Source organism: Falsochrobactrum shanghaiense, assembly GCF_003149535.1.
GTDB classification, from domain to species: domain Bacteria; phylum Pseudomonadota; class Alphaproteobacteria; order Rhizobiales; family Rhizobiaceae; genus Brucella; species Brucella shanghaiense.
The window spans coordinates 338,233-453,575 of record NZ_QGDB01000001.1 but is presented as its reverse complement, the minus strand read 5'-3'; the positions used below and the strand labels follow the sequence as shown (position 1 = coordinate 453,575).

Genomic DNA, 115,343 nt, shown 5'->3' with positions numbered 1-115,343 from the left:
CGCGCTTGGATTGTGCCTGGACCTTCATGTCCGCTCCGCCCTTCATCGCGGCGACAAGCTGCGGCTCTTCCGCTGCATTTTCCATCCAGCCGGACTTGCCGTTCACGAACATGGTGAAGCTGCGATTGCCGACGGTGACGGTGACCTTGCTGCTCGTATTGAGATCGTAACCAGCCATGAATTGCGGCTCGAAGCTGATATTCTGGCCCGGCTTCTGGCTCACGAGAAAGAAATTATCGCCATGATCGACATTGGCGGGGCCTTTTTCTGTCGGAACGGAAAGCACGTAACAGACCTTGCCATTGCCCGACTGGTAGCTGTAGGCGCCCCATGCGTCGAACTGTTTTATCTGGGTCGGTGTCTGGGCGAGTGCCGAGCCCGCCATCGAAATAATGAACACCGAAGCCGCGACGATCGATTTTCCAAGCATTGTTTTTTACCGGTTCTCTTTCGTTTGCTTCAAACTTCACGCCATGGCTACCGGTCCTGCCGGCATGCCCTGCGCCCTGCTTTCTATCCTATGCATTCCCGGATGCAAAACCGGTTTCCACTTTTGCTGGAAATGCGTTCATCGGGATGATCGCCGTTCACACGCCGTCCCGTTCAGTCGCCGATTAAAATGCCTTAATCTGGGTTACCAAACGGTGAAGTTTTGGAAGAAACTTGAATTTGCAAGGCGTGCTCCCGCAATCCTGTGACCAAGTTGAATGAAAAGAAAGCGGCGAGAGTTTGTCTTTATCCGGCAAGGCAATGAAATCTTTGGGAAACATTTGGGAAATCCACCGCCGGATGAATTATCCCTCCGTCATATCCTTGAGCGCCTGTTGCGCTGCAACGCGATGAGCAGGCGTGATATGCGTGCGCAATGCCGTCATCGCCGCCATCAGAACGGCAATATCGTCGGTAAAGCCGATGCCCGCCAGCAGATCGGGAACGACATCGAAAGGCATCACGAAATAGGCAAGCGCCGCCATCAGGGTCATGCGCACCCGTGTCGGCGTGTGCTGGTCCAGCGCGCAAAAATATGCGGCGACGATTTCGTCCATGAAGGGGACGCTGCGTCCGGCGCGCCCCACCGCTTTCCAGAATCCATGCTTCACCCGTTCGCGGCGCTTGCGAAACTCGCTTTCAGTGCCGGGTTCGAGGATTTCATCGATCTTGACGCTATCCATATTGGCTCAAACTCCTGTCGCGGTCCTGACCGCTTGCCCGACAAAAATGGGGATGATTGCGCTCTTTCGCAAGGTTTCCCCTCAGGAAGCGAGGTGATCCATCTTGCGCGCGAGCTTGATGTCAAGCTCGGTGATCCCGTTTTCGCTGTGGGTCGCAAGCGTCACATCCACGCGATTATAGACATTGAACCATTCAGGATGATGATCGAGTTTTTCCGCATAAAGCGCTGCGCGCGTCATGAAGCCGAAAGCGGCGTTGAAATCCTTGAAAGTGAAACTCTTGCTGATGGCTTCGCGCCCGTCTGTTTTGGCCCATCCTCCCAGTGAGGCGAGGGCTTCCTTCAACTCTTCCTGCGTCAGACGATTGCGTGCCATGGTCTTTTGCCTATGTTGCAATTTCAAACCGCAGCCTATCACAGATGGGAGAAATCCGTGACCCTATCCGCCCCGACCAGCATTCTTTTCGTCTGTGCAGGCAATATCTGCCGTTCGCCGCTCGCAGAAGGCGTGATGGATCATGTGCTCAAACAGCGCAAGATCGGGCATGTGCTGATCGATTCGGCAGGCACCAACGGCTATCATACCGGCGAGACGCCGGACGCGCGTTCCATCCGTGTGGCCTCACATCACGGCCTCGATATTTCCCGGCAGCGCTGTCGTCAGCTGACGGCACAAGACTTCACCCGCTTCGATCTCATTTTGGGCATGGATCGCTATAATATGCGCATGATCGGCCAGCGCAGGCCGGAGGGCTTCACCAGCGGCATCGGATTATTTACCGAAATCGCCACAGGCGAGCCGGTTGAAATCCCCGATCCTTACTATGGAGAGATCGGGGATTTTGAAGAGGTCTACCGGATGATTCTGGCTTCTTCAAAAGCGCTTGCCGACCGGTTCTGGCGTGTCGATGAAACGAGCGGCCACGCTTCCTCGACGATATAGGGGCCGCCGCCCACCGAATCGCGCGACGACATCAGCACGAAGCGCCCCACCTTGAAGGGAAGCGTCGCAAAATTGCCGCGCGATGAGAGATAGCGCGCGACATCTTCGATGCGCACATTGCTTTTGAGCCGGGCCAAAGTCACATGAGGCGTGAATTTGCGCGGATCGGCAGGAAGGCTGAGACGCTGGCAGATGCGCTCGATTTCCGCCTGCAATGCGTTGAGATCGGGCGAAGGCGAGACGCCTGCATAAATGCTATGCGGCTTTTTAGAGCCGAAAGCGTCGACGCCTGACAGGTTGAGCATGAATTCGGGCCGCCTTATGCGATCAAGCGCATGGGCGATCTCGTCGGCGATATGGCCTTCCACATCTCCTATAAAACGCAGGGTTAAATGATAGTTTTCAACATCAATCCAGCGTGCGCCGGGAAGGCCGCCTCGTAACAGCGAGAGCGAAAGCGCGGCGTCACGCGGGATTTCGAGGGCAGTGAAAAGACGCGGCATGAGCATCCTCCTCGAATCGTTTAACGCTTCCTAGCGAATCACCGATTGGTGCCGGGGGCAAGCCGATAATGTCGCCAGCCGGTTTCAGCCTCCCGATGTCCCCGCCTTTTCCATGCTTTTGAGCGTTTCCTCGATCATGGGCATGAAATTCGTCACCATGATTTCGACCCCGTTTTCGTTGGGATGCATCCCGTCCTCCAGCAAAAGCTCCTTATGCGTGGCGACGCCTTCAAGGAAAAACGGATAGAGCGGCACATCATATTTCTGCGCAAGCCGGGGATAGATCGGATTGAACCTGTCGGCATAGTCCTGCCCCATATTGGGCGGAGCCAGCATTCCGGCAAGAATGACTGAAATGCCGCGTTCTTTCAGGCGCGCCAGCATGGCGTCGAGGTTCTTTTCGGTGATGTCGGGCGAAATGCCGCGCAGCGCGTCATTGGCACCCAGTTCCAAAATCACCAGATCGGTGCCGTCGGGGATCGACCAGTCGATGCGCGAAAGCCCGCCCGTGGTGGTGTCGCCGGACACGCCCGCATTCTCGATCATGACCTCATGGCCCTTGTCGTTCAGGCGCTGTTCAAGCTGTTGCGGAAAGGCCGCATTGGCAGGCAGAAGATAGCCCGCCATGAGGCTGTCTCCAAAGCCGACGATCTTTACCTGCGAAAGCTGTTCGGTGGGCAGCGCGTCTTCAAGCCCCGTCGGATCTTCCGCCCGCGCACCCATGGCCGCAACAAAAAACGCACATAAGCACATGATAAACAGGCGCAGGCAGGTCGGTTTGGGAATTGAGAGTTTGAAACGCATCTTCGATAACCCATATTTGAGAAATTGCGGGCAAACCGCTCAATGGACTTCTCTGCAATAATCGGCGCAAAACAAGTCCAAATTTGTGGCGTGCTTCGGCTCTAAATATTCATATAGGAAGAAAAACGCGTGACGGAACAGGTGGACGCCCCGATTATAGCTCTTGAAAATGTCGATCTGACGCTGGGGCACGCAGCCTCTTCGGTGCATGTTCTCAAGCAGGTTTCGCTCCATATCGCGCAGGGCCAGTCGGTCGGTATCGTCGGCCCGTCCGGTTCGGGCAAGTCCACGCTGCTGATGGTTCTGGCCGGTCTTGAACATGTCGATAACGGCATTGTGAAGATCGCGGGCGAGACGATCAGCGCGATGAGCGAGGATCAGGCCGCAGCCTTTCGCGGCGCCAATATCGGCATCGTGTTCCAGTCCTTCCACCTCATTCCCAATATGACGGCACTTGAAAATGTTGCCGTGCCGCTGGAACTGGCCGGGCGCAAAGATGCATTCGATGTGGCGGAACGCGAATTGCGCGCGGTCGGCCTTGGCGAACGCCTGACCCATTATCCGTCCGAGCTTTCTGGCGGCGAACAGCAGCGCGTGGCGATTGCGCGCGCGCTGGCCCCTTCGCCCAAAATCCTGATCGCCGATGAGCCGACCGGCAATCTCGACACCGTAACGGGCCGTCAGATTGCTGATCTTCTCTTTGCCAAGCAGCGCGAAAACGGCCTGACCATGGTGCTCGTCACCCATGATCCATCGCTTGCGGCGCGCTGCGACCGCGAAATTCCGGTGCGTTCGGGCCGTATCGAAGAACCCGCTCAAACAGGCGCCGCACTTCGAACATTGGCGGCAGGCGCATGAATCCTGTGCGTTCCTTCCTGCTCGCTCTTCGCTTTGCGCTGCGTGAAATGCGCGGCGGGCTTTCGGGCTTCTATATTTTCCTTGCCTGTATCGCGCTTGGCGTGGCCGCTATCGGCGGCGTCAATTCGGTTGCAAACTCGGTCAGCACCGGTATCACCTCGCAAGGCCAGAGCATTCTGGGCGGCGATGTCAGTTTCGCACTCAACCAGCGTGAAGCGTCCGGCGACGAGCGCACCTTCATCGAAGGTCTTGGTCGCATGGCGCAAAGCGCCACCATGCGCTCCATGGCGCGCCTGCCGGATGGCTCCGATCAGTCGCTGGTCGAGGTGAAGGCGGTCGATGCGGCCTATCCGCTCTATGGCGAATTGAAGGTCGAGCCGCAGCAGACGCTTGGCGATATGACCGGCGAAAAGGACGGCATCTATGGTGCCGCCGTGTCGCAGGATTTTCTTAATCGCATGGGGCTTTCGCTCGGCGCGAAAATATTGCTCGGTTCCGGCACATTCGAGTTGCGCGCATTGATCCGGAGCGAGCCGGACCTGCTGTCGTCGGGATTCAATTTCGCGCCGCGTTTTCTGGTTTCGCTTGACGGCTTGCGCGCCTCGGGGCTGATCCAGCCGGGAAGCCTTGTCGATCATATCTATAAGGTCGCGCTGCCTGATGGCTCATCGGATTCAGCCATTGCGTCGGTGCGGCGGCAGGCGACAGAAGAGTTCCCCGATGCGGGATGGAATATCCGCACGCGCGCCAATGCCGCACCGGCTTTGAGCGCCAATATCGAGCGCTTTTCGCAGTTTTTGACATTGGTGGGATTGACGGCATTGATCGTCGGCGGCGTCGGCGTTGCCAATGCGGTGCGCGCCTATCTCGACGGCAAGCGTGGCGTGATCGCGACGTTCAAGTCGCTTGGTGCACCGGCGCGCTTTGCGGTGCTGGTGTATCTCACGCAGATCATGGTGATCGGCACCATCGGCATCGCCATCGGCCTCGTTCTGGCAGCAGCCATGCCCTATGCCGCCGCAGCCGCACTCGCCGATTATCTGCCGGTGGCCGATGGCGGCGGCTTCTTCCCTGATGCGCTGGCGCTGGCGGCGGTTTTTGGCCTCATCACGACGCTTGCATTTGCGATTATCCCGCTTGGCCGCGCACGCAATATCCCGGCAACCGCCCTTTTCCGGGAACAGGGTTTTGAGCAGCGCGGCCTGCCGCCGCTTCTCTATCTCGCCCTTGCCATTCTGCTGATTGCAGCACTTGCGGGGCTGGCGCTCTATGTCGCCTATGACCGACGTATCGCCGCGATCTTCATCGTCTCGGCCATTGCCGCTTTCGGCGTGTTGCGCTTGGTTGCCGATGGCATAGGCTGGCTTGCCCGCCGTGCGCCGCGCGTGCGCTCGACGGCATTAAGGCTTGCCATCGGCAATATATATCGTCCCGGCGCATTGACGCCTTCGGTGGTGCTTTCGCTCGGGCTTGGCCTGACGCTGATGGTGGCGATTGCGCTCATCGACGGCAATCTGCGCCGTCAGGTGACGCAGAATATCCCCGCACAGGCACCGGATTTCTTCTTCGTCGATATTCAGAACGGGGATATTGCTGATTTCACTCAATTGGTGAGCGGCATCGTGCCGGATGGCAAGCTCACTTCCGGCCCCATGCTGCGCGGACGGATCGTGGCCTTTAATGACCAGAATGTGCGCGAAATGACCATTCCGCCGGAAGCGGCATGGGTGCTGCGTGGCGATCGCGGCATCACCTATGCGCAGGATGTGCCGGAAAATTCGACCTTGAGCGAAGGCCAATGGTGGCCCGCCGATTATGACGGCGAACCGCTGGTTTCCTTTTCCGAGCGTGAGGGTAAGGAACTGGGGTTGAAACTTGGCGATCTGGTCACGGTAAACGTGCTTGGACGCAACATTACCGCCAGGATTGCGAGCTTCCGGCAAGTGCAATGGGAAACGCTGGCGATGAATTTCGTCATGGTCTTTTCGCCCAACACCTTTGCCGGGGCGCCCGCCACATGGCTTGCGACGCTGACCATTCCCGACGATGAAAAGAACCTCGCGCCCGATGTGTTGCGGCAGGTCACGAAAACATGGCCCGCCGTCACCACGGTCAGCGTGACCGATGCACTCGATGTCGCAAATGACCTTATCGGCCAGCTCGCCACCGCCATTCGTGCGGCGGCGGCGATTGCGCTTGCCGCTTCCGTTCTGGTGCTTGGCGGCGCGCTGGCTGCGGGCAACCGGGCTCGCGTTCATGATGCGGTGGTGCTCAAGACGCTTGGCGCGACGCGCCGCACGCTGATCGCCGCCTATGTGGCCGAATATATGCTGCTGGGCCTTGCCACGGCAGTCTTCGCATTGGTCGCCGGTGGTGTCGCGGGCTGGTATGTCGTGGTGGAAATCATGAAGCTCAAGGCGCAGTTCCTGCCCGATGTGGCGCTGATGACGGTCGCGGTCGCGCTGGTGCTCACCGTCGGTTTCGGTCTGGCCGGGACGTGGCGTATCCTAGGGCAAAAACCCGCTGCCGTGCTGCGCACTGTATGAAACATTTGTAATGATGAAGAAGCAAAAGGCTTAACCCTTTGGTTAGCATTGGGAAAATCTTTGCATATTCGCTCCGTTTGATCACGATTTTTTACAGGTGGCACTTGTACGAATGGGCGGAAACCCCCATAATATCCGCAGGCATGCTGGGGTCTCGCCAGCGGCGCCTGGTGGCGGCTTGAAGCGCGTTGCGGAAATTGCAACATTTCCGGATGAAGCGCAGGGAACAGATAAAAGCGCCCCGACACCGGACGGGACAACGCAAGAGGATTTTAAGTCATGGCTGACTATCGCAACATTCAGGCGCAGAGGCCCGTAGGCGGTGCCCGTGTTGGCGCCGACATCGATCAGGGTCTGCGCAGCTATATGCTGGGCGTCTACAATATGATGGCTATCGGCTTGGCCGTTACCGGTCTTGCCGCCTTCGCCATTGCCGCCCTTGCAACGACGACGGACCCTTCCGCTGCCGTTGCCCAGCTTCCTAACGGCAAGATGATTACCGCGCTTGGCGCGGCTCTTTACACGTCTCCGCTGCGCTGGGTCGTGATGCTCGCGCCGCTGGCGGCAGTATTCTTCCTCAGCTTCCGTATCGAACGTCTTTCGGTCGCCACCGCCAATGCGGTCTTCTGGGGCTATGCAGCACTTGTCGGCCTGTCGCTCTCGTCGATCTTCCTCGTCTTCACGGGGCAGAGTGTGGTGCGCACCTTCTTCGTGACGGCCGCCTCCTTTGGCGCGCTGTCGCTTTACGGCTACACGACCAAGCGCGACCTCTCGGCAATGGGTTCGTTCCTGATGATGGGCCTGTTCGGCCTCATCATTGCCTCGGTCGTCAACATCTTCCTCGGCTCGACTGCGCTGCAATTCGCAATTTCGGTCATCGGCGTTCTGATCTTCGCAGGTCTCACCGCCTATGACACACAGTCGATCAAGGAAATGTATTACGAAGGCGATGCTTCGGATACGCAGGGCCGCAAGGTCGTGATGGGCGCGCTGCGTCTCTACCTCGACTTCATCAACATGTTCATGTTCCTGCTTCAGTTCATGGGTAACCGCGAATAAACGGCACGAATGTGGATTGAAAAAGGGCAGCGGAAACGCTGCCCTTTTTGCTTTTAAATACACGCCCGCTGATGCATGCTGCGTTGTTTTCCTTCAACAGCATCATTGGTTCCCCAAATGCCCCTCATTCGCGATTTCCATCCTGCCGACGTCGATGCCATTACCGAGATTTATGCCGAGGCTGTGCTGAACGGCGCTGGCTCCTATGAGATCGAACCGCCCACGCTTGAAGAAATGAAGCGCCGCTTTGACGATCTCGCGCAGCAGGGTTTTCCGATCCTGATCGCCGAGGAAGATGGCAAGGTGCTGGGCTATGCCTATGCGAGCCATTTTCGCACCCGTCCGGCCTATAACTGGCTTGCGGAAGATTCCGTCTATGTCGCGCCGGAAGCGAAAGGCAAGGGCATCGGCAAGAGCCTGCTGCGCGAACTGATTTCGCGGGTGACGGCGCTTGGGTTCCGGCAGTTTCTCGCCGTCATCGGCGATGGCGCGGGCAATATCGGTTCCGTCAGGCTGCATGAAAGCCTTGGCTTCATCCATTGCGGAAATATTCAGGGTTCCGGCTACAAGCATGGCCGCTGGCTCGACACCATACTGATGCAACTGCCGCTCAATGGCGGTATAAGCGATCATCCCGACAAGGCGCCCCTGTCCGGGGCAGCCTGATCTATTCTGTTGCGTTGAAAAGCCGCCAATAGCGCGGGCGAAAGGCGATCCGGCTTTTATCCGAGGCCGGATGCTCCGCCGGAATTTCGATCTCGATACGGTCGCGCGCGCCGCCCACTTCCAGCTCGACCCGCCTTTTGCCGCCCGAACGGCGGCTGGCCACAACCGTCCCCGCTATGCAGCCGCCGCAGCCATCCAGCAGTTCGACGTCATGGGGCCGAAAGTAAAGCTGCGCTTCACCATCTGGCGCATTTTCCGCCGTAAGCCCCACGCTGCGGTCGGCGAGCCAGACTTCGCCCTTTTCCACACGCACGGGCAGGGTGCTCGATTCGCCGATGAAGCCATAGACGAAGGGCGAATTCGGATTGTCGTAAACCTCGTCCGGTGTGCCGATCTGCTCGATACGGCCCTGACTCATGACCACGACGCGATCCGCAAGTTCCAGCGCCTCGTCCTGATCGTGGGTGACGAAAACCGTCGTATGGCCGGTCTTGTCGTGAATTTCACGCAGCCAGCGGCGCAACTCCTTGCGCACCTGCGCATCCAGCGCGCCGAAAGGCTCGTCCAGCAGCAGGACTTTGGGTTCGATCGCCATGGCGCGGGCAAGCGCGACACGCTGGCGCTGCCCTCCCGAAAGCTGCGATGGATAGCGGTTTTCCAGCCCCTTCAATTGCACCAGTTCCAGCAGTTCCAGCGCGCGGGCGCGGATTTCAGCGGCAGCCGGACGCAATTTGCCCGGACGCACCTTCAGCCCGAAACCGATATTCTCGGCAACCGTCATATGGCGAAAAAGCGCATAATGCTGGAACACGAAACCGACATTGCGCTCCTGCACGCTTTTTTGCGACGCGTCTTCCTCGCCAAAATAAATGGCGCCTTCCGTGGGCTTTTCCAGCCCCGCTATAAGGCGCAGCAATGTCGTCTTGCCTGATCCCGATGGACCAAGCAGCGCAATCAACTCGCTTGAGCGTATATCCAGCGATACGTTATGCAACGCCGGAAAGCGAGCAAACTCCTTGCGCACGTCGGCGACTCGAACTTCCATTCCCAATCCTTCCTGTCAAATGCCTGTATTGTCGGCCAGTTCCCCGCCAAAGCGCCGTTCAAGCCAGGCCTTGAGCGCCAGCGTCACCAGGGCCAGAAAGGCCAGTAGCGAAGCGACCGCGAATGCAGCGACAAAATTATATTCATTATAGAGAATTTCGACATGCAGCGGCATCGTATTGGTGAGGCCGCGAATATGGCCTGACACGACCGAAACGGCGCCGAACTCACCCATGGCGCGCGCGTTGCAAAGCAGGACGCCGTAGAGCAGCCCCCATTTGATATTGGGCAGCGTGACATAGCGGAAGGTCTGCCAGCCCGTGGCGCCCAGCGAGATCGCCGCTTCCTCGTCGCCGGTTCCCTGTTCCTGCATGAGCGGGATCAACTCGCGCGCCACAAACGGAAAAGTCACGAACAAGGTTGCCAGCACGATGCCGGGAACCGCGAAAAGGATCTCGATGCCATGGCGCGACAGCCACGGACCAAGCAGGCTATGGCTTGAAAAAAGCAGCACGAAGACAAGGCCGGAAATGACCGGCGACACCGAGAAAGGCAAATCGATCAGTGTCGTCAGCAGCGCCTTGCCCTTGAATTCGAATTTGGCGATGGCCCAGGCTGCCGCCACGCCGAACACCAGATTGACGGGCACCGAGATAGCCGCGACCAGCAATGTCAGCCGGATTGCCGCCCATGCATCCGGCTCCAGAAGTGCTGCGAGATATTCGCCAGCCCCCTTGCGGAACGCCTCGACAAAGACCGCGACCACCGGCAGCACGAGGAAAAGCCCCAGAAAGACCAGTGAGATCGCAACCAGCACTATGCGCGTCAGCGGGTTTTCGCTGATTGCATCATGATCGGAAATCAGCCGTTCATTCGCCATCCGCATATCTCCGTCGTGACCAGGACTGAAACAGGTTGATGAAAAGCAGCATCGCAAAGGAAAGCGCCAGCATGATCGTCGCCAGCGCCGTCGCGCCTGCATAATCATATTCCTCAAGCTTGATGACGATCAGCAGCGGGGCGATTTCCGATACATAGGGCGTATTGCCTGCGATGAAGATGACGGAGCCGTATTCGCCGATCCCCCGCGCGAAGGCCAGCGCGAAGCCGGTCAGGATTGCAGGCTGAAGCCCCGGCAGAAGCACGCGCCAGATGGTCTGGAACCGCGATGCGCCAAGCGTCGCTGCGGCTTCTTCCACCTCATGGCTGATTTCCTCGATGATGGGCTGCACGGTGCGCACCACAAAAGGCAGGCCGATAAAGATGAGTGCCACGACGATGCCTGCGCGCGAAAAGGCAATGCGAATATCGAATGGTGCAAGCAGGCTGCCGATCCAGCCATTGGGCGCATAAAGCGAGGCAAGCGCGATACCGGCGACTGCCGTGGGCAGGGCGAAGGGAATATCGACGATTGCGTCGATGAAGCGCCGTCCGGGAAAGCGATAGCGCACCAGCACCCATGCCAGAATGGTGCCGAACACGACATTGACCAATGCCGCCACGAAGGCGGTGCCGAAGCTGGTTTCCAGCGCCCGCAATGTCCGCTCGTCGGTGACAAGCCGCCAGAAGCCGGCAAGGCCGATATCCGTCGAGCGCAGAAGCAGCATTGAGAGTGGGATGAGGATGAGAAGCGTAAGATAGGCGACACTGAAACCGAGCGTCAGTCCGAAACCCGGAATGACGCTCGGTTTTCTGAAATGCCACCCTGCTCTGATCCGTGCAGGGAGCGAGGACATCGATATTGTTCCCTTTTATTGATCTGTTGGCCGGGCCTGTCTGCTGGACTTGTCTGCTGGGCCTATCTGCCGGGTTTGTAAATCTGGTCGAACGTTCCTCCGTCTCCGAAATGATAAGGCTGTGCCTTCGCCCAGCCGCCGAAGATCGGATCGTCAATCGTCACCAGCGAGAGTTCAGGGAAATCGCGCTTCTGATCGGCGGGAACCTCATCCGGCCTGGATGGTCGATAGAAATGCTTGGACGCCAGCGCCTGTCCTTCCGGCGAATAGAGATATTCCAGATAGGCCTGCGCGACCTTGCGCGTACCGTTTTCGTCGGCATTCCTGTCGACCAGCGCAACGGGCGGTTCCGCGAGAATGGATTGCGGCGGCACGACGATGTCGAAGGCGTCTTCCCCGAATTCCGCAATCGAAAGATAGGCCTCATTTTCCCATGCGAGCAATACATCGCCAAGCTGGCGTTGCACGAAACTCGTCGTCGAACCGCGCGCACCCGTATCGAGCACCGGCACATGGCGGAACAATTCGGCTATATAATCCCTGATCTTCTGTTCATCGCCGCCATATTCCTTGTTCGCCCATGCCCATGCGGCCAGATAGTTCCAGCGCGCGCCGCCGGAAGTCTTGGGATTGGGCGTGATGACCTCGACCCCTTCGTTGACGAGATCGCCCCAGTCCGCGATGCCCTTCGGATTGCCCTTTCGCACCAGAAAGACAATTGTTGAAGTATAGGGCGACGAATTGTTGGGAAGACGCTGGCGCCAGTCCTTGTCGATCTTGCCCGAAAGCTCGGCGATCGCGTCAATATCGCTTTCCAGCGCCAGTGTGACGACATCGGCCTTGATGCCATCAATAACCGAGCGTGCCTGCTTGCCCGATCCGCCATGCGACATGCGTATCGTTACCGTCTCGCCGGTCTGATCCTTCCAGTGCCTTGCGAAAGCGGCATTATAATCCTTGTAGAGTTCGCGTGTCGGATCATAGGAGACATTGAGAAGTGTCTGATCCGCATGGCTCACCGCGATGGTTCCCATCATGGACGGCACTGCCAGAAATGCCGCCAGTATCATTGAGCGTCTCGATAACTTCATGACCGTCTCTCCACGTTTCACAAGGGCGAACAGTAGCAGAGGTTTTGCTCGTAAAGATGGCCCCACATTACCATAATTTAAAAACGGTACGAAATTTCTGCACGGTAATGTAGAGCAGCAGGAGAATAAATTTCCTGTTGCCGCGCATCGAGCATGCGGGCGCGAAAAATAATTATTTACAAAGCGAAAATGGAAACTGTCGGGCCGGGTGCGATTGCAGGCTGTGAAGCACGATAAAATCGGTCAAATCGCAAAAGGTGAGGCCCAGAATGGGGTTGCGGGGGCAAATTAGTTCCGGGCCTCTGCCAGTCTGTCGACCAGCGTTATAATAACGAAGCACCGCCAATTTCGTTTCAATATTCTTTGAAAAAATATCAGTTCGAGTTCATTTTCTTGATCGTGCGCTCTTTCTTGATGCTGGCCCCATTTTGGCTCCATGCCGGAGAGCCGGTTATGGAACCAGATAATGCTGGCCCCATTCGCTTTGGGGCACTTCATTGCCTATTTTATAGTGGAATGAATATATATTGATGTGCTCATCGTCCGTCTTGCAGACGAAGGCGAGCTTGTACCAGTGCTCATTGCTCCGAAAAGCCGCCCCATCGGCACGGATGCTGTTTTTTCCAGCCACCGGATCGGAAAAAGCATAGGCGAGAACCTTGTCGACCGAGAACTTTTTCTGCTCAAAGCTGATCCGCTCCATTGCTTCGACATCGCAGCGCTGTTCCAGCCGCGTTGCCGGATCGAGCTTTTCAAGCTGTGCCTTTTCCAGTGCCGTCATGGCCATTGAAGCGCCGGCTGCGGCAAAAAGAATAGAAAATGCGCCCAGCAGCAGGAAGCATGCAGCCAGGGGGGAAGGGATCGAAACAGACAGAAATTTCATGGGCTTCAGGCATCTCGTTTGGTACGATTTTTAAGGAATGGAATCTTTTACATATTGTTTTCGTCGGCTTGTCGACCATCACAGGAAATTTATCTCTATAATTGGCACCGTTGATTTTCCTCACACTCTTGATTTTCACCGTATGCCCATGCTTGAACCTGCTGACACGATCCATAGGCCGTCCATGGCAGGCTGTTTTCGCAGCCGCCGCGAAAGGAAGAGATATGAAGCCCGTTTTTCTGCAACTCCAATGCGCCCCCGGCAAGACCTATGAGGTGGCTGACGCCCTGTTTCAGCGCGAAATCATGTCGGAGCTTTATTCCACCAGCGGGGAATATGATCTGCTGATGAAGATCTACATCGCTGAAGGTCAGGACATCGGAAAATTCATCAACGAAAACGTGCTGGATATTCCCAATATCGTACGTTCGCTCACGACCCTGACCTTCACCGCCTTCTGATTGATTCCGCCTGTAAAGGTTTGATTTACCATAAGTGATTTATCATTGGCGTCCGGGAACTTCTTGCTGCCCTGCGCATTCCTAGTGTGATGGCTCATCGTGAGTCTCAATTGGCATTGGAGCGAAGTCAGGAACGAAAATGGACGATCTTGAACTCAGGCGGATACTGGTCGTGGAGGACGAAATCTTCGTCGCTCTGGATGTAGCCGCTACGGTGGAAGATGCCAATGGAACCGTGGTGGGGCCGGTCGGCACCGTCAGGCAGGCGATTGACCTTATCAATAAGCAGGAAATCGACGCTGCGATTCTCGACGTCAATCTGGCCGATGGCGATCTGGAGCCGATCCTGGATCGCCTGAAAAGCCGCAATATATTTGTCGTCATTCATACCGGCGGCGGATTGCCCGCGCGTATAGCAGCCCGTTATCCGGAAATGCCGGTTTTCCAAAAACCCATTCCGCCCTATGTGCTCACCCGCACCCTGGCGACGGCGCTGACGTCAAATATCTCCCACTAAGAAATTTCCTTACGTTTTAAAGCTGAAATCTTTTGCATTATGTCAAGATTGTGCTAGTTTAACCCGGTCTGGGTCTGCGCGCGCTGTCGCATGCCGGAACTTTCCGCTGGCTATCATCCTGCAAGACTGCTCCTTTTTAAACGATATGGGGCAATTTGCGCTTTGCCCGGCTGTGGTGGTTCTGTCATACCGGCTGAAAGCGCAGCCCGAAAAGAGTGCAACTTATTTCGGGCCAGATTGATGTTAAAATAAACAATGGGAGCGCAGTCCGATTCAACCGGATCGAAAAGCGCTTCGGAATAGTTCCTAAAAGGTTTGAAAATGCCTCCTTATCGTTCGCGAACAACCACCCACGGTCGTAATATGGCTGGCGCGCGCGGCCTATGGCGCGCCACCGGCATGAAGGATGAGGATTTCGGCAAGCCGATTATCGCGGTGGTGAACTCGTTCACCCAGTTCGTGCCGGGCCATGTGCATCTCAAGGATCTGGGCCAGCTTGTCGCGCGCGAAATCGAAAGCGCGGGCGGCGTCGCCAAGGAATTCAACACGATCGCGGTCGATGACGGCATCGCCATGGGCCATGACGGCATGCTCTATTCGCTGCCCTCGCGTGAACTGATCGCCGACTCGGTCGAATATATGGTCAATGCCCATTGCGCCGATGCGATGGTGTGCATTTCCAATTGCGACAAGATCACCCCCGGCATGCTGATGGCGGCTCTGCGCCTCAATATTCCGGTCGTCTTCGTTTCCGGCGGACCGATGGAAGCAGGCAAGGTCGTCTGGGACGATCAGGTCAAGAAGCTTGATCTGGTGGATGCGATGGTCGCCGCTGCCGACGACCACTATAGCGACGAGCAGGTCAAGGCCATCGAACGCTCCGCCTGCCCGACCTGCGGCTCGTGCTCGGGCATGTTCACCGCCAACTCGATGAACTGCCTCACCGAAGCGCTTGGCCTGTCGCTTCCGGGCAATGGCTCGACGCTCGCAACCCATGCCGACCGCAAGCGCCTGTTCGTTGAGGCTGGCCATCTGATCGTCGATCTGGCCCGTCGCTATTACGAGCAGGACGATCCAAATGTGCTGCCGCGTTCCATCGTCACTTTCGAGACTTTCGAGAACGCCATGACGCTCGACATCGCCATGGGCGGTTCGACCAATACGGTTCTGCATCTTCTTGCCGCTGCACAGGAAGCGGAAGTCGATTTCACCATGGCCGACATTGATCACCTTTCGCGCCGCGTGCCGGTGCTGTGCAAGGTCGCGCCTGCGGTTGCCAATGTTCACATGGAAGACGTGCACCGTGCAGGCGGCATCATGGGCATTCTCGGCCAGCTCGACAAGGCAGGACTGCTCGACACCTCGCGGCCAACGGTTCATTCAAAAACGCTGGGCCACGCGCTCGACCAGTGGGATATTGCCCGTTCCAAAAGCGAAATGGTGCATAAATTCTACAGCGCTGCCCCCGGCGGTGTGCCGACGCAGGTGGCGTTCAGTCAGGAGCGCCGTTTCGACAGCGTCGATATGGACCGTGAAAAGGGCGTGATCCGCTCGAAGGAACATGCCTTCTCACAGGATGGCGGTCTGGCTGTGCTTTACGGCAATCTGGCCGAGGATGGCTGCATCGTGAAGACGGCGGGCGTCGATGATTCGATCCTGACATTCTCCGGTCCGGCGCGTATTTTCGAGAGCCAGGACACGGCTGTTCTGGGCATCCTGAATGGCAAGATCAAGCCGGGCGACATCGTGCTGATCCGCTATGAAGGCCCGCGCGGCGGTCCCGGCATGCAGGAAATGCTCTATCCGACCAGCTACCTCAAGTCGAAGGGGTTGGGCAAGGCTTGTGCATTGATCACTGACGGACGCTTTTCGGGCGGCTCTTCGGGCCTCTCCATTGGCCACGTTTCGCCGGAAGCAGCCGAAGGCGGCACGATCGGGCTGGTGCGTGAAGGTGACATCATCGACATCGACATTCCCAATCGCAAGATCCATCTCGCCGTGGACGATGCGACACTGGCCGAACGCCGCGCCGAACAGAATGCGGCAGGCTGGAAGCCGGTTGAAGAGCGCAAGCGCAAGGTTTCGACCGCGCTGAAAGCCTATGCTGCAATGGCAACCAGCGCCGCCTATGGCGCGGTAAGAAAACTGCCGGATTGATGATGAAAGCCCCGCTCAAGCGGGGCTTTTTTTATTGCGCCAGCGCTTTTTCCACTGCGGGCATCAGGTCGTTTTTCACGGAATTCTCGCTAAACGGCCCGACATGTTTGTAGACAATCTTGCCGTTCTGATCGAGCAGGAAGGTTTCCGGCACGCCATAGACGCCCCATTCAATCGCCGAGCGGCCCGAGCGATCCGCCCCCACTGCCGCATAGGGATTGCCGAGATCACCGAGAAAGCGGCGGGCGTTTTCGGGCTCATCCTTATAGTTGAGGCCGACGACGCTGATGCGCTTATCCCTGGCGATTTCCATCAGCAGGGGATGCTCCTGACGGCAGGGCGCGCACCATGATCCCCAGACATTGACCAGTGTCAGCCTGCCTCCCGGTCCGGTTTTGAAATCTTCGCTATTGAGGCCGGGAACGGCTGCGCCATCGCGCGCCAGTCCTTCAACCGGCGGCAATTGGGTCAGCGGCGCGTCTCTTCCGATCAGGGCGGAGGGAATAGTGGAATTGTCCCTGCCCGAAAGAAGCTGCACGGCGAAAACGCCCACGAGCGCCACAAAAATTGCAAGCGGCAGCAAGGCGACCCATGTAGCGCGTTTCTTGGGAGCGGTTTTTTCCGTCGTTTCCGTCATGGCGTCGTCTTCCGGGACGGCCTGGCCGAACGGCGACGCACACCTTGCGTCTCCAGCCGCTTCAACTCGTTTTTCTGGATGCGCTGGTCGACAAGCACCCAGCCGATCACAAGGGCAAGCGCTGCGAAGGTAATGCCGTAAGAGGCAATGACGAAACCAAGATGGGTCATGCCGCGCCTTCCTGTGCCTTGCGATTGCGCTCGGCATTACGGGCGGCAAGCTTCTTCATGGAGGCGACACGGCGACGCCAGATTTCATTGCGCATCGCCATCATATGCAGCGTGATGAACAAAAGCGTGAAGCCGATCGCCATCACGAAAAGCGGGCGCAGCATGGAAGCATCGATGGTCGGGCCATCCATGCGAAACACCGAGGCCGGCTGATGCAGTGTGTTCCACCAGTCGACCGAGAATTTGATGATCGGAACATTGATGAAGCCGACCAGCGTGAGCACCGCCACCGGCCGGGCGCTTTTGGCGGGATCGTCCATGGCGCGCGAAAGCGCGATAATGCCCAGATACATCAAAAACAGTACAAAGACGGAAGTGAGCCGCGCATCCCAAACCCACCATGTGCCCCACATGGGCTTGCCCCAGAGCGAGCCGGTGGCAAGGGCCAGCGCTGTGAAGACCGCACCCAGCGGGGCTGCTGCGCGCACCGAAACATCGGCCAGCGGATGCCGCCAGACCAGCGTGCCGAGCGAGGAAACCGCCATGATCGAATAGCACATCATGGCAAGCCATGCGAAAGGCACATGGATATACATGATGCGCACGGTGATGCCCTGCTGATAATCTTCGGGCGAAAGAAAGACCATATAGAGGCCCACGGCCAGAAACAGCGCCGAAAGCCCGGCCAGCCATGGCAGGACACGCCCGGCAAAGCCGAGAAAGCGCGTGGGATTGGCAAGATCGAGCCAGCTTGCGGCTCTGGTCATTTCTTTCGTCATGGCCTTTATTTACCTTTCCCCGCCGTGCTGTTCAATTGATCGCAATCAACTGCGTCAATCCGTCGAGCATGATCCCGAAAAGCGGAAGCCGGTTTTCGGATAGGCTCATGCTCAATCCGCAGATGTTTTCAGTGCCGCACTGGCGGCGAGCGGGCCTAAAACCGCGAAAAACAATGTCAGCGCGGCAAGAATAAGGAACGGCGCCAGAAATGGTGCAACCGCATCGGTCGCGCCGTAAGAGGCCGACACGCCGAAAATCAGCACCGGAATGGTCAGTGGCAGCACGATCACCGAAACAAGCAGTCCGCCGCGCGGTAACGCTACCGCCAGCGCAGCCCCGACCGCGCCGATAAAGGCGATGGCAGGCGTGCCGACCAGAAGTGTCAGCATCGTCGCGCCAATCGCTGTCGCGTCCATATTCATGAAGAGGCCCAGCATGGGCGATGCGATCACCAGCGGCAGAACGCTCGCCAGCCAGTGCGCGACGCATTTCACGAATACGGTGAAAGGCAGCATGTGCCGCTCTGCACCGATCAGCAGAAGATCGAGCGAGCCATCCTCGCGGTCGGCCTGAAACAGCCGGTCGAGGCCGAGCAATGTCGCCAAAAGCGCGCCGATCCACAACATGGCCGGACCGATCCGCGCCAGAAGATTGAGATCAGGCCCGACGCCGAACGGCATGACGGAAATCACTGCCAAAAAGAACAATATGCCGATCAGCGCGCCGCCTCCGGCGCGAATGCTCAGCCGCATGTCGCGAAGCAGCAGCGCCAGCATCAGGCAGCCTCTGGTGCATAGGCGGCCATATCGAGCGTCCTGATGTTTTCGAGGCCCAAAGGAATATGGGTGGCTGCGACGATCATCCCGCCTTCGCGCATATGTTCGCGCATCAGTGTTGCAAAGCGGGTTTCGGAAGCCTTGTCGAGACCGGCGGTCGGCTCATCCACGATCCAGAGCGGGCGATGGCTGACCAGAATTTTGGCAATGGAAACGCGGCGCTTCTGGCCGGTGGACAGATAGCCGAAAGGCAGATGCTCCACCCCCGGCAGATCGACCGCCTCCAGTGCCTCGTCTATTGCGAGCGCCGCGGCACCGTTGAATTTCTGCCAGAAAACCAGATTTTCGCGCACGCTCAAAGCGGGCTTCATGGCGTTCTGATGGCCAAGGTAATGACAGGCCGCGCGCACCGGCAATGGTTCTCCCGCCTCGGTCAGTTCCACCCCGCCTTCAGCGGCAGCAAGCAGGCCGCAGATGATTCGCAGCAATGTCGATTTTCCAGAGCCGTTCGGCCCGGTGACGACCAGCGCCTCGCCCGAAGACAGGTCAAAGGAGAGGGCTGAGAAAACCCTCTCGCCGCCGCGCTCGCCTGCCAGTTTGTCGGCCTCAAGCCGCATTTTCTCTCCTTGGGCCGCTTCAGGCCGCATCTTGCGGAACCTGAACGGACCTGTCGCAACATTTCGCCGCAAGGCGATAAATTCGTAAGATTCAGTCTGGAATCGTTTTAGAAAACTCTCTATATGAGAGCTACCATGCCAGCGGTCGGCGTGGAAACCATTTTTGGCCGATCTCAAACACTTAGCGCCTTTGCGGGCATGAGTTTCGGGACGGACAGCGGAAATGACTGCACCCGCACCTTGGCGCGTCCTTGAAACGCTAGCCTAGGCGTTCGTCCTGGTTTTCCGGCCAGTAGCATGAAGGACGAACCCGTGTCTCATATCGACAGTTTCAAATGCCGCAGAACCCTCACCGCAGGGGGCAAGGAATATGTTTATTACAGCCTGACCGAAGCCGAAAAGAACGGTCTGGAAGGCATTTCCAAGCTCCCTTTTTCGATGAAGGTCCTGCTTGAGAATCTGCTCCGCTTCGAGGATGACCGCTCCGTCAAGAAGTCGGACATCGAAAACGTCGCCAAATGGCTGGTCGATCACGGCAAGGCCGGGGCGGAAATCGCCTACCGTCCGGCGCGCGTGCTGATGCAGGACTTCACCGGCGTCCCGGCGGTTGTGGACCTTGCCGCAATGCGCGACGGCCTCAAGGCGCTCGGCGGCGATCCGGAAAAGATCAACCCGCTTGTTCCGGTCGATCTGGTCATCGACCACTCGGTGATCGTCGACGATTTCGGTAATCCGCTGGCGTTCAAGAACAATGTCGATCTGGAATATCAGCGCAATGGCGAACGTTATCGCTTCCTCAAATGGGGCCAGCAGGCGTTCAAGAACTTCCGCGTCGTTCCGCCCGGCACCGGCATCTGCCATCAGGTCAATCTCGAATATCTGGCGCAGGCCGTCTGGACCAAGGAAGAAAACGGCGAAACCGTCGCCTATCCGGATACATGCGTTGGCACCGACAGCCACACCACCATGGTCAACGGCCTTGGCGTTCTGGGCTGGGGTGTCGGCGGTATTGAAGCCGAAGCGGCCATGCTCGGCCAGCCGGTCTCCATGCTGCTGCCGGAAGTCATCGGCTTCCGCCTCACCGGCAAGCTCAAGGAAGGCGTCACCGCCACCGACCTCGTGCTCACCGTCACGCAGATGCTGCGCAAGAAGGGCGTGGTCGGCAAGTTCGTCGAATTCTTCGGCGCCGGCCTTGATAATATGACGCTGGCCGACCGTGCGACCATCGGCAATATGGCACCCGAATATGGCGCGACCTGCGGTTTCTTCCCGGTCGATCAGGAAACCCTCAACTATATGCACATGACCGGCCGCGACGAAGATCGCATCGCGCTGGTTGAAGCCTATTGCCGTGCGCAGGGCATGTGGCGCGAGAGCGGATCGGCTGATCCGGTCTTCACCGATGTTCTCGAACTCGACATGGGCGATGTGGTGCCATCGATGGCTGGCCCGAAGCGTCCGGAAGGTCGCATCCCGCTTGAAAACATCGCTTCCGGTTTCGCGACTTCGCTCGAAGCCGAATATAAGAAGACTTCGGGTCAGAACACCCGCTATCCGGTCGAAGGCGAAGATTACGATCTTGGCCATGGCGATGTGGTGATCGCCGCCATCACGTCGTGCACCAACACCTCCAATCCGAGCGTGCTGATCGCAGCCGGTCTTCTGGCCCGCAACGCGGTCGCCAAGGGCCTGAAGACCAAGCCATGGGTCAAGACTTCGCTGGCTCCCGGCTCGCAGGTGGTTGCCGCCTATCTGGCGGATGCCGGTCTTCAGGAAGATCTGGATGCGCTCGGCTTCAATCTGGTCGGTTTCGGCTGCACCACCTGTATCGGCAACTCCGGTCCGCTGGCGGCCCCGATCTCCAGGGTAATCAACGAAAAGGGCCTGATCGGCGCTGCGGTTCTTTCGGGCAACCGTAACTTCGAGGGCCGCGTTTCGCCGGACGTGCAGGCCAACTATCTGGCTTCGCCGCCGCTTGTCGTCGCTCACGCGCTCGCCGGTACGGTCACCAAGGATCTGACCAAGGAACCGCTTGGCGAAGACAAGGACGGCAACCCGGTCTATCTGCGCGACATCTGGCCTTCGTCGCAGGAAATCAACGACTTCATCGTCAAGAACGTCACCCGCAAGATCTTCTCGGAGAAATATGCGGATGTGTTCAAGGGCGACGAAAACTGGCAGGCCGTGCAGGTCCCTGCTGGCCAGACCTATGCATGGGACGACAATTCGACCTATGTGCAGAACCCGCCTTACTTCGTGGGCATGGGCAAGTCGGCTGGCACGATCGCAGACGTCAAGGGCGCCCGTGTTCTCGGCCTTTTCGGCGACAAGATCACGACCGACCACATCTCGCCTGCCGGTTCGATCAAGGCGCAGTCGCCTGCCGGTAAATATCTGCTCGACCATGGCGTCGGTATTGCCGACTTCAACCAGTACGGCACCCGTCGCGGCAACCATGAAGTGATGATGCGCGGCACTTTCGCAAATATCCGTATCCGCAACCACATGCTGGGTGAAAACGGACGCGAAGGCGGCTACACCATTCACTATCCGTCGAAGGAAGAAATGTCGATCTACGACGCGGCCATGGAATACAAGGCCGAGGGCGTGCCGCTGGTCGTCTTTGCTGGCGTCGAATATGGCAACGGCTCGTCGCGCGACTGGGCAGCCAAGGGCACCAACCTGTTGGGCGTCAAGGCGGTCATCGCGCAGTCGTTCGAGCGTATCCACCGCTCCAATCTGGTGGGCATGGGCATTGTGCCCTTCGTCTTCGAGGAAGGCACGAGCTGGCAGTCGCTGGGCCTGAAGGGTGATGAAATCGTCACCATCGAAGGTCTTACCGATGTGCGCCCGCGCCAGAAGGTCGAGGCTTCCATCACCTATGCCGATGGCACGGTGAAGAAGGTTCCGCTCATCTGCCGCATCGATACGCTGGACGAGCTCGACTATATGAAGAACGGTGGCATCTTGCAGACCGTTCTGCGCGATCTCGCAGCCTGATTTCCTACAGGATATAAAATCGAAAGCCGCCGGAGCAATCCGGCGGCTTTTTCATGAAAGGGCTGCTCACGCTGTCGTGGCCGCTTTTCACTGCAACGTGAATTCCTATTGAACGGTGAAATCCTGCATAATAGATGCAACCATTAGAGCATGTCGCCTGAAAGTGGGAACCGGTTTCGGGATAACGACATGCGTAAAAACAACAACTTAAAGCGCAAGGAGCGAATCTGAAAGATCGCGACGCGCTTTAGGCATGAAGGAAAGCAGAGCGTGAAACATTCCACAGATGGAGCCGACATGCGGACTGGCCGGGAAGCAATATCCCGCTGGCATGGCCTGTGCGGCCTTGTGGGATTGGCGTTTGCGGGCTGTCTGTCCGTTTCCGGCGCAACACAGGCGCAGCCAAAATCGCAGGATGAAAGCAACAGAACGGCTGTTCTTGAGCTTTATACGTCGCAGGGCTGCAAGTCGTGTCCGCAGGCGGATAGGAATATGTCCGCCTATGCGGACGACCCCAATGTGCTGGCTCTGTCGTTTCACGTCAATTACTGGGATTATATGGGCTGGCGCGATACGCTGGCGACACAGGAGGCGACCGACAGGCAGGACGCCTATCGCAATGCCTTCAACGCCAAGATGGTCTATACGCCCCAGGCCATCGTCAATGGCGAGGTTGAAATGAACGGCGGCGATGCGGCGGAAATCGGCGCGCATCTGGCCGCAAGCAGCCTGAAAATACCGATCTCCATTCAGCCTTCGGGCAATGACCGGCTTTCCATCGAGATTGCCGCGGGCGAAAAGCCGCAAACGCCAGCGCATGTGGTTTTGCTCTATCTGCATGATTCGGTGACGATCCCCATCGACAAGGGCGAGAATGCCGGGCAATCGCTCACCTATCGCAATACGGTGAGCGACATCAATACAATCGGCGTGTGGGATGGCGAGGCTTTGAAAATCGAGCTTCCGGCTTCCGAACTCGACCGGAAAGATGTGACCGGCTGCGCGATTATCCTGCAGGAATATCGCAACGGCAAATCTCTGGGCCCGATTCTGGGGGCGGCTCTTTTCAAGGACAAGCGCGAACTCGGCCTTTAATGAGGCCTGTAACGGGCTTTTGATTGGTGCTGTTTTTTGGGCTGGGAAGATCGCGTTGCGTGTCGGCGGAGCCGGTTGGTTCGATTCGGGCAGTCCTTTGGGCGGGGGGCTTGGGGTCGGACATACCCGAACCGAACCGTCTCAGGCAACGCATCAATGCTGGCGTTATAATCGGGCTGCAATGCGAAGCTTGCAAGGCGAAAATGTGGCCGGCAATCACCATTAAGGACACCCGTTTTCTTTTCGTGAATGCCTGTATCCCAACAAGTTGGGGGCGCTGAAGCATGTCGCCCGAAAGTGGGGGGCCGGTTTCGGGATAGTGACAGCTTTAAGCGCTTGTTTATATCCATGAAAATTGCCGGGGTGAGAATAGGCGCTTGAATTTATGTTATAAAAGCATCACCTTGGTGTCATGAAACGAGCTGGTTTATCTTCCACATGAAACGAGCGGCCATGATCAAGTGGCCATGATCGAGCGGCCCGGAGAGCGGAAGTAAGGATATGGATACATCAGGCGCAGCCCCGGATATAGCTGCGAATGCAGCGAATGAGGATACTTCTCCTTCGAGAGCTTCTGCCCGCATTGTTCCCCTGACCCAAGCCCGCCCGCATCCGGCAGTTGTCAGCTTTGACCGGCACGAATTGGGAAAAATCCTCAATATTTATGGCCGCATGGTCGCGGCAGGGGTCTGGCGGGATTACGCCATCGACCATTTAAGCGACAGGGCTGTGTTTTCGATTTTTCGCCGGGCAAGCGAAATTCCGCTTTTCCGCGTCGAAAAGAATCCCCGGCTGTCGCAGAAGCAGGGTGCCTATTCGGTGATTGCGGCAAGCGGTCTGATCATGAAGCGCGGTCATGAACTGGATCGGGTCTTGCGGGTTTTCGACAAGAGCCTCAAGATTGTGGAAAACTGAAGCATATCGCCGCCAGACGGATTCATTTGGCGTTCGCCAACATGCGCCTGCCGGGTATTTTTCGTCGCGTCCGGGCGAGCATTGTATTATTTTTAGATTCAGTATGTTAGAGTTATATCGTCCAAGGATTGCATAACGTAGCGTTAATATCGGCAAACAATTGTGCGTTGTAATTCAAACGATTTGAATATCACCACGGTCCAATGTCGCAATTCAGCCAAATGCTCTCGGCATGCAGGGAACCGATCACGGATACTGTCGTTTCCCTGAAACAAATCTTCGATTGAATCCCAGTATCCGCCCGCCATATCATTCCCTCGGAAAGGCTGTTAAGGCACATGCCGGAATTGTCTTCTTCGCCGTCCAGTTCTTCTGTCGCAGATCGCAATAATTTCGATCAGATTCCGCCCGAACAACCTTCACCCATTCGCGCGCATTATAAATCCGAGGATGAACTGCGCGAGCTCGCAGCTTCCGTCGCGCGCGGTGAAGAGCTGGTATTGCCCGGCTATCAGAGCTTTGCTTTCGATCAGCGCCTGTCTGAAAATGACAAGCTCATTCTCCACGCCTACCGCTCGGCGGATGCCGCCTCGCGTGCGGGCGAGACCATCACGCCTGCCGCGCAATGGCTGCTCGATAATCACTATCAGATCGACAAGACGGTCCAGCAGACCCGCCGCGATCTGCCGCGCCGCTTCATCCGGCAATTGCCGCCCTATGCGCCCGTCAAGGACATGCCGCGGATTTTCGCGCTCGCCTGGCTCTATGTCGCGCATACGGACAGCAATTTTTCGCTCAAGTCGCTTACGGCTCTGGTTCAGGGATTCCAGACGGTCGAGCCGCTCAAGATTGGTGAATTGTGGGCGCTGCCTGCGGCTGTGCGTTATTTTCTGGTCGAAAATGCCCGTCGCCTTGCGCTGCGTGTGGATCGCGCGCGCAACATGCGCAATCTGGCCAATACGGTAGCGGACCGGATCGTTCTGGCCGCCAATGACGAGGAGCTGGAAACGGTTCTGGCGCAATATGCACAGGCCGCACGCGACAGCACTTTCGCCACCCATCTTCTCTATCGCCTGCGCGGCGCTTCCACCGATACTTCGGCTGCGGCCCACTGGCTTGAACGCATTCTGGAGCAGGAGGGCAGCAACCCCGAAGACGCGATTGTCGAGGAACATGCCCGCCAGTCCACCGGCGGCGTGACGATGGGCAATGTCATCCGAAGCCTCAAGACCATCGATGATATTGATTGGGAAACCTGGTTTGAAACCGTCAATCAGGTGGATGCGATTCTGCGCGAGCATAGCGATTTCGAATTGCTGGATTTCCGCTCCCGCAATTCCTATCGCGTAACCATCGAGAAACTCGCCCGTCATTCGAACCTCAGCGAGATCGAAATCACCTGGGCTGCGCTCAAGCTTGCGGAGGCGACGAACGAAACGCGCGATGCGGCGCTGGCGGGGACCGGCGGCAGCGGATCGATCGCCTATTATCTGTGGGGCGATGGTCGCGAGGAACTTGAGAAGGTTTGCGGCTACCGCGCGCCATTCAGCGTGAAAGCACTGCGTTTCTATCGCAATCTCGGCCTGTGGGGCTTTTTCATTCCCACGGCGATCTTCACCATCCTGATTCTGTTGCTGGTGAATTACTGCATGATACGGGCGGGTCTTTCGACCGACCTGCGCACATTGTTCACCCTGCTTGCAATCTTCCCGGCCATGGACGCGTCCTATTCGCTTTTCAATGCGCTGGTGCCATGGTTCATGCAGCCGACGCGCCTGATCGGTTTTGAATATAAGGACGGCCTGCCACCGGAAGCGCGCACGCTGGTCGCCGTGCCGACCTTCATTACCACGCGCGATTCCATCGATGAGCAGATCCGCAATCTCGAAGTCCATTATCTGACCAATCCGCGCGGCGAAATCTACTTTGCCCTCGTCAGTGACTGGGTGGATGCGAAGCAGGAAATCACGCCTGCGGATATGGAAATCTTTGAATATGCGCGCGACGAGATAGCCAGTCTCAACGAGCATTATACCGGCGACGACCAACCGCGTTTCTTCCTTCTCCATCGCCGCCGCCTCTATAATGAGAAGCAGGGCTGCTGGATGGGCTGGGAGCGCAAGCGCGGCAAGCTGCATGAGCTGAACCTGCTTCTGCGCGGCGATCAGGATACGAGTTTCTTCCCCGCCGATCCGCGCCTGCCCAAAGACGTCAAATATGTCATGACGCTCGACGCCGACACGCGCCTGACGCCCGAAGCCGTCACCAATCTGGCGGGCAAGCTCAGCCATCCGCTCAATCGTCCGGTCATGGATGCGAAAACCGGGCGCGTGACGCGCGGATACGGCATTCTCCAGCCGCGCGTAACGCCTTCATTGACGACCGGCGACGAGGCGTCCTTCCTCCAGCGCGTATTCTCGGTCAATCGCGGTATCGATCCTTATGTCTTTGCGGTTTCCGATTCCTATCAGGATCTTCTGGGCGAGGGCACTTTCACCGGCAAGGGCCTTTATGACATCGATGCGTTCGAGGCGGCGCTCAAGGGCAGGGTGCCTGAAAATACGCTCCTGAGCCACGATCTTCTCGAAGGCGGCTATGCGCGCGCAGCATTGGTCAGCGATGTCGAGGTGGTGGAGGATTATCCCACCGGCTACAATGTCGACGTTTCGCGCCATCATCGCTGGGCGCGCGGCGACTGGCAGCTTCTGCCCTGGCTGTTCTCGACCAACAGCAGTGTCAGCGCGATCACGCGCTGGAAAATGGTCGACAACCTGCGCCGCTCCCTCAATCCGATCCTCTGGGTTCTCGCCGCGCTTGTCGGCTGGAGCGTCCTGCCTCTCGGCCCGGCTGCGGTCTGGCAGGCTTTCCTGATCGTAAGCATGTTCGTGGCGCCGACCTTCGGCATCGTCACGAACCTCATCCCGGCGAGCATGGACTATTCGCTCAAGGGCCATGCGCAGTCCATTCTCACCGATATTGCGCTGGGCACGGCGGATGTGGCGCTGCGCACGGCTTTTATCGCGCATTCCGCCTTCCTGATGGCCGATGCGATCGCGCGCACGCTCTACCGCCTGTTCGTCTCGCGCCGCAACCTGCTTGAATGGCGCACTGCAGCGCAGGCAAGCTCGTCGCCCGACACGCTTCTTTATTATTTCCAGATGATGTGGCCGGCGCTTGTGATCGCCGGGATTGCCATACTCCTGCCGCTTGCTGCGCAAAGCCACGCCGCGCTGATCGCAGCGCCCTTTGCCGTGATCTGGTTCGCTTCGCCGCTGATCGGGTGGCTCGTCAGCCGCTCGGCAAAACCGCAGGATACGCTGGAGGTCTTGTCTTCGGACAAGGCGGACCTGCGCCGCTATGCACGGCGCACATGGCGCTATTTCGCCGAATTCACCAATGCGGAGAATAACCATCTGCCGCCGGATAATTTCCAGGAAGATCCCGCGCCGATCGTTGCACAGCGCACCTCGCCCACCAATATCGGCGTCTACCTTCTTTCGGTCGTGGCGGCGCGCGATTTCGGCTGGATCGGTTTCGAGGAAACCCTCAACCGTATCGGGGCGACCGTCACCACGCTTGAGAAGATGGAGAAATATCAGGGCCATCTCTATAACTGGTATGAAACCCACACGCTCGCGCCCATGACCCCGCTTTACGTTTCGGCGGTCGATAGCGGCAATCTGGCCGGTCATCTGGTCACGCTTTCATCGGCGATGGAAGAATGGGCCGAAGCGCCATCCGTCTATATGCAGGGCGATCTCGACGGCATTCTCGACGTCAACGACATCGTTGAGAAAACGATTGCGAAAATCCCCGACGATCGCCGCATCCTGCGGCCGCTTCGCCGCCGTCTGGAAGAGCGCATCGCCAATTTCCGCCGCGCCGTGCGCACCATCAAGGAAGAGCCGGAAACAGCGTCCTTCCGCACAATCAACCTGTCCTTGTTCGCCTCCGACATCGTGCGGCTTATGGATGAACTCGACAGCGAGGTCGAAACGCCCGCTAGCGCCGAAGCGTCCGAATGGGCGCGCATCCTCGTCGATACCTGCAAGGCCCATACCGACGATGCGATGGGCGAGCACAATACGGATGAATTGCGCGAGCATCTGCGCGAACTTGCTTCCCGCTCGCGCCAGCTTGCTTTCGACATGCAGTTCGGCTTCCTCGAGCGCAAGGAGCGCCGCCTGCTGTCCATCGGTTTCCGCGTACAGGAAAACGAACTGGACGAAAGCTGCTACGATCTTCTGGCTTCCGAAGCGCGTCTGGCCAGCCTGTTTGCGATTGCCAAGGGCGACGTGCCGGTCGAGCACTGGTTCAAGCTCGGACGTCTTCTGGTGCCGGTCGGCTGGAAGGGGGCGCTGCTCTCGTGGTCCGGCTCGATGTTTGAATATCTCATGCCGCCGCTGGTCATGTCGGAGCCTCTGGGCTCGCTGCTCGACCAGACCAACAAGCTGATCGTGCAGCGCCAGATCGATTACGCCACCTCGCGCGGTCTGCCATGGGGCATTTCGGAAGCGGCATTCAATGCGCGCGACGCGCATATGAATTACCAATATTCCAATTTCGGCGTCCCCAATCTCGGCCTTCAGCGCGGCCTTTCGCGCAATGCGGTCATTGCGCCCTATGCGAGCCTGCTGGCTGCGCAATATCAGCCGGCGGCTGCGGTCGCCAATCTCAAGCGGCTGGAAAAGCTCGGCGCGCTGGGCCGATACGGCTTCCACGATTCGGTGGATTTCACCCCCTCGCGCGTGCGTGAGGGCGAGGCCTATGCGGTGGTGAAAAACTATTACGCCCACCATCATGGCATGGCGATCATCGCGGTCAACAATGTGATCTTTGAAGGCCGCATGCGCGAGCGCTTCCATTCCGACCCGGTGATCGAGGCGGCGGAACTTCTGTTGCAGGAAAAGGCCCCGCGCGAAATTCCGATGGTCTACGCCAAGACGGAAAATCCGATGCGCGTGGATTCGGGCGGCTTCGACGATGCGCCGATGCGCATCATCGATGTGCCGTTCAAGGCTCCGCGCACCACGCATATGATGTCGAATGGCCAATATGCGCTGATGGTCACGGCCAATGGTTCCGGCTACAGCCGCTGGCACAACTGGGACATCACCCGTTTTCAGGCGGATGCCTCGGAAGACCTGCAAGGCACCTTCCTGTTCCTGCGCGACATGGAAAACGGCTACTGGTGGTCGGCGACCGGCGAACCCGTCCGCAATCCGGAAGAGGAAACCAAAACGGTCTTCACCGAAGACAAGGCCGAGTTCTACAAGACCGCCAATGAGATCAAGACGGTCATGGAAGTGATCGTTTCATCTGAAAGCGACGGTGAGGGCCGCAGGCTCGACATCATCAACACCAGCGCGCGTGACCGCATGATCGAGGTCACATCCTATGCCGAACTGGTGCTCAACGACACCGATAGCGACGCGGCGCATCCGGCCTTTGCCAAGATGTTCGTCGAAACGGAAATCGCGGATAATGGCTCGACGATCTATGCCAGACGCCGCAAACGCGCGCCATCCGATCCCGATATTTATGTCGCGCATTTCGCTGCCGACCTGACGGGAACGGTACGTGAAACGGAAGCTGAAACCGATCGCCGCACCTTTATCGGCCGTGGCCGCTCGCTGCGCAATGCGGCGGCTTTTGATGAAGGCGCGAAATTTGCCGGCAGTCAGGGCTGCGTGCTCGATCCGATCGCTTCGGTGCGCACCCGCGTCCGGGTTCCCGCGCACAAGAAGGTCAGCCTTGTTTTCTGGACCTTCGCAGGCGGAAGCCGCGATGCGGTGGAACATGCGGTGGCGCTGCACCGCCATCCCGAAACCTTCGCACGTGAATATTCGCTTTCATGGACGAGTTCGCAGGTGCAGCTCTATCATATCGGCATAAAGCCTGCGGAGGCCGCCGATTACCAGAAGATCGCGACCTATCTGCTTTATCCCGAACGCACGCTGCGCCAGCCGCCGGAGACCATTGCAAGCGGTCTGGGCAAGCAATCCGATCTCTGGCCGCTGTCGATTTCCGGCGACTATCCGATCTTCGCCCTGCGTATCGATAATGAAGCCGATCTCGACGTGTTGCGCGGCGTGCTGCGCGCGCAGGAATACTGGCGCAGCAAGGGCCTGACCGTCGATGTGGTCGCGGTCAACGAGCGCGCTTTCTCCTATGCGCAGGATACCCAGCGCGCCATTGAATGGATCGTGGAAGGCTTCCGCGCGCGCGGCGGCGGGCGGGCACATATTTTTGCGGTGCGCCGCGACCAGATGAGCGAGGAAACCTACAATACGCTTCTGGCTTCCGCCCGCGTGGTCATGCATGCGCAGAATGGTTCGCTTGCCGAGCAATTGCGCCGCAGCGAGGAATTCACCGTCGATCTGGCCGCGCGCAGCGATGCCAAAATGGTGGCTATCGAATTGCCGTCGGGAACGGGCGCCAATGGGCGCGTGCCGGTCACGACCAGCCGGAGCCTTGAGGAGCGCCGCCTTGCCATGACGGCGCAGGCTCTGGATTTGCCACGCCCATCGGGCGATGATCTTCGCTTCTGGAATGGCTATGGCGGCTTTGCGGATGATGGCAGCTATGTCGTGCGCATCAATGGCCGCACCACCACGCCGCATCCATGGATCAATGTGATCGCCAATCCGTCGTTCGGCTTCCATATTTCGGCGGAAGGCTCCGCCTTCACCTGGGCTGGAAACAGCCGTGATTACCAGATTTCCCCCTGGGCCAATGATCCGGTCACCAATCGCCCCGGCGAAGCGATCTATCTGCTGGATCGCGAGACGGGTCATGCCTTTGCGCCAACCGCCAATGTGCTGCGCGATGAGGCCGTGACCTATGAAGCCCGCCACAGCCATGGATATTCGAGCTTTTCGGCGCAGCATGGCGAAATCGCCCTCGAACTCACCCATATTGTCGATGTCGAAAAGCCGGTTCGGCTTTCACGCCTCATCATAGCCAATCAGGGCAAGTCCCGGCGCAAGCTGCGCGTTTATGGCTATGTTGAATGGGTGCTGGGCAATGCCCGCTTCAAGAGCGCTCCCTTCATCGTGCCTTCGCATGATGATGGACTGGACGCGCTCTTTGCCACCAATCCCTATCATCCGGAAAAAGCGGGACAGGTGGCCTTCTTCGCGGCTTCCGAGAAACCGCAATCCGTCACGGCCGATCGCAGCGAATTTATCGGCTCAGGCGGTTCGGTGGATCGACCGGAGATCGTGCTTTCGGGCAAGCCGCTCTCGGGCACGGTGGAAGCGGGACGCGATCCATGCGCCGCACTTGCATTCGACATCGATGTGGAACCGGGCGAAAGCAGGGAACTGGTCTTCCTGCTCGGCAATGCGGCCGATGCGGAGGAGGCCCGAAGGCTTGTTTCTCATGCGTGGGAAGGCTCCTTCGAGGAGCGCATGGCTGCGACCAGGGAGCAATGGGAAGGCTTCTTCAATCGCGTTCAGGTGAAGACGCCCGATCCGGCCTTCGATCTTCTGGTCAATGGCTGGCTGCCCTATCAGGCGCTGGCCTGCCGTATATGGGCGCGTGCTGCCTTCTATCAGGCCAGCGGCGCATTCGGTTTCCGCGACCAGTTGCAGGATACGCTCTCGCTCCTGCTCGTCGATCCGTCGCTGGCGCGCGCACAGATATTGAATGCCGCCTCGCGTCAGTTCCCCGAAGGCGATGTGCAGCATTGGTGGCTGCCCGCAACAGGGGCGGGCGTCCGCACGCTGATTTCCGATGACGTGGTCTGGCTTGGCTATGGCGCATCGCTCTATGTCGAGACGACGGGCGACCGTTCGATTCTCGATGAGCCATTGCCATTCCTTCAGGGCCGCGCGCTGGAGGAGGGCGAGCACGACGCTTTCTACGAGCCGGAAATTTCCGAAAACACCCAGAGCCTGTATGAACATTGCGCGCTGGCGCTTGATCTTGCGGTGCGGCGCACCGGCAAGCACGGCCTGCCGCTGATTCTGGGCGGTGACTGGAATGACGGCATGAATCTCGTCGGCGCAAAGGGTGAGGGCGAAAGCGTGTGGCTTGGCTGGTTCCTCGCCTATACGCTCAGGCAATTCATCCCGATTGCCCAATCGCGCAAGGATATGGCGCGCGCAAAAAGCTGGCAGGCGCATGTGGAAAGTCTGACAGAGGCGCTCGATCGCCATGGCTGGGATGGCGAATGGTATCGCCGCGGCTTCTATGACAATGGCGCGCCGCTTGGCTCGCACGAAAGCGATGAATGCCAGATCGACGCCATTGCCCAGTCGTGGAGCGTTCTTTCAGGTGTGGCGGACCCCAAGCGTGCCGAGCAGGCGATGGCCTCGCTCGAAAAACACCTGCTGGATGATGAGAAGGGCGAATTGCTGCGTCTCTTCACGCCTCCCTTCGACAAGACAGAGCAGGAGCCGGGCTACATCAAGGGCTACCCGCCCGGCGTTCGCGAGAATGGCGGGCAATATACCCATGGCGCGACATGGGCTATTCTGGCATTGGCCCGCATGGGCAAGCCCGCCGCGGCATGGCGATTGTTCTCGCTTATCAGCCCGGTCAGCCATGGTCGCAATCCCGATATTTATCGGGTTGAGCCCTACGTGATCGCCGCCGATATTTATTCGGTCGAGCCGCGCTGCGGACAGGGCGGCTGGACCTGGTATACCGGCTCGGCGGGCTGGTTCTACCGTGTTGCTACCGAAGGCATTCTGGGCGTGACCAGACGCGGCGACCGGCTGCATCTTGATCCGGCGCTGCCGCCTGAATGGGATGGATATGAAGCCAGCCTGCGCTTTGGCGATGCCCTTTATCGCGTCAGGGTGACGACTGGCGCAAAGACAAGGGCGATCCGGCTCAATGGGCGCAAGCTTGCAAAAATGGACGATGGCATACCGCTTGAAGCCAATGGCGAGCATGAAATTGTCATGGAGCTTCCCAAACAGGAATGAAGCATTTAGAAAGGCGGGCGAAAATCCGCCTTTCTGCTGCGCCAGCCGGGGTTGCAGCCTATTTATGGAATGGAGGCCGTGATGGCCAGAACTGACATTGCGCGGCGCGTCTATAACCACACATGGAAGCTCGATCCGATCGTCCGCAGCCTGCTGGATACGGATTTCTACAAGCTCCTGATGCTGCAAATGATCTGGGGTCTTTATCCCAAAGTGGATGCGACTTTTTCGCTTATCAATCGCACATCTTCCGTGCGCCTTGCCGACGAGATCGACGAGGGCGAGCTTCGCGCCCAGCTCGATCATGCCCGCACACTGCGTTTTTCCAAAAAAGAGATGATCTGGCTTGCCGGTAATACCTTCTATCGCCGCAAGCAGATTTTTCAGCCCGAATTTCTCAACTGGCTGCATGATTTCCAATTGCCCGAATACGAATTGCAGCGCAAGGACGGCCAGTATGAACTCCATTTCCATGGCCCGTGGGCGTACACGACCATGTGGGAAATTCCAGCGCTCGCCATCATCAATGAGCTACGCTCGCGCGCGGCGATGAAGAATCTCGGTCCCTTCTCGCTCGATGTGCTCTATGCGCGCGCCAAGGCCAAGATGTGGAGCAAGGTCGAACGGCTGCGCCAGTTGCCCGATCTCCGGATTTCGGATTTTGGCACCCGCCGCCGCCATTCGTTCCTGTGGCAGCGCTGGTGCGTCGAAGCTCTCAAGGAAGGGATCGGCGAAGCCTTCACCGGCACGTCCAACGTGCTGCTGGCCATGGATACCGATCTTGAGGCACTGGGCACCAATGCGCATGAATTGCCGATGGTGCTGGCTGCGCTGGCAACAACGGATGAAGAACTGCGCAGCGCGCCCTATCGCGTGCTTCAGGACTGGAACCGCTATTATGGCGGTAATCTTTTGATCGTGCTGCCCGATGCTTTTGGGACCGCTGCCTTTCTGCGCAATGCGCCCGACTGGGTGGCCGACTGGACCGGCTTTCGCCCCGATAGCGCGCCGCCGATTGAAGGCGGTGAGCGCATCATCGAATGGTGGAAATCACGCGGCAAGGACCCGCGCGAGAAGCTTCTGATTTTCTCCGACGCGCTCGATGTCGATACCATCGAGGAAACCTACCGCCATTTTGAAGGCCGCGTGCGCATGAGCTTCGGCTGGGGCACCAACCTGACCAACGATTTTGCCGGATGCGCGCCCAACACCATTCATGGCCTCAAGGCCATCTCGCTCGTTTGCAAAGTGACGCAAGCCAATGGACGCCCGGCGGTCAAGCTTTCGGATAATCCGCAAAAGGCGACCGGCGACCCGAAGGAAGTCGAACGTTATCTGAAATTCTTCGGCAATGAAGAACGCGTGGAGCAGTTCGTCAAGGTGTGACGTTCAATCGGTAGCCGTCACCGGTTTGCGATCAGTCCCGCATTTCCGTCGCCCATGGCGGATTGGCGCCTGCGCGTGAAACCGTGACCGCTGCCGCCCGTACGCCCAGAGCTACGGCTGAATGTATCTGCTCTTCATCAAGCCCGGCGATGGCCTCTTTATTAAGCAGCCCCTGCATATGCAGGCTGGCCAATATGCCCGCATTGACCGTGTCGCCTGCGCCGACCGTATCCACGACGTCCACATTGACGCCCGGAACCCGTACGCGCGCATGGGCGCTATAGGCGTCGGCGCCATGAGCGCCCCTGGTAATGACGATGAGCTTTGGCCCAAGCTTGAGCCATTCGCCTGCGATCTCGTCATGGCTGCCCTTTTCACCGAACCAGTCGAGATCCTCATCCGAAAGTTTTACAATATCGGCCAGCGCGATCATGCGTTTCATGCGCGCCAGATGCTTTTCGCGGTCGGTGATGAAGCTTGCGCGGATATTGGGGTCGAGGAACATGACGCGCTTTGGCGCTTCGCGTGCCATCAGCGTTTCATAGACATGGCCGCACGGCTCCGAAATCAGGCTGATACAGCCAAACAGCATGGCATCGACACTGTCGTCCACGAATGGCATGTCGCTTTCGGATAGCATGCGCCCGGCAGTGTTCTCGTCATAAAATGCATAGCGCGCCTGACCGTCGACCAGCCGCACGAAGGCAAGTGTTGTCGGTCGGTCGGAGATTGCCGCAAAGGAATAGTCGACATTGGAGCGCGCCAGCGCATCGCGCAAGATCGCACCCAGAAAATCCGATGAAAGCCCTGAGAAAAAACCCGTCGGAACGTCGAGCCTGCCCAGTGCGATTGCGGTGTTGAACACCGAGCCGCCCGCAAAGGGCAAAAACGCAGTCTCGCCCGTCGCGGTTTCGCGCGGCAACATGTCGATCAGGGCTTCACCGCAGCAAAGGATCATGCCGGTCCTTTCATCTTCCGTTATCAGACGTGCTGGCCGCCATTAATGTGAATTTCCGAACCCGTCACATAGGACGACGCCTCGGTGCACAGAAAATAGATGGTTTCCGCGACTTCCGATGTTTTGCCAAGGCGGCGCATCGGTAATTGTTCGACCAGCTTGTCGGTGCCCGGCGAAAGGATCGCCGTGTCGATTTCCCCCGGTGCGATGGCGTTGACGCGAATGCCATGCGGGCCGAAATCCGAGGCCATTTCGCGTGTCAGCGCGGCAAGCGCGGCCTTCGATGTCGCATAGGCTGTGCCTGCGAAGGGGTGTACGCGGCTTCCGGCGATGGATGTGACATTGACCACCGAGCCTTGCGCAGCTTCCAGTTCTTTGAACAGCCCACGCGCCAGCATGATCGGCGCCATGAAATTCACCTGAAAGACATCGCGCCATGTCGACATGGGCGTCTCGATCGAATTCATGCGCCGTCCGCCTTCGGCTTTCGGCGAGATACCCGCATTATTGACCAGCGCATGCAGCTTGCTGCCATTGGCTTCGAGCCTGCGACGGATTTCGGCGATTGCCTTGCCAATATCCTCCGGGTCGGCAAGATCGACCTTGATATGGTCTTCCGGCCCTGCGGGCCATGGGCAGTTCTCGGCGAAATCCTGCCGTGAGCAGGTGATGACGCGCCACCCGGCCCGGGAGAAGCGTTTCACCGTCGCATGGCCGATACCGCGGCTTGCGCCCGTCAGGACGAGTGTTTTGCGTTCCGCATCCGTCTTGGGAGCATCGGACGGGGACGTATCGGTATTTGAAACTTTTGACATGGAAACCTCACTCTCGATTCCTGCATAGCCCAAGCCGGGCAGGATTTCGAGAGGGTTTAAGCTTCGCGTCGCCGATCCGCCAAAAACAGCCTGAACTGCGCCCTCTAGTCAATTCCCCATGATGATATCGAGCAGCGTCGTGGATTTGCGCGGCGGTAGTTCGCCGCCGATAGAGGCGGGCGGCATCGGCCGGTTGTCATTGGCGCTGGCCGGATAATGTTGCGCTGTGCCATCCTGCTGGACCGGAGCCCGGGCGGGAGAATCGGGTGCAGGCGGCCAGTAACCGTCATCGCCATTGCCCGCAAAGGGCTGATTGCCATAGCTGTCCTGTGACATCAGGCTTGGATCGTAAGGCGCGTTCGGATCGATGCCGTCATTGCCGCCGGGCAATATATCCTGAATTTCGTAATGACCGGGCAGTTCCATGATAGGCACGCCCTTATGGGCTTCCGTCATGAAGGCTTTCCACGCCGTCACCGGCAGACCCGAGCCGAAAACGCGCTTCATCGGCTTGCCGTCATCATTGCCGAACCAGACGCCGGTGGTCAGATTGGCCGTATAGCCGACGAAGACGGCATCGCGGAAATTCTGGCTGGTGCCGGTCTTGCCCGCCGCAGGCCAGCCGAAGGCGGCGCGTCTGGCGGTTCCGTCTTCCACCGTGCGGCGCAGCATGGCATTCATCATGCCCAGATTGCGGTCGTCGATGGCGCGCGGACCGACGCCTTCCTGTCGCTGGTAAAGCAGATTGCCGTCGGAATCCGTGACCTTGGTGATGAAATAGACCGGCGCGCGATAGCCGCCATTGGCAAAGGGCACATAGGCGTCGGTTAGTTCGAGAAGCGTTACTTCCGAGGTGCCGAGCGCCAGCGAAGCATTGGGCGTCAGCTTCGACTGCACACCGAGCCGGTGCGCCGTATCGATGACCGTCTGCGGGCCCACTTCCATGACAAGCTGGGCCGAAACGGAATTGAGCGAATGGGAGAGCGCGGTCGCCAGCGTCACCGGCCCCATATATTTGCCGCTATCATTGCTCGGCGTCCATTTGCCGATGCGAACGGGGGCATCATTGCGGATGGAATCGGGTGTGCGGCCCTGTTCGAGCGCCGACAGATAGACGAAGGGCTTGAAAGCGGAAGCGGGCTGGCGGTGAGCGTCTGTTACGCGGTCGAACTGGCTTGCGGCATAATCATAACCGCCGACCATGGCGCGCACCGCGCCGGTATTGTCGATGGAGACAAGAGCGCCCTGACTGACATTCATCTTCTTGCCGTTTTCTGAAATCTGGTCCCTGATGGCCTCTTCAGCGGCTTTCTGAAGATTGAGATCGACCGTCGTCTGGACGGTGATGTCGTCATGCGCTTCGCCGATCAGTTCAGGCAGTTCGGAAACCACGCGGTCGGCGACATAATTCTCCGATCCCTGCCAATAGGAAGGCGCACGGGTGGGCGGCTCGCTTTCGGCGATTGCAAGCTGCCGGTCGTCGATCATGCCCTCTTCACGCATTGCGCCCAGAACCACGCGCGCACGGGCGGCGGCGGCTTCCGGGTCGCGCGCCGGAGAAAGACGCGAAGGTGCCTTGAGAAGCCCCGCGAGCGTGGCTGCTTCCATCAGGTTGACGTCTCTGGCGGTCTTGCTGAAATAGCGCCGCGATGCGGCATCGACGCCATAGGCGCCCGAACCGAGATAGACCCGGTTGAGATACATCTCCAGAATCTGGTCTTTGCTATATTTATGCTCAAGCCAGAGGGCGAGCATGACTTCCTGAACCTTGCGCTCCAATGTGCGTTCGGGCGAAAGGAAGAGGTTTTTGGCAAGCTGTTGCGTGAGTGTCGAGCCGCCCTGAACGGCGCGGCCCGATGCGATATTAGTGACGATGGCGCGCGCCAGCCCGATCGGATCGATGCCGAAATGCGAATAGAAGCGCCGATCCTCGATGGCCATGACGGCTTGCGGGATAAAGGGCGACATTTCATGCAGGCCGACGGCCTGTCCGCCGGTCGTGCCGCGATTGGCGATGAGATTGCCGTTGACATCGACGATGCGCACATTGGGTGGACGGTCGGGAACGGCCCAGTCGCTGGTCGGCGGCATTTTGGCGGCAAAATATACCAGCATGGCCGCAAAGGCGATGCCGCCCCACAGGCCCAGCACCAGGCACCAGTAGATCGCCCGGCGCACAAATCCGAAAAATCCCCCGCCGCGCCTTGCCTTTTTGCCGCGGCGCGAATTGCGGGGCTTTGCGGGTTTTCCTGATCGCTGTGCCCTGACCATACGGTCTCCTTCATCGACGGCGAAAGTGTTTTCTTCCGTTTCCCGCGCTTTGCCGAAAGAAGGTTCTATACGTTGTTTTCTGCCGTCTCGCGAAGCCATGTCTGCCCAGATCCGCCCACCATTCGCAGGTCATTTCGATCAATGAGACCCGCTTTATCAAATTTACACGCACATATTTAGAGCATGTCGCCCGAAAGTGGGAACCGGTTTCGGGATAACGACACGCGTAAAAACAACAACTTAAAGCGCAAGAAGCGAATCTGAAAGATCGCGACGCGCTTTAGTGTGCGGTAATCGACTGAAGGGTAAATGCGGCAGTTTAAAGGGGCGTAAACCCGATAGAGCATGTCTCCCAAAAGTGGGTACCGGTTTTGGGATAAAGACATGCGTAAAAACAAAGAGTTAAAGCGTGTTGTATGAATACGATAAAACGCAACACGCTTGAGGGTTAAATTGGCACGATATAGGGGCGAAAAGAAAAGGCCCCGCAATGCAGGGCCTTTTATCAGGATCGGTAAACCGGATCAGGACTTGCCAGATCAGAACTTATAAGCGACGCCAAGACGAACGTCATGGGTCTTGAACTTGTTCTCGACGCTGTAGTCGGTGCCGAAGTCGTAATCCTTTTTGCCGTAATCGGTATAGCGGTATTCAAGCCGCAGGATGACATTGTCGGTTGCCGCATAATCGAAGCCGCCGCCGATGGTCCAGCCGGTATGGGTCTTGCTTTCGGAGACGCCGCCGAGACCTGCAATCGAAACGCTGTTCTTGACGCCGCCAAATGCCACACCACCTGCAATATAAGGCAGGAAGCGGTCGAAGGCATAACCGACGCGACCGCGTACGGCACCCGACCAGCGCAGCTTGCTTTCAAGGGTGCTCCTGTCTCCGTCAATGATTTCCGAATAGCTGTCTTCAAGATCGTTATAGGTTACGTCGGCATCGATACCAAGAATAACATCGTTTCCGAGATCGAAGTTGTAGCCGCCATAGACACCGCCGAGGAAGCCGTCCGGCTTGATCTTGAGGTAATCTACGCCGTCACTGAATTCCGACTTGCCCCAGCCATAGCCGATCTGGCCGCCGATATAGGCACCTTCCCACGAGAACCCGGCGGGAAGAATGACGGGTGCGGGCTCTTCCTGAATGATGGCATCAGCCGCCTTGGCGCCGGTTGCGGCGAGAAGGGCGACAGTGGATGCGAGAAGCAGAGCTTTGATCTTCATGATGATCCTCCGATGAATAGTTGACCCTAATATAAAGGGAGATTGATTGAGAGTCTGTAGCAAGCAGGTCACACCTGACGATTTGTGACGGTTCGGTTACGCAAATTCTTGACGATAGAAGATGCGCGACAAGGTCGGACGGCCACGTGTACTTTTTGGCGCTTTCGCCTCTCAGGAACAAAAAAGGCCGGCAGGATGTTGCTTCCTGCCGGCCCTTTGCAAGCTTCATGCGCTATCAGCTATGCGCGAAAATATCCTGCTCCGGCCAGCCCATCAGGTCGAGTTCGGCGCGGGTTGGCAGGAATTTGAAGCAGGCTTCGGCCTGTCTGGCGCGGCCATCGCGCGCAAGGCGCTGTTCGAACACCGCCTTGAGGCGATGCAGGTAAAGCACGTCCGATGCGGCATATTCGAGCTGCGCCTGCGACAGAACTTCTGCGGCCCAATCGGATGACTGCTGCTGCTTGGAAATCGAAACGTCGAGAAGCTCGCCGCAGATTTCTTTCAACCCATGCCGGTCCGTATAGGTGCGGGTCAGTTTCGAGGCGATCTTGGTGCAGAAAACCGGCTCCGGCATGGTGCCGAATGTATGCGCCAGCACGGCAAGATCAAAGCGCCCGAAATGGAAAATCTTGGTGATCGCCGAATCCTTGAGAAGCTTCACCAGATTGGGCGCTTCCTTTTGCCCGGCGTCGATCTGGATTATGTCAGCCGTGCCGTCGCCCGGCGAAATCTGCACCACGCACAGCCGGTCGCGATGCGGGTTGAGGCCGAGCGTTTCGGTATCGATGGCAACCGCATCGACATTATAATGATCGAGATTGGGCAGATCGTTTTTATGAAAACGGATAGTCATCTAAAGTCCTTTATTTGGCTGCGATAGCGGCCATGATGCGGGCCCTACTTGGCTGCGATAGCAGCCATAATGCGAGCCCATGAGCGCTGGCCCTTATGGAAGGAGTCCAGCTCATATTTTTCATTGGGCGAATGGATGCGGTCATCCTCAAGGCCGAAGCCGACCAGCAGCGACTCCATGCCAAGAAACGTGTCGAAGTCGCCGACAATCGGGATCGATCCACCCATGGCGATCAGCACGGCAGGCTTGGGCCATTCATCGGACAGCGCATTCTTGGCTTTGGAAACCAGCGGTGAATCATAGGGCAACTGAATGGCGGGCGAGCCGCCATGCGGATGAAACTCGACCGAACAATCCGCGGGGATGCGTTCTTTTACAAAGGCGCGGAAGGCGTCGCGGATTTTTTCCGGGTCCTGCTTGTGCACGAGGCGGAACGAGATCTTCGCGGAAGCCTGCGCTGCAATCACCGTCTTGAAACCTTCGCCGGTATAGCCGCCGGTAATGCCGTTGACTTCCGCAGTCGGTCGCGCCCATGTCAGTTCGAGAACGCTGCGGTCCTTTTCGCCCGATGGAATGGACAGGCCGATGGGGCCGAGGAAGTTTTCCGCCGTGCGGCCAAGGCTCTCCCATGATTTGAGGATTTGCGAAGGCGTTTCTTCCACGCCGTCATAGAAGCCCGGAAGCGTCACACGACCGGTTTCGTCATGAAGATCGGCGAGAATCTTCGACAATATATGGATCGGATTTGCCGCAGCGCCACCAAAAAAGCCCGAATGCAGATCACGATCCGCTGCCTTGATGACGATCTCCTCACCGACAAGGCCGCGCAGGCCGACGCTGATAGCAGGTGTTTGCGTGTCCCACATGGCGGTGTCGCAGACCAGCGCCACATCGGCCTTGAGTTCTTCCCTGTGGGCTTCGAGGAATGGCTTGAGCGATGGCGAGCCGGATTCTTCCTCGCCCTCGAACAGCAGCGTCACCTTGAGCGGCAACTGCCCGTTGACCGCCTTATAGGCGCGGCAGGCTTCCACGAAGGTCATCAACTGGCCTTTATCGTCGGAGGTGCCGCGCCCGGTCAGGATTTTGCGGCCATTTCCGACATCCTTGATGGTGGGTTCGAATGGATCGTTTTCCCAAAGGTTCAACGGATCGACGGGCTGTACGTCATAATGACCGTAGAAAAGCACATGCGGCGCATCCGGCGTGGGGCCTTCGTGATGGGCAACCACCATCGGATGGCCGGGCGTATCGCGCAGGCTGGCATCGAAACCGATCGACTTGAGGTCTTCGACCAGCCATTGTGCTGCCTTGCGGCAATCGGCCTTGTAGGCCGGATCGGTGGAAATGGACTTGATGCGCAACAGATCGAACAGATGGTCGATGCTTTTGTCGAGATTGGCATCGAGATGATCGAGAACTTTGTCGAGTGACTGCGTGGACATGGGATTTGCCTGCCTGCGATTCATGAAACTGGCGGCAGATTACAACCAGCATCGCCAAGAAGAAACCTAAATTGCAGCGGAATCCCAGCTCTGAAGATGCCCGGAAATGCCCGAAAATGATTGACCGTTGTGGTGAGGGTATACCACAACGGCCATATCACTACACTCAAAGCGGCAGCCCGGAGAGGGGAATGAGGCTGCCGCATCAGCCGGAACCCAACGGGGGACGGGTTGGAGAACCGGCGACCGACGAACTGTCGATAGACGTGATTTGGCCCTTCAAAAGTGGCTATTCAAGGGCACGGAAGATTACAAATCTGTAACAAAAACGTTATTGTGTGATGAGCTTTATGTTGCGGCCACGCACGGTCCGCGCCTTTCAAGTGGATGGCGCGCTGCTCTGGCCCCCATGCCGGTTTTCTTTATGCGCGCATTGCTTTAAGCCTTGAGGTGATTTCAGCAAAAGTGCGAAGCGGTTTTGCGTTCCCAATTGCGGAAGGATAAGGCAGGCATGAAAAAAGGCGATCATCTATTTCTGGTTGACGGCTCGGGCTATATTTTCCGTGCCTATCACGCCCTGCCGCCCTTGACGCGCAAGTCTGACGGCCTGCCGGTTGGTGCCGTTGCAGGCTTCTGCAATATGCTCTGGAAATTGCTCAAGGATGCGCGCAATACGGATGTGGGCGTAGCCCCCACCCATTTTGCCGTCATCTTCGACTACTCGTCTAAGACGTTCCGCAATGAGCTTTATCCCGAATATAAGGCCAATCGCACCGCCCCGCCTGAAGACCTCATTCCGCAATTCGGCCTGATCCGGCAGGCGACCCGCGCCTTCAATCTGCCCTGCATCGAAAAACAGGGTTTTGAAGCGGATGATCTGATTGCGACCTATGCACGCCTTGCCGAGCAGGCGGGCGGCGATGTCACCATCGTTTCTTCCGACAAGGACCTCATGCAACTGGTGACGCCGTTAGTCTCCATGTATGACGGCATGAAGGACAAGCAGATTTCCATTCCGGACGTCATTGAGAAATGGGGCGTTGCGCCGGAAAAGATGATCGACCTGCAATCGCTGACCGGCGACAGCACCGACAATATTCCCGGCATTCCCGGCATCGGACCCAAGACGGCAGCGCAATTGCTCGAAGAATATGGCGATCTTGATACGCTGCTTATGCGCGCAAGCGAAATCAAGCAGAACAAGCGCCGCGAGAATATCTTAGCCTTTGCCGAGCAGACCAAACTGTCGCGCCAGCTTGTCACGCTTAAAACCGACGTTCCGCTTGACGTTCCGCTCGATGCGCTGGTGCTGGAGCCGCAGGACGGACCCCGGCTCATTGGCTTTCTCAAGGCGATGGAATTCACCACGCTCACCCGCCGCGTGGCCGAGGCAACCGATACGGATGCATCGGCGGTCGAGCCGTCCCATGTCGAGACTGAATGGGGCGCGGATGCCCATGGCCCGGATGTCGATGTACCGGAAGGAGAGGCACCGCAAGCGGCCTCTGCCGACACTCCTGTTGCTACCGATGGCTATACACCGGCTGCTCTGGCGCAAAAGCGTGCATATGATGGGCTGGCGCAAAAGATCGATACCAGCGCCTATACATGCATTCGCGATCTCGACACGCTGAAGCAATGGCTGGCCGAGGCAGTCGAAAATGGCCTTGTCGCTTTTGACACTGAAACCAATTCGCTCGACCCGATGCAGGCGGAGCTGATCGGCTTTTCGCTGGCCCTTGCGCCCGGCAAGGCCTGTTATGTGCCGCTCCAGCACAAATCCGGGGCGGGCGATCTTCTGGGTGGCGGGCTGGTCGAAGGGCAGATCGCGCTTGACGAAGCGCTGGCGGCCCTGAAAACGGTGCTTGAGGACGCATCCGTTCTCAAGATCGCGCAGAATATGAAATATGACTGGCTCATCATGCGCCGCCAAGGCATCAATACCGTGTCTTTCGATGATACGATGCTGATTTCCTATGTGCTGGATGCAGGCAGTGGCGGACATGGCATGGACCCGCTGGCCGAACGCTGGCTCGGCCATGCAACCATTCCCTATAAGGATGTGGCAGGCAGCGGCAGAAGTGCCGTGACCTTCGATATGGTCGATATAGAGCGCGCCACCGCCTATGCGGGCGAAGACGCCGATGTGACATTGCGTCTGTGGCAGGTGCTGAAACCGCGTCTTGCTGCGGAAGGGCTGATGTCCGTCTATGAACGGCTTGAACGCCCGCTGGTCGATGTTCTGGCGCGCATGGAAGAACGCGGCATCTCGGTGGACCGGCAAGTATTGTCCCGGCTTTCCGGCGATCTGGCGCAGGCCGCAGCAGCTTTCGAGGATGAGATTTACGAATTGGCGGGTGAGAAATTCACCATCGGCTCGCCCAAGCAGCTTGGCGATATATTGTTCGGAAAAATGGGATTGCCGGGTGCATCCAAGACCAAGACGGGCCAATGGTCGACCTCCGCGCAGGTGCTTGAAGAACTTGCCGCCGCGGGCCATCCATTGCCGCGCAAGATTGTCGATTGGCGCCAGATAACCAAGCTTAAATCGACCTATACCGACGCGCTGCCCGGTTTCATCAACCCGCAGACCAAGCGCGTGCATACTTCCTATGCGATGGCATCGACTTCGACGGGGCGTCTGTCGTCGTCCGATCCCAACTTGCAGAATATTCCGGTACGCACCGCCGAAGGACGCAAGATCAGGACGGCTTTCATTGCCGAGCCGGGCAACAGGCTGATTTCCGCCGACTACAGCCAGATCGAACTGCGCGTGCTTGCCCATGTGGCCGATATTGCGCAATTGAAGCAGGCTTTCGCCGATGGCGTTGACATTCATGCCATGACGGCATCGGAAATGTTCGGCGTGCCGGTGGAGGGCATGCCGTCGGAAGTGCGCCGTCGCGCCAAGGCGATCAATTTCGGCATTATCTACGGCATTTCCGCCTTTGGTCTCGCCAATCAGCTTTCGATCCCGCGCGAAGAGGCGAGCCAATATATCAAGACCTATTTCGAGCGTTTTCCGGGCATCAGGGATTATATGGAAGCGACCAAGGCTTTCGCCCGCGAGCATGGTTATGTAGAAACCATATTCGGTCGCCGCGCCCATTATCCCGACATCAAGGCATCCAATGCGCAGGTGCGTGCTTTCAACGAGCGCGCCGCCATCAATGCGCCCATTCAAGGGTCAGCGGCGGATATTATCCGCCGCGCCATGATCCGCATGGAGGATGCGCTGGAGAAGGAGAAACTCTCCGCGCGCATGTTGTTGCAGGTGCATGACGAACTGATCTTTGAAGTGTCCGAAGACGAGGTGGAAAAAACCATTCCCGTGGTGCGCCATGTCATGGAAAACGCGGCCATGCCCGCCGTGTCGCTTGCGGTGCCATTGCATGTCGATGCGCGTGCAGCGCATAACTGGGATGAGGCACATTAAACACTGTTCTGGTTGACCTGAACGTCCTGACGCTATAGGAAAAGCGCAATTCTGTTGCTTCGTTAGTCGTCGGGGGCCGTGAACATTAGATTTACGGCCAATGGGTATGCGACTTGAGAAGCTTTTTTGAAAGTTATTCATGTCCTTGCCTGAAACCATCGCTCCGGCTCTTTCCGGGGCAATAGCCGCTCGCGGTTATAATACGCTCACTGCTGTCCAGAATGCCGTTCTGGCTCCCGAAACGCTTGATGCCGACCTGCTCGTTTCCGCGCAAACCGGCTCCGGCAAAACCGTTGCATTCGGTCTTGCCATGGCTTCCACCATCCTTGGCGACGAACTGCGCTTCGATAATCCCGAAGCCCCGCTTGCCATGATTATCGCGCCGACGCGCGAACTGGCGCTTCAGGTGCGCCGCGAACTCGAATGGCTCTATGCCGATACCGGCGCGCGCATTGCGTCCTGCGTCGGCGGCATGGATATTCGCAGCGAACGCCGGGCACTGGAGCGCGGTTCGCATATCGTCGTGGGTACGCCGGGCCGCTTGCGCGACCATATTACCCGTTCGGCGCTCGATATGTCGGCGCTGCGGGTTGTCGTGCTCGATGAAGCCGACGAAATGCTCGATATGGGCTTTCGTGAAGACCTTGAATTCATCCTCGGTGAAGCGCCGGCTGATCGCCGCACGCTGATGTTCTCGGCAACGGTGCCAAAGCCGATTGCCCAGCTTGCCAAGCGGTTTCAGCGCGATGCGCTGCGCATTTCGGCAGCGGGCGAGGCGGGCCAACACGCCGACATCGATTATTTCGCCATGCCGGTTCCGCCGCATGAGCGCGACCATGCAATCATCAACACGCTGCTTTATTACGATGCGCAAAACTCGATCATTTTCTGCTCGACGCGCGAAGCGGTGAAGCACATGGCAAGCCGCCTGTCCAATCGCGGCTTTGCGGTGGTGGCGCTTTCAGGCGAGTTGAGTCAGGCCGAACGCAACAATGCGCTTCAGGCCATGCGCGATGGCCGTGCCCGCGTTTGCGTGGCAACCGACGTTGCCGCGCGCGGCATCGATCTGCCCAATCTCGATCTGGTCATTCATGCCGATCTTCCGACCAATGCCGAAACCATGCTGCACCGCTCGGGCCGCACGGGTCGCGCTGGTCGCAAGGGAACCTGCGTTCTCGTTGTGCCGTTCTCGCGCCGCCGCACTGCCGAACGCCTTCTGCATATGGCAAAACTTGACGCGCAGACCGTGCCTGCTCCCGGCATTGCAGCCGTACAGGCCAAGAACAACGAGCGCATCCTCAACAGCGAAGCCTTCAACCAGCCGGTTGAAGAGGAACATCAGGACCTGCTCAAAGCGCTGATGGAGCGCTATACGCCGGAACAGATCGCGAGCGCATTCCTCAATCGCGAACTCGCAGCCTTCCCTGCGGCGGAAGAAGTCTCCGATGCGCCGGTCCATCCGGTCGGCGGCAAAAAGCCCAAAGAGCGTTTCGACAGGGGCGAGCGCTTTGAACGGGGGGAGCCGGGTGAGCGCTTCGACCGCAATGCCCGCTTTGATGGCGTGTGGTTCTCGGTTTCCGCTGGCCGCAAGCATCGCGCCGATCCCAAATGGCTGCTGCCGCTTATCTGCAAGGCAGGCGATGTCTCCAAGCGCGATGTCGGATCGATCAAGATATTCGATAACGAAACCCGTTTTGAAATCTCATCCTCCAAGGCCGATCAGTTCCGCCGGTCGGTCGAAGAGCGCGGCACCGGCGAAAAGGGTCTGGTGATCCGTACGGCTGTGGCGGGTGCTGGCGGTGACGCTGCCCCGCGTGAAGGCAAGGGCAGCTTCAAGCCGCGCGGCGACAAGTTCAAGGGCGATTTCAAGAAGCCCGGCAAGAAATTCGACGGCAGCAAAAAGCGCCGCGGCGAATAAGGCAAGGCCCAAAAGAAAAGCCCCGGATTTCCGGGGCTTTTCGTATCAGACGTCGAGATTGGCCACACTCAACGCATTGTCCTGAATGAACTCGCGCCGCGGTTCCACCTCGTCGCCCATCAGGCGGCTGAAGAGCTGGTCCGCATCGGTTGCATCCGTGACTTTGACCTGTAGAAGCGAACGCGCATTGGGATCAAGCGTGGTTTCCCAAAGCTGTTCGGCATTCATTTCGCCAAGACCTTTATAGCGTTGCAGCGTCAGCCCCTTGCGCCCGGTGGCGAAGATCGCATCGAGCAGCGCCATCGGACCGGAAAGCGTTTCGGATTTGTCCTTGCGGCGCAGCACCGGCGGTTCAGCGAAGACATCCGCCAGCCGCGAGGCGACGCGGTCGATCTGGCGCGCATCGGCGGAGCCGAGCAGGGCCATGTCGAGAATGGCCACATCCTTCACGCCGCGCACCATGCGCTCGAAACGATAGCCGCCATCCTCGGTCACATGACCCGACCAGCCGCGCTCGGTTTCTTCCGAAACCATGTCGAGACGCTTTGCAGCCATATTGGCGGAGGCTTGTGCCGTGGCACTGTCAGACGCGGCATCGGGATGAAGAAGCCCGGCAATCGCCGCCTGTTCCACCACGCGGCGATTATAGCGCGTATGCAGGCCGTTCAGAAGCTGGCGCAGCATGCGCGTGTCTTCCACGACAGCGCGCAGATCCGCGCTTGCGCGCATTTCACCGCTTGCCAGTTCCAGCGTTGCTTCCTCAAGACCGGTTTCGATGAGGAAATCCTCGAACGCGGCCTCGTTCTTGATATATTGCGAGGACTTGCCCCGCGTTACCTTATAGAGCGGCGGCTGCGCGATATAGATATGGCCGCGCTCGATCAGTTCGGGCATCTGCCGGAAGAAGAAGGTCAGCAGCAGGGTGCGGATATGCGCGCCGTCGACGTCGGCGTCGGTCATGATGATGATCTTGTGATAGCGCAGCTTGTCCGGGTTGAAGCCGTGCGTCTCATCCTTGCCGATGGAGGTGCCGAGCGCGGTAATCAGCGTCCCCACCTGATCGGAGGAAAGCATGCGGTCGAAGCGCACGCGCTCGACATTGAGGATCTTGCCGCGCAGGGGCAGGATCGCCTGATTCTGGCGCGAGCGTCCGCTCTTGGCGGAGCCGCCTGCGGAATCACCCTCGACGATGAAGAGTTCGGACTTGGCCGGATCGCGCTCCTGACAATCGGCAAGCTTGCCGGGCAGCGAACTGACCGTCAGCGTGCTCTTGCGGGTAATGTCACGCGCCTTGCGCGCCGCTTCGCGCGCCGCTGCCGCCTGAATGACCTTTTCGACGATGATCTTGCCGCCGGAGGGATGTTCTTCCAGCCAGGTCGAAAGCGCTTCGTTGACAAGGCTTTCCACGACCGGGCGCACTTCCGAGGAAACGAGCTTGTCCTTGGTCTGCGACGAGAATTTCGGGTCCGGCACCTTGACGGAAAGAACGGCGGTCAGCCCCTCGCGGCAATCGTCGCCGGTGAGCGAAACCTTTTCCTTCTTGGTCATGCCGGAAGCATCCGCATAACCCGTTACCTGACGGGTCAGCGCGCCACGGAAGCCCGCCAGATGGGTGCCGCCATCGCGCTGCGGAATATTGTTGGTAAAGCAGAGCACCTTTTCGTGGTAGCTATCGTTCCACCACATGGCGACTTCGACGGCCATGCCGTCTTTTTCGCTGCGAATATAGATTGGCTCTTCCAGAAGCGATTTCTTGCTCTGGTCGATATATTTCACGAATTCGACAAGGCCGCCATCATAGTGCAGTTCATGTTCTTTTGCATCCGCATGGCGATGGTCGGCGAGTTTGATGCGCACGCCCGAATTGAGGAAGGCAAGCTCGCGCAGGCGGCGTTCCAGCGTTTCAAAATCGAACTCGACCATGCTGAAGGTTTCGGGCGAGGGCAGGAAGCTGACTTCGGTTCCCGTCTCTCCACCCGCATCGCCGGTGACTTCAAGCGGCGCATCGGCAACGCCGTGCGTAAATGAAATCTCGTGGATTTTCCCACCACGGCGGATTTTGAGGCGAAGCCAGACGGAAAGCGCGTTCACGACCGATACGCCAACGCCATGAAGGCCGCCCGAAACCTTGTAGGAATTCTGGTCGAACTTGCCGCCCGCATGAAGCTGGGTCATGATGACTTCGGCAGCCGAAACGCCTTCTTCCTTATGGATGTCGGTCGGGATGCCGCGACCATTATCGGTCACCGTGCAGGAACCGTCGGCATTCAGCGTTACGGTCACCAGAGTGGCATGGCCTGCCAGCGCTTCGTCGATCGCATTATCGACGGTTTCGTAGACCATGTGATGCAGGCCGGAGCCGTCATCCGTGTCGCCGATATACATGCCGGGGCGCTTACGAACCGCATCCAGACCTTTCAGAACACGAATGGAATCCGCGCCATATTCGGCCGGGGCTTCGGAATTCATCTCGGGAGTCTCGCTCATGAAAATCTTTCGAAAAATGCGCCGCGAACACGGCCTTAAAGCCTGCTGTAATTACAGCATCAAAAACCCTGTCGAATCACACGACAAACATGTCATCAATATAGGCGTTAATGGCGCTTTTTCCAAGTTTTCAGGGCTATTTTGCCGGGGATTCCGATGGTTTGGCCTCATATCGGCGGCGGCGTTGGCCCGGCGCATCTGGATACGCCACAATTGCCGCTTATATCGTCACAATGGGCATTCGAACTTCTTGCCACAGGAGGAACGCTTGATGGAAGCAGCCGCCGCAATGATGCAGAATCCGACGCCTTTTGTGCCGCCTGCGCCGCGACCGCGCGAAAAGCCGGTCGGTCGCTTCGAAATGATGCGCGTGGTCTATCGCAATCCGCTCGAACTCTGGGGCGAACCTTCCTATAACGAGCCATGGGTCAAGGTAAGCTGGTTCGGCATGAAGACGATCATCGCCAATGATCCGGGCCTGATCCGCCATGTTCTGGTGGACAACGCTGCCAATTACCCCATGTCGGCCATCCGCCAGCGCGTGCTGCGGCCCATATTGCGCGACGGCCTCCTGACCGCCGAAGGGCAGGTCTGGAAACGTTCGCGCAAGGCCATGGCGCCCGTTTTCACGCCGCGCCATATTGGCGGCTTTGCGCAGGCCATGCGCGCGTGCTCCGAGCGGTTTTGCGAGCGTTACAAGACCAGCGGCACCATCACCGATATTGCGCATGACATGACATTGCTGACCTATGACATTCTGGCTGAAACGCTGTTTTCCGGCGAGATTGCAGGCGATCCCAACGATTTCGCTCGTCAGATCGACAAGCTGTTTGAAACCATGGGCCGTGTCGATCCTTTCGATCTGCTGGGATTTCCCGACTGGATGCCACGCCTCACCCGCCTGCGTGGCCAGCAATCGCTGGGCTTTTTCCGCGAACTCGTCGCTGAAACCATGGCGCTGCGTAAAGAGCGCATGGAGAGGGGCGAGGATGTGCCCAATGATTTCCTGACGCTGCTTCTGCGTGCCGAAGGGCCGGATGGACTAAGCCGTGCCGAGATCGAGGACAACATCATCACCTTCATCGGTGCAGGGCATGAGACCACCGCCCGTGCTCTTGGCTGGACGCTCTTCCTGCTCGCCAAGGCCCCGCAGGAGCGCGAAAAGGTCGAGGCGGAAATCGATGGATTTTTCGCACAGGGCGGACGCGATCTGCCGCCGCATGAATGGCTGGCGAAACTGCCCTTCACCCGTGCGGCTTTTGAAGAGGCGATGCGGCTTTATCCGCCAGCGCCTTCGATCAATCGCGAAGCTGCGACCGATGACAGCTATGGCGATCTCAAGATTGAAAAAGGCACCACCATTCTGGTGATGCCCTGGGTCATTCATCGCCATAGGCTTTATTGGGAGCAGCCCGATGCCTTCATGCCGCAGCGCTTCTGGCCGGAAAACCGCGAGCGGATCGACCGCTTCCAATATCTGCCCTTCGGCGCAGGCCCGCGCGTGTGCATCGGCTCAAGTTTTGCACTTCAGGAGGCCGTCATTGCGCTTGCGACATTGCTTGACGGCCACCGCTTCGAGGTGCTGGAAACAACGAAACCGTGGCCGGTGCAGAAGCTGACGACCCAGCCGCAGGGCGGCTTGCCGATGAGGGTGGTCAAGCGCTACTAGAGCATTTCCAGCAAAAGTGTGAAACGGTTTTGCGTCGGATAATGCGATAATAAAGGTTTGGAGCGGTTCCAGCGATTCTGTTTAAACAGGAACCGCTCTAAGAAGCCGTTCGGAATGCCAGCGCAGATGATCGCCCATGAAGGTTGAGATGAAGAAATAGGAGTGGTCATAGCCCTCGCGCATATTGAGCGTGAGCGGAATACCGGCTTTCTTGCAGGCTTCTTCCAAAAGCCATGGGCGCAGGCCCTCATCGAGAAAGCCGTCCGCTGTGCCTTGATCCACCAGAATTTCCGGGAACCGATAACCATCCTCGATCAGCAGCGTCGCATCATAGGGACGCCATGAGCGCTCTTCCGGCCCAAGATATTTCTCCAGCGCAGGCCGCGACCAGTCGGCGGTTGATGGCTGCACGATGGGCGCGAAAGCCGAAACCGATTTGAAGCGGTCGGGATTTTTCAGCGCAATCGTCAGGGCGCCATGGCCACCCATGGAATGGCCGGTAATCCCCTGCCGCGACATATCGAGCGGAAATTTTTCCGCTACAAGCTCGGTCAGTTCCTGCGTGATATAGCTGTACATCTGATAGTTTTTGGCAAACGGCGCTTGCGTCGCATCGACGTAAAAGCCCGCGCCCTTGCCAAATTGCCAATTGTCCGGCTCATCCGGAATATCATCGCCGCGCGGGCTCGTATCGGGGCAAATAACGGCAATTCCCAGTTCTGCGGCCATTTGGCGATATTCGCCCTTGTCCATCACATTCTGGTGCGTGCATGTCAGGCCGGAAAGATACCAGAGCACCGGGACCGGCCCGTCTTTTGCCTGTGGCGGCAGAAAGATGGAAAAGGTCATGTCGCATTGGCAGGCTTCGCTCTTGTGGCGATAGACGCCCTGCGTTCCGCCAAAGCTTTTTGCGGTCGAGATCGTTTCCATGAGTAACTCCTAATTTCCAAGCGCCACCGCGACATTGACAGCCGCCGCGACGAGAACCGTATTGAAGAAGAACGAGACGATGCTGTGCAACAGCGTCACCTTGCGCATGGCAGGTGTCGTAACGCTCGTATCGGAGGTTTGCGCGCTCATGCCGATGACATAGGCATAATAGGCAAAATCCCAGCCCGAAGGTTCGGGCGTTCCGGGAAATTCAAAGCCGCCGCGATGGCGGCTGGCATGGCTTGAATCATTGCCCGCAGGCGCTTCCGGCTGCCAATATTCATGCGCATAATGCAGCGCCGCCATCATATGGATGGTGAACCAGCCAAGCGGCACGGAGGCGAGCGTTATCACCAGCGAAAAAACATCGGCTTGCGGCTTCTGGTTGACGAGAATGAACAGCGAGATGACCGCGACCAGCACCGTTGCGAAAGTCACCAGAAAGATGATCCAGACCGGTTCGTCGGTGCTTGCGGCATGCTTCTTGAGATAAGGTGCACTGAGCCGGGGCAGGGCTGCCACCGTCAAAACCAGATAAAGCACGAAGAAGCAGTTCGCCCCGATGACTGCGGCAGGCGGACTGCCCGCAATCCACGCAATGATGAAGGCTGCTGCGCCGCCAAGGGCCGCAAGATAAAACGACATATGGCGGCGCAGCAGAAACATCAGGCGATGCTCCCGCCCGTTTCGCAGCAACAGGCTTTGAGCAGCTTTCCCATCATCAGTAGACGATGACCGAGCGGATCGACTTGCCTTCATGCATCAGGTCGAAGGCGGTGTTGATCTCGTCGAGCGGCATGGTGTGGGTGATGAGATCGTCGATATTGATCTTGCCCTCCATGTACCAGTCCACGATTTTCGGAACGTCCGTGCGTCCGCGTGCGCCGCCAAACGCCGTCCCCTTCCAGACGCGTCCGGTAACGAGCTGGAACGGCCGGGTGGCGATTTCCTTGCCTGCTTCCGCCACGCCGATGATGATCGATTCACCCCAGCCGCGATGGCAGCATTCGAGCGCCTGCCGCATGACATCGGTATTGCCGGTGGCGTCGAAGGAATAATCCGCGCCGCCATCGGTCAGGTCCTGAATGGCCTGCACCACCTTGTCATTGCCGATCTCACGCGGGTTGACGAAATCGGTCATGCCGAATTTTTCAGCCATTGCGCGCTTGTCGGGATTGATGTCGACACCGATGATCTTGTCGGCGCCAACCATGCGTGCACCCTGAATGACATTAAGGCCGATGCCGCCAAGGCCGAACACCACGACATTGGAACCCGGACGAACCTTGGCCGTATAGATCACTGCACCGATGCCGGTGGTGACGCCGCAGCCAATATAGCAAATCTTGTCGAAAGGCGCGTCTTCACGCACTTTTGCCACCGCGATTTCCGGCAGCACCGTGAAGTTCGAGAAGGTCGAGCAGCCCATATAGTGGAACACTTCGCCGCCATCGCAGGAGAAGCGCGAGGTGTGATCGGGCATCAGGCCCTGGCCTTGCGTTGCGCGGATCGAGGTGCACAGGTTCGAGCGCTGCGACAGGCAGGTCTTGCACTGGCGGCATTCGGGCGTATAGAGCGGGATCACATGATCGCCGGGCTTGACCGAGGTGACGCCAGCGCCGACTTCGCGCACGATGCCCGCACCTTCATGACCGAGAATGGCCGGGAACTTGCCTTCGGAATCAAGCCCGGAAAGCGTATAGGCATCGGTATGGCAGACGCCGGTCGCCATGATTTCGACCAGCACTTCGCCAGCCCGTGGTCCGCCGATTTCGACGGTTTCGATGGTAAGCGGCTTGTTTGCCTCCCAGGCAACGGCTGCGCGTGACTTCATGGCAATGTTTCCTTCCGGTTCGATATGAGTGTAACGCGCCTATTTGAGATAGGTGCGCAAAATCCGCATGATTTCGTCGATTTGCGTATCGGGGTCGTCCTGCTTCGCAATCATTTCGCGCGCATTGCCGAAAGTCTCGCGAAAATGGCTTTCCAGCACTTCCGCCATCAGCCCGTTTGTCGCGCCGCGCAAGGCTGCGATCTGCTGTAAAAGCGCTGCGCATTCGCTGCCAGCTTCCACCGCGCGCTCCAGCGCTTCGGCCTGCCCCTTGATACGGCGCAGGCGCGTCATGGCGCGCTTTTTATCCTCTGGCGAGTGTGGCATGAAACCTCCCGAACACACAAAGCCTATATACTATGGGGGAGTATGTCAATCAGCGGAATTGCTGGACAAGCCCGGCCCGTCATGCAAAGCGCAAAAGGATAAACGCCAAGGATGGAACTTCTCTTTTGTCGAGCCTGCCCGATCTTCCCGTAACCCGCATTCTGCCTGCGCTTGACGTAGCTTTGGCAAGCCATGCCAGCGCGGTGCTTGTCGCCCCGCCCGGCGCGGGCAAGACGACGCTGGTGCCCTTGCACTTTCTGCAAGCATCTTGGCGCAAGGGCGGCATGATCGTGCTGCTGGAGCCGCGAAGGCTCGCCGCCCGTGCGAGCGCGCGCCGCATGGCGCAGCTTCTGGGCGAAGAGCCGGGCGAGACGGTCGGCTATCGTATGCGCCTTGAAAGCAGGGTCTCGGCGAAGACGAAAATCCTCGTCGTCACCGAGGGCGTCTTTGCGCGCATGATCCTTGACGATCCCGATCTCAAAGGCGTTGCGGCGGTTTTGTTCGATGAGTTTCACGAGCGCAGCCTCGATGCGGATTTCGGCCTCGCTCTGGCGCTCGATGTGCAGGCGGCGCTGCGTGACGACCTGAAAATCCTTGTCATGTCGGCAACGCTTGATGGCGCGCGTGTGGCGCAGCTTCTGGGCGATGCGCCGGTTGTGACAAGCGAGGGCCGCGCCTTTCCCGTCGAATTGCGCTATCGTGATCGAAAGCCCGATGAGCGTATCGAGGACGCGATGGCGCGTGCTGTCCGCGAAGCGCTGGCCGATGAGAGCGGCAGCATTCTCGCCTTTCTTCCCGGTCAGGGCGAGATTGAACGCACCGCGCGGCTTCTTGAAGATAATTTGCCGGCAAATATCATGCTTGCCCCGCTTTATGGCGCGATGGAAGGCAGCGCACAGGATAGGGCCATCCGGCCTGCGCCGCAGGGTCATCGCAAGGTGGTGCTGGCGACCGCGATTGCCGAAACTTCCATCACCATTGATGGCGTGCGCGTGGTGATCGATTCAGGTCTTGCCCGCTTGCCAAAATATGAACCCGCCACCGGCCTCACGCGCCTTGAAACCGTGCGCACCTCACGCGCGAGCGCCGATCAGCGCGCAGGCCGCGCCGGGCGCACCGAACCGGGCATCGCCATTCGCCTCTGGCATCAAGGGCAGACGGCATCGCTGCCCGCATTTTCTCCGCCTGAAATTCTTGAAGCCGACCTGTCCGCTCTGGTGCTTGATGCTGCTGCATGGGGCGTTACCGATCCGGCAACGCTTTCACTTCTCGACAAACCGCCCGCACCGGCGTTGAAGGAGGCAAAGGCGCTTTTGCTCCGGCTTGGCGCACTCGACGAAGCGGGACGCCTGACTGCGGATGGCGAGGCCATGCGCGCGCTGGCGCTGCCTGCGCGTCTGGCGCATATGGTGGCGGAAGCCGGCAAGCGCGGCGAGGCGCAAAGAGCCGCGGAACTTGCCATGCTGCTGACCGAGCGCGGTCTTGGCGGCAATGATGCCGATCTCGACACCCGCATGGCGCGTTTTCGCAATGACCGCTCGGACCGCGCGCAACGCGCCAGAGAGCTGGCAAAGCGTCTGGCATCGAGTGTGCCGGACAAGGGCGACACGGCAGGTTCGACCATTGGCCGCATGTTGATCGATGCTTATCCCGACCGCATCGCCAAGGCGCGTGGGGCAGCGGGGCAGTTCCTGCTTGCCAATGGGCGCGGCGGCGAGGTCGATCCGGCCATCAGCCTTAGCCGCGCGCCATGGCTTGTGGTGGCGGATATGTCAGGCCGCGCCGGACGCGCGCGCATATTATCTGCGGCGGAGGTCTTGGAAACCGATATTCGTGCGGCACTTGGCGAAAAGATCGAAAACGGAAAACAGGTCATATACGACCCGGAAAAGAATGCGCTTCGGGCGCGCGAGGCGGTGCGCATTGGCGCAATCGCCCTGTCGGAAAAACCGCTTGCCGCCCCTTCGGGCGCTGCTGCCGATGAGGGGGTGATTACCGCAGTGCGCGACTATGGGCTTTCTATTCTGCCATGGGGCAAGGAAGCTGCAATCCTGCGCCGCCGCCTTGGCTGGCTCCATCGCGGACTTGGCGCTCCATGGCCTTCCATGGAAGAGGATCATCTTCTGGAAAAGCTCGAAGACTGGCTGTTGCCGTTCCTGACCGGCGAAGCGCAACTTGAGCGCATTCCCGGCCATGTCTTGAAAAACGGGCTGATGAGCCTCGTGCCGTTCGATCTCCAGCGCAGCGTCGACCGGCTTGCGCCGACCCATTTCGAGGTGCCGACCGGCTCGAATATTCCGATCCGCTATGATGCCGAGGAACCGGTGATTGCCGTTCGCGTGCAGGAATTGTTCGGCCTTGGCGTGCATCCGTCGATTGCCAATGGCAAGGTGCCGCTTTTGCTCGAATTGCTCTCCCCGGCGCATCGCCCCATCCAGATCACGCGCGATTTGCCCGGCTTCTGGAAAGGTTCGTGGGCCGATGTCCGTTCCGACATGCGCGGGCGCTATCCCAAACATGTCTGGCCGGAAGATCCCGCCAATGCGCAAGCCACCCGCAGGGCGAAGCCACGCGGGACTTGAGAGTTCCTGCGGCGTGTTGACACAGTTTTCCTTGCAATGATGTGCGGCCCTGTCACATAAGGGGCGACAGAGGAAATCATGCACGCAGAATTCGACAATCGCGCTTCCAATCTATCCCGACGACCCCGCCTCACCACTCTGGTGCGCCTGCGCTGGCTGGCCATTGCCGGCCAGAGCGCGGCGGTCATGTTCGTGGCGCTTTATCTGCAATTTTCCTTTGCGGTCGGCATCTGCTTTGCGCTGATTGCCTGTTCTGCATGGCTCAATTTTTATCTGGCCTTTCGTTTCCCGGTCAATCACCGGCTCAACCCGACCGCGGCCAGCTTTGTGCTGGCCTTTGATATTCTGCAACTGGCGGGGCTGCTCTATCTTACGGGCGGAATCCAGAATCCCTTCGTCATGCTGATGATTGCGCCTGTCATCATTTCTGCAACCTCGCTTTCGGTACGGCATACGCTGGGGCTTGCCTTCCTCGCCGTCGCCTGCACATCGCTGCTCATTGTCTGGCATGAGCCTCTGCCATGGTATGCCGACGAGACGCTCGACCTGCCGTTTCTCTTCGTCATTGGCATATGGTGCGCTATCATTTCGGCCCTGGGCTTCACCGGCGTCTATGCCTATCGTATCGCGGAGGAAACGCGGCAATTGGGCGATGCCCTGACGGCGACGGAGTTGATTTTGCAGCGCGAACAGCATCTGACCGCGCTCGATGGCCTTGCCGCCGCCGCCGCCCATGAACTGGGCACGCCATTGGCGACAATTGCGCTCGTGGTCAGGGAAATGCAGCGCAGCCATGCTGGCAAGGCCGCGCAGGATGCGGGCCTTGCCGACGATATTGCGCTTTTGCAGTCGCAGGTGGCGCGCTGTCGTGAAATCCTGCAAAGACTGACCAGCCTTTCTTCGGAAAACGAAGAACATATGTCGCGCCTGCCGTTTTCTTCGCTGATCGAGGAGGTAATCGCTCCGCACCGCAATTTCGGCATTGCGCTCGATGTCGTCGCGATGGGAGGGTCAAAGCCCGAACCGGTGGTGCGCCGCAATCCCGGCCTGCTCTATGGATTGGGCAATCTGGTGGAGAATGCGGTCGATTTTGCGCGTGAAAAGGTCAGCATCACATGGGGATGGACGGATACCACCGTCAGCGTCACCATTCTGGATGACGGCGAGGGCTTCAAGCCGGAAGTCCTCGACCGGATCGGCGAGCCTTACATGACCAGCCGCGACGGCAATCATAATGGCGGCGGCGGGCTGGGACTGGGGCTTTTCATCGCCAAGACCCTGCTGGAGCGCTCCGGCGCGCAGATCAGTTTCCGCAACCGCAACAATCCGGGTCAGGGCGCGGAAGTCAGGGTCATATGGCCGCGCTCGGCGTTTATTATCGGCTGATGCCGGACTGCGGGTAGGGGCACCTCATGGGGTGCTTGCAATATTCATCGGCGGTTTGCGTTGATTGCTTCAATAATTCAATGGCTATTTGACTTTTTGACGCAGGGGTATCAATAAGGAAGAAAACATAAGATCAGGAAGAATCTCATGGACGACTCGAAGCAGGACGATAACGAAGCCATAGGCAACGATCCAACCCTTCTTCTGGTTGATGACGACAAACCGTTTTTGCAGCGCCTTGCGCGCGCCATGGAAGGGCGCGGCTTTCAGGTCACGACGGCGGAATCGATAGAAGAAGGCATTGCCGCCGCCAAGGTGGCTGCTCCTGCCTATGCGGTGGTGGATATGCGGCTGGGCGATGGAAACGGGCTTGACGTCATCGAAGCCATCCGTGCGCGCCGTCCCGATACGCGCGCGATCGTGCTGACCGGCTATGGCAATATCGCAACGGCGGTAAATGCCGTGAAGCTCGGCGCCATCGATTATCTTTCAAAGCCCGCCGATGCGGACGAGGTTTTTGCCGCGCTGACGCGCCGTCCGGGGGAAAAGGTTGCCCCGCCCGAAAACCCCATGTCTGCCGACCGGGTGCGCTGGGAGCATATTCAGCGTGTCTATGAAATGTGCGAGCGCAATGTTTCCGAAACCGCGCGCCGCCTGAACATGCATCGTCGTACCCTGCAGCGAATTCTGGCCAAGCGCGCCCCGCGCTAGAGTGGGTCGTCTCCGGCGTTCGGAATGTCGAGACCGGCGAGTTCGGCGATGGTCAGCCGCGCAGCGCCAATGCGGGCAAAACGCAGCATCAGCGCTTTGCGCGTGGGGGCCGGGAGCTTATGTTCGGGTGCTTCGCGCAAAATTTCCGCGCCATATCCGTCCGAAAGAATAAAGCCGCATTCCGCTGGAAAGATTTCGCGCGGCACGCCCGGATGGGTAGCGAAGAACAGCCGGTCGCAATAGCTGCGATAATCGGGCCATTTGCGGTCTGCTTTCCAGTCTTCGACGGAAGATTTGATTTCCACGATCCAGATTTCACCGCTCTGCCTGATGGCGATCAGATCGGCGCGCCTGCCCGATGCGAGCGGCAGTTCCGGCAGGCTCGCCAGCCCCATTTCGAGAAAAAGCCTTTGTACGCCGCGCCGCACCAGCAGGGCGTGGTCCGATTGTCGGCCATCGGAAAGCGGATGGGTTTTATGGGGATTGACGATTGGCATGGCTGCATTTTGTGCCCGCAATTTGCGTGAAGCAATCGCAAAACTGCGGTTTCCCGGCAAGAAATTGCGGCGAAAAAGGCAATAAAATGGCTAAAACAGGATTTTTCAATTTACGGTTTACGAGAGGTTAATAATATTTTCCTATTACAAGAGGCAAATATTGATTCGCATCAGCGACCGATACGCTTCTATTGAGGGGAAATTCATGAAGACTCGTATCCTGCAATTGACCGCCGCCCTCCTTCTTGGCGGAGCGCTGGCGGGTTGTTCGACGGTCGGCGGCAGTTTTTACACTGCGTCCTACTCATCGGTCAGCGACGCCGGCTATACGATACCGGCCATTCCGCGAGAGAAAATCCCGGCGCAATTCCGTCGGCAGATCGTGAATTACCAGACCAATGAGAAGCCCGGAACGATCATCGTCGATACCGGCACGAAATTTCTTTATTACGTCATGCCCAATGGTAAGGCGATGCGCTATGGCATCGGTGTGGGGCGCGAGGGTTTCGGCTGGTCGGGAACGGCACGCATAGCCATGAAGCGCGAATGGCCGACCTGGACGCCGCCAGCCGCCATGATCAAACGCCAGCCGGAACTGGCCAAATATCGCACCGGCATGCAGCCGGGCCTGAGGAATCCGCTTGGTGCGCGCGCGCTTTATCTGTTCAACAAGGGCGGGGATACCGGCTATCGCATCCATGGAACGCCGGAATGGTGGTCGATCGGAAAGTCCATGTCGTCCGGCTGCATCCGCCTGATGAATCAGGACATCATCGACCTTTATGATCGTGCCGAGAAAGGCGCGAAAGTTATCGTGATCTAAAGCGCATCCCGAAAAGTGTGAAACGGTTTTCGGAAAAGATGCGCGTTTAAACAAAAGCTTAGGTCGTCACCACGACCTAGCGTGCATCCCGAAAAGCGTGAACAGATTCAGAGCGTTTCAGCTTCGCTGAAACGCTCTGGTAATATTCGCGCAGAGTAAATAGCGACTTATATGGTCTTGCGAACAGGTTTAAATCTGTTCGACCTGCTGCACTTCCGGCACGAAATGGCGCAGAAGATTCTGAATGCCGTGCTTGAGAGTGGCCGTCGAAGACGGGCAGCCGGAGCAGGCGCCCTTCATGTGCAGGAAAACGGTTCCGTTCTCGAAACCGCGAAAGGTAATATCGCCGCCATCCTGCGCAACTGCCGGACGCACGCGCGTATCGAGCAATTCCTTGATGGTCTCGACGATTTCCATATCGGCTTCATCGAAGAACTCGCCGTCTTCATGGCCGTGGGGCGCATCGGTTGCGGCATTTCCCGCCATGACGGGCGCGCCCGACATGAAATGCTCCATGATCGTGCCCAGAATGGCAGGCTTGAGGTGCTGCCACTCGCCGCCTTCCTTGGTCACGGTAATGAAATCATAGCCGAAAAAGACGCCGCTCACGCCGGGCACCGCGAAAAGCTTCGCTGCAAGCGGCGATGTATTGCCCGCGCTCCCCGCATCGCGGAAGTCGGCTGTGCCTTCCGGCATGACAACCTTGCCGGGCAGGAACTTCAGGGTCGCCGGGTTGGGCGTGGTCTCAGTCTGGATGAACATACCCGTTCTCCGCTTTCAATTTTAGAATATCTCTAATATACGCCTGTCCAGCAGGAAGCAAGACCTCGCTGAAGGCAATTCGATTACACTCAATATAGGGTGCTTAGGTTACGGCATCAATGTCGTCATCGGCCAGCCCTGCCGGGATCACCGTCACAGGGATCTGGAATTGCGAGCGTCCGGCGAGAGATTGCACCAATGGGCCGGGGCCTTCCTTGCCGGAGCCTGCGGCCAGAACCAGAATGGCGATGTCCTGATCTTCATCGATGAGGGTCGTCAGTTCCTCGCTGGTGCGGCCTTCGCGGATGATGAGTTCAGGCTCTATGCCCTGCTGCTCGCGCGCCTTGGCGGCAAATTTTTCAAGCGTCGCCCGCGCGCGTTCATTGGCTTCCTGATGCATGATTTCACCGACGCCCAGAATTTGCTGGAAGTCGGAATTGTCGACCACGAAAAGCATGACCAATGCGCCATTGGTATTTTTTGCTCGGCGCGCGGCATAGGCGACGGCCCGCTCGCATTCGGGCGTCTCGTCGATTACGGCCAGAAATTTGCGTCTATGTCCGGCTTCCCGGCTCAGTCGTTTTGATACCATGAGCGCAATGTGCCACCGAGAAGAGCCGCCCGCAAGCGGGCAGCTCGTGATTTTCAGAAATTGGATTCAGTCTTGCAGCCAGCCGATAATGTCGCGCACATGGTGCATCGTCTCTTCGGCGATCACACCGGCACGTTCACCGCCATCGCGCAGAACGCTGTCAATATAGGCCGGATCGGCCACCAGACGGCGCATTTCCTGCGTGATCGGCGCGAGCTGCGCTACAGCGAGATCGGCCAGCGCCGATTTGAATTCCGAGAACTGCCGTCCGCCGAATTCGCCGAGGATTTCTTCCTTCGACCGCGAGGCAAGCGCCGCATAGATACCGACGAGATTGTCCGCTTCCGGGCGGCCTTCAAGTCCATCGACATCCGACGGCAGGCCGTCCGAGTCGGTCTTGGCCTTGCGAATCTTTTTGGTGATCGTGTCCTGATCATCGATCAGATTGATGCGCGAGAGGTCCGAAGGGTCGGATTTCGACATTTTCTTGGTGCCGTCGCGCAGCGACATGATGCGCATGGCAGGCCCTGAAATCACCGGCTCGGTCAGCGGGAAGAAACCCGAAACCTGCTCGTCGCCCACCTGCATATCCACGCCGATGCCCAGCGATGCGATGCGGTCGGAATAATCATTGTTGAATTTCTGCGCGATGTCGCGGGTCAGTTCCAGATGCTGCTTCTGGTCGTCGCCCACCGGCACATGGGTTGCGCGATAAAGCAGGATGTCAGCGGCCATCAGGCTTGGATAGGCAAACAGGCCCAGCGACGCGTTTTCGCGATCCTTGCCTGCCTTGTCCTTGAATTGCGTCATGCGGCTCATCCAGCCGACACGCGCCACGCAGTTGAACACCCATGCAAGTTCCGCATGCTGCCTCACGCGGCTCTGGTTGAAGACGATGCTCTTTTTGGCGTCGATGCCCGCCGCAAGGAAGGCTGCGGCCACTTCGCGGGTGGATTGCAGCAGTTCAGCCGGATCGGGCGAAACGGTCAGCGCATGCATATCGACCACGCAATAGATGCACTCCTGCGTTTCCTGAATCTCGACCCACCGCTTTATCGCACCAAGATAATTGCCAAGGTGAAGATTTCCGGTCGGCTGAACCCCGGAGAAGACAAGCGGTTTGAACGTGCTCATGATTTTTTCCTGAAAAGTTAGCCCCGCCGGTGGAGAGCGGGGAGTGTTTTTAACACGGGTCTTTTCGCAGACGGATGACTGCCTTTCAAGGGCAAATCACGCTTCTCCTTCGGGCTGTTTTTTGGCAGCGCCCCGCTTGATGCTGCGCCGGATCATCGCCGTATTGGCACCGCCAAGGCCGAAGGCCAGCGCGAAATAGACGATCATTGCTCCGAATACGATGGAGGCAAGCGTCATGGCGCGCAGGCCAAGCGAAACAGCGGATGAAAGCTCGTGCGAAAAATATCCGCTCGCATAATAAATGGCAGCGGCCATGATGGCGGCGGCAACGGCAAGGCGCGGTATGCGGGTGAGAAGCCCAATATCACGCCCCCAATGGCCGCGCCGGACCAATGTTGCAAAAAGCAGCACCGCATTGACCCAGCCTGCGGCAATTTCCGCTATGGCGATGCCGGTCGGCCCCATGCGCGGAAACAGCGTGAGCGCCAGCGAGATATTCACGGCCACGGAAATCGCTGCAAAAATCATCGGCGTGCGGGTATCCTCGCGGGCGAAAAAGCCCGGAATGAAAGCCTTGATGAGCACGAAGGCGGGCAGGCCAAGACCGTAAATGGCCAGAATGCTGGCGACCACCAGCGTCGAACTGGCGCTGAACTGGCCACGCTCGAACAGCAGCCGCACAATGGGTTCCGACATGACCAGCAGGGCTGCGGCGGCGGGAAGCGTTAAAAACAGCGTGAATTCGACCGAGCGGTTTTGCAGGTTGGATGCTTCCTGCATATGCCCGCCGCGCAGCGCGCGAGAGAGTTCCGGCAAAAGCACGGTCGCCACCGCAATACCGACCACGCCAAGCGGCAATTGATAGATGCGGTCGGCATAGACGAGCGAGGAAACCGCGCCTTCCATGCCCGATGCGATATTGGTGTTGATAAGCAGATTGATCTGCGTGATGCCGCCGGTAATGGCGGCGGGAAGAGCGAGCACCAGCAGCCTTTTGACATTCGATGTCAGGCGCGGGCGGCGAAAGCCGATTTTAATGCCCGCATTGCGCACTGCCAGCCAGACGATTGCCAGTTGCACGAGGCCCGCAGCCATGACACCCCATGACAAGCCATAGCCGACGCTAAGCGCGTCATAACCCTGCCACCATGCAATGGCCAGAACGCCGATCAGGATGATATTGAGAAAGACCGGGGCAATCGCCGCTGCAAAATAGCGATGCAGCGAATTGAGCATCCCCCCCATCATCGCCGCCAGCGACATGCAGGCCAGATAGGGAAACATGATGATGGCCAGCCGCACCGTATTGTCGAATTTTTCCGGATCATCAGCAAAGCCCGGAGCAATCACCGTGCGCACGATGAAGGGCATCGAAAGCTCCATCGCGATGGTGAGAAAGAGCAGCACCGTAAACAGCACGCCGAACACTTCCTCGGAGAAGCGGCGCGCGCCATCCATGCCGTTCTGCTCGATTTCCTTGGCAAAAAGCGGCACGAAGGCGGAATTGAACGCGCCTTCGGCAAAGAGCCTGCGGAAAGTATTGGGAAACCGAAAGGCCGCATTGAAGGCGTCGGCCACCGGGCCGGTGCCAAGGGCTGCGGCCATGAACATCTCGCGGGTGAAGCCGAATATGCGGCTCATCAGCGTGCCCGACGCAACCGTTGCGAATTTTTTGACCAGACTCATGAATTGAAAAACCTATATTGCGGCCTGCGGCGAGCGTCCATTTGTCTTCGCATTGCTCTCGCCGCCAAGAACGGCAAGCAGCTTGCGCCTTATATTGCCCTGCCGGTTGGCGTTTGAAATCTTGTGGCCCACCAGATCGGTGACATAAAAACTGTCGATCACCTTCTCTCCGAATGTGGTGATGTGCGCCGAAGCAATATCCAGCGAAAGATCGGAAATAAGGCCGGTCAGTTCGGACAAAAGGCCGGGCCGGTCAAGGCCTTCGACTTCAATGACTGTAAATTTGTCGGAAAGCGTGTTGTTGATCTCGACGCGCGGCTCGACCTTGAAGGCTTTCGCAGCGCGTTTCGATTTCGTCCGTCTTGCAAGCACGTCGGGCAGATGCGCCTTGCCTGAAAGCACGTCCTCGATCACCTTGCCGACGCGCTCCGCGCGCCTGCGCTCGTCTTCATCGGTATCGAATTCGCGATTGATGAGGATCGTGTCGAGCGCGCGTCCGTCGCGGGTGGTGAATATCTGCGCATCGACGATGTTCCCGCCCGCAGCCGCACAGGCCCCCGTGATGATGGAAAGCAGGCGCGGATGGTCGGGCGCAAGCACGGTGATCTCGGTGACGGCCTCGAATGTATGCGGCTTGGCCATTGTCGCGAGCACGCGCTCCGCACGGTCTGCCTCGCGGATGAAATTGGCATGCCGCACCTGATCATCGAGGCTGACGGTGAGAAAATAATTGGTGTAGTGCAGGCCGATATAGGCGTTGCGTTCGTCTTCATGCCAGCCGGAGAGGCTTTGCGCCAGTGCTGCGCGTGCCTGCCGCCCGCGATCGACACGCGGAAGTTTCGAAAACCCTCCGGTGAGAAGCAGTTCGGTTTCATAATAAAGCGTGCGCAGGAGCTGCCCCTTCCAGCCGTTCCATACGCCGGGACCGACCGCCTTGATGTCGCATACGGTGAGGATAAGCAGGAGCTTGAGCCGCTCCGTGGTCTGCACAATATCGGCGAAATTGATGATCGTCTTGCGATCATTGAGATCGCGCGATTGCGCCACCATGCTCATGGTCAGATGTTCGCGCACCAGCCATTCGACGGTATCCGTCTCCGACGCCGACAGGCCGAAGCGCGGGCAGAGCCTGCGGGCAATGCGCGCACCGGCCATGGAATGGTCTTCGGGTCGTCCCTTGGCGATGTCATGCAGGAGCAGCGCCACATAAAGCAGGTTGCGGTCCCGTTTGATGGTGGTGATGATCTGGTTGGAGAGCGGATGCTCGTTTTCGAGCTCGCCATGCTCGATTTCCGACAGGATGCCGATGCAGCGCAGCAGATGTTCGTCCACCGTATAATGGTGGTACATGTTGAACTGCATCATGGCGACGATCTTGCCGAAATCCGGGATGAACTTGCCCAATACGCCCGATTCATTCATGCGGCGCAAAATCAGTTCGGGATTGCGCGGCGAGGTCAGAACCTCCAGAAAAAGCCGGTTCGCCGTGGCATTCTCGCGCAATTCGGCATTGATGAGCTTGAGCGAGCGGGTAAGCTGCTGCATGGCTTCGGGATGAAATTCCAGCCCATGCTTGTCGGCCAGTTGAAAGATGCGGATGATATTGACCGGATCTTTTTTAAACACATCGGGCGCGGCGATATTGATGCGATGATTTTCGGAAACAAAATCGCGACTGCCTGAAAGACGGCGCTTGCGGTGCGAGAAGGTGAGGAAGATGCGGTTGAAGCCGGGTACATGCTTGGCCTGCTGCTCCTCAAGTGCTGCACTGAGAATGCGGGTCAGGTCGCCCACATCCTTTGTCACAAGGAAATAATGCTTCATGAAGCGCTCGACATGGTTCTGGCCCGGATGCGCCGTATAGCCCAGCCGCTGCGCGATTTCCGGCTGAATGTCGAAGGAAAGCCGCTCTTCGGCCTTCAGGGTCGCAAAATGCATGTGGCAGCGCACGGCCCACAGAAAATCCTCCGCCTTGTTGAAAAGCTTCAGTTCCGCACGCGACAGCACGCCCAGCTTGATGAGTTCTTCCCTGCTTTTGACGCGATAAAAATATTTGGCGATCCAGTAGAGCGTATGCAGGTCGCGCTGCCCGCCCTTGCCTTCCTTGACATTCGGCTCCACCAGATAGCGGCTTTCACCGGCCTTGCGGTGGCGCAGGTCGCGCTCGGCAAGCTTGGCCTGAATGAATTCCGGGCCGGTATCCTTGACCACTTCTTCATCGAAACGACTGACCAGCGACTGAAACAACTTGCGGTTGCCGATGATGAAACGCGCATCCAGCATCGCGGTGCGGATCGTCATGTCTTCTTGTGAGAGAAAGATGCATTCATTGATGCTGCGGGTCGAATGGCCGACTTTCAGCCCCATGTCCCAGAGCATATAGAGCATATATTCGACCACCTGCTCGCCCCATGGGGTCTGCTTGTAGGGCAGCAGAAAAAGCAGGTCGATGTCGGAACCGGGCGCAAGCCCGCGGCGCCCATAGCCGCCGACCGCCACAATCGCCATATTCTCGGCTTTCGACGGATTGACCATCGGGTAGGCTCTGGTGGTCGCAAAATCGAACAGCGCGCCGATGATGGAATCCATAAGATAGGACAGCCGCCGCGCGCAAAGCGTGCCGCCGCCATCTTTCATCAGCATGGTTTCCGCATTGGCGCGACCGCGTGTAAGCGCATCCTTGAGCGCTTGCAGCACGACCTTGCGGGCGGGTGCGCTCGTATAGCTCTCATCCGTCGCATCGGCGAGTTCATGCAGCTTGCGGCGCAGCGCCTCCGCATTGACGATCTCATCCAGCTTCAGGTCGTGTGCGCTCATACGGCTAGCAGGCCCGTCTTTCAGGGAAAAGGACTGACGATGACAGGGACTATCCTATAACTGCTTTTAAATTGGGTGAACATCCCAATGCAAAAGGCCGGGGCAGAAGGCCGGGGCAAAAGGCCGGACTCTGATCCGGCCTTTCGCGGGTAATGAACGCAGGTCAATTGGTGGCGTTATAGGCGGTGATCGCCGCCATATTGACGATGTCGGAATCCTTCGCGCCGATGGTGATAATCTGCGCGGGCTTGTCGAGGCCGACCAGCAATGGCCCGATAATGGTCGCACCACCCAGTTCCTGAAGCATGTCGGCGGCAATCGAAGCTGAATGATTGTCAGGCGTGACGATCACATTGGCCGGACCCGACAGGCGAATGAAGGGATATTGCTCCATCAGCTTGGGATTGAGCGCCACATCCGCGCTCATTTCGCCGTCGAATTCGAAATCGACATGACGGGTTGCCAGAATGCGCACCGCTTCCTGAATACGCGCCGAGCGTTCGCCGCCCATATGGCCGAAGGTCGAAAATGCCGTCAGCGCCACACGCGGCTCATATCCCATGCGCCGCGCCATGCTGGCGGCTTCCACGGCAATATCGGCAAGTTCTTGCGGTGTGGGCATTTCATGCACGGCGGTATCGGCGATGAAGACCGTGCGCCCGCGGCAAAGCGCGATCGACACGCCCACCACGCGGTGGCCGGGTTTTGAATCGATCACCCGGCGCACATCGTCAAGCCCGGTCGCGTAATTGCGGGTCACGCCCGTCACCATGCCGTCAGCGTCGCCAAGCGCCACCATGCAGGCTGCAAAATGGTTGCGGTCATTGTTGATGAGCCGGTGGCAGTCGCGCGCCATATAGCCCTTGCGCTGCAATTTCTCATAGAGGTAATCGGCATAGGCCGAATTGCGCTTGGAAAGGCGGGCATTGATGATTTCGATGCCGGGGCGCGAAAGGTCCAGCCCCGCCGCCTTTGCGGTTTCCGCGACACGCTCCTCGCGGCCAACCAGAATGGCCGTGCCAAGCCCCTGATTGACGTAGGAGACGGCGGCGCGCATGACCTGCTCTTCTTCGCCTTCCGCAAAGACGATGCGCTTTGGCTGGCGGCGCACGCGCTCGTAAATGCCGCGCAGCGTCGAGGCGATCGGATCGCGCCGCGCCAGCAATTCGCGCTTATAGGCTTCAAGATCGGTTATTGCCCGTCCGGCAACGCCCGATTCCATCGCAGCCTTGGCGACGGCTGCCGAAACGGTCGCAAGCAGGCGCGGATCGAACGGCACCGGAATGATGTAATTGGGGCCGAAGCGCGGACGGCTCCCTTGATAGGCGGCGACCACATCGTCCGGCACATCTTCGCGGGCAAGTTCGGCCAGCGCATTGACGGCGGCGATCTTCATCGCATCGTTGATTGTGGTTGCGCGCACATCGAGCGCGCCACGGAAAATATAGGGAAAGCCGAGCACATTATTGACCTGATTCGGATAGTCCGAACGGCCGGTGGCGACGATGGCGTCATCGCGCACCTCTGCGACATCTTCCGGCGTGACTTCCGGGTCCGGATTGGCCATGGCGAAAATGATCGGATTGGGCGCCATGGAGCGCACCATGTCCTTGGTCAGCGCGCCCTTGGCCGAAACGCCGAAGAAAATATCGGCATCCTTCATGGCGTCGGCCAGCGAGCGCTTGTCGGTCTTGATGGCATGCGCCGACTTCCACTGGTTCATGCCTTCTTCACGTCCCTGATAGACCACGCCCTTGGTGTCGCAGAGCGTGACGTTCTCGCTGGGAAAACCCATCGCCTTGACGAGTTCGATACAGGCAATGCCCGCCGAGCCCGCGCCATTGCAGACGAGTTTGGTCGTCTTGATGTCGCGGCCCGTCAGATGCAGCGCGTTGATCATGCCGGCTGCGGCGATGATCGCGGTGCCATGCTGGTCGTCGTGGAAAACCGGAATATCCATCAATTCGCGCAGGCGCTGCTCGATGATGAAGCAATCGGGGGCCTTGATGTCTTCCAGATTGATGCCGCCAAAAGATGGTCCGAGATAGCGTACCGCATTGATAAAGGCATCAATATCCGTCGTGTCGATTTCAAGATCGATGGAATCGACATCCGCAAAGCGCTTGAAAAGCACCGCCTTGCCCTCCATGACCGGCTTGGAAGCCAGTGCCCCCAGATTGCCGAGGCCCAGAATGGCAGTACCATTGGAAATGACGGCGACAAGATTGCCCTTGGATGTATAATCATAGGCCCGCGCGGCATCTTCGGCGATGGCCTTGACCGGCACGGCGACGCCGGGTGAATAGGCAAGCGAGAGATCGCGCTGCGTGGTCATCGGCTTGGTCGGATTGATTTCCAGCTTGCCGGGACGGCCTTGCGCGTGAAAGTCGAGCGCTTCTTTCTCGCTTGCTGTGGGTGTGCGTTCTGGCGTGTTGCCCTTCGGCTTCGAGGCTGGCATGTTCCCTCCCGGTTCCTCTGTGGAAGAAATTCGATAGCGCCAGTCAGCCACCGTGTAAACAGGGCTGAATCGAATAGGTATTCCTTCCAACATGGTGAAATACGAAATTTTATGACTTTGAGTGCCAAGAGTGCGCAACAAACGAAGGTTTATGCCCATGGAAGTGAAGGCCAGCGAAGACAAGCCGGAAGCGGAAGAAAATCCTGCTGCGGCAGCGGTTGTCCGTCTCACCCCCATGATGGAGCAATATATCGAGATTAAAGCGGCGAATGTTGATTCGCTGCTCTTCTACCGCATGGGCGATTTTTACGAATTGTTTTTCGATGATGCGGTGGAAGCGTCAAGGGCGCTGGGCATCACGCTGACCAAACGCGGCAAGCATCTGGGCGAAGATATTCCCATGTGCGGCGTGCCCGTTCATGCCGCTGACGATTATCTGCAAAAACTGATCGCCAAAGGCTATCGCGTTGCGGTGTGCGAACAGGTGGAAGACCCCGCGGAAGCAAAGAAGCGCGGCTCCAAATCGGTGGTGAAGCGCGATGTGATCCGTTTGGTGACGCCCGGCACACTCACCGAGGAAAAACTGCTCGATCCGTCGGAAGCCAATTTTCTGATGGCGCTCGGTCGCAACAAGGGCGATGGCGCGCTGGCTCTGGCGTGGATCGATATTTCGACCGGAACCTTCCGGGTTGCCGAAACGGAGCCGGATCGGCTTTTTGCCGATATAATGCGCGTCGATCCCAGTGAACTGATCGTGGCGGATACGGCGTTTCACGATGCCGCGTTAAAGCCGGTCTTTGATCTGGTCGGCAAGGCGGTCATGCCGCAACCGGCGACGCTTTTCGATAGCGCAGCCGCTCAAACGCGCATCCAGCGCTACTTCGACGTCGCAACGCTCGATGGTTTTGGCCAGTTCAGTCGCTCTGAACTCTCGGCGATTGCCGGGGCGATCGCCTATATCGAAAAGACGCAGATTTCCGAGCGTCCGCCCTTGATGCGTCCCGAACGCGAGCATGAGGGCGGCACTCTTTTCATCGATCCCGCCACCCGCGCCAGTCTGGAGCTAGCCCGCACCATGTCGGGCAACCGCGATGGCAGCCTGCTGAAAGCGGTGGATCGCACGGTGACGGGCGGCGGCGCGCGGTTGCTGGCCGAACGCCTGACCGCGCCGCTGACCGACCCCAGGGCAATCGCCTTGCGGCTTGATTCCGTTTCGTGGTTCCTGAGCGAGCAATCGCTCTGCGAAGCCTTGCGGCTTGAACTCAAGGGCGTACCCGATATGCCGCGCGCCCTGTCGCGGCTCGCGGTCGGGCGCGGCGGTCCGCGCGATCTGGGCGGTCTCGCGCGCGGCTTCGAGGCGGCGCAGCTCGTCGTCAAGCTGCTGCAAAGCGCGCTATTGCCTGACGAACTGGCCCGCGCCCGCGATGCCATCAGTGCGCTGCCCGCGATCTTCACCGCCCATCTCGACCGTGCGCTGGCCGATGAATTGCCGCTTTTAAAGCGCGACGGCGGTTTCGTGCGCGCGGGCTATAATGCCGAGCTTGACGAGATGCGCGCGCTGCGCGACCAGTCGCGCCGGGTGATTGCCGGTTTGCAGGCCGATTATATCGAGGAAACCGGCATCAAATCGCTGAAGATCAAGCACAATAATGTGCTTGGCTATTTCATCGAGGTCACAGCCAATAATTCCGCTGCGATGACCGATACGGATGCGGCCAAAAGCCGTTTCATCCATCGCCAGACCATGGCCAATGCCATGCGCTTCACGACCACCGAACTGGCGGAACTCGAAAGCAAGATCGCCAACGCCGCCGATCGTGCCCTATCCATCGAGCTTGCCATTTTCGAGGAACTGACCGCCGAAGCCGTTTCTCATGCCGACAGCATTCGTGCCGCTGCGGCGGCATTGGGCATTTTCGACGTTTCGGCGGCATTGGCGGTTCTGGCGGATGAGCAGTCCTATTGCCGCCCAACCGTCGATGACAGCCTTTCTTTCAATATTGTTGCCGGTCGCCACCCGGTGGTGGAACAAGCATTGCGCCGTCAGGCGGCCAATCCGTTCGTGGCCAATGATTGCGATCTTTCTCCGCAGGAAAGCAGTGGCAATGGCGCCATCTGGCTTTTGACGGGTCCGAATATGGGCGGTAAATCGACCTTCCTGCGCCAGAATGCGCTGATCGCCATTCTCGCGCAGATGGGTTCCTACGTGCCTGCGGATTCGGCTCATATCGGGGTCGTGGATCGGCTGTTCAGCCGCGTCGGCGCATCCGACGATCTGGCGCGCGGGCGCTCCACCTTCATGGTCGAAATGGTGGAAACGGCGGCGATTCTCAATCAGGCTGGCGAGCGCTCGCTGGTGATCCTCGATGAGATCGGGCGTGGCACGGCGACGTTCGACGGGCTTTCCATCGCCTGGGCAGCGGTCGAATATCTGCATGAAAAGAACCGCTGCCGCGCGCTTTTCGCGACCCATTTTCATGAGATGACGGCACTTTCGGAAAAGCTCGAACGGCTGTTCAACGTCACCATGCGCGTCAAGGAATGGGACAATGATGTCGTCTTCCTGCATGAAGTGGCAAAGGGTGCTGCCGACCGTTCCTATGGCGTACAGGTGGCGCGGCTTGCGGGTCTGCCGGAAGCGGTCGTCAATCGCGCCCGCGATGTGCTGCATCAGCTTGAAGCGGGCGAAACATCGGGCAAGGCCGACAAGCTGATTGATGATCTGCCGCTGTTTTCGGTCGTGCTTCAGCAGGAAAAGCCAAAGGCACAAATATCTGCCAAAGACAGTGAACTGGCCGAGGCCGTTTCTGCCATCAGCCCGGATGAGCTGACCCCGCGCGAGGCGCTGGAGCTTGTTTACAGGCTAAAGGAACTGGCGGGGAGAGGATAAATATGAAGGCGAAGCAAAAGCTTCGCCTCTTGATTTAAACAAAGCGGTTTGCATCTGCGCCGTAATAGGTGATGTAACGGCTTGAGATACGTTCGATGGGCATGATGATGAACACATCGGTTGTGCCGAACGCCTCATCGATGACCGCGCCGTCCCCGATCATCGCGCCAAGGCGCAGATAGCCCTTTACCAGCGGCGGCATGGAGAACAATGCAACCTTGTTGTTGATCGCTTCCTTGGGCATCAGGTCCATCGCCTGATAGCGCTGCGGCAGGGCGCTTACATCCCAATCGGGCGTGGCGCGGCAATTATGATGCAGGAAGGAAAGGCCCAGCGCATGGGCTGCCGGAACCACGCCGTGAAACGAGGCGCAGCCGAACATCACGTCGATTGCATGGCGGCGGCAATAGGCCCATGCACCTTGCCACAACACTTCAACCGTACGCTTGGAACGATATTCCGCCTTCACGCAGGAGCGTCCGAGTTCGAGAAGTTTCAGCTCCGGGCGCGAGAGCACCAGCCGCTGCACTTCATATTCATCAGCCGAATAAAACCCGCCAGTCTGCGCGGCCTGATCGGACCGCATCAGCCGGTATGTGCCGACGATCTGCTTGTGCTCGGGCACGGGCAGGGCTGTGTCATAAACCAGAAGATGATCGCAGACCGCATCGAAACGGTCGGCATCGCGCGATTCGACTTCTTCGATATTCGTGCTGCGCGCGCCCATTTCTTCAAAGAAGACACGAAAACGCAACTCCTGCGCCGCCTCCACAGCGTCCCAGGAATTTGCAAGCCTGACCTCCAGTGATCCGATGCGGCCCAGAACAAGGGGCTCGCCGCTGGATGGGAAAAGCTTCGATTGCGCTTCTATACCCGACATGACCGTATCATCAATGATTTGCTGGCCCATTCCAAGCATTACTGTCATGATGATCGCTCCTGTTCTGTCTCTTTACACATTCCCGACGAGCCGTTCTGCCATTTTCGGCAGGTAGAGACCCGTTTATGCTGCCATGCGCTTACCGGGCATCATGCCCATTTTGCGCGAAGCAATAGAGATTCAGTGCTACGTGAGGATGACAGAAGCATGTCACCAATGTGTCATGTGGTTTGGGAGGCTCTATCCTCTTAAAAAACCTGTGAAAATCTCCGCGCCAAAATATGTGAAAGGCGGCAGTCGATCAAGCTGCGTTGTTTGCCGGCAATAAAATATCAGCGCGCCGCGCGCTCGCGCCGCCAGCCAAGAAATTCCTCAAGAATGATAAGCGCCGCGCCGATGGTAATGAAGGCGTCGGCCAGATTGAAAATGGCAAATGACCAGCTTGGCAGGTGAAACAGGACATAATCCACCACATAGCCATGCATGCTGCGGTCGATGAGATTGCCGATGGCCCCGCCGATCACCAGCGCAAAGCCATAGCGCGCAAAAACGCGTTCCGGCGCATTTGTCCACCACAGGTAAAGCACGAAGGCGATGACGGCGAGGGTTATCGCAATCAGCCCGACATCATGCAGTTCCGCAAGCAGGGAAAAGGCTATGCCTTCATTATGCACCCGGAACAGGGCAAGAAACGGCAGAAGATCGATCTGCTCGCCATAGCCCATTCTGGTTTCGACCAGATATTTGATCACCTGATCAAGCACGACCGCGATGACGACCACGAAAAGCGAGGACAGAACCGCATGGCGTTTCATCATTGCGCCCTCTCATCCAGAACCAGTGCGTCACGGCGGATTTCATAGAGCATGACACCGGTGGCAATGGCGAGATTAAGCGAATCGGCGCGTCCTGCCTGCGGAATGCGCGCAAGCTTGTCGCAGCTTTCTGCCAGATTGTCGGGCAATCCCTGCTGCTCATTGCCCATCATCAGAACGACCGGCTTCTTGGCATAGGGAATGGTGCGATAATCGACAGCACCTTTAAGATGCGTGCCGACGACCAGTCCCGAAAACCCCTTGCGCCAGTTGAGAAACTCGGCTTCGCTGACCTTGTAGAGCGGCATGGAAAAAATCGATCCCATCGTCGCGCGCACGGTTTCGAGCGAATAGGGATCGGTCGTGTCGCCAATGAGGATCACGCCCTTTGCACCCACCGCATCGGCGGTACGGATGACGGTGCCCAGATTGCCGGGATCGCGTATGCGATCAAGCGCGATATAAACATCGTCATGCTTGGGCTTGAGGCTTGCAAGCGGTTGATATTGCTGCTCGAAAACGCCGACCACCATTTGCGGATTGTCGCGCCGGGTAATCGCCGAAATGACTTTCTCGGTCACTTCCAGCACCAGCCCGCCCTTGGCGAAGGTGCGCGCGGCGATCTGCTCGACGGTCTTGTTGCCTTTGCCGGATTTTGCAAAAACCAGCGTCTTGATGCGCCAGTCCTGCTCGAATGCGTCGATGACGAGTTTCAGCCCTTCGGCGAGGAACACGCCCTGCTGGTCGCGGAATTTCTTGAGGCTGAGCGAGCGCAGATCCTTGACGATGGGATTGGCAAGACTGGTGACTTCCTTCACCTGTCCCACTCTTGGATGGTCGGTGCGGGCCGTGCCGCCTTTGGAAAAATCGTCGTTTCGGCTCATTTTGCTATCCAGCGGCTGAACATGGATGTGGAAAGCGCGCGCCCGGCTGAACGCTCGCGCAGGATGAGTTCGCCCGATTCGACGCTGCCGCCAAGGCCGGTGAAACGGTCGCGCATCAATTCATGAATGGCAAAGAAGGAAGCGCGGATCGAATAGGCGGTCAGAATGACCGCAAGCGGCTTGGGCGTGAGAATCGAACGGCATGTATCGACCATGGCGGGCAGATGTTCGAACAATTGCCACACTTCGCCGCTCGGGCCGCGCCCATAGGCGGGCGGATCGAGCAGGATAATATCGTAGAAACTGCCGCGCCGCTCCTCGCGCGCAACGAATTTCATCGCATCTTCGCAGATCCAGCGGATCGGCTTGTCGGAAAGCCCCGCCATTTCCTGATTTTCACGCGCCCAGATGATTGCCTTCTTGGAGGCGTCGACATGGGTGACTTCCGCGCCTGCGCGCGCCGCAACCAGTGAGGCCACACCCGTATAGCCGAAAAGATTGAGCACCTTGACGCTGCGCCCGGACGCAACGCCATCGCGGATCAGCCCGTCCATGAACGACCAGTGCGCCGCCTGTTCGGGAAAGACACCGACATGGCGAAAGGAAGTGAAGCGGCCATGAAACGAAATGCCGTCATGCTGCATGGGCCATGTTTCGCCCAATGGCACTTTCGGAAATGCCCAGCGCCCCATGCCCTCTTCATCGGTATTGCCGGTGAATATGGCGTCGGCCCCCTCCCATTCCCTGGGGGGAAGGCTTGGCAGCCAGATCGCCTGCCCTTCCGGGCGCACGATGCGATAGGGGCCATATTGTTCGAGTTTCAGCCCGTTGCCGCTGTCGAGCAGCGCATAATCGTCCGACGGTTCGGTTTCGAGAATGAGCGGCAATCGTTCGCCGGGGCGGGCACCCGCATAGGGCTTGATCTCGCGCAGCGGGCTTGCAGGCTTTTCCTCGGCGGGCCTGCTTGCGGCCTTGGCGAATTGCGGGCGCGGCTTCTTGAAGAAGGCCGTTTTGCTGTCCGGCCTGTTTTCCTGCTTGCCGCCTGTCGGCTTTCTGCCTTTTCCCTTTGGCGCTTTCACCTAAAACTCCGTTCAAGCCTTTTGGCTGTAGGTAGGGCAAATGCGGCTGGAACGAAAGGGAAAAAGACGGCCTGTGCCTTTCAGTTGTTGGGCAGGTTGCCGGGAAGGTGGCGTTTTTCTGCTGATTCGGCACGTTCGAGCAGTTGTGAGGCTTCTTTTTTGTATCTGCGTTCGCGGCGGCGATGCTTGCCCTGCGTCAGCCATGTCACGACAGAGCCGATCACCACGCCAACAAGAAGCGTACCAAAAAGCCACAGGAATAAGGGTGCATGATAGGTCAGCGCCGGGTTTCCGGGGTTGAACGGATCAATCGTAAACGCGACCGTTTCGCGGTTGGCAACCGAAAGCGCAATCAGGATGACCGCAAGCGGTACCAGTATGATGATGCTTATGACGCGTTTTGCCGTCATGGTCTTGGATCACACCGCGCCGTTGAGGCGGTCGCGCAGTTCCTTGCCGGTCTTGAAGAACGGCACCCATTTTTCTTCCACGTCCACCGTTTCGCCGGTACGCGGATTGCGTCCGCTGCGCGCCGGACGGTTCTTGACCGAAAAAGCACCGAAGCCGCGCAGCTCCACGCGGTTGCCGTCGGCAAGCGCATTCGTGATCTCTTCGAAAACCGCGCCGACAATATTCTCGACATCGCGCTGGAAAAGATGCGGATTGCGGCTGGCGATAATCTGAACGAGTTCCGATTTGATCACGGCTTTAAACCCCTGTGCTTTTGTGCTGTCCGATGAGCGGAATCATTTATTTACCGGCATTTCGTCAACGTGCCAAACCGAAAGAATTCCGTCAAGGAAGATACGGTCCCGGACAATATCCTTTAGCACGCCATCGGCCTGCTCCGGCATACCGAGCAAGCGCGCGCCCGCATGGATGATGAAATCACGCAGCGAAAAGCCGGTCTCGCTGCTTTCGGGTTTCCATTCCAGCCGCGGCAGCTTGTCGGAGACGCCTTTGCCCGCAAGCCATTTGACTGCTTCCTCTTCGCCGCCAAGCCCGTCGATGAGTTTTTTCTCCAGTGCCTGACGTCCGGTGAAGACAGCGCCATTGGCCAGCGCCAGCGCTTGTTCATGTGTGAACGAGCGGCGTTCCTCGACAATGCCGACGAACCAGTCATAGGAATCCATGATCATGTCATGGATCATGGCCTTGGCTTCCTCGCTGGCGGGGCTGAAATAATTCGGCTCTGCCTTGAGCGGCGCCGACTTGATCGTTTCGACCTTGATGCCGAGCGTATCAAGCAGCTTCGAGACATCGGGATATTGGAACAGCACGCCGATGGAGCCGACGATGGAGGTCTGTCGTGCCACGATATGATCGGATGCGCTGGCGATCATATATCCGGCGGAAGCCGCCAGAGTGCCGACCTGCGTGACGACCGGCTTCTTCTGCGCGATCTTGCGCACCGCCTCATAGATCGTTTCCCCGCCGACCGTCGTGCCGCCCGGCGAATCGAGGATCAGGATCACGCCCTTGACGGCGTCATTATCGGCGATCTTGTCGAGACGTTTGACCAGCTCCTCATTTTCGAAAATAGTGCCTTCGATACGCACCTTGGCGACATGAGGCGCGGTAAAACTGGCCCCGCGCATCGAATAGGCGGCGACACCGGCAATCAGCGCCGCCAGCAGAAGCAGAAAGGCAATGCGCCATGACGTCAGCTTTCTGCGCAGCTTGCGTCTTTCAATCACTGCCTCGGCGTCATAGGCCATATTCATCCATCCATTTCTTCATATGAAACAGGGCTCAGTCTAGAACATGCCGCCCCAAACGTGAATATCGATCGGGCGGGAACGGGTGGACAGGAACAACTTGTGTGATAGATCCTGTAAATGCAGCATCTGTAACCGCAATCCATTTTGTGGTAAAGAAAAGTTGATCGGCATTTTAACGCGGGGGAAAAGGCCGTAAACGCTATTTTGTGGCCGGTAACTGCTATTTGCATGGCAGGTGCGGTGTTTTGTGTCGTGTAATACTATTGAGCATCAGGGTATTGCACCCCAAATAAACCATATTGAATTATGATAGCGGCAGATGACAACGGTTTGCCGTCAGGTATCGTCCATTATTGAGTAACCGAAAGACAAGATGAACGCCGACACGCCACATATCAAGGTATCGACAGTCGCCGCCACGGCAAGGCACGGCGTCGGTGGCATGCATTTTGGTGCATCCGAGAAGGCGGCGGCGCTTTTCAAGGCGGCGCAGCGCCATTCCGTGCGCGTTCGTGTGCTCAAAACCGCATTGCCGGTCGCAGCGGTAGCGGTAGCGGCGGTTTTTTCGTGGTATACTTTTCTTGCAACTCCGGCAGCTCCGGTAAAGGTCGAGGTCAATACCGGCGGTGAAAGCGGCAAGCTGGTCATGACCAGCCCGCAGCTCAACGGTTATACCAAGGACAACCGCCCCTATTCGATGGTCGCAGCCAAAGCCGTGCAGGACGCCAAGAACAGCGGTGTGATCACACTTGAAGGCATTTCCGCGCAATTGCCGGTGGGTGATGAAGGCAGCGCCACCGTGGAAGCGGCTTCCGGCATTTATGATAATGCGAATGGCCGTTTGCAACTTGATAAGGATTTTACTGTTACGACCGACGAGGGGCTGCGCGCCGTCATGCGTTCCGCCGATGTGAATTTGAAAAGCGGGCAGGTGACGACCGACCAGCCGGTGGATATTCGCAATGGCAGCACGCAGATCATGGCCGACAGCATGCAGATCAAGGACAGTGGCAAGATTCTGATCTTTGAAAACAAGGTGCAAGTGGTTATTGACGGCAATGCCGTTTCGGGCAACAAAACGCCGTAACGCAAAACGCCGTAACGAATGTCGGCTGGATAGGTTTTAAGCGGCCCCTTGCGCCAAAGGCGAGGGGGTGGCGGTGTGGGGAACAGATGAATCGCGAGACGGGCAAGATGGACAAGAGCAGAAAGACCCGCATTTTGCGGATGGGATTTGCAGCTTTGGCGCTTGGCCTCGTTGTCTCGCCGGTCTCTGTTCTGGCGCAGGACAGCGAGCAGGTGCCTTTCGGCAGCCTCAAGCTTTCCGACAGCAAGGATCCGATCAAGATCGACGCCGACAAGCTCGAAATGCGCGACAAGGACGGCATGGCCATTTTCACCGGCAATGTTTCCGTCGTGCAGGGCGATGCCTTGCTCAAATCGGGCAAGATGATCGTCTTTTACAATAAGGATGCGCAAGGCGAGGGCGGACAGGCTTCCGGTGCGGCTGGCCTGAGTTCTGCTGGCATCGATCATCTCGAAATCAGCGGCAAGGTCTATCTCAAATCCGGCACGCAGGTCGCCACCGGCGATAGCGGCACTTATGATGGCAAGAGCCAGATCATGGTGCTTGAGGGCCAGAAGGTCGTGTTGACCGACGGTGACAATGTGGCGACGGGCTGCAAGCTCACGGCCAATATGAGCACCGGCAAGGCTTTCCTTGAAAGCTGCAAGGGGCAGAGCAAGGGCCGTGTCTCGATCATCATGGCGCCCAATGATCAACAGCAGGGCGGTGGCGCGCCCAATTCGAACTGACCGGAGCGCGCGTGGGATTGTTCTGGAACAGGAAGACCGGCGAGCAGCAGAGAGTTTCTGAAAATGCAGCCGTGTCTGCCGATGGCGCCATGCCGTCGCAGCCCGGCAAGACGACCCGCCTCAAGGGAACGCTGGTGGCGCGCGGGCTTTGCAAGAGCTATCGGGGCCGACAGGTCGTCAACGGCGTGTCGTTTGGTGTGCGCGCAGGCGAGGCAGTTGGTATTCTTGGCCCCAATGGCGCGGGCAAGACGACCTGCTTCTATATGGTGACGGGTCTCGTGCCTGCCGATAGCGGTTCGATCGAAATCGACGGTTACGATGTAACCTCCATGCCCATGTATCGCCGTTCGCGGCTGGGCATCGGCTATCTGCCGCAGGAAGCCTCGATTTTCCGCGGCCTTTCGGTCGAAAACAACATCAAGGCCGTGCTGGAAGTGGTCGAAAAGGATCGCCGGAAGCGCGCGCAGGAACTCGACGCGCTTCTGGAAGAATTTCATATCGCGCATTTGCGTAAAGCGCCCGCCATTTCTCTTTCCGGCGGCGAGCGGCGGCGTCTGGAGATTGCGCGCGCGCTTGCCTCGCGACCCAATTTCATGTTGCTGGACGAGCCTTTCGCCGGTGTCGATCCCATTGCCGTTTCGGATATTCAGCAGCTCGTGCGCCATCTGACCAGCCGCGGCATCGGCGTTCTCATCACCGATCACAATGTGCGTGAAACGCTTGGACTGATCGACCGCGCCTATATCATCCATGCCGGTCAGGTGCTGACCCATGGCCGCCCGGCCGAGATCGTCGCCAATCCTGATGTGCGCAGGCTCTATCTGGGTGATCAATTCACTCTGTAAGCTTTGCCGCTCCTGATATGCTTGTCGTCGTGAACAGGAGTATTCCGCAGGAATAGCGTTCCCCATGGCTCTTTCGCCAAAGCTCGATTTCCGTCAGTCGCAATCGCTGGCGATGACGCCGCAACTGATGCAATCCATCAAGCTGTTGCAGATGACGCATATTGAGCTGACCCGGTTTCTCGAACAGGAAATCGAGAAGAACCCGCTGCTCGAACGGGAAGAACGCTCCGATGGCGAGAGCGCTGATCTGGAGCGCTCCGGCGAGGAAGACGCAGGGGAAAATGCGGAAGCTGTCGATCCGGCCTCTGATGAGGACTGGTTTAAAACCGGCGCGGTCGATGATGCACAAAGCCTGTCCTCAGCTTTTGATGCTTCGCTCGAAAATATCTTTCCCGACGATCCCGGCCGCTCCGACAGGCAATTCAGGGACAGCCCCGGCGCAGTTTCAAACCCCGGCTATGACGATATTGGCGAGATCACGGTGTCGCGCCCTTCATTGAGCGAATATGTCGCCGAACAGGTCGCGCTGACATTCCGCGCCCCGGCGGACCGGTTTATCGCCAGCGCTCTGGCCGATGCGCTTGATGAGAACGGCTATTTGCGCGCGGATATCTATATGCTTGCGCAAAATCTCGGTGTGGAAACCGCGCATGTCGAGCATATATTGGAAAAGATGCAGGGCTTTGATCCGGCAGGTATTTTTGCGCGCGATCTGCGCGAATGCCTGGCAATCCAGCTTCATCTTAGGGATCGGCTCGATCCGGCGATGGCCGCAATGATCGATCACCTCGATCTGCTGGCGCGCCGTGATTTTGCGGCGCTGAAGAAGGTGTGCGGTGTCGATCAGGCGGATATTGCCGATATGCTGCGCGAAATCAGGGCGCTCGATCCCAAGCCGGGTGCGCGTTTCAGCGTTGATATTGCCGATTCTGTCGTTCCGGATGTGCTGGTTGGGCTGACGCGGCAGGGCGATTGGGCGATCGAACTCAATTCCGCTGCCTTGCCGCGGCTGATCGTCAACAATCAGTATTATGCGCGGGTCAGCCGATCGGTGAAAGCGGAGGAAAAAGCCTTCCTGTCCGATTGCATGCAGACGGCTAACTGGCTCGTGCGCAGCCTCGACCAGCGTGCGCGCACGATCCTGAAGGTGACGCAGGAGATCGTACGCCAGCAGGACGGGTTTCTGCGGCGGGGGGTAATCCACCTCAAGCCGCTGAACATGCGCGCCATAGCCGATGCCGTCGGCATGCACGAATCGACCATAAGCCGCGTCAGCGCGGGCAAATTCATGGCGACGCCGCGTGGCATGTTCGAGCTGCGTTATTTTTTTAACGCCTCCATCGCATCGTCGGAAGGCGGCAGCGCGCATTCCTCCGAGAGCGTGCGCCATCGCATCAGGCAGATGATCGATGCCGAGAATCCCGCCAATGTGCTCTCCGACGACGCCATCGTGGACGCGCTGAAGAAGGATGGCGTGGATATTGCGCGAAGAACGGTGGCAAAATACCGGGAATCGATGAATATTGCGTCATCAGTACAGCGCAGGCGCGAGAAAAGAGCCGAAGCAAGCCGTCATTTTTGAGGGGTTTTCCAAGGGGGGAAGGGCCTGCGAAAACTGGAAAATGCACGAAATGCCCAAAACACCCAGCCCGGAAGCGGGTACTGGCAGAAGGTTCGATTGACATTTGAGGTTTCAGTCAATAGAAGCCCCGCTCGCATTATGGAATTTACCGGTGAAGGTCGGTTTTCCAGTTATCTTGGCGAAACGTTCGAGCGTTTGCAGCGTTATATTGCAAGGATATGCAGCCTCGCTCCCTGAGGCGGATGACAGGAGTTTGGGTAGCTGTAATTTGAACGGGGTGAAAAGCAGATTTGATGCTTGTTCGCTTTGCGCTTCTCTCACCTTGTGATTAGACTATATCCCGTAATGTAACGCAAATGAGGTGTACCAAATGACTCTGCGTGTAGCTGGAAAGCATATGGACGTCGGCGAAGCCTTCACAGCCCGGATTACGGATCGGGTGAATGAGGCGGTCGGCAAATATTTTGATCATGGCTTTTCCGGGCAGGTAACGGTCACCAAGTCCGGATCGCGGTTCAGTGCGGATTGTACCCTGCATCTTGACAGTGGTGCGACCTTGCAAAGCACCGGAGAGGCGCAGGACCCGCAGCTGGCCTTCGATGCGGCGGCGGAAAAGATCGAGACCCGGCTGCGCCGTTACAAGCGCCGCCTGAAGTCGCGCTCCGCCACTGCGCCAAATGCGATCTATGATGATGTGGCATATCGTGTTATGGCACCGCTGCCGGAAGAAGAGGAGGAGCTTCCGGTCGATTATGCGCCGACCATTGTTGCGGAATCATCCGTCGCATTGCGCACGCTTTCCGTGGCATCGGCGGTTGTGGAATTAGATTTGACTGAAAATCCGGTTCTGGTTTTCCGGAATGCGGGTAATGACGAAGTGAATATCGTCTATCGTCGTGCGGACGGTAATATTGGCTGGGTCGATCCATCGACCGTCACGCGCCAGTCTTCGTCACGCGCCTGATGACAAACCTGAAGCGCACGCAGCTGCCGGCTGTCGTGCGCTTCTCCAAACCGGGCCTTGTCTGGCCTGATTGAAGAAGGAACGGAGAGAATGGATCTGAGTGATCTGATTCAGCCTGGGGCGATTATCCCGGCGCTGAAAGCCAGCTCCAAGAAGCAGCTTTTGCAGATTATGTCTGAAAAGGCCGCAGAATTGACCGGTCTCCCTGAGCGTGAAGTTTTCGAAACCATTCTCCAGCGTGAACGCCTCGGCTCCACCGGAGTCGGCAATGGCGTTGCCATCCCGCATGGCAAGCTGGAGAAAATCAATAAGATTGCCGGAATTTTTGCCCGCCTTGAAACCCCGGTTGATTTTGAGGCGCTGGACGACCAGCCGGTCGATCTGGTTTTTCTGCTTCTGGCGCCGGAGAATGCCGGAGCGGATCATCTCAAGGCGCTGTCGCGTATTGCGCGCCTTTTGCGCGACCCGGAGGTCGTATCCAAGCTGCGTGGAACCCTTGACGCGCAAACGCTTTATTCATTCCTGACATCGCGTCCGGCCTCGAACGCGGCCTGAAACTGCGCACCCCTGAAATTGCGTACCATGTAAAAGGCCGCCGTCCATGAGGACTGGCGGCCTTGTTTTCGAGTGTATTGCGCAGAGCGGGTTAATGCAGCATCACCGTGCGCAGTTCATGCTCATGCGCGCCCTGCAATGCGGTGGCGCGGACATCGGACAGCACGATCGGTTCGCCGCTGGCGCCAAACAGCGCCCAGAGTTCCAGTCCCGGCGCGATAGGGGGAAGGGCAGGGAAGCTGCGGGCAAGTTCGTCAGAGCGAATCTTGCGCACATAGGCCAATTCACCCTCGCCCAGATGGGCGAATTCCTGTTCGGTGAAGATTTGTCTGGTCATCATTTTAGCCTCCATTTTCGCAGCATATCATATTTTTGATCATGCTGCCTGAGAGCTTGGTGTTTCTGATTATTGCGGTTCCAGCCTGAACCGAGGCTGAACGGCCTATTCTTTGACGGCGATCTGGATTCGCTTGATCAGCCTTTCGGGTTCGGGCCGGTCGAGATCGATGGCCAAAAGGCCATTTTTAAGCTCGCAGCCCACCACCCGCATTCCTTCGGCAAGGACGAACACGCGCTGAAACTGCCGGGCGGCAATGCCGCGATGCAGATATTCGCGCTCAGTGTCGTCGCTCTGGCGTCCGCGAATAACGAGCTGGCTGTCCTCGGTCATCACTTCCAGATCTTCGCTGGCAAAGCCTGCGACGGCAAGCGTGATGCGCAGCCGTTCGGAGCCTGTCCCGCCGCACAGGCGTTCGATATTATAGGGCGGATAACCGTCACCGGTCTTGGCTATGCGTTCCAGCGTTTTTTCCATTGTGTCGAATCCGAGCAGCAGTGGACTCGAAAACGGTGTCATTCTTGTCATTTTATCAGTCCTTGTCGAAGCGACCGTTCCGGAAAGCACCCTTTCGGCGTCTCTTTCCTCTCCGTGATATGGCTTTTGAAAAGCCGGACTTCAAGGGCAAATTAGCAAAACCCGGCAATGGGGGGAGTGGCGCGTCTTCTTAGCGCTTGGCTTCGGAAAGCGCCTTGCCGAAGGCCGAAGCGAAGCTTTCGCGGTCATCGGGATTGAGGAAACTGCCGATGATGACACTGTCGCCGCGGCTTTCCACCCGCATGGAGGTGATGCCTATATCCGGCTTTCGCGCCACATTGAAACGGGTCCAGAATGGATTGAAGCTGTGCGCGGTCATCTTGCCCGATGCGGCATATTGGCGGATAAGCAGGGTCGAGCGGGACACCGAGATTTCCTCGCGCGCCCGCGCTGCCCGGTAATTCCAGCGAAAGGCCAGATAGATCAGCAGCACATCCAGCCCGAAAAAGCCGAAAATCGGCCATGCGCCGAGCGACCAGAACACGGTGCTGACAAAGAGCCAGCATGTGATCAGAACGCTCATCAATATCGTGAAGCCTGTCCGCCCCAGTGAGCGATAGGGCGTGAGCAAGGCTTCGAAAATGGGGCTGTCGAACCGGTCGGGTTGCGTAGCGTCTGGATACTGCATGAGGTCTGCCTGCGCGCTGCGTCAAGCTGCGGATTGTTTTTCTGGGCCGGAAGCAAGTATAGAGGCGAAATGCAAAAGACCAAAATCAAATCCTCCGGCACCGCTTCCGGTACTGCTTCCAACGGCGCGCCTCAGCGTCGGCCGCGCCGCGTTTCCGGCACACTTTATACCGCAGGCGAGATTCACGAGATTTTCCGCCGTTTTTGCGTGCAGCGCCCCGAGCCGAAAGGCGAGCTTGAGCATGTGAACGCCTTCACCCTGCTCGTCGCTGTCGTGCTTTCCGCGCAGGCGACCGATGCGGGCGTCAACAAGGCGACGCGGGCGCTTTTCGCCATTGCCGATACGCCGCAGAAGATGCTGGCGCTCGGCGAGGAAACAGTCGGCGAACATATCCGCACCATCGGGCTGTGGCGCAACAAGGCAAAGAACGTCATTCTGCTTTCCGAGGCGCTGATCCGCGATCATGGCGGCGAGGTGCCGGGGGATCGCGACGCGTTGGTCAAGCTGCCGGGGGTCGGACGCAAGACCGCCAATGTGGTGCTCAATATGGCTTTTGGCCAGCCAACCATGGCGGTCGATACGCATATCCTGCGCATCGGCAATCGCATCGGGCTTGCGCCGGGCAAGACGCCGGACGCCATCGAGGCCATTCTCGTGCGCATCATTCCGGCTGAATTCATGCTGCATGCCCATCACTGGCTGATCCTGCACGGGCGCTATACCTGCAAGGCGCGCAAGCCCGAATGCGAAAACTGCGTGATTGCGGACATTTGCAAATATCCTGCCAAGACCTGCGATATTCCCGCGCCGCTGGTGCCCTTACCCGCTCAGGTGTAGCTTCCGGCTTCGCGCCGCGAAATGGCCTTGTGCAGATGCACCATGGTCGCGGCGGCGAAAAGCGGTGTCAGCAGGTTGACGATCGGGATCGCCATGAAGGCTGCGATCAGCAGCCCGGCCAGAAAGACTGTCACGCCATATTGCGAGCGCAGCGCTTTGGCCTCTGCCTCCGAACGATAGCGCATGGCGGCGAATTCGAAGAATTCACGGCTCAGCAGATAGGCGTTGATGACGAAAAAGGCGATCAGATTGACGCCGGGAACCAGAAGCAGGAGCAGCGCCACGATATTGCCCGCAATGACGATGCAGAGGAATTTGAGCGAAACCACGATAGCGCGTCCGAGCGGCAAGGGTGTCCCCGGCGCTTCGCCCGGATAATCGTCCTTTTCGACGATTTCAGCCACATCGTCGAGAAAAAGACCGGCCACAAGGGCGGTCACGGGGGCAATCATCAGCGCCAGAACCAGCGCGAGGCCAAGACCTGCGGCGATAGCGGCGATGATGCCGAACCAGCCGGCCCATTCGGGCATGCCGGGCAATAATTGCTCCATCCACGGCCAGGCGAAAACCACGAATATCTGCCTGATCGCCACCCATAGCCCGATGAGCAGCAGCAGCGTCAGGCCGAGTGATTTCCAGAAAACCGAGCGAAACCCGGGCGTAAGCAGGCGATTAAGTGCTTTCAGTGCGGCGTCGATGACCATTTTGAGCCTGTCTGGTGTGGTTTATAGGATGAAAGTAGGAAGGCTTTTTCTTTCGCGCAAGCTATTCTGCCCACAAGCTGCGAAGCTGGCAGGGTAGCCAAAGACCGCTCAACAGGCTAAACCGGCCCCGCATGATTTATGTCAAATCGCCGCCGCGACGCTCCTGCCGGGAGTGCGCGGTAGACCGAAAGGGGAGCCCCGGTTCACTCATGGCCACATTCGACGTACTTTGCATTGGCAACGCCATTGTCGATATAATTTCGCGCACGGACGATGCGTTTCTCGAAACCAATGGCATCGTCAAGGGCGCAATGAACCTGATCGACGCCGACCGCGCGGAGCTTCTTTACAGCCGCATGGGTCCGGCCACGGAAATGTCGGGCGGCAGCGCAGGCAATACGGCGGCAGGCATTGCAAGCCTTGGCGCGCGCGCCGCCTATTTCGGCAAGGTTGCCACCGATCATCTGGGCCGCGTCTTCGCCCATGATATTCGCGCGCAGGGCGTCGCTTTCGATACCCGCCCGCTCGAAAAAGGGGCACCCACCGCCCGTTCGATGATCTTTGTCACGCCCGATGGCGAGCGCTCGATGAATACGTTTCTTGGCGCCTGTGTCGAGCTTGGGCCGGAAGATGTCGAGACCTCCAAGGTGGCCGATGCCCGCGTGACCTATTTCGAAGGCTATCTGTGGGATCCGCCGCGCGCCAAGGAAGCCATCGTGATGGCTGCAAAGATCGCACATGAACATGGCAGGCAGATCGCCATGACGCTGTCGGACCCGTTCTGCGTCGACCGCTATCGCGACGAGTTTCTCGAGCTGATGCGCAGCCGCACGGTCGATATTGTCTTTGCCAATGAAGATGAAGCAAAATCGCTTTATCAAACGCAGTCGCTGGATAAGGCCGTGGAAGCGATCGCAAAGGATTGCCCCTTGGCAATCATCACGCGTTCGGCTGAGGGCGCGCTCGTCGTCACCCCGGACCAGATCTTGCCTGTCCCCGCGATAGAGGTGGATAAGGTCGTGGACACCACCGGCGCCGGTGATCTTTATGCCGCCGGTTTCCTTTATGGCTATACGAGGGAACGTTCGCTCGAAGATTGCGCACGGCTTGGTTCGCTTGCCGCCGGAACGATCATCCAGCAGGTAGGACCGCGCCCGCAAATGAGCCTTCAGGCATTGGCTGCTCAGGCCGGGCTGGCCTGATTTATTGCCAGAATACTTTATTCGTCGGGTCTGACGATCCGGTCGCGCCTGAGTTCGCCTTCGGTGCGGCCGGGATTGGTCCTGTAGACCGGTAGTTTCCAGCCGAATTGAATCGCGCCGCCGCGTATGATGAAGGCGCTCAGCGCTGCCAATAGTGCCGAGAATGCGGAATCCATGCCAAGATAAACGAGGCCCACATAAAGGCTGGCGCCTGCAAGCGCGGCTGTCACATAGATTTCCCGGCGCATGAGCACCGATGGCTCACCCGCCACCATGTCGCGCAATATGCCCCCAAGCGTGGCCGTGAAAATGCCGGTGACGATCGCGACCGCCGGGCTGAAGCCGAATGCAAGCCCCTTGGCGGCTCCCATGACCGAATAGGCGGCCATGCCCATGGCATCGAACCAGAGCAGGAGGCGATAGCGTGATTCGACCATATGGGCGGTGAAATAGACAATGATCGCGGGAACCGTTCCGGCGAGCAGGAAAAGCGGTTCGCGGACCCAGAAAACGGGACTGTCGCCCAGAACCAGATCGCGCAGCGTGCCGCCGCCGATGCCGGTAATATTGGCAAGGAAGATGAAGCCGATAATGTCGAGCTGGCGGCGCGAGGCGGCAAGCGCGCCGGTGGCGCCGAAAACGACAACCCCCGCATAATTAGCCAGATCTATCAGCGTCATGTTTCGGCCTCCTGATTTGCGAGGAGTTTTGACCGGAAGTCGCATGAGCGCAATGATAATTCCATCGCAGATGCAAAAAGCGGCGGGTTTCCCGCCGCTTTCCTGTGCTGCTATCAATGCGGCCCTGCGATCAGGCGTCGCCTTCGCTTTGCGCAGCGGCAGCGCCATTGTCCGCGCTCGCCTTGGGCCCGCCCTTTGAAACGCCGACCATTGCGGGGCGCAAAACACGCTCGCCAATGGCGTAGCCTGCCTGCACCACCTGTACGACCGTATTGTTCGGCAGGTCAGGATTGGGAACCTCGAACATGGCCTGATGGAAATTGGGGTCGAACTTCCCCCCTTCGGGATCGAGCTTGACCACGCCATGGCGTTCCAATGTCTGCAACATGACGCGCTCGGTCATCTCGACGCCTTCGGCAAGCGAATTCAGGTTGGCATCGGTCTCTCTGGCGTCCGCCGGAATAGCTTGAAGCGCACGGCTAAGATTGTCGGAAACCGAAAGCATGTCGCGGGCAAAGTTCGTCACCGCATAGCTGCGCGCATCCTGCACGTCGCGCTGCGTGCGCTTGCGCAGGTTTTCCATATCCGCTGCCATGCGCAGCATCTGATCGCGCAGACCGGCATTTTCCGCTTCAAGCGCTGCCAGCGCATCCGCGCTGTCGTCAGCCGCTTCTGCCTCGTCTTCCGCAGCCTCCGCGCGCGCTTCCGCCTTGCGGCTTTTGAGAAAATCGTCTGCCGCCCGCTTGAGAGCTTCACGATCACGGGGATTGTTGATGTCGCGCTGCTCAAGATCGGGGTTTTCGGTCGTATTTTTTTCGTCAGCCATAATGCTCTTCCGTCTTGAATGTCATTGAGCGGGATATTGAGTTTCGCGCCGCCAAAATCAAGGTCTATTTTCCCCTGCCTGGCAAGTCTGCCCCGTTTAGCGCAGCAGGCGTGACACGATCTGGGCGGTGTAATCGACCATCGGGACGATACGGGCATAATTGAGCCGGGTGGGGCCGATCACGCCAAGCGCGCCGACGACGCGCTGTTCGGAATCGCGATAGGGCGCAACGACGAGGGAAGACCCCGACAGCGAAAACAGCTTGTTCTCCGAACCGATGAAGATGCGCACGCCCGAACCCGCTTCCGCCAGATCGAGAAGCTGGATCATGCCGTCCTTGGTTTCCAGATCGTCGAACAGGTGGCGCAACCGTTCTATGTCTTCCTGCGCATGGATGTTTTCGAGCAGATTGGCGCGCCCGCGCACGATCAGCCGTGCGGGCTGGTCCGTACCCGCACCGCTCCACACGGCAAGCCCCTGCGCCACCAGTTCCTGCGATAGCTGGTCAAGCTCCTGCCGCGTCTCCTCGGAAAGCCGGGAAAGCTCGGATCGTGCTTCCGACAGCGTATGCCCGTGAATATGCGCATTGAGGAAATTCGACGCCTCGATCAGTTGCGATGTGGAAATGCCCGCTGGCAGATTGATGACGCGGTTTTCCACCTCGCCATTCTGCATCACCAGAACCGCCAGTGCCCGCTTTGGCTCAAGGCGCACGAATTCGATGTGCTTCAGGGCGCCTTCCGCCTTGGTGGCAAGGACCAGCCCCGCCCCGCGCGACAGGCCCGACAGCACCTGACTGGCCTCGGTCAGCACGCTTTCCACGGAATTGGAGCTGCCCGCCGCCATGACCTGCGCTTCGATGGACGAACGTTCGTCGGGCGGCAGATCGCCCACCTCCAGAAAAGCATCGACAAAGAAACGCAGGCCGATCTGGGTCGGCAGGCGGCCTGCCGAAATATGCGGCGCATAAATAAGGCCCAGCTGCTCCAGATCGCTCATCACATTGCGGATGGTGGCCGGCGACAGGCTCTGCGGCAAAAGCCGCGACAGATTGCGCGAGCCGAGAGGATCACCATCATTGAGGTAGCTGTCGACGATCAGCCGGAAAATATCGCGCGATCTTTGATCGAGTGAACTGAGCAATTGGTGTTCCGGCGATTTGATCATGGTTCGGTCTGTAAACTCTCTGATTTCCAACCATAAATATAAGGTTACAGGCCGGGCCGTCAAAGGCTTAACACCTGCATTGCCGTTCATCTTGCCGCTTAGGGGTGAATTTCCTTTCTATTTTGCGCCAGCCAGCCTAAAAAGCCGCATCGAAAATTGAATTGCAGAAATTGAGGAATTATCATGCGTCCATCCAAGCGTGCTGCTGACGAAATGCGCGCCGTCTCGTTTGAGCGCGGCGTCTCCAAACATGCGGAAGGATCGTGCCTCGTCAAGTTCGGTGACACGCATGTGCTGTGCACGGCGAGCCTTGAGGAAAAAGTGCCGGGCTGGATGCGCAACAGCGGCAAGGGCTGGGTCACGGCGGAATACGGCATGCTGCCGCGCTCGACCGGCGACCGCATGCGCCGCGAGGCTGCGGCAGGCAAGCAAGGCGGACGCACACAGGAAATCCAGCGCCTGATCGGTCGTTCGCTGCGGGCGGTGGTCGATTTGCAGGCATTGGGCGAGTTCCAGATCACGGTTGATTGCGATGTCATACAGGCTGATGGCGGCACGCGCACGGCGGCGATCACCGGCGGCTGGGTCGCGCTGCATGATTGCCTGCGCTGGATGGAAGCGCGCCAGATGGTGCGCTTTGAAAAAGTGCTCAAGGATCATATTGCCGCCATTTCCTGCGGCATTTATGAAGGCGCGCCGGTGCTCGATCTCGATTATGTCGAAGATTCGGCTGCGCAGACCGACAGCAATTTCGTCATGACCGGCAAGGGCGGCATCGTCGAAATTCAGGGAACAGCGGAAGGGGAGCCTTTCTCGGAAGATGAGTTTTCTGCGCTGATGCGCCTTGCGCGCGGCGGTATCGACCGTCTGGTGTCCTTGCAGAAGATGGCGATTGCCTGATAGACAGGGGCTTCTCCATATTGAGAAGGCCCGAACCATGCGCGCAGCCCGTATTCTTGAAACCGCGCTTTATGTCCGTGATGTTGCGCAGGCGATTGCCTTCTATCGCGATGTCATGGGCCTCGAGCCGGTGGGCAAGGTGAGTGGGCGCAATGCGTTCTTTCGTTGCGGCGAGGGCATATTGCTTCTCTTCAAGGCGGAGGAAACGCTTAAAGCGCCCGCGCCCGGATCGCTGCCTGTGCCGCCCCATGGCACAAGCGGGCCGGGCCATGTATGTTTTGCGGCAGAACGCGATGAGATTGATAGCTGGGTCGGCCATCTGGAAAAGCACGGCGTTGCGATTGAATCGGATTTTGAATGGCCCAATGGCGCACGTTCGATTTATTTCCGCGATCCTTTTGGCAATTCACTGGAAATTGCTGAACCAAAATTATGGGATTAAAGCATTTCCAGCAAAAGTGCGCAGCGGTTTTGCGTCCGGATAATGCGATGAAAGTATGGACCTGATATGAAAGCTCTGGAAAAAGGCAAGCTGATCGTTGCCTCGCATAATGCAGGCAAGCTGCGCGAATTTGACGGGTTGCTTGGCCCTTTCGGCTTTGAAGTCAGCTCGGTTGCAGCGCTTGGCCTGCCCGAGCCGGATGAAACCGGAACAACCTTCGAGGAAAACGCCTATATCAAGGCTTTCGCGGCGGCTGAAGCCACGGGCCTGCCTGCGCTTTCGGACGATTCGGGCATCATGATCGATGCGCTGGATGGCGCGCCGGGCGTCTATACCGCCGATTGGGCGCAAAAGGCCGATGGCACGCGCGATTTCGCCATGGCGATGCAAAAGGTCGAAGATTTGTTGCAGGAAAAGGGCGCAACCACGCCTGAAAAGCGCAAGGCGCGTTTCGTCTCCGTCATCTGCCTTGCCTGGCCGGATGGCGAGGCGCAATATTATCGTGGCGAGGTCGAGGGTACGCTGGTCTGGCCGCCGCGCGGCGATAAGGGCTTCGGTTACGACCCGGTATTTCTGCCCGATGGCTATGAAAAGACTTTTGGCGAAATGGAAGCCGATGAAAAGCACGGCTGGAAACCGGGCGATGCTTCAGCACTTTCACACCGTGCTCGCGCCTTCAAACTTTTTGCCGAAAAGACCCTCGGCACGGTTTCGGACGCGGCTATATGAACAGGCATTTTTCCCCAACCGGCAAGACAGCCGACATTCTGCCGATCGCACGCGCGGACGGGGAAACCGCCTTTGGTGTTTATGTGCATTGGCCGTTCTGTCTGGCCAAATGCCCCTATTGCGATTTCAACAGCCATGTCCGCCACCAGCCGGTGGATCAGCAGCGCTTTGCGCGCGCCTTCAATCGCGAAATGGAAACCTTGCGTGCACGCACCGGCCCGCGCACCGTCACCAGCATATTTTTGGGCGGCGGCACGCCTTCGCTGATGCTGCCCGAAACCGTCGGCGCCTTGCTTGACGGCATTGCGGCGCACTGGTCGGTGGCGGCGAATATAGAAGTGTCACTCGAAGCCAATCCGACCAGCGTGGAAGCGGACCGCTTTCGCGGCTATCGCGCGGCGGGCGTCAATCGCGTGTCGCTGGGCATTCAGGCATTGAACGATCCCGATCTGCGCAGGCTTGGCCGCATGCATTCGGTCGAGGAAGCCAGGGCGGCGATCCGTCTGGCGCGTGAGATTTTCCCGCGTCTTTCCTTCGATCTGATCTATGCCCGGCCCGACCAGACCATCGAGGCATGGCGCGAGGAACTCAAAGAAGCCATCGGCCTTGCCGCAGATCATCTCTCGCTTTACCAGCTCACCATCGAGGAAGGCACACAATTCTACAATCTGTGGAAGGCGGGCAAGCTCGTCACGCCGGACCCCGATCACGCAGCGGCACTTTACGAGGAAACGCAGAAGGTGACGCTGGCGCACGGCCTTCCCGCCTATGAGATTTCCAATCATGCCGTGCCGGGGCGCGAATCGCAGCACAATCTGGTCTATTGGCGCTATGGCCAATATGTCGGCATCGGTCCCGGAGCGCATGGCCGTTTTATCGAAAATGGCGTGCGCACGGTGACGATTACCGAAAAACACCCGGAAACATGGGTGGAAAAGGTCGAGCGGCACGGGCATGGCATTATCGAGGAAGAATATCTCGATGGCGGGCAGCAGGGCGACGAATTTTTGATGATGGGCCTGCGGCTGCGCGAGGGCATCGATCTTGAACGCTATCGCCGCCTGACCGGCCATGCGGTCGAGGAGACCCGGCTTGCCCGATTGATTGCCGCAGGCATGATCGAGCCGATGGATGGAAGCTTCATCCGTGCGACGCCGGAAGGCGCGCTGGTGCTCGATGCACTTGTCGCCGATCTGGCGGCATAGGAGCGCCCATGACGGATTTTACCGACGAGGCGAAACGCGAATATGTGCTGGGCGGTGCGCCGATGCGCGCGCGCCCGCTGGAACCCGCACTCTATATCGTCTCGACCCCTATCGGCAATCTTGGCGACATGACCCTGCGCGGGATCGAGACGCTGGCGAGCGCCGATATTCTGGCTTGCGAAGATACGCGTGTCACCCGCGTTTTGCTCGATCGTTACGCTATTTCACGCCGTCCTGTCAGCTATCACGAGCATAATGCGGCGGAGGCTGGCCCGAAGCTGATTGCCGCTCTTTCGCAGGGAAAAAGCGTGGCGCTGGTTTCAGATGCCGGAACGCCGCTGGTTTCTGATCCGGGCTTTCGGCTCGTCGGCGAAGCGCGCGAGGCAGGCATTCGCGTGGTGCCGGTTCCGGGTGCGTCGGCGGTTCTTGCAGCGCTTGCGGCTTGCGGCCTTCCGACGGACGCTTTCATGTTCTGCGGCTTTCTGCCCGTAAAACACGGCCAGAAACGCTCGAAGCTCGAAAGCCTCAAACCCATCGATGCGACGCTGGTTTTCTATGAATCGCCCAATCGCGCGGCGGCAACGCTTTCCGATATGGTCGAAGTATTTGGTGAGGACCGCGAAGGCGCGCTCTGTCGCGAACTGACCAAAGCCTATGAGACGATTGTCACCGCCCCTCTGGGCGAACTGGCGCGTCAATTTGATGGTGAAGATCGCATTCGCGGCGAGGTCGTGCTGCTGGTTGGCCCGCCTTTAAGCGAAGCAATACCGCAAAGCGCGGAAGACATCGACAGGCTGCTTTTGTCGCTGGCGCAGGAACTGCCGCCATCCAAGGCTGCGGGCGAAGCGGCGCGTATGACCGGCGGACAGAAATCCGTGCTTTATCAGCGCCTGATGCAGTTGAAGGCCGGAAACGAATGACGGCGCTTCGCGAAAAAAGGCGCATGGCCTTCTTTCGCGGACACAGCGCCGAACGTCTTGCCGCTCTCGCGCTCATGCTCAAGGGTTTTCACATCGTCGCGCGGCGCTATCGCACGCGGCTTGGCGAAATCGACCTGATTGCGCGTCGGGGCAATCTGGTGCTCATCGTCGAGGTGAAGGCGCGTGCCAGCCTTGAGGCCGCGCATCTTGCCGTCACGCCGCAAGCCATGCGCCGGATTGAGGCCGCAGCCGATCTGTGGCTGCAACGCCAGCCCGATCATGCCTGCCTGTCGCTGCGTTTTGATCTGGTAGCCGTGCTTCCACGCCGCTGGCCAAGGCACGTCCCGGCCTTCTTCACTGCCGGGGAATGAAAATCCTGCAAATCCTCTTTGCGCGAAAAAGCGATGCGCGGCGCGCTGGCCCCGCGCAAGCCCGTTTCTTATAAATTTGCTCAACGCACGGAATAATGGCGCTATCTGAAAAAGGATAGTGCCGTGGTTTTCGCACCCCAACGTCTTCTGGCTGATTTTCCTGCCTTCTTCCGTGTGTCGGAAGAAGTGGTTGCTATTGTTGGTGGCGGTGAGGAAGCGCTGAACAAGGCGCGGCTTGTCGCCCAGACTTCGGCCCGGCTGCGTATCGTCGCGCAGAATGTGGAGCCTCACCTTGGCGATTTCATCGCCGTTCAAGGCGCGGAACATATCGCTCTTCCTTTTGCGCCCGAACATCTGGATGGAGCAAAGCTGGTTTTTGTCGCCACCGGCGATGAGGCGCAGGATCGCGCCATTGCTGACAGTGCAAGGGAGAAGAAAATCCCGGTCAATGTGGTGGACCGCCCCGCGCTTTGCGATTTTCTGACGCCGGCAATCGTCAATCGCGCGCCGGTTGCCATTGCCATCGGTTCGGAAGGATCAGCACCCGTTCTCACGCAGATGGTGCGCGAGAAAATCGAAGCGGCTTTTTCTCCCCGTCTGGGCGATCTGGCGGATTTCGCGCAAAGCTTGCGCCCGCGCGTCGAACGCCTTGTGCCGAAGGGATTGGCGCGCCGTAATTTCTGGCGCAGCTTTCTTTCGGGTCCCGTCGCGCGCGCCATCGAGAGCGGCGATCGTGAAGCCGCTGCAAGCGCCGTCAATGAACTCATCGGGCAAAAGCAGGAGACATCCGGCTATGTCTGGCTGGTTGGTGCCGGTCCGGGCGCGGAAGATCTGCTTACCCTGCGCGCCCATCGCGTGCTGATGGAAGCGGATGTGATCGTGCACGATGCGCTGGTGCCGGAAGGCATAATTGCCATGGGACGTCGCGATGCGGAGCGCCTTGCGGTCGGCAAGCGCAAGGGCTGCCACTCCAAAAGCCAGAATGAGATCAACCAGCTTCTGGTGCGGCTCGGACAGGAAGGCAAGCGCGTGGTGCGGTTGAAATCCGGTGATCCGCTGGTCTTTGGCCGTGCGGGCGAGGAAATGGCGGCTCTGCGTGCAGCAAATATCGGCTTCGAGGTCGTGCCCGGCATTACGTCGGCCTTTGCTGCCGCAGCCGACATGGAATTGCCGCTGACGCTGCGCGGCGTGGCGTCGTCGCTGGTCTTCACCACCGGTCACGATATGGCGGGCGATGTGCTGCCCGGCTGGGCGAAGCTTGCTGTCTCCGGCGCAACCATCGCCGTCTATATGGGTGCTTCCGTTGCCGCTTGCGTTGCGGAACGGCTGATTTCGGCGGGGCTGCATGAGGATACGGCGGTTGCCGTGATCGAAAATGCGAGCCGCAAGGACAAGCGCCTGTTCCATGGCACGTTGAAGGATTTGCCCCAACTCGAAGAGCGGGACGAATTGTCCGGTCCCGTCATGGTCATCATCGGCGATGCGGTCGCGGGCGCTGCCATCGACAAGGCGGAAGCGCTGGTCGCAAAACCGGTCCCCGTTGCAGCCTGAAAGCGCCCCGGAAAGCAGGAGTTTGGATATGGTTGTAAAAGTTCTCACCGCAAACCGGCTCATCGACGGGCAGGCCGTGTGGCTTGCCGCTGATGGCGCATGGCGCGAAACCATCGACGGTGCGCTGATCGCCCGCCACGCTGAAGCCGCATCCGCGCTTGAGGAAGCGGGCAAGCTCGCAGCCAGAGACAATCTCGTCGTGGATGTGAATGTCATCGATGTCGAGGAGCGCGAGGAGGGGCTTTACCCCGTCCGCCTGCGTGAGCGCATCCGTCTTTCCGGCCCGACCATCATCACGCTGGGCCAGCCGCTTCTAAAGCACGCCTCCTGATCCTGAATACGGAATTTGCTATGTATCGCTATGATGAATTCGACCGTGATTTCGTTGCTGCCCGCGTCGCCCAGTTCAAGGATCAGGTGGAGCGTCGCCTTTCGGGCGAATTGACTGAAGACCAGTTCAAACCCCTGCGGCTGATGAACGGCCTTTATCTGCAATTGCACGCCTATATGCTGCGCGTGGCAATTCCCTATGGCACGCTGTCGAGCCGCCAGTTGCGCAAGCTTGGCACTATCGCGCGCACCTATGATCGCGGTTTTGGCCATTTCACGACGCGGCAGAACATCCAGTTCAACTGGCCGGCGCTCAAGGACGTGCCGCAGATTCTCGAAGAACTGGCGCAGGTGGAGATGCACGCCATCCAGACTTCGGGCAATTGCATCCGCAATGTCACCGCCGATCATTTCGCCGGTGCCGCCGCCGATGAAGTGGCCGATCCGCGCCCCTATGCCGAAATCCTGCGGCAATGGTCGTCGCTGCATCCGGAATTTTCCTACCTGCCGCGCAAGTTCAAGATTGCCATCGTCGGTGCGGAACATGACCGCGCGGCCATTCAGGTGCACGACATCGGCCTGCAACTCAAAAAGAACGAAGCGGGCGAACTGGGTCTTGCCGTCTATATTGGCGGCGGGCAGGGACGCACGCCGATGGTGGCGAAGAAAATCCGCGATTTCCTGCCTGTCGAAGATATGCTCACCTATGTCACTGCGATTGTCCGCATCTATAATCTTCATGGCCGACGCGACAATAAATTCAAGGCGCGCATCAAGATATTGGTGCATGAAACCGGCATCGAGCCTTTGGTGCAGGAAATCGAGGCTGAATGGGAGCAGATCCGCCATGGCGATCTGAAACTGCCGCAAAGCGACATCGACGCCATCGAAAGCTATTTTCGCATGCCGGACCTGCCGCAGCGGGCGGAAGGCTGGGAGGTTCTGGCTGTCACGCAGAAATCCGACCCCGCTTTTGCCGCCTGGATGCAGCGCAATGTGAGCGCGCACAAGCATCCCGATTATGCGATGGTGACGATTTCGCTCAAGCCCATCGGCGGCATTCCGGGCGATGCCAGCGCCGAGCAGATGGAACTTGTGGCCGATATTGCGGAAACCTATTCCTTCGATGAAATCCGCGTCAGCCACGAGCAGAATCTCATCTTGCCGCATGTTGCCAAGGCCGACCTGCCCGCCGTATTCGACCTGCTGGAATCGGATGGGCTGGTCACCCCCAATGCTGGGCTCATCACCGATATTATCGCCTGCCCCGGCCTTGATTATTGCGCGCTGGCCAATGCGCGCTCGATTCCCGTGGCGCAGCGCATTTCCGAACGTTTCGGCGATCTGGAGCGGCAGCTTGAAATCGGCGATCTCAAGATCAAGATTTCCGGCTGCATCAATGCCTGCGGCCATCATCATGTCGGCCATATCGGCATTCTTGGCGTCGAAAAGAAGGGCGAGGAGCTTTACCAGATCACGCTTGGCGGCTCAGCGGACGAACATTCGTCCATCGGTGACATTACCGGGCGCGGCTTTTCGTCGGAAGAAGTGGTGGATGCTATCGAAACCATCGTCGATACCTATCTGAGCCTGCGCGAAAGCGCGGACGAAACCTTCCTCGCCGCCTATCGCCGCCTCGGTATGGAGCCGTTCAAACAGGCGCTTTATGGAGAGATAAGCCGTGCAGCCTGATGCCGAACAGCGCGCCAGTGCCGAAGCCCGCTTGCTTGAGGCAAGCCATGGCGCGTCTTCTCCGCAGGAGGTGATCGCTCTGGCCGTGCATGAGGTTTTCGAGGGCCATATTGCGGTCGTATCGTCCTTTGGTGCGGAATCTGCCGTGCTTTTGCACATGATCGCGCAGACCGAGGCGGCAACACCGGTGCTGTTTCTGGATACGGGCAAGCATTTTAAGGCCACGCTCGATTATCGCCGCGATCTGGTGGACCGGCTTGGCCTCACCGATGTTCAGGACATTCTTCCGGTCGCGGAGAGCGTGAAAAAGGACGATCCTTTCGGCGCGCTTTCGATGACCGACAAGGATCGCTGCTGCTTTATCCGCAAGGTGGAGCCGATGGCGCGCGCCGTTGCGCCCTATCGGGCATGGATGACGGGCCGCAAGCAGTTTCAGGCGTCAACCCGCAATGGCTTGGCCACGTTTGAATCGGTGGGGCCGCGCATCCGCATCAATCCGCTGGCGCGCTGGCAGGCCGCTGACCTGCAAGCCTATGCGCAGAAGCACGACCTGCCCACCCATCCGCTCTCCGCACAGGGCTATCGCTCGATCGGCTGCATGCCATGCACGCGGCCTGTGGGCGAGGGGGAAGATCAGCGTGCCGGTCGCTGGGCCGGTTCGGAAAAGACCGAATGCGGCATCCATCTTACGGGTCTTGCCGAAAGCTTGAAGAATTTGGGAGCAGCAGAGCAGAAATGAGCGAAACGATAAACGAAACCAGACTCTGGTCTGTGGAAGGTTTTCGCGAAGATGACTATGTGCTGGCCGACGATCTTTCGCAAGCAGGCGATGCGCCGTCCGTCATCATTCCGCTTGCTGCATGGCTTGATCTTGATGAGGAATTGCGCCGCATATCCAATCGCCGGGTCGGTGTCCGGGTTGCGCCGGGCGAGAAGATCGGGCCGCTGCTGGAACATCTCGCCAGTCTGCCGTTGATTGCGCTGGAATTTCCCGCCTTCAATGACGGGCGGTCCTATTCCAAGGCAGAAATCTTGCGGCGTGCTGGTTTTAACGGTGAATTGCGCGCGGTTGGCGACGTGCTGATCGATCAGGCAGCGCTGATGCTCCGCGCGGGCTTCGACACTTTGCAGGTGAGCAACAAGGTCGCACAAGCCCGGCTGGGCGCGCGGCGTCTGGTCGACACCCCCGGCTATTACCAGCCGGGGCGTGGGTCTGTGCCGCAGGCCGGCGGCTTCGCCTGGCGCCGCGTCAAGTCGGCGGAAAACGCTTGAAAGCTGATTTTGCGGTTTTGCTTGCCCGATTGATGGGGTAGATAGCCTCATCAATCTTTGGAGACAGGACGTGATCCGCCACATTGTATTCTTCAGCGTCAAGCCAGATCAGGACGTTGAAACGGTTCGTAAATGCCTCGAACAACTGGGCACCATCCCCCATTCCGATATGTTCGAGGTCTTGGTCAACAGCAAGGTCGATCCCATGTGCGACCGCATCGATCTGGTTGTCTATGCCGAGTTCAGGGATGAGGCAGCGCTGTTCGCTTACAAGAAGCATCCGACCTATGACGCCACGACGCAGCTTGTCCGCCCCATGCGCGAACTGCGCTTTTCCGCCGATGTCGTAAGCAATCAGACCTGATCGTCAATCCGCCTGTGGGCGCGCCTGCAATGGCAGGCCGCCAAACAGATCGGCTTCACGGCTTGCTCCGGCGCGCTCGATGTTGAGCAGCGCTAACTTGGTCTTGATTCCGCCCGCGGCGGAAAAGCCGCCGACCTTGCCGTTTGAACCCAGCACGCGATGGCAGGGAACGATGATCGGAAACGGGTTTTTGCCCAGCGCATAACCCACCGCCTGCGACAGATGCACATCGCCAAGCCGCCGCGCAATCGCGCCATAGGTGGTGGTTTCGCCAGCTTTCAGTTCGAGAATGATTTCATAGACCTGCCGGTTGAGATCGGGCAGAGATTGAAGCGCAAGCGGCACGGTCGAGAAATCCGGGTTTCCTCCCTCAAGCAGCGTCTCAATCTTTTCGATTGCTTGTGTCACGAATGCAGGCGGTGTTGAAGATTCGCTGTCGGGAAAGCGCTGCCGGAGCCTGTAGCCGGTCTCGCTTTCATCCGCGTCACCAATTTCCACGCCCGTAATCCTGCTCTCCCGCCAGGCAATGCCGCAGGGGCCGATGGGTGTGTTGAAGAGGGTGAGGCCGCGCGATTCCATGACTATCAGCATAGCATGGCTTGCCTGCCTCTCGCGAAGGATTTGAGCAACACTTCGCAAGAATCCCGGCGAATTACGCAGCGAGATGGTTGAAGAACGCAGCAAATAGTGATTGTGTGAGAAAGAATGGTCATGGATACGGAAAAGCCCGTATATTCAAATGGCCTGACGGCTTGATGACAGTTACCGGTATGCGCTATGCGGCCGGAACCGAGGAATTTAAATGGACGACTACGAACGCTACGCCACAGGATTGATGATCGTTTTCGGCGCTTTGATCATTGCGGGCCTGATGGCGGCTAATCTTTATCATGGCGACAAGCCCGGATTTCTGTTCGCGCTCGGCGCGGCGGTGGTGGCGTGGTTTTCGGCCTTTGCGGTGCTGTTCGACAAGCCGCGCGTCTATGGCGTGATGATCGCATTGGCCATCGGTCTGGTGGCTGCTTCCATCGGCGCTTACGTCACGTAAATTTGCCTGCACAGATCTATGCGAAAGCCCCGGCTCTGTCCGGGGCTTTTGGTTTAAATAAACGGCGAATAGCACTGGCGGCGCGGCCCGTTATAGGGCTGATAGGTATTGTCATAGGCGCGATAGGAGCGGTAGCGATCATAGCACCAGCGCACATGCGCATTGCCGCCGCGACGGGCGCGGGGCGGTCTGGCGCGGTGACCGCGATAATGCCGATCGTGATGACGGTAGCGCGGATGATGATGCCGCCAGTTGCGTTCCGGATATTGCTGCCAGTGGCGACGATGGCGATAATCGTAATATTGTACGTTTTCGGCCAGCCCTGATCCAGCCAGCGGCGCGGCTGCGACTGGCGCTGCCTGCGCCGCGCTGGTCATGGCGGGTATGCCCATGCCGAACGAAAGGCACAGGGCGAAAAAGGAAGATGCAAGTCTCTTCATCGGTTTCTCCATGATGTGGCCCATAACCGCTTGTGGGCCGCGTGTTTTCATCCGTGTGTTTCCGTCAATGTCCCTGACGATGATTTTGTTCCGCCATTGTGGCCCCTGAAAGGTGGCGAAACACACGATTTCTTGCTGGCGCATGAACTTGGTGATGCGTTTGGTGACTGCAAACCAGCTCCCAACAGAATTGACATAAAGATATGTTTATGTCATTAACTATGCTTTGGGATGGAGCGCGCCCCCGCGCTGGCATCCCGGCGAACCCATTCGCGCATCCATATGCCTGAAAAACCTTATGGGTTTTCAGGCATATGCTGTAGCGATTGAGCATATCTGAATACAGGTGGTAATCCCCCATGGCGTCCTCCCTTGATGAACTTTTTGGCGCACAGGCGCCGAAGCCCGACGGTTCCGAAGTGCTTGCGGCTCTGACCAAGGCTGCCCGCGAGCGTATCCTGATCCTCGACGGCGCCATGGGAACGCAGATTCAGGGGCTGGGCTTTCATGAAGAGCATTTTCGCGGCGAGCGCTTCGCATCCTGCGATTGCCTGCTTCAAGGCAATAACGATCTTCTGACGCTGACGCAGCCCAAATCCATCGAGGAAATCCACTATGCCTATGCGATGGCCGGGGCGGATATTCTCGAAACCAACACCTTTTCTTCAACCTCCATAGCTCAGGCCGATTACGGCATGGAAGATGCGGTCTATGATCTCAACCGCGATGGCGCCCGCCTTGCGCGCCGCGCGGCGCTACGTGCGCAGCAAAAGGATGGTCGCCGCCGCTTTGTGGCCGGGGCGCTTGGGCCGACCAACCGCACGGCGTCGCTCTCGCCCGATGTCAACAATCCCGGATTTCGCGCCGTAACCTTCGATGATCTGCGCATTGCCTATGCCGAGCAGATCCGGGGGCTGATCGATGGCGGCTCCGACATTATTCTCATCGAGACGATTTTCGATACATTGAATGCGAAAGCAGCAATCTTCGCTGCCGAGGAAGTGTTCATCGAAAAAGGCGTGCGCCTGCCGGTGATGATTTCGGGCACCATCACCGATCTGTCGGGGCGTACGCTTTCCGGCCAGACGCCGACGGCCTTCTGGAATTCGCTGCGTCACGCCAGGCCTTTCACCATCGGCCTTAACTGCGCGCTCGGCGCAAATGCCATGCGCGCCCATCTGGCGGAGATAGCAAGTGTTGCCGACACATTCGTCTGCGCCTATCCCAATGCGGGCCTGCCCAATGAATTCGGCCTCTATGACGAGAGCCCCGAGGCCATGGCGGCGCAGATGGAGGATTTCGCACGCGAGGGCCTTGTCAATGTGGTGGGTGGCTGCTGCGGCTCGACGCCGGAGCATATCAGCGCCATCCGCGATGCTGTGGCGAAATATCCCCCGCGCAAGCCCGTCAAGCTGCCGCCGATGATGCGCCTTTCGGGCCTTGAGCCATTCACGCTGACCAAGGATATTCCCTTCGTCAATGTCGGCGAGCGCACCAATGTCACAGGCTCGGCGCGTTTTCGCAAGCTGATCAAGGCGGGCGATTATTCGACGGCGCTGGAAGTCGCGCGCGATCAGGTGGAAAACGGCGCGCAGATCATCGATATCAACATGGATGAGGGCCTGATCGACAGCCAGAAGATCATGGTCGAATATCTCAACCTGATCGCTGCCGAACCCGATATTGCGCGCGTTCCCGTCATGATCGACAGTTCCAAATGGGAAGTGATCGAAGCGGGCTTGAAATGCGTTCAGGGCAAGGCGGTGGTCAATTCCATTTCGCTAAAAGAGGGCGAGGAAGCCTTTTTGCATCACGCGCGGCTGGTGCGCGCCTATGGCGCGGCAGTCGTCGTCATGGCCTTCGACGAAGTCGGTCAGGCCGACACGGAAGAGCGCAAGGTGGAAATCTGCACCCGCGCCTATAAGATATTGACCGAGAAGGTCGGCTTCCTGCCGGAAGACATCATTTTCGATCCGAATATTTTTGCGATTGCGACCGGCATCGAGGAACACAATAATTACGGCGTCGATTTCATCAATGCGACGCGCAGGATCACGCAGACCCTGCCGCATGTCCATGTGTCCGGCGGTGTCTCGAACCTCTCTTTTTCGTTTCGCGGCAATGAGCCGGTGCGCGAGGCGATGCATGCGGTCTTCCTCTACCATGCCATTCAGGCGGGCATGGATATGGGCATCGTCAATGCGGGCCAGCTCGCCGTCTATGACACCATCGATCCCGAACTGCGCGAGGCATGCGAGGATGTCATTCTCAACCGCCGCCCGGAGGCAACCGAAATCTTGCTTGAACTTGCCGAGCGCTACCGCGATGCAGGCGCGAAGGAAGGCCGCAAGCAGGATCTGAGCTGGCGCGAATGGCCGGTCGAAAAGCGGCTTGAACATGCGCTGGTCAACGGCATCACCGATTATATCGAGGCGGACACCGAAGAAGCGCGCCTTGCCGCCGAGCGCCCGCTGCATGTCATCGAAGGCCCGTTGATGGCGGGCATGAATGTGGTTGGCGATCTGTTCGGTTCGGGCAAGATGTTCCTGCCGCAAGTGGTCAAATCGGCCCGCGTGATGAAACAGGCCGTAGCGGTTCTCCTGCCCTACATGGAGGAAGAAAAACGCCAGAATGGCGGCGAGGGTCGCCAGAGTGCGGGCAAGGTGCTGATGGCGACCGTCAAGGGCGATGTGCACGACATCGGCAAGAATATCGTCGGCGTCGTGCTCGCCTGCAACAATTACGAGATCATCGATCTGGGCGTCATGGTGCCTGCGCAGAAGATTCTCGAAACGGCGCGTGCGGAAAATGTCGATATTATCGGCTTGTCCGGCCTCATCACGCCATCGCTCGACGAGATGGTGCATGTGGCCGCTGAAATGGAACGCGAAGGCTTTAACCTGCCATTGCTGATCGGCGGCGCGACCACCAGCCGCGTGCATACGGCGGTTAAGATTCACCCGCGCTATGAGCAGGGGCAGGCGGTCTATGTGATCGATGCCAGCCGCGCGGTGGGCGTGGTTTCCAGCCTTTTGTCGCCTGAAAACAAGGCCGGATATATTGACGGCATTCGCGCCGAATATGCAAAAGTAGCAGCAGCCCATGCACGCAATGAAGCGGAAAAAAAGCGTCTGCCGCTCGAACGCGCGCGCGCCAATGCGCACAAGCTCGACTGGGATGCCTATGATCCGCCCAAGCCGAGTTTTCTGGGCACGAAAGTGTTCGACAGTTACGATCTGAGCGAAATCGCGAGCTATATCGACTGGACGCCTTTCTTCCAGACCTGGGAATTGAAGGGGCGTTATCCGGCCATTCTCGAAGATGAAAAACAGGGCGAGGCGGCGCGTGCGCTGTGGGAAGACGCGCAGGCCATGCTCAAGAAGGTCATCGACGAAAAATGGTTCGCGCCCCGCGCAGTCATCGGCTTCTGGCCGGCCAATACGGTGGGCGACGATATTCGCCTTTTCACCGATGAAAGCCGCAATGAGGAGCTTGCAACCTTCTTCACGCTGCGTCAGCAATTGTCCAAGCGTGACGGACGCCCCAATGTCGCCATGTCCGATTTCGTCGCGCCCTTCGACAGCGGCAAGCAGGATTATATCGGTGGCTTTGTCGTGACCGCGGGCATCGAGGAAGTGGCGATTGCCGAGCGTTTTGAGCGCGCGAATGACGATTATTCATCCATTCTCGTCAAGGCGCTGGCCGACCGCTTCGCCGAAGCTTTTGCGGAATTGATGCATAAGCGGGTGCGCCGCGAATTCTGGGGCTATTCGCCCGATGAAGAAACGAGCAATGACGATCTGATTCATGAAAGATATGCCGGTATCCGTCCTGCCCCCGGCTATCCGGCCCAGCCCGATCACACCGAGAAGAAGACCCTGTTCCGGCTGCTCGATGCAACGGCCAATGCCGGTGTCGAACTGACGGAAGGCTATTCGATGTGGCCGGGCTCGTCGGTTTCGGGCCTTTATATCGGCCATCCCGAAAGTTATTATTTCGGCGTTGCCAAGGTCGAGCGCGATCAGGTCGAGGACTATGCAAGCCGCAAGGGCATGAGCGTCGAGGAGGTCGAGCGCTGGCTGGGCCCGATCCTCAATTATATGCCGGGCGGCACATCGGAATCGCTCGATCCCGCAGCCTGATATGTAAACAGGAGCCGCTCTGAACAGACCTTATGAGCACCGAATATTCTGCGGCCCGAAATCAGCCCTGATTTCGGGCCATTTTTATATTATAATTTTCAAATATAAATAATATGATATTTGAATTATGAAATACCATTGAATTATTGCAAGAATTGCGCATGGATATATTATAAAATTCATGTTAGTAATTATTTGTCCCTACGGTTTGTGAGGAACTATGCTGTAATCATTGTTTATTTTGATAGAAGCAATATTGGGATGTCGGTTATGAAATGGGACGATTTTTACGATAATATACAATCCTCAGACAATGCGGAAAACCTGTTCGGACAGATCAAGCTCTATGCTGAAAAACTTGGCTTTCCCTTTGTCTCTTATGTCATGTGTGTACCCTCACTCACCAGTGTCGCGCACTGGATACGTTTTGAAAAACTGCCCGAGGGATGGCAGAAACACTACGCTGCCAGAAAATACGCCGAAATCGATCCGGTCATCAGGCACGGGGTCAACAGCATCGAGCCGCTGGTCTGGTCGTCTCACCTGTTTGCCGAAACGCCGCAATTATGGTCCGATGCGCAGGAGCACGGCCTCAAGGCCGGTATTTCGCAGCCTTGCTGGGCGGCGAGGGGCGTCTTCGGCATCCTTTCCTTCATGCGCGACAAGCCTGTCCTGTCCGCCGGTGAAATGTCGATGTTGCGTCGCCAGATGCAGATCGTGACCAATCTTCTGCATCTTTCCATGTATGAACATCTCGATGTGCCGGGTATCAGTTGCGTATCGGAAGTCAACCTGACGGCGCGCGAACGCGAAATCCTGCGCTGGACCAGCGAGGGCAAGACCGCTGAAATCATCGGGACGATCCTCAATATTTCCACCCGCACCGTCAATTTCCATATCAGTAATGTTCTCACCAAGCTTGTTGCCGTCAACAAGGTTCAGGCCGTCGCCAAGGCGCGCACATTCGGCCTGCTTTGATTTCCGGTCCCGCGGCGGTCTGGTCCGACGGGCATCTACTCTTTTCCCACAAATTTAGTAGGATTTTTCGTAACTTGCCGCGACGGGCGCTTTTCCCGGATGGCGCAAGTTTGTTCCCGTGGACAGACAAAAGCGGGCAAGTTTTAACGCAGGCTTTTCATAATAAGCGATAGCGTTCTTTTCCTTTTGGTCCGGCTTTCGCGACAATGCGGGCACTAAAGCATGTCGCCCGAAAGTGGGAACCGGTTTCGGGATAACGACATGCGTAAAAAACAAAAACTGAAAGCGTAAGGAGCGAATCTGAAAGATCGCGACACGCTTTATCACGCCTGCGCCGGATGAGGCATTCGCCGTCTTTCCCGCAAATTTCAGCCTGTCCGGTTTCCGGGAGAGAATGTCGTGCATCATGCGCCCTTGACCAAGAATTTAACCCACCTCCAGCGGCTCGAAGCCGAGGCTATCCATATTTTCCGCGAGGTGGCTGCGACTTTTTCCAATCCGGTCATGCTCTATTCGGTGGGCAAGGATTCCTCGGTCATGCTGCATCTGGCGATGAAGGCGTTTTATCCGGCTCCGCCGCCTTTTCCCTTTCTGCATGTAGATACGACATGGAAATTTCGCGAAATGATCGAATTTCGCGATGCCCAGGCGCGCGAAAAAGGCTTCGAGCTGCTGGTCCATATCAATGAAGATGGGGTGCGCGATGGCGTCGGCCCCTTCAGCCATGGCTCGAATGTGCACACCCACGTCATGAAGACCGTCGCGCTGCGGCAGGCACTCGACAAATATGGGTTTGATGCAGCCTTTGGCGGCGCGCGGCGCGACGAGGAAAAATCCCGCGCCAAGGAGCGTATTTTCTCCTTCCGCAACAGCCAGCACGGCTGGGACCCCAAGAACCAGCGTCCCGAAATGTGGAAGATCTACAATACCCGCATTGCCAAAGGCGAATCGATCCGTGTGTTTCCGCTCTCCAACTGGACGGAACTCGACATCTGGCAATATATCTTGCAGGAAAACATCCCCATCGTGCCGCTTTACTTTGCCGCTCGCCGTTTTGTAGTCGAACGCGACGGGATGCTCATCAAGCTCGATGATGACCGCATGAAGCTTGCACCGCATGAAAAGGCCGAAGAGCGGCTGGTGCGCTTTCGCACGCTCGGCTGCTATCCGCTGACCGGGGCGATTGAATCGAGCGCCTCAAGCCTGCCGGAAATTGTCGAGGAAATGCTGATCGCGCGCACGTCGGAGCGTCAGGGTCGCGCCATCGATCGCGATGAAGCCGGTTCGATGGAAAAGAAAAAGCGTGAGGGCTATTTCTGATGAACACCGTGGTCAAGCTCCCCGCTGGCGATGATGCCGTCAGCAATTTTCTGGCGGATCAGGAACGCAAGACATTGCTGCGCTTTCTGACTTGCGGTTCGGTCGATGACGGCAAGTCCACGCTTATCGGTCGCCTTCTCTATGATACGCGGCTGATTTTTGAAGACCAGCTGGCGACGCTGAAGAATGACAGCCGCAAATTTGGCACCACCGATGACGATTTCGATTTCGCACTGCTGGTGGACGGTCTGGAAGCAGAGCGCGAGCAGGGCATCACCATCGATGTCGCCTATCGCTTCTTTTCCACCCCGCGCCGCAAATTCATCGTCGCCGACACGCCGGGCCATGCCCAATATACCCGCAATATGGCGACCGGCGCATCCACGGCCGATCTGGCGATTGTGCTCATCGATGCGCGGCAGGGCGTGCTGACACAGACGCGCCGTCATTCCTTTATCGCTTCCCTGCTTGGCATCCGCCATATCGTGCTTGCGGTGAACAAGATTGATCTGGTCGATTTTTCGCAAGATGTTTTCGACGCGATTGCCGCGGATTACAGAAGTTTTGCGGGTGAACTGAATTTCGCCAGCATTCAGGCCATCCCGCTTTCGGCCCGCTTTGGCGATAATGTCAGCAGTCTTTCACCGCGAACCGGCTGGTATGAAGGACCTTATCTGCTCGAACATCTGGAAACCTTGCGCATCGATACCGAAGCCGCCGCAAGGCCGTTTCGCTTTCCTGTGCAATATGTCAACCGGCCCGATGCCGGTTTTCGCGGCTTTTCCGGCACGGTTTCCGCAGGGTCGATTGCAACCGGCGATGCGGTGGTGGTCGCCAAATCCGGCAAGCAATCGCGGGTCAAACGCATCGTCACTTACGATGGCGATCTGCAAAGCGCTGCCGAAGGGCAGGCGGTGACGCTTGTGCTGGAGGACGAGATCGAAGTCTCGCGCGGCAATATGCTGGTCGGCACGGAAGAACGCCCCGAAGTGGCGGATCGCTTTACGGCAAACATCGTCTGGTTTGGTGAAGAGCCGTTGCAGCCGGGCCGCTCCTATCTGCTGCGCACCGAAACCGATCAGACGCCGGTTGTGGTGAGCGAAATAGCTCATCGGACCGATGTGAACACATTTGCCCGCGAGAAAACCGCACAACTCGACCTCAACGAAGTCGGCTTCTGCCATCTTCAGGCAGTGGAACAGATCGCCTTCGATCCCTATGGGGTCAATCGCGGCACCGGCGCCTTTGTCCTCATCGACCGGCTCACCAACGCAACCGTTGGCGCGGGCATGATTGAAGCTGCATTGCGTCAGGCGACCAATATTCACTTGCAGGCTTTCGATCTCGACAGGCAGGCGCGCGCTGCGCAGAAATTCCAGAAGCCGGCAGTGCTCTGGTTCACCGGGCTTTCGGCATCGGGAAAATCCAGCATCGCCGACCGGCTCGAACAGCGCCTGCATGCCTTGGGCAAGCATACTTATCTGCTTGATGGCGACAATATCCGCCATGGCCTCAACAGCGATCTGGGCTTCTCCGATGAAGATCGCGCGGAAAATATCCGCCGTATCGGTGAAGTGGCCCGGCTGATGGCCGATGCGGGCCTTATCGCCCTTGTTTCCTTCATTTCGCCGTTCCGTGCCGAGCGCGATCGCGTGCGCGCGCGGCTGCCGGAAGGCGAATTCATCGAAATCTTCGTCGATACCCCCATCGAGGAATGCATGGCGCGCGACCCGAAAGGGCTTTATGCGCAGGCGCTGCGCGGCGAAATCAAGGCTTTTACCGGGATCGACTCGCCTTATGAAGCGCCGACCGCGCCCGAATTGCATCTGCAAACGACCGGCCGCACCATTGACGAACTCGTCGCGGAAGTGGAGAAATATCTTGCCGGTCGCGGTATCATCGGCAGTTATGGCAGTGATTCCTGGTCGATCTGAAAAATGACAGCATTCCATTCTCAAAAGGCCGAACCGAACGGCAGCGCCATGCTTGCCGCCTTGCAGGAGGCAGCACTTGAGGCCGGTCGCGTCATCATGCGCCATTATGAGGATGGCTGCGCGGTTTACAGCAAGGAAGACCTCTCGCCCGTCACCGAGGCCGACCGCGCCGCCGAAGCGGTCATTCTTGCAGCCCTTGCTGCCATCGCGCCGCAAATTTCGGTGGTCGCGGAAGAAGAGGCCGCAGCCGGTCGCCTGCCTGCCGATCTGGGGCAAAAATTCTTCCTGATCGATCCACTGGACGGAACGCGCGAATTTCTCAAGCGCAATGGCGATTTCACCGTCAATATCGCGCTGATCGAAGATGGAGTTCCTGTTTTGGGGCTGGTCTATGCGCCCACGCGAAACCTGCTCTATATGGGCGGACCTGACGGGGCGGTCGAAATGCGCACGAGTGCGGCGCATGAAATAGGGCAAACCCGCGCCATTAATGCGCGCATCGCGCCGCCCGATCCGGTGGTCGTATGCAGTCGCTCGCATCGGACACAGCAGACCGAGCGTTTCTTGCACGACAACCGGCTGGATCAGTTCATTTCGGTGGGTTCCTCGCTCAAATTCTGCATGATTGCGTGCGGCGAGGCGGATATTTACCCGCGCTTTGGTCCGACGATGGAATGGGATACGGCAGCGGGTGACGCGGTGCTGCGTGCGGCAGGCGGAATGACCGCCACATTCGACGGCGCACCGCTTGCCTATGGGCGGCGTGCGGACGGTACGCTGACGGGCTTTGCCAACCCGGATTTCATCGCCTATGGGGCAGGTGCAATGCCGGTTTTCGCTTCCAGTTGAAAATCCCGTCGAAAATGCGGGCAATGCTCTTGCGGCCTGAATGATGCGGCGCTATAAGCCGCCTCGATGGTCACGGCCACATGGTCACGGAGTGTAGCGCAGCCTGGTAGCGCACCTCGTTCGGGACGAGGGGGGCGGAGGTTCGAATCCTCTCACTCCGACCATTGTTAAGCATCAAGCTTTCCAGAAAACCGCCCCACAGATTTCCCCACGCCTATTCATCCTTGCCGAAGACGGACATCCGCATGAACTCGCCGTCATATTCGGCAATGCTAATCAGGCGGTCCCGGTCAAGAATTTCCACCTTGTAGGACTTGAACATAACCAGCCCTTCCTCGCGCAATTCCCGCAGCATGCGGTTGAGATGAATGGGCGTGAGCCCCAGCGCATCGGCAAGCTGATATTGGGTGAGAGGGCAATAAAACGAATCCGGATCGCCGCTGCCGCAGGCGCGCACACGGTCCGAAAGTTCCAGCAAGAGATGGGCGGTGCGCACGAAGGCGCTTCGACAGCCGACATTGGTGAGATGCTCGATCAGCATCGAGCGCTGCCTCGAAAGCATTTCGATGAGCATGAAACTGAGTTTGGGCGCCTGCCTTATGGCCCGTTCCAGCGAGGGAAGCGGAATTTCAAACAGCGACATCGGTGTAATCGAGGCGATCGTGTTATAGCTGTAGCCATCGGCGGTTCTCAGGCCCACGAAATCGCACCGCATGGGAAAATCAATGATCTGTCGCTTGCCATTGGCAAGATCGCGATACACGCAGCCCCAGCCCGACAAAACCAGATGGACGCTGCGGATGCGCTCGCCCTGATCGATAATAATGACATCTGCGGGATATTGGTTTTCAGTAACAGCGAGGGAAGCAAGCGCGCTTAGCTCAGCGGTTCCCAACTCGGCCAGAATTGGAGAGGACTCCAATAAACCAACCAGAGCTTCGGTAGGCGGGGCTACGTTATGCCTGTTACCGCGCTGCATCTTTACTGCCTATGCCCAACGAAAGTTATAGAAACTATATCTTTCGTTCCCCAAGGTCATTCTTATAGCCAGTGCGATTTTCGGAAAACCGCTAACCTAAGTTAATGACACGATTATTTAGCAATAGCAATAATAGGCCCGTCTATATCGGGGTTAGCAATAAAAAATCGACTGAAATGCTGCTTTTTTCGGCAGTTATCAGTCTGTGCTTAAAAAAAGCCTGAATAAACAGGGGGACCGAATAATGCTTGAAATGAGGGAGCAATATCTATGGGCTGCACCTGACGGGACCAATAATGGAGCATTGATTGGAATAGGTGCAGGCCCGGAAAATGAAGAACGAAAACAGGAACTGTCTTCGCATGGCGGGCGTCATCTCCTGCTCGTTTGCAAAAGCAATCTGGAGCGTGAATGCCTTTATAATGGCCTGGCGATGAATGGGCTGAAACTGCCCGTCATCTCCCATGCCACGATCACCAGGGATATGCCGCTTGATGGCGCGGCCGTCATTCTGATGCATATCGGTTCGCGGCGTCTTGCCGATCCATTTTTCTCTGAGGAAGTCGAAACGGTGATCCAGGCATGGCAGCCGGTTCCGGTGGTACTGCTCGCCGAGCGCGAGGACTGGCCGCAGGTGGTTCGCGCCATGGAGATTGGAGCACGCGGATATATTCCAACTTCAGTCGACATCAAGATATGCGTCGAGGCCATTCATCTGGCTATGGCGGGGGGCATGTATGTGCCTGCATCCATGCTCAAGAAGCCTGCGGCGCGGGATATTGACGACGATGTGCTGGGCGAACTGCTGACGGCGCGCGAGATCGAGGTCGTGCATGCCATAAGGGTCGGCAAATCGAACAAGGTCATCGCCTTTGAACTGGGCATGAGCGAGGGGACCGTCAAGGCCCATGTCCATAACATCATGAAGAAGATCGGCGCTGCCAACCGGACGGAAGTTGCCTGCAAACTGCATAAAATGTACGGAAATAAATTCAACGGCGATTAAATCGTCACCACGACCCAAATCGTTCAGGCCCCATATTTGGTGGCCGATCCGTCTCTGATCCTGTCGCATTCCCATTCAGATCGCTAAACAAGAGTGTAGGGGCAGATTTTCATCTGCCCCTACAGAATGAGAGTGGGTATCCTTGAGGGGGGTGTGGACTCTCATTCTTTCGTTAGCGGGAGGAATCCAAGAAGCCTCCTGCGTGTTTCCTCGGACAAGGCCGAAAACTCCATTGATTTTTTTGAACGGTGTTGTTCTTCCAATAGGGACACGGCCCATAAAAACTTAGGGTCGGAGCTGGATGCTGCCGGAAGAACCGCCGGAGGCGCTGCCATAAGCCTCGCCTGACGTTGTTCCGAGAAAGCCGGCGCCTGACTGTGACATAGCTTGCGACTGGCCGTTTGCGCCTGCGCTGAATGTGCCAGAACCGATACCAGCGCTAACACCAAATGGCGGGACGACGATAGCGCCGCCTACAACACTGCCGCTGCCATTGGCCCAGCCATTGGTCTGCGCGCCGCCTGCGGCTGTCGATCCGGCAAAACCAAAACCGGTGGTGGTTGAACCGGCCTGACTGTTACCGCCATACTGACCGCCCCAGTTGATGGTTTGTGATGCTGCTGGCAGAGCACTTGCGGCGATCAGCGCCACCGCTGCAAAAAGAACTTTTTTCATGATTTTGACTCCTCCGATTGTTGGCAATTCGTTGCTTGCCAGGCATATCCCGACGATACACCCCGCTATCCATGGCCGAATGCCCGCCAGCCATGGATAGAAGGCTACATCAACGGTGAGACGCATATGTGCGGTTGATGCGCAGTCACTGTGGTCGTCCGTCAGTCACATGACCGGCTGCGGGCAATGCCAGGCGCGGCCATTCTGACTGGTGGTCCGCAAGACGCAGCCCTTGGACCGCAGGTCACTGGACGAAAGGCCGAGTGCTCTTGCGGAATAAGTGCGGTTGCGCCCTGCCGGTGCTGCTGCGGCTGTTCGCCGGGCTGGCGCAGGTGCTGCCGCAACGGGTGCCGGTTCCGCAGGAGCGGATGCGAGCACCGCCCTTCTTGCCGGTGCCGGAGCTGCGGTGCGGGTGGCCAGCGCCTGTGACGGGCAGGCAACGCCGGTTGCGTTCAGGGACGATCTGACTTCCTTGTTGAGACAGATCAGGTCGAGTGCCGCTCCCCTGTGCCCCATGCCCAGAAGGGCTGCGGCATAGGCGCGGCGGTTACATTCACGCATTTCATAGGTGCTGCCGAAGCCGAAGCCCCATCCGGTCGCTCCCACGCCGACGCTCGTTGAGCCGGCGCAGGAATGAACCCCCGCAGCGACCAGCCCCGGCGCAAACGCCGGAACCGTCGTTCTGATCTTGTTTGGTGAGACATTGCCGCCGCTGATCGCAATGGATGATGAACCCGCTTGCGCTGCGGAATTGGTGCCGTTGTCGACATTGACAGTCTGTGCAAACGCCATCCCTCCATAAAGAAGAAATGCGCCAGACAAGCAAAGGATACCCAGTTTAGACATAGCTAACCCCTTAAAAGTTAAGTTTATTTTTCCTATGTTA

At 58.3% G+C, this 115,343-nt stretch carries 101 protein-coding genes and 1 tRNA gene (1 of these 102 running past the window's edge); 49 read left to right on the top strand and 53 right to left on the bottom strand.

The genetic code is table 11. From position 1 onward, the window contains the following. From DKP76_RS02190 to DKP76_RS02180, 3 genes are all read right to left on the bottom strand, one after another. Positions 1 to 430: the 5' portion of an invasion associated locus B family protein gene (locus DKP76_RS02190; RefSeq protein ID WP_109704772.1), read on the bottom strand. It extends 74 nt beyond the left edge of the window; only the first 430 of its 504 coding nucleotides appear in the window; the start codon lies at positions 428 to 430; its stop codon lies off the left edge, out of view. Positions 431 to 794: 364 nt separating this feature from the next. Continuing rightward, positions 795 to 1,172: a YkvA family protein gene (locus DKP76_RS02185; RefSeq protein ID WP_109704771.1), complete on the bottom strand. Its 378-nt coding sequence runs from the start codon at positions 1,170 to 1,172 to the stop codon at positions 795 to 797. An 81-nt stretch (positions 1,173 to 1,253) separates the two neighbouring features. After that, complete coding sequence (locus DKP76_RS02180; RefSeq protein WP_109704770.1) at positions 1,254 to 1,547, bottom strand: 4a-hydroxytetrahydrobiopterin dehydratase; 294 nt, start codon at positions 1,545 to 1,547, stop codon at positions 1,254 to 1,256. A gap of 12 nt (positions 1,548 to 1,559) precedes the next feature. Here DKP76_RS02180 and DKP76_RS02175 point away from each other — a divergent pair, with 12 nt between their 5' ends. Continuing rightward, on the top strand, positions 1,560 to 2,114 hold the full coding sequence (locus tag DKP76_RS02175; RefSeq protein WP_109704769.1) for a low molecular weight protein-tyrosine-phosphatase: 555 nt from the start codon (positions 1,560 to 1,562) through the stop codon (positions 2,112 to 2,114). Here the strand turns inward: DKP76_RS02175 and thpR are convergent. Beyond that, positions 2,024 to 2,617 (bottom strand): RNA 2',3'-cyclic phosphodiesterase, encoded by a 594-nt coding sequence (thpR, locus tag DKP76_RS02170; protein ID WP_109705139.1) that lies wholly within the window; start codon positions 2,615 to 2,617, stop codon positions 2,024 to 2,026. The genes DKP76_RS02175 and thpR overlap by 91 nt on opposite strands. 84 nt (positions 2,618 to 2,701) lie before the next feature. After that, positions 2,702 to 3,421 (bottom strand): arylesterase, encoded by a 720-nt coding sequence (locus DKP76_RS02165; protein WP_109704768.1) that lies wholly within the window; start codon positions 3,419 to 3,421, stop codon positions 2,702 to 2,704. Between the two features lie 129 nt (positions 3,422 to 3,550). On the opposite strand from DKP76_RS02165, the gene DKP76_RS02160 reads away from it, so the two are divergent. The 4 genes from DKP76_RS02160 (at position 3,551) to DKP76_RS02145 (ending at position 8,550) form a co-directional block, all read left to right on the top strand. Then, positions 3,551 to 4,279, top strand: coding sequence for an ABC transporter ATP-binding protein (locus DKP76_RS02160; RefSeq protein WP_199224728.1), 729 nt, complete (start codon positions 3,551 to 3,553; stop codon positions 4,277 to 4,279). Further along, entirely contained in the window at positions 4,276 to 6,825 is a 2,550-nt protein-coding gene (locus tag DKP76_RS02155; RefSeq protein WP_109704767.1) for an ABC transporter permease, read from the top strand. The genes DKP76_RS02160 and DKP76_RS02155 overlap by 4 nt, the downstream gene beginning before the upstream one ends. Positions 6,826 to 7,104: 279 nt before the next feature. Beyond that, on the top strand, positions 7,105 to 7,884 hold the full coding sequence (locus tag DKP76_RS02150) for a Bax inhibitor-1/YccA family protein (RefSeq protein ID WP_109704766.1): 780 nt from the start codon (positions 7,105 to 7,107) through the stop codon (positions 7,882 to 7,884). A gap of 117 nt (positions 7,885 to 8,001) precedes the next feature. Further along, positions 8,002 to 8,550, top strand: coding sequence for a GNAT family N-acetyltransferase (locus tag DKP76_RS02145; protein ID WP_109704765.1), 549 nt, complete (start codon positions 8,002 to 8,004; stop codon positions 8,548 to 8,550). Between the two features lies 1 nt (position 8,551). Here DKP76_RS02145 and DKP76_RS02140 read toward each other — a convergent pair whose 3' ends face one another. From DKP76_RS02140 to DKP76_RS02120, 5 genes are all read right to left on the bottom strand, one after another. Continuing rightward, positions 8,552 to 9,595 (bottom strand): sulfate/molybdate ABC transporter ATP-binding protein, encoded by a 1,044-nt coding sequence (locus DKP76_RS02140; protein ID WP_109704764.1) that lies wholly within the window; start codon positions 9,593 to 9,595, stop codon positions 8,552 to 8,554. A gap of 15 nt (positions 9,596 to 9,610) precedes the next feature. Next, positions 9,611 to 10,474: a sulfate ABC transporter permease subunit CysW gene (gene cysW / locus DKP76_RS02135; RefSeq protein WP_109704763.1), complete on the bottom strand. Its 864-nt coding sequence runs from the start codon at positions 10,472 to 10,474 to the stop codon at positions 9,611 to 9,613. Further along, positions 10,464 to 11,330, bottom strand: a complete 867-nt coding sequence (cysT, locus tag DKP76_RS02130; RefSeq protein WP_109704762.1) for a sulfate ABC transporter permease subunit CysT — start codon at positions 11,328 to 11,330, stop codon at positions 10,464 to 10,466. Before cysT ends, cysW begins: the two co-directional genes overlap by 11 nt. Positions 11,331 to 11,392: 62 nt before the next feature. Beyond that, positions 11,393 to 12,421 carry a sulfate ABC transporter substrate-binding protein gene (locus tag DKP76_RS02125; protein ID WP_109704761.1) on the bottom strand — a complete coding sequence of 343 codons (1,029 nt, stop codon included), beginning with the start codon at positions 12,419 to 12,421 and terminating at the stop codon, positions 11,393 to 11,395. Positions 12,422 to 12,872: 451 nt separating this feature from the next. Further along, positions 12,873 to 13,304 (bottom strand): DUF930 domain-containing protein, encoded by a 432-nt coding sequence (locus DKP76_RS02120; RefSeq protein ID WP_109704760.1) that lies wholly within the window; start codon positions 13,302 to 13,304, stop codon positions 12,873 to 12,875. Positions 13,305 to 13,528: 224 nt separating this feature from the next. Between DKP76_RS02120 and DKP76_RS02115 the strand changes: the two genes are divergently transcribed. From DKP76_RS02115 to ilvD, 3 genes are all read left to right on the top strand, one after another. Then, complete coding sequence (locus tag DKP76_RS02115; RefSeq protein WP_109704759.1) at positions 13,529 to 13,765, top strand: Lrp/AsnC ligand binding domain-containing protein; 237 nt, start codon at positions 13,529 to 13,531, stop codon at positions 13,763 to 13,765. Between the two features lie 139 nt (positions 13,766 to 13,904). Beyond that, positions 13,905 to 14,282, top strand: coding sequence for a response regulator (locus DKP76_RS02110; RefSeq protein WP_109704758.1), 378 nt, complete (start codon positions 13,905 to 13,907; stop codon positions 14,280 to 14,282). A 321-nt stretch (positions 14,283 to 14,603) separates the two neighbouring features. Next, positions 14,604 to 16,439 carry a dihydroxy-acid dehydratase gene (gene ilvD / locus DKP76_RS02105; protein WP_109704757.1) on the top strand — a complete coding sequence of 612 codons (1,836 nt, stop codon included), beginning with the start codon at positions 14,604 to 14,606 and terminating at the stop codon, positions 16,437 to 16,439. 31 nt (positions 16,440 to 16,470) lie between these two features. Here ilvD and DKP76_RS02100 read toward each other — a convergent pair whose 3' ends face one another. The 5 genes from DKP76_RS02100 to ccmA all read right to left on the bottom strand — a co-directional run bounded on the left by DKP76_RS02100 (position 16,471) and on the right by ccmA (position 19,419). Beyond that, positions 16,471 to 17,076 carry a DsbE family thiol:disulfide interchange protein gene (locus tag DKP76_RS02100; RefSeq protein WP_109704756.1) on the bottom strand — a complete coding sequence of 202 codons (606 nt, stop codon included), beginning with the start codon at positions 17,074 to 17,076 and terminating at the stop codon, positions 16,471 to 16,473. Then, a complete protein-coding gene (ccmD, locus tag DKP76_RS02095) occupies positions 17,073 to 17,246 on the bottom strand; it encodes a heme exporter protein CcmD (RefSeq protein ID WP_109704755.1) in 174 nt (57 codons plus the stop codon). Before ccmD ends, DKP76_RS02100 begins: the two co-directional genes overlap by 4 nt. Next, positions 17,243 to 18,025, bottom strand: a complete 783-nt coding sequence (locus DKP76_RS02090; protein WP_109704754.1) for a heme ABC transporter permease — start codon at positions 18,023 to 18,025, stop codon at positions 17,243 to 17,245. The genes ccmD and DKP76_RS02090 overlap by 4 nt, the downstream gene beginning before the upstream one ends. Before the next feature lie 111 nt (positions 18,026 to 18,136). Further along, positions 18,137 to 18,802: a heme exporter protein CcmB gene (ccmB, locus tag DKP76_RS02085; protein WP_109704753.1), complete on the bottom strand. Its 666-nt coding sequence runs from the start codon at positions 18,800 to 18,802 to the stop codon at positions 18,137 to 18,139. Beyond that, positions 18,802 to 19,419, bottom strand: a complete 618-nt coding sequence (ccmA, locus tag DKP76_RS02080) for a heme ABC exporter ATP-binding protein CcmA (protein WP_109704752.1) — start codon at positions 19,417 to 19,419, stop codon at positions 18,802 to 18,804. Before ccmA ends, ccmB begins: the two co-directional genes overlap by 1 nt. Before the next feature lie 312 nt (positions 19,420 to 19,731). Between ccmA and acnA the strand changes: the two genes are divergently transcribed. From acnA to pncB, 5 genes are all read left to right on the top strand, one after another. Beyond that, a complete protein-coding gene (gene acnA / locus DKP76_RS02075) occupies positions 19,732 to 22,419 on the top strand; it encodes an aconitate hydratase AcnA (protein ID WP_199224740.1) in 2,688 nt (895 codons plus the stop codon). Between the two features lie 348 nt (positions 22,420 to 22,767). Further along, a complete protein-coding gene (locus DKP76_RS02070; protein ID WP_109705137.1) occupies positions 22,768 to 23,514 on the top strand; it encodes a DUF1223 domain-containing protein in 747 nt (248 codons plus the stop codon). A gap of 501 nt (positions 23,515 to 24,015) precedes the next feature. Then, positions 24,016 to 24,429, top strand: a complete 414-nt coding sequence (locus DKP76_RS02065) for a DUF2794 domain-containing protein (protein ID WP_109704750.1) — start codon at positions 24,016 to 24,018, stop codon at positions 24,427 to 24,429. Between the two features lie 338 nt (positions 24,430 to 24,767). After that, a complete protein-coding gene (locus DKP76_RS02060) occupies positions 24,768 to 33,365 on the top strand; it encodes a glycoside hydrolase family 94 protein (RefSeq protein ID WP_109704749.1) in 8,598 nt (2,865 codons plus the stop codon). Positions 33,366 to 33,446: 81 nt separating this feature from the next. Beyond that, positions 33,447 to 34,751, top strand: a complete 1,305-nt coding sequence (gene pncB / locus DKP76_RS02055; RefSeq protein ID WP_109704748.1) for a nicotinate phosphoribosyltransferase — start codon at positions 33,447 to 33,449, stop codon at positions 34,749 to 34,751. Between the two features lie 31 nt (positions 34,752 to 34,782). Here the strand turns inward: pncB and DKP76_RS02050 are convergent, their stop codons facing one another. The 6 genes from DKP76_RS02050 to DKP76_RS02025 all read right to left on the bottom strand — a co-directional run bounded on the left by DKP76_RS02050 (position 34,783) and on the right by DKP76_RS02025 (position 42,316). Beyond that, positions 34,783 to 35,709 (bottom strand): carbohydrate kinase family protein, encoded by a 927-nt coding sequence (locus DKP76_RS02050; protein ID WP_109704747.1) that lies wholly within the window; start codon positions 35,707 to 35,709, stop codon positions 34,783 to 34,785. 23 nt (positions 35,710 to 35,732) lie between these two features. Further along, positions 35,733 to 36,524 carry an SDR family NAD(P)-dependent oxidoreductase gene (locus DKP76_RS02045; protein WP_109704746.1) on the bottom strand — a complete coding sequence of 264 codons (792 nt, stop codon included), beginning with the start codon at positions 36,522 to 36,524 and terminating at the stop codon, positions 35,733 to 35,735. A gap of 108 nt (positions 36,525 to 36,632) precedes the next feature. Further along, positions 36,633 to 38,894 carry a transglycosylase domain-containing protein gene (locus DKP76_RS02040; protein WP_109704745.1) on the bottom strand — a complete coding sequence of 754 codons (2,262 nt, stop codon included), beginning with the start codon at positions 38,892 to 38,894 and terminating at the stop codon, positions 36,633 to 36,635. Between the two features lie 440 nt (positions 38,895 to 39,334). Continuing rightward, entirely contained in the window at positions 39,335 to 40,021 is a 687-nt protein-coding gene (locus tag DKP76_RS02035; protein WP_109704744.1) for an outer membrane protein, read from the bottom strand. A 235-nt stretch (positions 40,022 to 40,256) separates the two neighbouring features. Beyond that, a complete protein-coding gene (locus DKP76_RS02030; protein WP_109704743.1) occupies positions 40,257 to 40,874 on the bottom strand; it encodes a ribonuclease D in 618 nt (205 codons plus the stop codon). A 44-nt stretch (positions 40,875 to 40,918) separates the two neighbouring features. Next, entirely contained in the window at positions 40,919 to 42,316 is a 1,398-nt protein-coding gene (locus DKP76_RS02025; RefSeq protein WP_109704742.1) for a dipeptidase, read from the bottom strand. Positions 42,317 to 42,827: 511 nt separating this feature from the next. Between DKP76_RS02025 and polA the strand changes: the two genes are divergently transcribed. Both polA and DKP76_RS02010 read left to right on the top strand, forming a co-directional pair. Further along, positions 42,828 to 45,752, top strand: a complete 2,925-nt coding sequence (gene polA / locus DKP76_RS02015) for a DNA polymerase I (protein WP_109704741.1) — start codon at positions 42,828 to 42,830, stop codon at positions 45,750 to 45,752. 139 nt (positions 45,753 to 45,891) lie between these two features. Then, on the top strand, positions 45,892 to 47,670 hold the full coding sequence (locus DKP76_RS02010; protein WP_109704740.1) for a DEAD/DEAH box helicase: 1,779 nt from the start codon (positions 45,892 to 45,894) through the stop codon (positions 47,668 to 47,670). Positions 47,671 to 47,715: 45 nt separating this feature from the next. Here the strand turns inward: DKP76_RS02010 and gyrB are convergent, their stop codons facing one another. Further along, entirely contained in the window at positions 47,716 to 50,157 is a 2,442-nt protein-coding gene (gene gyrB, locus DKP76_RS02005; protein WP_109704739.1) for a DNA topoisomerase (ATP-hydrolyzing) subunit B, read from the bottom strand. A gap of 271 nt (positions 50,158 to 50,428) precedes the next feature. Here gyrB and DKP76_RS02000 point away from each other — a divergent pair, with 271 nt between their 5' ends. Continuing rightward, the gene (locus tag DKP76_RS02000; protein ID WP_109704738.1) at positions 50,429 to 51,826 is read left to right on the top strand and encodes a cytochrome P450; all 1,398 of its coding nucleotides are present in this window, start codon (positions 50,429 to 50,431) and stop codon (positions 51,824 to 51,826) included. An 81-nt stretch (positions 51,827 to 51,907) separates the two neighbouring features. Here DKP76_RS02000 and fghA read toward each other — a convergent pair whose 3' ends face one another. From fghA to DKP76_RS01980, 4 genes are read right to left on the bottom strand one after another with little or no spacing between them, the layout of a single operon-like run. Continuing rightward, positions 51,908 to 52,756 carry an S-formylglutathione hydrolase gene (gene fghA, locus DKP76_RS01995; protein WP_109704737.1) on the bottom strand — a complete coding sequence of 283 codons (849 nt, stop codon included), beginning with the start codon at positions 52,754 to 52,756 and terminating at the stop codon, positions 51,908 to 51,910. A 9-nt stretch (positions 52,757 to 52,765) separates the two neighbouring features. After that, positions 52,766 to 53,422 carry a DUF1345 domain-containing protein gene (locus DKP76_RS01990; protein WP_109704736.1) on the bottom strand — a complete coding sequence of 219 codons (657 nt, stop codon included), beginning with the start codon at positions 53,420 to 53,422 and terminating at the stop codon, positions 52,766 to 52,768. 55 nt (positions 53,423 to 53,477) lie between these two features. After that, on the bottom strand, positions 53,478 to 54,590 hold the full coding sequence (locus tag DKP76_RS01985; protein WP_109704735.1) for an S-(hydroxymethyl)glutathione dehydrogenase/class III alcohol dehydrogenase: 1,113 nt from the start codon (positions 54,588 to 54,590) through the stop codon (positions 53,478 to 53,480). Between the two features lie 39 nt (positions 54,591 to 54,629). After that, entirely contained in the window at positions 54,630 to 54,914 is a 285-nt protein-coding gene (locus DKP76_RS01980; RefSeq protein WP_109704734.1) for a metal/formaldehyde-sensitive transcriptional repressor, read from the bottom strand. Between the two features lie 125 nt (positions 54,915 to 55,039). Here DKP76_RS01980 and hrpB point away from each other — a divergent pair, with 125 nt between their 5' ends. The 3 genes from hrpB to DKP76_RS01965 all read left to right on the top strand — a co-directional run bounded on the left by hrpB (position 55,040) and on the right by DKP76_RS01965 (position 59,593). Beyond that, complete coding sequence (gene hrpB / locus DKP76_RS01975; protein WP_109705136.1) at positions 55,040 to 57,496, top strand: ATP-dependent helicase HrpB; 2,457 nt, start codon at positions 55,040 to 55,042, stop codon at positions 57,494 to 57,496. A gap of 78 nt (positions 57,497 to 57,574) precedes the next feature. Then, the gene (locus tag DKP76_RS01970; RefSeq protein WP_109704733.1) at positions 57,575 to 58,882 is read left to right on the top strand and encodes an ActS/PrrB/RegB family redox-sensitive histidine kinase; all 1,308 of its coding nucleotides are present in this window, start codon (positions 57,575 to 57,577) and stop codon (positions 58,880 to 58,882) included. A 147-nt stretch (positions 58,883 to 59,029) separates the two neighbouring features. After that, a complete protein-coding gene (locus tag DKP76_RS01965) occupies positions 59,030 to 59,593 on the top strand; it encodes an ActR/PrrA/RegA family redox response regulator transcription factor (protein ID WP_109704732.1) in 564 nt (187 codons plus the stop codon). Here the strand turns inward: DKP76_RS01965 and DKP76_RS01960 are convergent. Then, the gene (locus tag DKP76_RS01960; protein ID WP_109704731.1) at positions 59,590 to 60,090 is read right to left on the bottom strand and encodes an MmcB family DNA repair protein; all 501 of its coding nucleotides are present in this window, start codon (positions 60,088 to 60,090) and stop codon (positions 59,590 to 59,592) included. The two genes, DKP76_RS01965 and DKP76_RS01960, sit on opposite strands and share 4 nt — an antisense overlap. Positions 60,091 to 60,295: 205 nt before the next feature. Here DKP76_RS01960 and DKP76_RS01955 point away from each other — a divergent pair, with 205 nt between their 5' ends. Next, on the top strand, positions 60,296 to 60,913 hold the full coding sequence (locus tag DKP76_RS01955; RefSeq protein ID WP_109704730.1) for a L,D-transpeptidase: 618 nt from the start codon (positions 60,296 to 60,298) through the stop codon (positions 60,911 to 60,913). Positions 60,914 to 61,102: 189 nt separating this feature from the next. On the opposite strand, the gene DKP76_RS01950 is transcribed toward DKP76_RS01955, so the two are convergent. From DKP76_RS01950 to DKP76_RS01925, 6 genes are all read right to left on the bottom strand, one after another. Then, positions 61,103 to 61,675, bottom strand: a complete 573-nt coding sequence (locus DKP76_RS01950; RefSeq protein ID WP_109704729.1) for a NifU family protein — start codon at positions 61,673 to 61,675, stop codon at positions 61,103 to 61,105. A 103-nt stretch (positions 61,676 to 61,778) separates the two neighbouring features. Then, entirely contained in the window at positions 61,779 to 62,318 is a 540-nt protein-coding gene (locus DKP76_RS01945; protein ID WP_199224738.1) for a universal stress protein, read from the bottom strand. Positions 62,319 to 62,333: 15 nt separating this feature from the next. Beyond that, positions 62,334 to 63,401, bottom strand: a complete 1,068-nt coding sequence (trpS, locus tag DKP76_RS01940) for a tryptophan--tRNA ligase (protein WP_109704727.1) — start codon at positions 63,399 to 63,401, stop codon at positions 62,334 to 62,336. A gap of 96 nt (positions 63,402 to 63,497) precedes the next feature. Further along, entirely contained in the window at positions 63,498 to 65,087 is a 1,590-nt protein-coding gene (murJ, locus tag DKP76_RS01935; RefSeq protein ID WP_109704726.1) for a murein biosynthesis integral membrane protein MurJ, read from the bottom strand. Positions 65,088 to 65,099: 12 nt separating this feature from the next. Continuing rightward, positions 65,100 to 67,904 carry a [protein-PII] uridylyltransferase gene (locus DKP76_RS01930; protein WP_109704725.1) on the bottom strand — a complete coding sequence of 935 codons (2,805 nt, stop codon included), beginning with the start codon at positions 67,902 to 67,904 and terminating at the stop codon, positions 65,100 to 65,102. A gap of 163 nt (positions 67,905 to 68,067) precedes the next feature. Beyond that, on the bottom strand, positions 68,068 to 70,362 hold the full coding sequence (locus tag DKP76_RS01925; RefSeq protein WP_109704724.1) for an NADP-dependent malic enzyme: 2,295 nt from the start codon (positions 70,360 to 70,362) through the stop codon (positions 68,068 to 68,070). A gap of 157 nt (positions 70,363 to 70,519) precedes the next feature. On the opposite strand from DKP76_RS01925, the gene mutS reads away from it, so the two are divergent. Next, the gene (gene mutS / locus DKP76_RS01920; RefSeq protein ID WP_109705135.1) at positions 70,520 to 73,252 is read left to right on the top strand and encodes a DNA mismatch repair protein MutS; all 2,733 of its coding nucleotides are present in this window, start codon (positions 70,520 to 70,522) and stop codon (positions 73,250 to 73,252) included. A gap of 34 nt (positions 73,253 to 73,286) precedes the next feature. On the opposite strand, the gene olsB is transcribed toward mutS, so the two are convergent. From olsB to sppA, 7 genes are all read right to left on the bottom strand, one after another. Beyond that, the gene (gene olsB, locus DKP76_RS01915; RefSeq protein ID WP_199224727.1) at positions 73,287 to 74,180 is read right to left on the bottom strand and encodes a l-ornithine N(alpha)-acyltransferase; all 894 of its coding nucleotides are present in this window, start codon (positions 74,178 to 74,180) and stop codon (positions 73,287 to 73,289) included. A gap of 284 nt (positions 74,181 to 74,464) precedes the next feature. Further along, complete coding sequence (gene lspA / locus DKP76_RS01910; protein ID WP_109705133.1) at positions 74,465 to 74,947, bottom strand: signal peptidase II; 483 nt, start codon at positions 74,945 to 74,947, stop codon at positions 74,465 to 74,467. Next, positions 74,947 to 75,831, bottom strand: coding sequence for a TrmH family RNA methyltransferase (locus tag DKP76_RS01905; RefSeq protein ID WP_109704723.1), 885 nt, complete (start codon positions 75,829 to 75,831; stop codon positions 74,947 to 74,949). Before DKP76_RS01905 ends, lspA begins: the two co-directional genes overlap by 1 nt. Beyond that, positions 75,828 to 76,910: an RsmD family RNA methyltransferase gene (locus tag DKP76_RS01900; RefSeq protein ID WP_109704722.1), complete on the bottom strand. Its 1,083-nt coding sequence runs from the start codon at positions 76,908 to 76,910 to the stop codon at positions 75,828 to 75,830. The genes DKP76_RS01905 and DKP76_RS01900 overlap by 4 nt, the downstream gene beginning before the upstream one ends. Positions 76,911 to 76,990: 80 nt before the next feature. Then, on the bottom strand, positions 76,991 to 77,320 hold the full coding sequence (locus DKP76_RS01895; protein ID WP_109704721.1) for a lipopolysaccharide assembly protein LapA domain-containing protein: 330 nt from the start codon (positions 77,318 to 77,320) through the stop codon (positions 76,991 to 76,993). A gap of 9 nt (positions 77,321 to 77,329) precedes the next feature. After that, on the bottom strand, positions 77,330 to 77,614 hold the full coding sequence (locus DKP76_RS01890; RefSeq protein ID WP_109704720.1) for an integration host factor subunit beta: 285 nt from the start codon (positions 77,612 to 77,614) through the stop codon (positions 77,330 to 77,332). Between the two features lie 42 nt (positions 77,615 to 77,656). Beyond that, the gene (sppA, locus tag DKP76_RS01885) at positions 77,657 to 78,628 is read right to left on the bottom strand and encodes a signal peptide peptidase SppA (protein ID WP_109705132.1); all 972 of its coding nucleotides are present in this window, start codon (positions 78,626 to 78,628) and stop codon (positions 77,657 to 77,659) included. Between the two features lie 376 nt (positions 78,629 to 79,004). Between sppA and lptC the strand changes: the two genes are divergently transcribed. The 6 genes from lptC (at position 79,005) to ptsN (ending at position 84,392) form a co-directional block, all read left to right on the top strand. Next, the gene (gene lptC / locus DKP76_RS01880) at positions 79,005 to 79,718 is read left to right on the top strand and encodes an LPS export ABC transporter periplasmic protein LptC (RefSeq protein ID WP_109704719.1); all 714 of its coding nucleotides are present in this window, start codon (positions 79,005 to 79,007) and stop codon (positions 79,716 to 79,718) included. An 86-nt stretch (positions 79,719 to 79,804) separates the two neighbouring features. Then, the gene (locus DKP76_RS01875; RefSeq protein ID WP_109704718.1) at positions 79,805 to 80,446 is read left to right on the top strand and encodes an LptA/OstA family protein; all 642 of its coding nucleotides are present in this window, start codon (positions 79,805 to 79,807) and stop codon (positions 80,444 to 80,446) included. Positions 80,447 to 80,457: 11 nt separating this feature from the next. Then, a complete protein-coding gene (gene lptB, locus DKP76_RS01870) occupies positions 80,458 to 81,291 on the top strand; it encodes an LPS export ABC transporter ATP-binding protein (RefSeq protein ID WP_109704717.1) in 834 nt (277 codons plus the stop codon). A gap of 64 nt (positions 81,292 to 81,355) precedes the next feature. Further along, a complete protein-coding gene (gene rpoN, locus DKP76_RS01865; protein ID WP_109704716.1) occupies positions 81,356 to 82,873 on the top strand; it encodes an RNA polymerase factor sigma-54 in 1,518 nt (505 codons plus the stop codon). A gap of 370 nt (positions 82,874 to 83,243) precedes the next feature. Then, entirely contained in the window at positions 83,244 to 83,837 is a 594-nt protein-coding gene (hpf, locus tag DKP76_RS01860) for a ribosome hibernation-promoting factor, HPF/YfiA family (RefSeq protein WP_109704715.1), read from the top strand. A gap of 90 nt (positions 83,838 to 83,927) precedes the next feature. Then, positions 83,928 to 84,392 (top strand): PTS IIA-like nitrogen regulatory protein PtsN, encoded by a 465-nt coding sequence (gene ptsN / locus DKP76_RS01855; protein ID WP_109704714.1) that lies wholly within the window; start codon positions 83,928 to 83,930, stop codon positions 84,390 to 84,392. A gap of 91 nt (positions 84,393 to 84,483) precedes the next feature. On the opposite strand, the gene DKP76_RS01850 is transcribed toward ptsN, so the two are convergent. The 3 genes from DKP76_RS01850 to DKP76_RS01840 all read right to left on the bottom strand — a co-directional run bounded on the left by DKP76_RS01850 (position 84,484) and on the right by DKP76_RS01840 (position 85,894). Then, positions 84,484 to 84,744 carry a BQ00720 family protein gene (locus DKP76_RS01850; protein ID WP_425349356.1) on the bottom strand — a complete coding sequence of 87 codons (261 nt, stop codon included), beginning with the start codon at positions 84,742 to 84,744 and terminating at the stop codon, positions 84,484 to 84,486. Positions 84,745 to 84,834: 90 nt separating this feature from the next. Continuing rightward, complete coding sequence (locus DKP76_RS01845; protein WP_109705130.1) at positions 84,835 to 85,257, bottom strand: Hsp20 family protein; 423 nt, start codon at positions 85,255 to 85,257, stop codon at positions 84,835 to 84,837. 139 nt (positions 85,258 to 85,396) lie between these two features. Further along, a complete protein-coding gene (locus DKP76_RS01840; protein WP_109704713.1) occupies positions 85,397 to 85,894 on the bottom strand; it encodes a DUF2244 domain-containing protein in 498 nt (165 codons plus the stop codon). A 69-nt stretch (positions 85,895 to 85,963) separates the two neighbouring features. On the opposite strand from DKP76_RS01840, the gene nth reads away from it, so the two are divergent. Continuing rightward, positions 85,964 to 86,731 carry an endonuclease III gene (gene nth, locus DKP76_RS01835; RefSeq protein ID WP_109704712.1) on the top strand — a complete coding sequence of 256 codons (768 nt, stop codon included), beginning with the start codon at positions 85,964 to 85,966 and terminating at the stop codon, positions 86,729 to 86,731. Here nth and DKP76_RS01830 read toward each other — a convergent pair. Then, positions 86,722 to 87,435, bottom strand: a complete 714-nt coding sequence (locus tag DKP76_RS01830; protein WP_109704711.1) for a sulfate transporter family protein — start codon at positions 87,433 to 87,435, stop codon at positions 86,722 to 86,724. The two genes, nth and DKP76_RS01830, sit on opposite strands and share 10 nt — an antisense overlap. A gap of 209 nt (positions 87,436 to 87,644) precedes the next feature. On the opposite strand from DKP76_RS01830, the gene DKP76_RS01825 reads away from it, so the two are divergent. Then, positions 87,645 to 88,637 (top strand): adenosine kinase, encoded by a 993-nt coding sequence (locus DKP76_RS01825; protein ID WP_109704710.1) that lies wholly within the window; start codon positions 87,645 to 87,647, stop codon positions 88,635 to 88,637. Between the two features lie 17 nt (positions 88,638 to 88,654). Here DKP76_RS01825 and DKP76_RS01820 read toward each other — a convergent pair whose 3' ends face one another. The 3 genes from DKP76_RS01820 to hrcA form a co-directional block, all read right to left on the bottom strand. After that, positions 88,655 to 89,317, bottom strand: a complete 663-nt coding sequence (locus DKP76_RS01820) for a trimeric intracellular cation channel family protein (RefSeq protein ID WP_109705129.1) — start codon at positions 89,315 to 89,317, stop codon at positions 88,655 to 88,657. Between the two features lie 130 nt (positions 89,318 to 89,447). Beyond that, on the bottom strand, positions 89,448 to 90,143 hold the full coding sequence (gene grpE, locus DKP76_RS01815; protein WP_109704709.1) for a nucleotide exchange factor GrpE: 696 nt from the start codon (positions 90,141 to 90,143) through the stop codon (positions 89,448 to 89,450). A gap of 96 nt (positions 90,144 to 90,239) precedes the next feature. Beyond that, positions 90,240 to 91,310 carry a heat-inducible transcriptional repressor HrcA gene (gene hrcA, locus DKP76_RS01810; RefSeq protein ID WP_109704708.1) on the bottom strand — a complete coding sequence of 357 codons (1,071 nt, stop codon included), beginning with the start codon at positions 91,308 to 91,310 and terminating at the stop codon, positions 90,240 to 90,242. 183 nt (positions 91,311 to 91,493) lie between these two features. Here hrcA and rph point away from each other — a divergent pair, with 183 nt between their 5' ends. The 12 genes from rph (at position 91,494) to DKP76_RS01750 (ending at position 101,086) form a co-directional block, all read left to right on the top strand. Further along, positions 91,494 to 92,210 carry a ribonuclease PH gene (rph, locus tag DKP76_RS01805; protein WP_109704707.1) on the top strand — a complete coding sequence of 239 codons (717 nt, stop codon included), beginning with the start codon at positions 91,494 to 91,496 and terminating at the stop codon, positions 92,208 to 92,210. Positions 92,211 to 92,247: 37 nt separating this feature from the next. Then, the gene (locus DKP76_RS01800) at positions 92,248 to 92,652 is read left to right on the top strand and encodes a VOC family protein (protein ID WP_109704706.1); all 405 of its coding nucleotides are present in this window, start codon (positions 92,248 to 92,250) and stop codon (positions 92,650 to 92,652) included. Positions 92,653 to 92,718: 66 nt separating this feature from the next. After that, a complete protein-coding gene (gene rdgB / locus DKP76_RS01795; RefSeq protein WP_109704705.1) occupies positions 92,719 to 93,381 on the top strand; it encodes an RdgB/HAM1 family non-canonical purine NTP pyrophosphatase in 663 nt (220 codons plus the stop codon). After that, the gene (gene hemW, locus DKP76_RS01790) at positions 93,378 to 94,586 is read left to right on the top strand and encodes a radical SAM family heme chaperone HemW (protein ID WP_109704704.1); all 1,209 of its coding nucleotides are present in this window, start codon (positions 93,378 to 93,380) and stop codon (positions 94,584 to 94,586) included. Before rdgB ends, hemW begins: the two co-directional genes overlap by 4 nt. An 8-nt stretch (positions 94,587 to 94,594) precedes the next feature. Beyond that, a complete protein-coding gene (gene rsmI / locus DKP76_RS01785; protein ID WP_109704703.1) occupies positions 94,595 to 95,506 on the top strand; it encodes a 16S rRNA (cytidine(1402)-2'-O)-methyltransferase in 912 nt (303 codons plus the stop codon). Then, positions 95,503 to 95,877, top strand: a complete 375-nt coding sequence (locus DKP76_RS01780; protein WP_109704702.1) for a YraN family protein — start codon at positions 95,503 to 95,505, stop codon at positions 95,875 to 95,877. Before rsmI ends, DKP76_RS01780 begins: the two co-directional genes overlap by 4 nt. A 123-nt stretch (positions 95,878 to 96,000) precedes the next feature. Then, complete coding sequence (cysG, locus tag DKP76_RS01775) at positions 96,001 to 97,428, top strand: siroheme synthase CysG (protein ID WP_109704701.1); 1,428 nt, start codon at positions 96,001 to 96,003, stop codon at positions 97,426 to 97,428. 28 nt (positions 97,429 to 97,456) lie between these two features. Continuing rightward, on the top strand, positions 97,457 to 97,759 hold the full coding sequence (locus tag DKP76_RS01770) for a DUF2849 domain-containing protein (protein WP_109704700.1): 303 nt from the start codon (positions 97,457 to 97,459) through the stop codon (positions 97,757 to 97,759). 20 nt (positions 97,760 to 97,779) lie between these two features. Then, positions 97,780 to 99,450 carry a nitrite/sulfite reductase gene (locus DKP76_RS01765; protein WP_109704699.1) on the top strand — a complete coding sequence of 557 codons (1,671 nt, stop codon included), beginning with the start codon at positions 97,780 to 97,782 and terminating at the stop codon, positions 99,448 to 99,450. Further along, complete coding sequence (locus tag DKP76_RS01760) at positions 99,440 to 100,189, top strand: phosphoadenylyl-sulfate reductase (RefSeq protein WP_109704698.1); 750 nt, start codon at positions 99,440 to 99,442, stop codon at positions 100,187 to 100,189. The genes DKP76_RS01765 and DKP76_RS01760 overlap by 11 nt, the downstream gene beginning before the upstream one ends. Then, on the top strand, positions 100,186 to 100,722 hold the full coding sequence (locus tag DKP76_RS01755) for a DUF934 domain-containing protein (RefSeq protein ID WP_109704697.1): 537 nt from the start codon (positions 100,186 to 100,188) through the stop codon (positions 100,720 to 100,722). The genes DKP76_RS01760 and DKP76_RS01755 overlap by 4 nt, the downstream gene beginning before the upstream one ends. A gap of 70 nt (positions 100,723 to 100,792) precedes the next feature. Beyond that, positions 100,793 to 101,086 (top strand): Dabb family protein, encoded by a 294-nt coding sequence (locus DKP76_RS01750; protein ID WP_109704696.1) that lies wholly within the window; start codon positions 100,793 to 100,795, stop codon positions 101,084 to 101,086. Between the two features lie 3 nt (positions 101,087 to 101,089). Here the strand turns inward: DKP76_RS01750 and DKP76_RS01745 are convergent, their stop codons facing one another. Further along, positions 101,090 to 101,665: a methylated-DNA--[protein]-cysteine S-methyltransferase gene (locus DKP76_RS01745; RefSeq protein ID WP_109705128.1), complete on the bottom strand. Its 576-nt coding sequence runs from the start codon at positions 101,663 to 101,665 to the stop codon at positions 101,090 to 101,092. A 223-nt stretch (positions 101,666 to 101,888) separates the two neighbouring features. Between DKP76_RS01745 and DKP76_RS01740 the strand changes: the two genes are divergently transcribed. Further along, entirely contained in the window at positions 101,889 to 102,134 is a 246-nt protein-coding gene (locus tag DKP76_RS01740) for a hypothetical protein (RefSeq protein WP_109704695.1), read from the top strand. Between the two features lie 53 nt (positions 102,135 to 102,187). Here DKP76_RS01740 and DKP76_RS01735 read toward each other — a convergent pair whose 3' ends face one another. Next, entirely contained in the window at positions 102,188 to 102,574 is a 387-nt protein-coding gene (locus DKP76_RS01735; protein WP_109705127.1) for a BA14K family protein, read from the bottom strand. Positions 102,575 to 102,933: 359 nt separating this feature from the next. Here DKP76_RS01735 and metH point away from each other — a divergent pair, with 359 nt between their 5' ends. After that, the gene (gene metH / locus DKP76_RS01730; protein ID WP_109704694.1) at positions 102,934 to 106,716 is read left to right on the top strand and encodes a methionine synthase; all 3,783 of its coding nucleotides are present in this window, start codon (positions 102,934 to 102,936) and stop codon (positions 106,714 to 106,716) included. A gap of 270 nt (positions 106,717 to 106,986) precedes the next feature. Continuing rightward, on the top strand, positions 106,987 to 107,694 hold the full coding sequence (locus tag DKP76_RS01725) for a LuxR family transcriptional regulator (RefSeq protein WP_109705126.1): 708 nt from the start codon (positions 106,987 to 106,989) through the stop codon (positions 107,692 to 107,694). 54 nt (positions 107,695 to 107,748) lie between these two features. Here the strand turns inward: DKP76_RS01725 and DKP76_RS19310 are convergent, their stop codons facing one another. Next, the gene (locus tag DKP76_RS19310) at positions 107,749 to 108,102 is read right to left on the bottom strand and encodes a hypothetical protein (protein WP_199224726.1); all 354 of its coding nucleotides are present in this window, start codon (positions 108,100 to 108,102) and stop codon (positions 107,749 to 107,751) included. Between DKP76_RS19310 and cysD the strand changes: the two genes are divergently transcribed. From cysD to DKP76_RS01700, 4 genes are all read left to right on the top strand, one after another. Further along, positions 108,094 to 109,014: a sulfate adenylyltransferase subunit CysD gene (gene cysD / locus DKP76_RS01715; protein WP_109704693.1), complete on the top strand. Its 921-nt coding sequence runs from the start codon at positions 108,094 to 108,096 to the stop codon at positions 109,012 to 109,014. The genes DKP76_RS19310 and cysD overlap by 9 nt on opposite strands. Continuing rightward, the gene (gene cysN / locus DKP76_RS01710; protein WP_109704692.1) at positions 109,014 to 110,948 is read left to right on the top strand and encodes a sulfate adenylyltransferase subunit CysN; all 1,935 of its coding nucleotides are present in this window, start codon (positions 109,014 to 109,016) and stop codon (positions 110,946 to 110,948) included. The genes cysD and cysN overlap by 1 nt, the downstream gene beginning before the upstream one ends. 3 nt (positions 110,949 to 110,951) lie before the next feature. Further along, on the top strand, positions 110,952 to 111,797 hold the full coding sequence (gene cysQ, locus DKP76_RS01705) for a 3'(2'),5'-bisphosphate nucleotidase CysQ (protein WP_245410113.1): 846 nt from the start codon (positions 110,952 to 110,954) through the stop codon (positions 111,795 to 111,797). An 87-nt stretch (positions 111,798 to 111,884) separates the two neighbouring features. Continuing rightward, a tRNA-Pro gene (locus DKP76_RS01700) sits at positions 111,885 to 111,961 on the top strand. Between the two features lie 50 nt (positions 111,962 to 112,011). Here DKP76_RS01700 and DKP76_RS01695 read toward each other — a convergent pair. Beyond that, positions 112,012 to 112,776: a Crp/Fnr family transcriptional regulator gene (locus tag DKP76_RS01695; RefSeq protein WP_109704691.1), complete on the bottom strand. Its 765-nt coding sequence runs from the start codon at positions 112,774 to 112,776 to the stop codon at positions 112,012 to 112,014. A 244-nt stretch (positions 112,777 to 113,020) separates the two neighbouring features. Between DKP76_RS01695 and DKP76_RS01690 the strand changes: the two genes are divergently transcribed. After that, positions 113,021 to 113,782: a response regulator transcription factor gene (locus DKP76_RS01690; RefSeq protein ID WP_109704690.1), complete on the top strand. Its 762-nt coding sequence runs from the start codon at positions 113,021 to 113,023 to the stop codon at positions 113,780 to 113,782. Positions 113,783 to 114,067: 285 nt separating this feature from the next. On the opposite strand, the gene DKP76_RS01685 is transcribed toward DKP76_RS01690, so the two are convergent. Then, positions 114,068 to 114,457 carry a hypothetical protein gene (locus DKP76_RS01685; protein ID WP_109704689.1) on the bottom strand — a complete coding sequence of 130 codons (390 nt, stop codon included), beginning with the start codon at positions 114,455 to 114,457 and terminating at the stop codon, positions 114,068 to 114,070. A gap of 165 nt (positions 114,458 to 114,622) precedes the next feature. Continuing rightward, positions 114,623 to 115,249 carry a hypothetical protein gene (locus DKP76_RS01680; RefSeq protein ID WP_109704688.1) on the bottom strand — a complete coding sequence of 209 codons (627 nt, stop codon included), beginning with the start codon at positions 115,247 to 115,249 and terminating at the stop codon, positions 114,623 to 114,625. Positions 115,250 to 115,343 lie beyond the last annotated feature (94 nt).

Coding starts and splice junctions, on each gene's coding strand:
- DKP76_RS02185 (WP_109704771.1), bottom strand. CDS start 1,172: ATGGATAGCGTCAAGATCGATGAAATCCTCGAACCCGGCACTGAAAGC.
- DKP76_RS02180 (WP_109704770.1), bottom strand. CDS start 1,547: ATGGCACGCAATCGTCTGACGCAGGAAGAGTTGAAGGAAGCCCTCGCC.
- DKP76_RS02175 (WP_109704769.1), top strand. CDS start 1,560: ATGTTGCAATTTCAAACCGCAGCCTATCACAGATGGGAGAAATCCGTG.
- thpR (WP_109705139.1), bottom strand. CDS start 2,617: ATGCCGCGTCTTTTCACTGCCCTCGAAATCCCGCGTGACGCCGCGCTT.
- DKP76_RS02165 (WP_109704768.1), bottom strand. CDS start 3,421: ATGCGTTTCAAACTCTCAATTCCCAAACCGACCTGCCTGCGCCTGTTT.
- DKP76_RS02155 (WP_109704767.1), top strand. CDS start 4,276: ATGAATCCTGTGCGTTCCTTCCTGCTCGCTCTTCGCTTTGCGCTGCGT.
- DKP76_RS02150 (WP_109704766.1), top strand. CDS start 7,105: ATGGCTGACTATCGCAACATTCAGGCGCAGAGGCCCGTAGGCGGTGCC.
- DKP76_RS02145 (WP_109704765.1), top strand. CDS start 8,002: ATGCCCCTCATTCGCGATTTCCATCCTGCCGACGTCGATGCCATTACC.
- DKP76_RS02140 (WP_109704764.1), bottom strand. CDS start 9,595: ATGGAAGTTCGAGTCGCCGACGTGCGCAAGGAGTTTGCTCGCTTTCCG.
- cysW (WP_109704763.1), bottom strand. CDS start 10,474: ATGGCGAATGAACGGCTGATTTCCGATCATGATGCAATCAGCGAAAAC.
- cysT (WP_109704762.1), bottom strand. CDS start 11,330: ATGTCCTCGCTCCCTGCACGGATCAGAGCAGGGTGGCATTTCAGAAAA.
- DKP76_RS02125 (WP_109704761.1), bottom strand. CDS start 12,421: ATGAAGTTATCGAGACGCTCAATGATACTGGCGGCATTTCTGGCAGTG.
- DKP76_RS02120 (WP_109704760.1), bottom strand. CDS start 13,304: ATGAAATTTCTGTCTGTTTCGATCCCTTCCCCCCTGGCTGCATGCTTC.
- DKP76_RS02115 (WP_109704759.1), top strand. CDS start 13,529: ATGAAGCCCGTTTTTCTGCAACTCCAATGCGCCCCCGGCAAGACCTAT.
- DKP76_RS02110 (WP_109704758.1), top strand. CDS start 13,905: ATGGACGATCTTGAACTCAGGCGGATACTGGTCGTGGAGGACGAAATC.
- ilvD (WP_109704757.1), top strand. CDS start 14,604: ATGCCTCCTTATCGTTCGCGAACAACCACCCACGGTCGTAATATGGCT.
- DKP76_RS02100 (WP_109704756.1), bottom strand. CDS start 17,076: ATGACGGAAACGACGGAAAAAACCGCTCCCAAGAAACGCGCTACATGG.
- ccmD (WP_109704755.1), bottom strand. CDS start 17,246: ATGACCCATCTTGGTTTCGTCATTGCCTCTTACGGCATTACCTTCGCA.
- DKP76_RS02090 (WP_109704754.1), bottom strand. CDS start 18,025: ATGACGAAAGAAATGACCAGAGCCGCAAGCTGGCTCGATCTTGCCAAT.
- ccmB (WP_109704753.1), bottom strand. CDS start 18,802: ATGCTGGCGCTGCTGCTTCGCGACATGCGGCTGAGCATTCGCGCCGGA.
- ccmA (WP_109704752.1), bottom strand. CDS start 19,419: ATGCGGCTTGAGGCCGACAAACTGGCAGGCGAGCGCGGCGGCGAGAGG.
- DKP76_RS02065 (WP_109704750.1), top strand. CDS start 24,016: ATGGATACATCAGGCGCAGCCCCGGATATAGCTGCGAATGCAGCGAAT.
- DKP76_RS02060 (WP_109704749.1), top strand. CDS start 24,768: ATGCCGGAATTGTCTTCTTCGCCGTCCAGTTCTTCTGTCGCAGATCGC.
- pncB (WP_109704748.1), top strand. CDS start 33,447: ATGGCCAGAACTGACATTGCGCGGCGCGTCTATAACCACACATGGAAG.
- DKP76_RS02050 (WP_109704747.1), bottom strand. CDS start 35,709: ATGATCCTTTGCTGCGGTGAAGCCCTGATCGACATGTTGCCGCGCGAA.
- DKP76_RS02045 (WP_109704746.1), bottom strand. CDS start 36,524: ATGTCAAAAGTTTCAAATACCGATACGTCCCCGTCCGATGCTCCCAAG.
- DKP76_RS02040 (WP_109704745.1), bottom strand. CDS start 38,894: ATGGCTTCGCGAGACGGCAGAAAACAACGTATAGAACCTTCTTTCGGC.
- DKP76_RS02035 (WP_109704744.1), bottom strand. CDS start 40,021: ATGAAGATCAAAGCTCTGCTTCTCGCATCCACTGTCGCCCTTCTCGCC.
- DKP76_RS02030 (WP_109704743.1), bottom strand. CDS start 40,874: ATGACTATCCGTTTTCATAAAAACGATCTGCCCAATCTCGATCATTAT.
- DKP76_RS02025 (WP_109704742.1), bottom strand. CDS start 42,316: ATGTCCACGCAGTCACTCGACAAAGTTCTCGATCATCTCGATGCCAAT.
- polA (WP_109704741.1), top strand. CDS start 42,828: ATGAAAAAAGGCGATCATCTATTTCTGGTTGACGGCTCGGGCTATATT.
- DKP76_RS02010 (WP_109704740.1), top strand. CDS start 45,892: ATGTCCTTGCCTGAAACCATCGCTCCGGCTCTTTCCGGGGCAATAGCC.
- gyrB (WP_109704739.1), bottom strand. CDS start 50,157: ATGAGCGAGACTCCCGAGATGAATTCCGAAGCCCCGGCCGAATATGGC.
- DKP76_RS02000 (WP_109704738.1), top strand. CDS start 50,429: ATGGAAGCAGCCGCCGCAATGATGCAGAATCCGACGCCTTTTGTGCCG.
- fghA (WP_109704737.1), bottom strand. CDS start 52,756: ATGGAAACGATCTCGACCGCAAAAAGCTTTGGCGGAACGCAGGGCGTC.
- DKP76_RS01990 (WP_109704736.1), bottom strand. CDS start 53,422: ATGTTTCTGCTGCGCCGCCATATGTCGTTTTATCTTGCGGCCCTTGGC.
- DKP76_RS01985 (WP_109704735.1), bottom strand. CDS start 54,590: ATGAAGTCACGCGCAGCCGTTGCCTGGGAGGCAAACAAGCCGCTTACC.
- DKP76_RS01980 (WP_109704734.1), bottom strand. CDS start 54,914: ATGCCACACTCGCCAGAGGATAAAAAGCGCGCCATGACGCGCCTGCGC.
- DKP76_RS01970 (WP_109704733.1), top strand. CDS start 57,575: ATGCACGCAGAATTCGACAATCGCGCTTCCAATCTATCCCGACGACCC.
- DKP76_RS01965 (WP_109704732.1), top strand. CDS start 59,030: ATGGACGACTCGAAGCAGGACGATAACGAAGCCATAGGCAACGATCCA.
- DKP76_RS01960 (WP_109704731.1), bottom strand. CDS start 60,090: ATGCCAATCGTCAATCCCCATAAAACCCATCCGCTTTCCGATGGCCGA.
- DKP76_RS01955 (WP_109704730.1), top strand. CDS start 60,296: ATGAAGACTCGTATCCTGCAATTGACCGCCGCCCTCCTTCTTGGCGGA.
- DKP76_RS01950 (WP_109704729.1), bottom strand. CDS start 61,675: ATGTTCATCCAGACTGAGACCACGCCCAACCCGGCGACCCTGAAGTTC.
- trpS (WP_109704727.1), bottom strand. CDS start 63,401: ATGAGCACGTTCAAACCGCTTGTCTTCTCCGGGGTTCAGCCGACCGGA.
- murJ (WP_109704726.1), bottom strand. CDS start 65,087: ATGAGTCTGGTCAAAAAATTCGCAACGGTTGCGTCGGGCACGCTGATG.
- DKP76_RS01930 (WP_109704725.1), bottom strand. CDS start 67,904: ATGAGCGCACACGACCTGAAGCTGGATGAGATCGTCAATGCGGAGGCG.
- DKP76_RS01925 (WP_109704724.1), bottom strand. CDS start 70,362: ATGCCAGCCTCGAAGCCGAAGGGCAACACGCCAGAACGCACACCCACA.
- mutS (WP_109705135.1), top strand. CDS start 70,520: ATGGAAGTGAAGGCCAGCGAAGACAAGCCGGAAGCGGAAGAAAATCCT.
- olsB (WP_199224727.1), bottom strand. CDS start 74,180: ATGACAGTAATGCTTGGAATGGGCCAGCAAATCATTGATGATACGGTC.
- lspA (WP_109705133.1), bottom strand. CDS start 74,947: ATGAAACGCCATGCGGTTCTGTCCTCGCTTTTCGTGGTCGTCATCGCG.
- DKP76_RS01905 (WP_109704723.1), bottom strand. CDS start 75,831: ATGAGCCGAAACGACGATTTTTCCAAAGGCGGCACGGCCCGCACCGAC.
- DKP76_RS01895 (WP_109704721.1), bottom strand. CDS start 77,320: ATGACGGCAAAACGCGTCATAAGCATCATCATACTGGTACCGCTTGCG.
- sppA (WP_109705132.1), bottom strand. CDS start 78,628: ATGGCCTATGACGCCGAGGCAGTGATTGAAAGACGCAAGCTGCGCAGA.
- lptC (WP_109704719.1), top strand. CDS start 79,005: ATGAACGCCGACACGCCACATATCAAGGTATCGACAGTCGCCGCCACG.
- DKP76_RS01875 (WP_109704718.1), top strand. CDS start 79,805: ATGAATCGCGAGACGGGCAAGATGGACAAGAGCAGAAAGACCCGCATT.
- rpoN (WP_109704716.1), top strand. CDS start 81,356: ATGGCTCTTTCGCCAAAGCTCGATTTCCGTCAGTCGCAATCGCTGGCG.
- hpf (WP_109704715.1), top strand. CDS start 83,244: ATGACTCTGCGTGTAGCTGGAAAGCATATGGACGTCGGCGAAGCCTTC.
- ptsN (WP_109704714.1), top strand. CDS start 83,928: ATGGATCTGAGTGATCTGATTCAGCCTGGGGCGATTATCCCGGCGCTG.
- DKP76_RS01850 (WP_425349356.1), bottom strand. CDS start 84,744: ATGGAGGCTAAAATGATGACCAGACAAATCTTCACCGAACAGGAATTC.
- DKP76_RS01845 (WP_109705130.1), bottom strand. CDS start 85,257: ATGACAAGAATGACACCGTTTTCGAGTCCACTGCTGCTCGGATTCGAC.
- DKP76_RS01840 (WP_109704713.1), bottom strand. CDS start 85,894: ATGCAGTATCCAGACGCTACGCAACCCGACCGGTTCGACAGCCCCATT.
- nth (WP_109704712.1), top strand. CDS start 85,964: ATGCAAAAGACCAAAATCAAATCCTCCGGCACCGCTTCCGGTACTGCT.
- DKP76_RS01830 (WP_109704711.1), bottom strand. CDS start 87,435: ATGGTCATCGACGCCGCACTGAAAGCACTTAATCGCCTGCTTACGCCC.
- DKP76_RS01825 (WP_109704710.1), top strand. CDS start 87,645: ATGGCCACATTCGACGTACTTTGCATTGGCAACGCCATTGTCGATATA.
- DKP76_RS01820 (WP_109705129.1), bottom strand. CDS start 89,317: ATGACGCTGATAGATCTGGCTAATTATGCGGGGGTTGTCGTTTTCGGC.
- grpE (WP_109704709.1), bottom strand. CDS start 90,143: ATGGCTGACGAAAAAAATACGACCGAAAACCCCGATCTTGAGCAGCGC.
- hrcA (WP_109704708.1), bottom strand. CDS start 91,310: ATGATCAAATCGCCGGAACACCAATTGCTCAGTTCACTCGATCAAAGA.
- rph (WP_109704707.1), top strand. CDS start 91,494: ATGCGTCCATCCAAGCGTGCTGCTGACGAAATGCGCGCCGTCTCGTTT.
- DKP76_RS01800 (WP_109704706.1), top strand. CDS start 92,248: ATGCGCGCAGCCCGTATTCTTGAAACCGCGCTTTATGTCCGTGATGTT.
- rdgB (WP_109704705.1), top strand. CDS start 92,719: ATGAAAGCTCTGGAAAAAGGCAAGCTGATCGTTGCCTCGCATAATGCA.
- hemW (WP_109704704.1), top strand. CDS start 93,378: ATGAACAGGCATTTTTCCCCAACCGGCAAGACAGCCGACATTCTGCCG.
- rsmI (WP_109704703.1), top strand. CDS start 94,595: ATGACGGATTTTACCGACGAGGCGAAACGCGAATATGTGCTGGGCGGT.
- DKP76_RS01780 (WP_109704702.1), top strand. CDS start 95,503: ATGACGGCGCTTCGCGAAAAAAGGCGCATGGCCTTCTTTCGCGGACAC.
- DKP76_RS01770 (WP_109704700.1), top strand. CDS start 97,457: ATGGTTGTAAAAGTTCTCACCGCAAACCGGCTCATCGACGGGCAGGCC.
- DKP76_RS01765 (WP_109704699.1), top strand. CDS start 97,780: ATGTATCGCTATGATGAATTCGACCGTGATTTCGTTGCTGCCCGCGTC.
- DKP76_RS01755 (WP_109704697.1), top strand. CDS start 100,186: ATGAGCGAAACGATAAACGAAACCAGACTCTGGTCTGTGGAAGGTTTT.
- DKP76_RS01745 (WP_109705128.1), bottom strand. CDS start 101,665: ATGGAATCGCGCGGCCTCACCCTCTTCAACACACCCATCGGCCCCTGC.
- DKP76_RS01740 (WP_109704695.1), top strand. CDS start 101,889: ATGGACGACTACGAACGCTACGCCACAGGATTGATGATCGTTTTCGGC.
- DKP76_RS01735 (WP_109705127.1), bottom strand. CDS start 102,574: ATGAAGAGACTTGCATCTTCCTTTTTCGCCCTGTGCCTTTCGTTCGGC.
- metH (WP_109704694.1), top strand. CDS start 102,934: ATGGCGTCCTCCCTTGATGAACTTTTTGGCGCACAGGCGCCGAAGCCC.
- DKP76_RS01725 (WP_109705126.1), top strand. CDS start 106,987: ATGAAATGGGACGATTTTTACGATAATATACAATCCTCAGACAATGCG.
- DKP76_RS19310 (WP_199224726.1), bottom strand. CDS start 108,102: ATGATGCACGACATTCTCTCCCGGAAACCGGACAGGCTGAAATTTGCG.
- cysN (WP_109704692.1), top strand. CDS start 109,014: ATGAACACCGTGGTCAAGCTCCCCGCTGGCGATGATGCCGTCAGCAAT.
- cysQ (WP_245410113.1), top strand. CDS start 110,952: ATGACAGCATTCCATTCTCAAAAGGCCGAACCGAACGGCAGCGCCATG.
- DKP76_RS01695 (WP_109704691.1), bottom strand. CDS start 112,776: ATGCAGCGCGGTAACAGGCATAACGTAGCCCCGCCTACCGAAGCTCTG.
- DKP76_RS01690 (WP_109704690.1), top strand. CDS start 113,021: ATGCTTGAAATGAGGGAGCAATATCTATGGGCTGCACCTGACGGGACC.
- DKP76_RS01685 (WP_109704689.1), bottom strand. CDS start 114,457: ATGAAAAAAGTTCTTTTTGCAGCGGTGGCGCTGATCGCCGCAAGTGCT.
- DKP76_RS01680 (WP_109704688.1), bottom strand. CDS start 115,249: ATGGCGTTTGCACAGACTGTCAATGTCGACAACGGCACCAATTCCGCA.